The sequence below is a fragment of the Cryobacterium sp. GrIS_2_6 genome, assembly GCF_035984545.1.
Classification (GTDB): Bacteria; Actinomycetota; Actinomycetes; order Actinomycetales; family Microbacteriaceae; genus Cryobacterium.
This window is the reverse complement of sequence record NZ_JAXCHP010000001.1, coordinates 1466299-1581641: the sequence shown is the minus strand read 5'-3', so window position 1 is coordinate 1581641 and position 115343 is coordinate 1466299. Positions and strand designations below refer to the sequence as shown.

General features: G+C 64.6%; 101 protein-coding genes, 2 tRNA genes and 6 pseudogenes (2 of these 109 only partly in view). 69 read left to right on the top strand and 40 right to left on the bottom strand.

Annotation, left to right across the window (positions count from 1 at the left end; all coding sequences use genetic code 11):
- From RCH22_RS07935 to RCH22_RS07925, 3 genes are all read left to right on the top strand, one after another.
- On the top strand, positions 1-729 hold the 3' portion of the coding sequence (locus tag RCH22_RS07935; protein WP_327013492.1) for a DUF4097 family beta strand repeat-containing protein. Its footprint begins 117 nt before the window's first position; only the last 729 of its 846 coding nucleotides appear in the window; its start codon lies beyond the left edge, outside the window; its stop codon occupies positions 727-729.
- Positions 730-885: 156 nt separating this feature from the next.
- On the top strand, positions 886-1866 hold the full coding sequence (locus RCH22_RS07930) for an ATP-binding cassette domain-containing protein (RefSeq protein ID WP_327013491.1): 981 nt from the start codon (positions 886-888) through the stop codon (positions 1864-1866).
- On the top strand, positions 1863-2693 hold the full coding sequence (locus tag RCH22_RS07925) for an ABC transporter permease (protein ID WP_327013490.1): 831 nt from the start codon (positions 1863-1865) through the stop codon (positions 2691-2693). The genes RCH22_RS07930 and RCH22_RS07925 overlap by 4 nt, the downstream gene beginning before the upstream one ends.
- A gap of 78 nt (positions 2694-2771) precedes the next feature.
- Here the strand turns inward: RCH22_RS07925 and rpsT are convergent, their stop codons facing one another.
- Together rpsT and RCH22_RS07915 are read right to left on the bottom strand one after the other, a co-directional pair.
- Positions 2772-3035 (bottom strand): 30S ribosomal protein S20, encoded by a 264-nt coding sequence (gene rpsT / locus RCH22_RS07920; RefSeq protein WP_134446062.1) that lies wholly within the window; start codon positions 3033-3035, stop codon positions 2772-2774.
- A gap of 166 nt (positions 3036-3201) precedes the next feature.
- Positions 3202-3636 carry an alpha/beta hydrolase gene (locus tag RCH22_RS07915; RefSeq protein ID WP_327013489.1) on the bottom strand — a complete coding sequence of 145 codons (435 nt, stop codon included), beginning with the start codon at positions 3634-3636 and terminating at the stop codon, positions 3202-3204.
- Positions 3637-3771: 135 nt separating this feature from the next.
- Here RCH22_RS07915 and lepA point away from each other — a divergent pair, with 135 nt between their 5' ends.
- Genes lepA through hemW form a run of 3 tightly spaced genes read left to right on the top strand, consistent with a single transcriptional unit; the run spans position 3772 to position 7506 of the window.
- On the top strand, positions 3772-5625 hold the full coding sequence (gene lepA, locus RCH22_RS07910) for a translation elongation factor 4 (protein ID WP_134533414.1): 1854 nt from the start codon (positions 3772-3774) through the stop codon (positions 5623-5625).
- A 4-nt stretch (positions 5626-5629) separates the two neighbouring features.
- Positions 5630-6277 carry a DUF1990 domain-containing protein gene (locus RCH22_RS07905; RefSeq protein ID WP_327013488.1) on the top strand — a complete coding sequence of 216 codons (648 nt, stop codon included), beginning with the start codon at positions 5630-5632 and terminating at the stop codon, positions 6275-6277.
- A gap of 2 nt (positions 6278-6279) precedes the next feature.
- Complete coding sequence (hemW, locus tag RCH22_RS07900) at positions 6280-7506, top strand: radical SAM family heme chaperone HemW (protein ID WP_327013487.1); 1227 nt, start codon at positions 6280-6282, stop codon at positions 7504-7506.
- Positions 7507-7517: 11 nt separating this feature from the next.
- On the opposite strand, the gene RCH22_RS07895 is transcribed toward hemW, so the two are convergent.
- Positions 7518-7892: a DUF4870 domain-containing protein gene (locus RCH22_RS07895; protein ID WP_327013486.1), complete on the bottom strand. Its 375-nt coding sequence runs from the start codon at positions 7890-7892 to the stop codon at positions 7518-7520.
- Between the two features lie 81 nt (positions 7893-7973).
- Positions 7974-8396: a DUF4870 domain-containing protein gene (locus tag RCH22_RS07890; RefSeq protein WP_327013485.1), complete on the bottom strand. Its 423-nt coding sequence runs from the start codon at positions 8394-8396 to the stop codon at positions 7974-7976.
- A 167-nt stretch (positions 8397-8563) separates the two neighbouring features.
- Between RCH22_RS07890 and hrcA the strand changes: the two genes are divergently transcribed.
- The 14 genes and pseudogenes from hrcA to leuA all read left to right on the top strand — a co-directional run bounded on the left by hrcA (position 8564) and on the right by leuA (position 24081).
- Positions 8564-9577 carry a heat-inducible transcriptional repressor HrcA gene (gene hrcA, locus RCH22_RS07885; protein WP_327013484.1) on the top strand — a complete coding sequence of 338 codons (1014 nt, stop codon included), beginning with the start codon at positions 8564-8566 and terminating at the stop codon, positions 9575-9577.
- 62 nt (positions 9578-9639) lie between these two features.
- Complete coding sequence (dnaJ, locus tag RCH22_RS07880; protein ID WP_327013483.1) at positions 9640-10752, top strand: molecular chaperone DnaJ; 1113 nt, start codon at positions 9640-9642, stop codon at positions 10750-10752.
- A gap of 4 nt (positions 10753-10756) precedes the next feature.
- On the top strand, positions 10757-11530 hold the full coding sequence (locus tag RCH22_RS07875) for a 16S rRNA (uracil(1498)-N(3))-methyltransferase (RefSeq protein ID WP_327013482.1): 774 nt from the start codon (positions 10757-10759) through the stop codon (positions 11528-11530).
- A 36-nt stretch (positions 11531-11566) separates the two neighbouring features.
- Complete coding sequence (locus RCH22_RS07870) at positions 11567-11956, top strand: HIT domain-containing protein (RefSeq protein ID WP_327013481.1); 390 nt, start codon at positions 11567-11569, stop codon at positions 11954-11956.
- 91 nt (positions 11957-12047) lie between these two features.
- Positions 12048-13064 (top strand): PhoH family protein, encoded by a 1017-nt coding sequence (locus RCH22_RS07865; protein ID WP_327015474.1) that lies wholly within the window; start codon positions 12048-12050, stop codon positions 13062-13064.
- Positions 13061-13528, top strand: coding sequence for an rRNA maturation RNase YbeY (gene ybeY, locus RCH22_RS07860; protein ID WP_134446053.1), 468 nt, complete (start codon positions 13061-13063; stop codon positions 13526-13528). Before RCH22_RS07865 ends, ybeY begins: the two co-directional genes overlap by 4 nt.
- On the top strand, positions 13525-14853 hold the full coding sequence (locus RCH22_RS07855) for a hemolysin family protein (protein WP_327013480.1): 1329 nt from the start codon (positions 13525-13527) through the stop codon (positions 14851-14853). The genes ybeY and RCH22_RS07855 overlap by 4 nt, the downstream gene beginning before the upstream one ends.
- The gene (gene era / locus RCH22_RS07850) at positions 14837-15739 is read left to right on the top strand and encodes a GTPase Era (RefSeq protein ID WP_134533434.1); all 903 of its coding nucleotides are present in this window, start codon (positions 14837-14839) and stop codon (positions 15737-15739) included. The genes RCH22_RS07855 and era overlap by 17 nt, the downstream gene beginning before the upstream one ends.
- A 134-nt stretch (positions 15740-15873) precedes the next feature.
- Positions 15874-17136: an alpha/beta hydrolase-fold protein gene (locus RCH22_RS07845; protein ID WP_327013479.1), complete on the top strand. Its 1263-nt coding sequence runs from the start codon at positions 15874-15876 to the stop codon at positions 17134-17136.
- The gene (locus RCH22_RS07840) at positions 17133-19715 is read left to right on the top strand and encodes a DUF2156 domain-containing protein (RefSeq protein ID WP_327013478.1); all 2583 of its coding nucleotides are present in this window, start codon (positions 17133-17135) and stop codon (positions 19713-19715) included. Before RCH22_RS07845 ends, RCH22_RS07840 begins: the two co-directional genes overlap by 4 nt.
- A gap of 21 nt (positions 19716-19736) precedes the next feature.
- Positions 19737-20231: pseudogene (locus tag RCH22_RS07835) on the top strand (LuxR C-terminal-related transcriptional regulator); the annotation flags it as partial.
- Positions 20232-20331: 100 nt separating this feature from the next.
- Positions 20332-21092: pseudogene (locus tag RCH22_RS07830) on the top strand (ABC transporter ATP-binding protein).
- Positions 21089-22084, top strand: coding sequence for an ABC transporter permease (locus tag RCH22_RS07825; protein WP_327013477.1), 996 nt, complete (start codon positions 21089-21091; stop codon positions 22082-22084). The pseudogene RCH22_RS07830 and the gene RCH22_RS07825 overlap by 4 nt, the downstream one beginning before the upstream one ends.
- 224 nt (positions 22085-22308) lie before the next feature.
- Entirely contained in the window at positions 22309-24081 is a 1773-nt protein-coding gene (leuA, locus tag RCH22_RS07820; protein ID WP_327013476.1) for a 2-isopropylmalate synthase, read from the top strand.
- 148 nt (positions 24082-24229) lie between these two features.
- Here leuA and RCH22_RS07815 read toward each other — a convergent pair whose 3' ends face one another.
- Both RCH22_RS07815 and RCH22_RS07810 read right to left on the bottom strand, forming a co-directional pair.
- A complete protein-coding gene (locus RCH22_RS07815; RefSeq protein ID WP_327013475.1) occupies positions 24230-24967 on the bottom strand; it encodes a hypothetical protein in 738 nt (245 codons plus the stop codon).
- A gap of 227 nt (positions 24968-25194) precedes the next feature.
- Positions 25195-25893, bottom strand: a complete 699-nt coding sequence (locus tag RCH22_RS07810; protein WP_134446042.1) for a trimeric intracellular cation channel family protein — start codon at positions 25891-25893, stop codon at positions 25195-25197.
- A 127-nt stretch (positions 25894-26020) separates the two neighbouring features.
- Between RCH22_RS07810 and recO the strand changes: the two genes are divergently transcribed.
- The 17 genes from recO (at position 26021) to RCH22_RS07725 (ending at position 42645) form a co-directional block, all read left to right on the top strand.
- Entirely contained in the window at positions 26021-26743 is a 723-nt protein-coding gene (recO, locus tag RCH22_RS07805) for a DNA repair protein RecO (protein ID WP_134446041.1), read from the top strand.
- On the top strand, positions 26740-27573 hold the full coding sequence (locus RCH22_RS07800; protein WP_327013474.1) for an isoprenyl transferase: 834 nt from the start codon (positions 26740-26742) through the stop codon (positions 27571-27573). Before recO ends, RCH22_RS07800 begins: the two co-directional genes overlap by 4 nt.
- Positions 27574-27684: 111 nt before the next feature.
- A complete protein-coding gene (locus tag RCH22_RS07795) occupies positions 27685-28368 on the top strand; it encodes a DsbA family oxidoreductase (protein ID WP_327013473.1) in 684 nt (227 codons plus the stop codon).
- On the top strand, positions 28368-28496 hold the full coding sequence (locus tag RCH22_RS07790; RefSeq protein WP_327013472.1) for a hypothetical protein: 129 nt from the start codon (positions 28368-28370) through the stop codon (positions 28494-28496). The genes RCH22_RS07795 and RCH22_RS07790 overlap by 1 nt, the downstream gene beginning before the upstream one ends.
- A gap of 66 nt (positions 28497-28562) precedes the next feature.
- Positions 28563-29750, top strand: coding sequence for a tRNA dihydrouridine synthase DusB (gene dusB / locus RCH22_RS07785; protein WP_327013471.1), 1188 nt, complete (start codon positions 28563-28565; stop codon positions 29748-29750).
- A complete protein-coding gene (locus RCH22_RS07780) occupies positions 29743-30990 on the top strand; it encodes a deoxyguanosinetriphosphate triphosphohydrolase (RefSeq protein ID WP_327013470.1) in 1248 nt (415 codons plus the stop codon). The genes dusB and RCH22_RS07780 overlap by 8 nt, the downstream gene beginning before the upstream one ends.
- Before the next feature lie 94 nt (positions 30991-31084).
- Complete coding sequence (dnaG, locus tag RCH22_RS07775) at positions 31085-32953, top strand: DNA primase (protein WP_327013469.1); 1869 nt, start codon at positions 31085-31087, stop codon at positions 32951-32953.
- 156 nt (positions 32954-33109) lie between these two features.
- On the top strand, positions 33110-34738 hold the full coding sequence (locus RCH22_RS07770) for an ABC transporter substrate-binding protein (protein WP_134558462.1): 1629 nt from the start codon (positions 33110-33112) through the stop codon (positions 34736-34738).
- Between the two features lie 86 nt (positions 34739-34824).
- Positions 34825-35910, top strand: coding sequence for an ABC transporter permease (locus RCH22_RS07765; RefSeq protein ID WP_327013468.1), 1086 nt, complete (start codon positions 34825-34827; stop codon positions 35908-35910).
- Positions 35911-35936: 26 nt separating this feature from the next.
- Entirely contained in the window at positions 35937-37028 is a 1092-nt protein-coding gene (locus RCH22_RS07760) for an ABC transporter permease (RefSeq protein ID WP_327015473.1), read from the top strand.
- Positions 37025-38773 carry an ABC transporter ATP-binding protein gene (locus RCH22_RS07755; protein WP_327013467.1) on the top strand — a complete coding sequence of 583 codons (1749 nt, stop codon included), beginning with the start codon at positions 37025-37027 and terminating at the stop codon, positions 38771-38773. Before RCH22_RS07760 ends, RCH22_RS07755 begins: the two co-directional genes overlap by 4 nt.
- 5 nt (positions 38774-38778) lie before the next feature.
- Positions 38779-39621: a dipeptide/oligopeptide/nickel ABC transporter ATP-binding protein gene (locus RCH22_RS07750; protein ID WP_327013466.1), complete on the top strand. Its 843-nt coding sequence runs from the start codon at positions 38779-38781 to the stop codon at positions 39619-39621.
- Positions 39605-40612, top strand: a complete 1008-nt coding sequence (locus RCH22_RS07745) for a D-isomer specific 2-hydroxyacid dehydrogenase family protein (RefSeq protein ID WP_327013465.1) — start codon at positions 39605-39607, stop codon at positions 40610-40612. Before RCH22_RS07750 ends, RCH22_RS07745 begins: the two co-directional genes overlap by 17 nt.
- A 109-nt stretch (positions 40613-40721) precedes the next feature.
- Positions 40722-40794: transfer RNA gene (locus RCH22_RS07740), tRNA-Asn, on the top strand.
- 96 nt (positions 40795-40890) lie between these two features.
- Positions 40891-41766 carry an ATP-binding protein gene (locus RCH22_RS07735; protein WP_327013464.1) on the top strand — a complete coding sequence of 292 codons (876 nt, stop codon included), beginning with the start codon at positions 40891-40893 and terminating at the stop codon, positions 41764-41766.
- 148 nt (positions 41767-41914) lie between these two features.
- Positions 41915-42343, top strand: a complete 429-nt coding sequence (locus RCH22_RS07730; protein ID WP_327015472.1) for an AzlC family ABC transporter permease — start codon at positions 41915-41917, stop codon at positions 42341-42343.
- 14 nt (positions 42344-42357) lie between these two features.
- The gene (locus RCH22_RS07725; RefSeq protein WP_327013463.1) at positions 42358-42645 is read left to right on the top strand and encodes an AzlD domain-containing protein; all 288 of its coding nucleotides are present in this window, start codon (positions 42358-42360) and stop codon (positions 42643-42645) included.
- 2 nt (positions 42646-42647) lie between these two features.
- On the opposite strand, the gene def is transcribed toward RCH22_RS07725, so the two are convergent.
- Positions 42648-43214 carry a peptide deformylase gene (def, locus tag RCH22_RS07720; RefSeq protein ID WP_327013462.1) on the bottom strand — a complete coding sequence of 189 codons (567 nt, stop codon included), beginning with the start codon at positions 43212-43214 and terminating at the stop codon, positions 42648-42650.
- A gap of 40 nt (positions 43215-43254) precedes the next feature.
- Between def and RCH22_RS07715 the strand changes: the two genes are divergently transcribed.
- The 6 genes from RCH22_RS07715 (at position 43255) to RCH22_RS07690 (ending at position 48267) form a co-directional block, all read left to right on the top strand.
- The gene (locus tag RCH22_RS07715; protein WP_327013461.1) at positions 43255-44181 is read left to right on the top strand and encodes a DMT family transporter; all 927 of its coding nucleotides are present in this window, start codon (positions 43255-43257) and stop codon (positions 44179-44181) included.
- A 181-nt stretch (positions 44182-44362) separates the two neighbouring features.
- Positions 44363-45580, top strand: coding sequence for a glycosyltransferase (locus RCH22_RS07710; protein WP_327013460.1), 1218 nt, complete (start codon positions 44363-44365; stop codon positions 45578-45580).
- Between the two features lie 9 nt (positions 45581-45589).
- Positions 45590-45663 (top strand) — tRNA-Ile (locus RCH22_RS07705).
- 426 nt (positions 45664-46089) lie between these two features.
- The gene (locus tag RCH22_RS07700; protein ID WP_327013459.1) at positions 46090-46899 is read left to right on the top strand and encodes a metallophosphoesterase; all 810 of its coding nucleotides are present in this window, start codon (positions 46090-46092) and stop codon (positions 46897-46899) included.
- Positions 46896-47867 carry a hypothetical protein gene (locus tag RCH22_RS07695; RefSeq protein ID WP_327013458.1) on the top strand — a complete coding sequence of 324 codons (972 nt, stop codon included), beginning with the start codon at positions 46896-46898 and terminating at the stop codon, positions 47865-47867. The genes RCH22_RS07700 and RCH22_RS07695 overlap by 4 nt, the downstream gene beginning before the upstream one ends.
- A 49-nt stretch (positions 47868-47916) precedes the next feature.
- Entirely contained in the window at positions 47917-48267 is a 351-nt protein-coding gene (locus tag RCH22_RS07690; protein ID WP_327013457.1) for a hypothetical protein, read from the top strand.
- Between the two features lie 33 nt (positions 48268-48300).
- Here RCH22_RS07690 and RCH22_RS21170 read toward each other — a convergent pair whose 3' ends face one another.
- The 3 genes from RCH22_RS21170 to RCH22_RS07680 all read right to left on the bottom strand — a co-directional run bounded on the left by RCH22_RS21170 (position 48301) and on the right by RCH22_RS07680 (position 49851).
- Positions 48301-48552, bottom strand: a complete 252-nt coding sequence (locus tag RCH22_RS21170) for a helix-turn-helix domain-containing protein (protein ID WP_369125304.1) — start codon at positions 48550-48552, stop codon at positions 48301-48303.
- Entirely contained in the window at positions 48542-49231 is a 690-nt protein-coding gene (locus RCH22_RS07685) for a hypothetical protein (RefSeq protein WP_327013456.1), read from the bottom strand. Before RCH22_RS07685 ends, RCH22_RS21170 begins: the two co-directional genes overlap by 11 nt.
- A gap of 71 nt (positions 49232-49302) precedes the next feature.
- Entirely contained in the window at positions 49303-49851 is a 549-nt protein-coding gene (locus tag RCH22_RS07680) for an HAD domain-containing protein (RefSeq protein WP_327013455.1), read from the bottom strand.
- A 237-nt stretch (positions 49852-50088) separates the two neighbouring features.
- On the opposite strand from RCH22_RS07680, the gene RCH22_RS07675 reads away from it, so the two are divergent.
- Positions 50089-50895 carry a metallophosphoesterase gene (locus RCH22_RS07675; RefSeq protein ID WP_327013454.1) on the top strand — a complete coding sequence of 269 codons (807 nt, stop codon included), beginning with the start codon at positions 50089-50091 and terminating at the stop codon, positions 50893-50895.
- 1481 nt (positions 50896-52376) lie between these two features.
- Positions 52377-53102, top strand: a complete 726-nt coding sequence (locus RCH22_RS07670) for a hypothetical protein (RefSeq protein WP_327013453.1) — start codon at positions 52377-52379, stop codon at positions 53100-53102.
- Positions 53103-53518: 416 nt separating this feature from the next.
- On the opposite strand, the gene RCH22_RS07665 is transcribed toward RCH22_RS07670, so the two are convergent.
- Together RCH22_RS07665 and RCH22_RS07660 are read right to left on the bottom strand one after the other, a co-directional pair.
- Positions 53519-53791, bottom strand: coding sequence for a hypothetical protein (locus tag RCH22_RS07665; RefSeq protein WP_327013452.1), 273 nt, complete (start codon positions 53789-53791; stop codon positions 53519-53521).
- Between the two features lie 172 nt (positions 53792-53963).
- The gene (locus tag RCH22_RS07660) at positions 53964-55712 is read right to left on the bottom strand and encodes a competence protein CoiA family protein (protein WP_327013451.1); all 1749 of its coding nucleotides are present in this window, start codon (positions 55710-55712) and stop codon (positions 53964-53966) included.
- A 315-nt stretch (positions 55713-56027) separates the two neighbouring features.
- On the opposite strand from RCH22_RS07660, the gene RCH22_RS07655 reads away from it, so the two are divergent.
- Positions 56028-57062 (top strand): HAD domain-containing protein, encoded by a 1035-nt coding sequence (locus RCH22_RS07655; protein ID WP_327013450.1) that lies wholly within the window; start codon positions 56028-56030, stop codon positions 57060-57062.
- Between the two features lie 370 nt (positions 57063-57432).
- Here RCH22_RS07655 and RCH22_RS07650 read toward each other — a convergent pair whose 3' ends face one another.
- Positions 57433-57699: an ATP-binding protein gene (locus RCH22_RS07650; RefSeq protein WP_327013449.1), complete on the bottom strand. Its 267-nt coding sequence runs from the start codon at positions 57697-57699 to the stop codon at positions 57433-57435.
- Between the two features lie 154 nt (positions 57700-57853).
- On the opposite strand from RCH22_RS07650, the gene RCH22_RS07645 reads away from it, so the two are divergent.
- Positions 57854-58108, top strand: a complete 255-nt coding sequence (locus RCH22_RS07645) for a hypothetical protein (RefSeq protein ID WP_327013448.1) — start codon at positions 57854-57856, stop codon at positions 58106-58108.
- 131 nt (positions 58109-58239) lie between these two features.
- Here RCH22_RS07645 and dnaE read toward each other — a convergent pair whose 3' ends face one another.
- The gene (gene dnaE / locus RCH22_RS07640) at positions 58240-61569 is read right to left on the bottom strand and encodes a DNA polymerase III subunit alpha (RefSeq protein WP_327013447.1); all 3330 of its coding nucleotides are present in this window, start codon (positions 61567-61569) and stop codon (positions 58240-58242) included.
- Between the two features lie 1797 nt (positions 61570-63366).
- Here dnaE and RCH22_RS07635 point away from each other — a divergent pair.
- Together RCH22_RS07635 and RCH22_RS07630 are read left to right on the top strand one after the other, a co-directional pair.
- Complete coding sequence (locus RCH22_RS07635; RefSeq protein WP_327013446.1) at positions 63367-63915, top strand: hypothetical protein; 549 nt, start codon at positions 63367-63369, stop codon at positions 63913-63915.
- Positions 63916-64019: 104 nt separating this feature from the next.
- Positions 64020-64466: a hypothetical protein gene (locus RCH22_RS07630; protein WP_327013445.1), complete on the top strand. Its 447-nt coding sequence runs from the start codon at positions 64020-64022 to the stop codon at positions 64464-64466.
- 484 nt (positions 64467-64950) lie between these two features.
- Here the strand turns inward: RCH22_RS07630 and RCH22_RS07625 are convergent, their stop codons facing one another.
- The 4 genes from RCH22_RS07625 to RCH22_RS07610 all read right to left on the bottom strand — a co-directional run bounded on the left by RCH22_RS07625 (position 64951) and on the right by RCH22_RS07610 (position 68037).
- Positions 64951-66129: a HipA domain-containing protein gene (locus RCH22_RS07625; RefSeq protein WP_327013444.1), complete on the bottom strand. Its 1179-nt coding sequence runs from the start codon at positions 66127-66129 to the stop codon at positions 64951-64953.
- A gap of 199 nt (positions 66130-66328) precedes the next feature.
- Positions 66329-66670 (bottom strand): helix-turn-helix domain-containing protein, encoded by a 342-nt coding sequence (locus RCH22_RS07620; protein WP_327013443.1) that lies wholly within the window; start codon positions 66668-66670, stop codon positions 66329-66331.
- Positions 66671-66967: 297 nt separating this feature from the next.
- On the bottom strand, positions 66968-67723 hold the full coding sequence (locus RCH22_RS07615; protein ID WP_327013442.1) for a hypothetical protein: 756 nt from the start codon (positions 67721-67723) through the stop codon (positions 66968-66970).
- Positions 67724-67725: 2 nt separating this feature from the next.
- Positions 67726-68037 (bottom strand): hypothetical protein, encoded by a 312-nt coding sequence (locus RCH22_RS07610; protein WP_327013441.1) that lies wholly within the window; start codon positions 68035-68037, stop codon positions 67726-67728.
- Positions 68038-68160: 123 nt separating this feature from the next.
- Between RCH22_RS07610 and RCH22_RS07605 the strand changes: the two genes are divergently transcribed.
- Positions 68161-68661 (top strand): hypothetical protein, encoded by a 501-nt coding sequence (locus RCH22_RS07605; RefSeq protein WP_327013440.1) that lies wholly within the window; start codon positions 68161-68163, stop codon positions 68659-68661.
- 87 nt (positions 68662-68748) lie between these two features.
- On the opposite strand, the gene RCH22_RS07600 is transcribed toward RCH22_RS07605, so the two are convergent.
- Positions 68749-69024 carry a hypothetical protein gene (locus RCH22_RS07600; protein ID WP_327013439.1) on the bottom strand — a complete coding sequence of 92 codons (276 nt, stop codon included), beginning with the start codon at positions 69022-69024 and terminating at the stop codon, positions 68749-68751.
- A 162-nt stretch (positions 69025-69186) separates the two neighbouring features.
- On the opposite strand from RCH22_RS07600, the gene istA (RCH22_RS07595) reads away from it, so the two are divergent.
- The 4 genes from istA (RCH22_RS07595) to istB (RCH22_RS07580) all read left to right on the top strand — a co-directional run bounded on the left by istA (RCH22_RS07595) (position 69187) and on the right by istB (RCH22_RS07580) (position 74057).
- Positions 69187-70794: an IS21 family transposase gene (istA, locus tag RCH22_RS07595; protein ID WP_327013438.1), complete on the top strand. Its 1608-nt coding sequence runs from the start codon at positions 69187-69189 to the stop codon at positions 70792-70794.
- Positions 70791-71564, top strand: coding sequence for an ATP-binding protein (locus tag RCH22_RS07590; protein WP_327013437.1), 774 nt, complete (start codon positions 70791-70793; stop codon positions 71562-71564). The genes istA (RCH22_RS07595) and RCH22_RS07590 overlap by 4 nt, the downstream gene beginning before the upstream one ends.
- Positions 71565-71754: 190 nt before the next feature.
- Positions 71755-73281 carry an IS21 family transposase gene (istA, locus tag RCH22_RS07585; protein ID WP_327013436.1) on the top strand — a complete coding sequence of 509 codons (1527 nt, stop codon included), beginning with the start codon at positions 71755-71757 and terminating at the stop codon, positions 73279-73281.
- On the top strand, positions 73278-74057 hold the full coding sequence (istB, locus tag RCH22_RS07580) for an IS21-like element helper ATPase IstB (protein WP_327013435.1): 780 nt from the start codon (positions 73278-73280) through the stop codon (positions 74055-74057). The genes istA (RCH22_RS07585) and istB (RCH22_RS07580) overlap by 4 nt, the downstream gene beginning before the upstream one ends.
- Before the next feature lie 699 nt (positions 74058-74756).
- Here istB (RCH22_RS07580) and RCH22_RS07575 read toward each other — a convergent pair.
- The 3 genes from RCH22_RS07575 to RCH22_RS07565 all read right to left on the bottom strand — a co-directional run bounded on the left by RCH22_RS07575 (position 74757) and on the right by RCH22_RS07565 (position 80331).
- Complete coding sequence (locus tag RCH22_RS07575) at positions 74757-77864, bottom strand: hypothetical protein (protein ID WP_327013434.1); 3108 nt, start codon at positions 77862-77864, stop codon at positions 74757-74759.
- A 476-nt stretch (positions 77865-78340) separates the two neighbouring features.
- Complete coding sequence (gene istB, locus RCH22_RS07570) at positions 78341-79096, bottom strand: IS21-like element helper ATPase IstB (protein WP_327012613.1); 756 nt, start codon at positions 79094-79096, stop codon at positions 78341-78343.
- Positions 79093-80331, bottom strand: a complete 1239-nt coding sequence (locus RCH22_RS07565; RefSeq protein WP_327012612.1) for an IS21 family transposase — start codon at positions 80329-80331, stop codon at positions 79093-79095. The genes istB (RCH22_RS07570) and RCH22_RS07565 overlap by 4 nt, the downstream gene beginning before the upstream one ends.
- A gap of 2152 nt (positions 80332-82483) precedes the next feature.
- Here RCH22_RS07565 and RCH22_RS07560 point away from each other — a divergent pair.
- Genes RCH22_RS07560 through RCH22_RS07550 form a run of 3 tightly spaced genes read left to right on the top strand, consistent with a single transcriptional unit; the run spans position 82484 to position 84520 of the window.
- A complete protein-coding gene (locus tag RCH22_RS07560) occupies positions 82484-82729 on the top strand; it encodes a hypothetical protein (protein WP_327013433.1) in 246 nt (81 codons plus the stop codon).
- A gap of 2 nt (positions 82730-82731) precedes the next feature.
- The gene (locus RCH22_RS07555; protein WP_327013432.1) at positions 82732-83349 is read left to right on the top strand and encodes a hypothetical protein; all 618 of its coding nucleotides are present in this window, start codon (positions 82732-82734) and stop codon (positions 83347-83349) included.
- A gap of 13 nt (positions 83350-83362) precedes the next feature.
- Positions 83363-84520 carry a cation:proton antiporter gene (locus RCH22_RS07550; protein WP_327013431.1) on the top strand — a complete coding sequence of 386 codons (1158 nt, stop codon included), beginning with the start codon at positions 83363-83365 and terminating at the stop codon, positions 84518-84520.
- A gap of 228 nt (positions 84521-84748) precedes the next feature.
- Here RCH22_RS07550 and RCH22_RS07545 read toward each other — a convergent pair whose 3' ends face one another.
- From RCH22_RS07545 to ftsW, 5 genes are all read right to left on the bottom strand, one after another.
- The gene (locus tag RCH22_RS07545; protein WP_327013430.1) at positions 84749-85561 is read right to left on the bottom strand and encodes an anti-sigma factor; all 813 of its coding nucleotides are present in this window, start codon (positions 85559-85561) and stop codon (positions 84749-84751) included.
- A 382-nt stretch (positions 85562-85943) separates the two neighbouring features.
- The gene (locus RCH22_RS07540) at positions 85944-86645 is read right to left on the bottom strand and encodes a DUF4397 domain-containing protein (protein ID WP_327013429.1); all 702 of its coding nucleotides are present in this window, start codon (positions 86643-86645) and stop codon (positions 85944-85946) included.
- Positions 86646-87215: 570 nt separating this feature from the next.
- A complete protein-coding gene (locus RCH22_RS07535) occupies positions 87216-88154 on the bottom strand; it encodes an undecaprenyl-diphosphate phosphatase (RefSeq protein WP_327013428.1) in 939 nt (312 codons plus the stop codon).
- 149 nt (positions 88155-88303) lie between these two features.
- Positions 88304-88804: a low affinity iron permease family protein gene (locus RCH22_RS07530; RefSeq protein WP_327013427.1), complete on the bottom strand. Its 501-nt coding sequence runs from the start codon at positions 88802-88804 to the stop codon at positions 88304-88306.
- Between the two features lie 332 nt (positions 88805-89136).
- Positions 89137-90279, bottom strand: coding sequence for a putative lipid II flippase FtsW (ftsW, locus tag RCH22_RS07525; RefSeq protein ID WP_327013426.1), 1143 nt, complete (start codon positions 90277-90279; stop codon positions 89137-89139).
- Positions 90280-91657: 1378 nt separating this feature from the next.
- Here ftsW and RCH22_RS07520 point away from each other — a divergent pair.
- Positions 91658-92785: an LCP family protein gene (locus RCH22_RS07520; RefSeq protein ID WP_327013425.1), complete on the top strand. Its 1128-nt coding sequence runs from the start codon at positions 91658-91660 to the stop codon at positions 92783-92785.
- 629 nt (positions 92786-93414) lie between these two features.
- The gene (locus tag RCH22_RS07515) at positions 93415-93990 is read left to right on the top strand and encodes a hypothetical protein (protein WP_327013424.1); all 576 of its coding nucleotides are present in this window, start codon (positions 93415-93417) and stop codon (positions 93988-93990) included.
- A 5-nt stretch (positions 93991-93995) separates the two neighbouring features.
- Here the strand turns inward: RCH22_RS07515 and RCH22_RS07510 are convergent.
- Both RCH22_RS07510 and RCH22_RS07505 read right to left on the bottom strand, forming a co-directional pair.
- A pseudogene (locus tag RCH22_RS07510) lies at positions 93996-95140 on the bottom strand (IS3 family transposase).
- 256 nt (positions 95141-95396) lie between these two features.
- Positions 95397-96137: a VIT family protein gene (locus tag RCH22_RS07505; protein ID WP_323516287.1), complete on the bottom strand. Its 741-nt coding sequence runs from the start codon at positions 96135-96137 to the stop codon at positions 95397-95399.
- A gap of 216 nt (positions 96138-96353) precedes the next feature.
- Here RCH22_RS07505 and RCH22_RS07500 point away from each other — a divergent pair, with 216 nt between their 5' ends.
- A complete protein-coding gene (locus RCH22_RS07500; RefSeq protein ID WP_327015471.1) occupies positions 96354-97775 on the top strand; it encodes an Nramp family divalent metal transporter in 1422 nt (473 codons plus the stop codon).
- 398 nt (positions 97776-98173) lie between these two features.
- Here the strand turns inward: RCH22_RS07500 and RCH22_RS07495 are convergent, their stop codons facing one another.
- A complete protein-coding gene (locus tag RCH22_RS07495) occupies positions 98174-98335 on the bottom strand; it encodes a hypothetical protein (protein WP_327013423.1) in 162 nt (53 codons plus the stop codon).
- Between the two features lie 109 nt (positions 98336-98444).
- Between RCH22_RS07495 and RCH22_RS07490 the strand changes: the two genes are divergently transcribed.
- Positions 98445-100394: an amino acid transporter gene (locus RCH22_RS07490; protein WP_327013422.1), complete on the top strand. Its 1950-nt coding sequence runs from the start codon at positions 98445-98447 to the stop codon at positions 100392-100394.
- Between the two features lie 33 nt (positions 100395-100427).
- Here RCH22_RS07490 and RCH22_RS07485 read toward each other — a convergent pair whose 3' ends face one another.
- Positions 100428-100775: a hypothetical protein gene (locus RCH22_RS07485; RefSeq protein ID WP_327013421.1), complete on the bottom strand. Its 348-nt coding sequence runs from the start codon at positions 100773-100775 to the stop codon at positions 100428-100430.
- Between the two features lie 423 nt (positions 100776-101198).
- Between RCH22_RS07485 and RCH22_RS07480 the strand changes: the two are divergent.
- Positions 101199-101783: pseudogene (locus tag RCH22_RS07480) on the top strand (transposase); the annotation flags it as partial.
- Positions 101784-101919: 136 nt separating this feature from the next.
- On the opposite strand, the gene RCH22_RS07475 reads toward RCH22_RS07480, so the two are convergent.
- The 3 genes and pseudogenes from RCH22_RS07475 to RCH22_RS21165 form a co-directional block, all read right to left on the bottom strand.
- On the bottom strand, positions 101920-102705 hold the full coding sequence (locus tag RCH22_RS07475) for a (S)-acetoin forming diacetyl reductase (protein ID WP_327013420.1): 786 nt from the start codon (positions 102703-102705) through the stop codon (positions 101920-101922).
- A 140-nt stretch (positions 102706-102845) separates the two neighbouring features.
- The gene (locus RCH22_RS07470; protein WP_327013419.1) at positions 102846-103034 is read right to left on the bottom strand and encodes a hypothetical protein; all 189 of its coding nucleotides are present in this window, start codon (positions 103032-103034) and stop codon (positions 102846-102848) included.
- A 121-nt stretch (positions 103035-103155) separates the two neighbouring features.
- Positions 103156-103329 (bottom strand): annotated as a pseudogene (locus tag RCH22_RS21165) (three-helix bundle dimerization domain-containing protein); the annotation flags it as partial.
- Positions 103330-103576: 247 nt separating this feature from the next.
- Here RCH22_RS21165 and RCH22_RS07465 point away from each other — a divergent pair.
- The 5 genes and pseudogenes from RCH22_RS07465 to RCH22_RS07450 all read left to right on the top strand — a co-directional run bounded on the left by RCH22_RS07465 (position 103577) and on the right by RCH22_RS07450 (position 109245).
- Complete coding sequence (locus tag RCH22_RS07465; protein ID WP_327013418.1) at positions 103577-104089, top strand: PASTA domain-containing protein; 513 nt, start codon at positions 103577-103579, stop codon at positions 104087-104089.
- An 18-nt stretch (positions 104090-104107) separates the two neighbouring features.
- Positions 104108-104212, top strand: a pseudogene (locus tag RCH22_RS21160) (hypothetical protein); the annotation flags it as partial.
- A 1486-nt stretch (positions 104213-105698) separates the two neighbouring features.
- Positions 105699-106787, top strand: coding sequence for a hypothetical protein (locus tag RCH22_RS07460; RefSeq protein ID WP_327013417.1), 1089 nt, complete (start codon positions 105699-105701; stop codon positions 106785-106787).
- Between the two features lie 62 nt (positions 106788-106849).
- Positions 106850-108562, top strand: coding sequence for an alkaline phosphatase family protein (locus tag RCH22_RS07455; protein WP_327013416.1), 1713 nt, complete (start codon positions 106850-106852; stop codon positions 108560-108562).
- Positions 108563-108825: 263 nt separating this feature from the next.
- Positions 108826-109245: a DUF3566 domain-containing protein gene (locus RCH22_RS07450; RefSeq protein WP_327013415.1), complete on the top strand. Its 420-nt coding sequence runs from the start codon at positions 108826-108828 to the stop codon at positions 109243-109245.
- A 137-nt stretch (positions 109246-109382) separates the two neighbouring features.
- Here the strand turns inward: RCH22_RS07450 and RCH22_RS07445 are convergent, their stop codons facing one another.
- From RCH22_RS07445 to RCH22_RS07420, 6 genes are all read right to left on the bottom strand, one after another.
- Positions 109383-109679, bottom strand: a complete 297-nt coding sequence (locus RCH22_RS07445) for a hypothetical protein (RefSeq protein ID WP_327013414.1) — start codon at positions 109677-109679, stop codon at positions 109383-109385.
- Between the two features lie 144 nt (positions 109680-109823).
- Complete coding sequence (locus tag RCH22_RS07440) at positions 109824-110585, bottom strand: M15 family metallopeptidase (protein ID WP_327013413.1); 762 nt, start codon at positions 110583-110585, stop codon at positions 109824-109826.
- A 311-nt stretch (positions 110586-110896) separates the two neighbouring features.
- Positions 110897-111307, bottom strand: coding sequence for a DUF4870 domain-containing protein (locus RCH22_RS07435; RefSeq protein WP_327013412.1), 411 nt, complete (start codon positions 111305-111307; stop codon positions 110897-110899).
- A 40-nt stretch (positions 111308-111347) separates the two neighbouring features.
- A complete protein-coding gene (locus RCH22_RS07430) occupies positions 111348-111983 on the bottom strand; it encodes a VTT domain-containing protein (RefSeq protein WP_327013411.1) in 636 nt (211 codons plus the stop codon).
- Between the two features lie 14 nt (positions 111984-111997).
- Complete coding sequence (locus tag RCH22_RS07425) at positions 111998-113422, bottom strand: FtsX-like permease family protein (protein WP_327013410.1); 1425 nt, start codon at positions 113420-113422, stop codon at positions 111998-112000.
- Complete coding sequence (locus tag RCH22_RS07420) at positions 113419-114183, bottom strand: ABC transporter ATP-binding protein (protein WP_327013409.1); 765 nt, start codon at positions 114181-114183, stop codon at positions 113419-113421. The genes RCH22_RS07425 and RCH22_RS07420 overlap by 4 nt, the downstream gene beginning before the upstream one ends.
- A gap of 150 nt (positions 114184-114333) precedes the next feature.
- On the opposite strand from RCH22_RS07420, the gene RCH22_RS07415 reads away from it, so the two are divergent.
- Together RCH22_RS07415 and RCH22_RS07410 are read left to right on the top strand one after the other, a co-directional pair.
- A complete protein-coding gene (locus tag RCH22_RS07415) occupies positions 114334-115005 on the top strand; it encodes a response regulator transcription factor (protein WP_327013408.1) in 672 nt (223 codons plus the stop codon).
- Positions 115002-115343, top strand: the beginning of a protein-coding gene (locus RCH22_RS07410; protein ID WP_327013407.1) for a HAMP domain-containing sensor histidine kinase. 669 nt of this gene lie beyond the right edge of the window; only the first 342 of its 1011 coding nucleotides appear in the window; it begins with the start codon at positions 115002-115004; the stop codon falls past the right edge of the window. The genes RCH22_RS07415 and RCH22_RS07410 overlap by 4 nt, the downstream gene beginning before the upstream one ends.

The window sequence follows — 115343 nt, the reverse complement described above, 5'->3', positions numbered from 1 at the left end:
CCGGCGAAGGCCGTCGACCGCAGGGGCGCGGAGGAGACCAGGGTCGAGTTCGACGGCAGCCGGTTGACTCTCACGGGGCCGAAGGCCCGCTTCAGCGTGATCGGCCCGACCGAGTCCGTCGATGTGAAGGTCGAGTTGCCCACCGGATCGCGGCTGACCGTCGAGATCAGCGTCGGCGGCGTGCGCACCGTCGGTCGGCTCGGCGCGACCCGCATCAAGGCGTTGACCGGTGCCGTGAACCTCGACACCACGGGCGACCTGTGGCTGCGTGCCTCCCACGGCAATGCGACAGTGACCACCGCAGACGGTGACATCGACATCACGGCGGACCACGGTCAGATCCGGATCGGCACCGTCACCGGTGACGCCGTCCTCAAGGCGTCGCACGGCAGCATCCTGATCGGTGAATCCGGCGGCGACCTCGAAGCGAAGCTCTCCTACGGCGACCTCGACATCACCACGGCCCGCGCCTCCGTCTCGGCGAAGACCGCGTACGGCAGCATCCACCTGCATGACGTGTCGAGCGGTTCGGTCCAGCTCGAGAGCGGCTTCGGCCAGGTGACCGTCGGCGTCCGGCCGGGCATCCCCGCCTGGCTCGACCTCGCCACAAAGGAAGGGCGGGTGCGCAACGAACTGGCCGGTGACCGGGCTCCCGACGCCGTCGAGCACACCGTCTCTGTCCGTGCGCGCACCCATTTCGGCGACATCGCCGTGGAACGGGCCCGCTGACCTGGCCATCCCGCCTCCCTGGCCGCCACCCCGGCCCGACCACCCGGGAAACCGTGCAGTGGGCCAGCCCAGAGAGCCGGCGGCGCACTCACCAGCAACAGTGGACCAGCAACAGAAACCAGCACGGCACTCACCCAGCAGAAAGGAATGAGAGACATGACCAGACCGGCGATCGACGTCCAGGGGCTCCGTAAGGCCTATGGCCGAAAGACCGTGCTCGACCAGGTCGACCTCAGCGTCGAGGCGGGCACCGTCACGGCGCTGCTCGGCCCGAACGGCGCGGGCAAGACCACGACCGTGCACATCCTGTCCACGCTCGTGCGACCGGACGGCGGAACCGCCGTTGTCAACGGATGCGACGTGGTGGGTGACCACGACGGCGTCCGCGCCGCGATCGGCCTCACCGGCCAGTTCTCGGCCGTCGACGGCCTGCTCACCGGTGAGGAGAACCTCCGCCTGATGGCGAGGCTGCGGCACCTGGGGCCGAAACGCGGGGCCCGGCGGGTGGCCGAACTCCTCGAACAGTTCGACCTCGACGAGTCCGCCCGGAAGCCGCTCGCCACATACTCCGGAGGGATGCGTCGCCGTCTCGACCTCGCCATGACGCTCGTCGCGGCGCCGAGTGTGCTCTTCCTCGACGAGCCGACCTCCGGCCTGGACCCGCGCAGCCGCCACACGATGTGGGACATCGTGCGCGGCCTCGTCACGGACGGCACGACGGTGCTGCTCACGACCCAGTACCTCGACGAGGCCGATGAGCTGGCCGACCGCATCGCCGTGCTCGACGGCGGCCGGATCGTCGCGAACGGCACCCCGGACGAGCTCAAGCGCCTCGTCCCCGGCGGCCACATCCGGCTGCGGTTCACGGATGCGGCGGCGCTCGACGCCGCCGCACGCCTGCTTGGCGACTCCACTCGCGATGAGGCAGGGCTTGCGCTCACCGTGCCGGGCGACGGCACGGTCGGCGCTCTGCGCGGCATCCTGGACCGCCTCGACAACGCAGGCGTCGCGATGGAGGACCTGAGCATCCACACGCCCGATCTCGACGACGTCTTCTTCGCCCTCACCGCCACCACGAACAGGTCCGCCCAAGCCGGTGCGGTCGAACCGGCTCGAACGAAGGGAACAGAATCATGACCACCCTCACTGCCGCGCACGCACCGGCCCCTGGCCGGAGGTCGCATGTGATCGCAGACACCGTCACGATGTTGCAGCGCAACCTGCTGCACATGGTGCGCTACCCCGGCCTCTCTCTGTTCACCATCCTCGGCCCCGTGGTGGCGCTGCTGATCCTCGTGTTCGTCTTCGGCGGAACGCTGGGGGCCGGCCTGCCCGGAGTCGATGCCTCCGGCGGCCGCGATGCCTACCTGGCCTACGTGATGCCCGGAATCCTCCTCATCACGATCTCCGGCAGTGCGGGCGGCGCCTCGATCACCGTCGCCATGGATATGACGGAGGGAATCACGGCACGCTTCCGCACCATGTCGATCTCGCGGGCTGCGGTCCTCGCCGGACACGTGGTCGGAAACACCGTCCAGTCCGTCATCGCCGTCGTGCTCGTGCTCGGCGTCGGCCTCCTGATCGGATTCCGGCCCACGGCGAGTCCGGCGGAATGGCTTGCCGCGGCAGGCCTGATCGTGCTCATCTCGTTCGCGGTGAGCTGGCTCGGCGTCGCGATGGGAATGCAGTCGAAGACTGTCGAGACGGCCAGCAACCTGCCCCTGCTGCTGACCCTCCTGCCGCTTCTGGGCAGCGGTTTCGTGCCGACGGCCTCGATGCCGGAGTGGCTGCAGTGGTTCGCGCAGTACCAGCCGTTCACGCCGTTCATCGAGAGCCTGCGCGGGCTGCTCCTCGGCACCCCGCTCGGCTGGAACCCGGTGCTCGCGATCGGATGGTGCGCCGTGCTCGCTCTCGTCGGCTACGCCTGGTCGATGGCGCTCTACGAGCGCAAGTCCGTGCGCTGACGGCAGACACGAAAAAAGCCCCCGTCGTTCGGCGGGGGCTTATTCGCGAGCCGGAAATCCGGCCGGGTAGTGCGGAGACTAGACGAGCGCGCCGACGGACTTGGCGAGCGCCGACTTCTTGTTTGCAGCCTGGTTGCGGTGGATGACACCCTTGCTGACGGCCTTGTCGAGCTTCTTCGACGCAATCGCGAGGCTGGCGACAGCCTTGTCCTTGTCGCCGGAGGTGACAGCGAGGCGCGCAGCGCGAACGGCGGTCTTGAACTCGCTCTTGACCGCCTTGTTGCGCTCCTGGGCCTTCTTGTTGGTGCCAATTCGCTTGATCTGCGACTTGATATTTGCCACGTTTATACGCTTTCGTTAGGTTCTTGTTCGGATGGGCCGCGTGGCGGTAGAGGGCGCCGTACGGCAAAATCGTGGTGGGGTGGGACCCAACACGCAAGCCAACAGGCAACGATACCAGTTAATCGCTCGGGCCGACAATCGGGGCGGACGATCAATGCCACGAACCTCATGGGAGCCCGGCCAGGATCCGGCCCAGGATCGCCGCGAAGCGGTCCGGCTGGGCGAGGCTGACCAGGTGCGAGGCCCGGGGGACGACGATGAGATACCCGTTCGGGCACGCGGCGAGGAACCGTTTCTCGTGCAGGCGAAACTGGTCGAAGGCGCCGTTGACCAGCCAGACCGGCCCGGGGTATTCGGCCAGGCTCCGCACGGGCTGGAGGGTCGCGGTCGCGCTGAGTCCGGCATCCATGACACCGAGCGGCACGCCGCCGGCGAGGGCTTCGAGCGCGCCCTCCCGGGGCAGCAGAAGGCGCACAAGCGTTGTGTGCATCCACAGGCCCTGGTGGGGGAGGCGACGGATCACTCTGGCCAACCACCGGTAGATCTCAAGCCCCGGACCGGCCGGAATGAAGCTGCAGGCCGCCGCCACGAGACCGATCACCCGCTCGGGATTGTCATCGGTCCTCCAGAGGGGCCGGCGCGACCCGGCCGATTATCGGAAAGCCTAGTGGGGCGCGATGAGCTCTCCGCGGGCGAAACCCGCGGCGGGCCTGAGCTATGGGAGAATTACCGGATCATGTCACCCAGACCCCTCACGGCGTTCCTGCCGGCCGCAACACCGCCGGCATTCATCCGTAACTTCTGCATCATCGCGCACATCGACCACGGCAAGTCCACCCTCGCCGACCGGATGCTGCAGATCACCGGCGTCGTCGACGACCGCCTGATGCGGGCCCAGTACCTCGACCGCATGGACATCGAACGCGAACGCGGCATCACGATCAAGAGCCAGGCCGTGAGGATGCCCTGGGAACTCGACGGCCAGGCCTACGCGCTCAACATGATCGACACCCCCGGTCATGTCGACTTCACCTACGAGGTCTCCCGGAGCCTCGCGGCCTGCGAGGGTGCCATCCTGCTCGTCGACGCGGCCCAGGGCATCGAAGCCCAGACCCTCGCGAACCTCTACCTTGCCCTCGAGAACGACCTCACGATCATCCCGGTGCTCAACAAGATCGACCTCCCCGCCGCGGATCCCGACAAGTACGCGAAGGAACTCGCGAGCCTGATCGGCGGCAAGCCGGAGGACGTGCTGCGCGTCTCGGGCAAGACCGGAGTCGGCGTCGCCGAACTGCTCGACCGTGCCACCCGGCTCATTCCCGCCCCCGTCGGCGACCCGGACGCCCCCGCCCGCGCGATGATCTTCGACTCGGTCTACGACAGCTACCGCGGCGTCGTCACCTACGTCCGCATGATCGACGGCAAGCTCAGCCCGCGCGAGAAGATCCAGATGATGTCCACCCGGGCGACGCACGAGATCCTCGAGATCGGCGTGACGAGCCCGGAGCCGACCCCGAGCAAGGGTCTCGGCGTCGGCGAGGTCGGCTACCTGATCACCGGCGTGAAGGACGTCCGCCAGTCCAAGGTCGGCGACACCGTCACGACCGCGCTGCGCCCGGCAACCGTCGCCCTCCCCGGCTACACGGAGCCCAAGCCGATGGTGTTCTCCGGCCTGTACCCGATCGACGGCAGCGACTACCCGGCCCTCCGTGAAGCACTTGACAAGCTCAAGCTCTCCGATGCCTCCCTCGTCTACGAGCCGGAGACATCCGTCGCCCTCGGCTTCGGGTTCCGCTGCGGGTTCCTCGGGCTGCTGCACCTCGAGATCATCACCGAGCGCCTCGACCGCGAGTTCAACCTCGACCTGATCACGACGGCCCCGAGCGTGATCTACGAGGTCTCGACCGACGACAAGAAGACCGTCACCGTGACGAACCCGAGCGAGTTCCCTGACGGCAAGATCGCCAAGGTCGAGGAACCGATCGTCAAGGCGGCGATCCTCGCGCCCAAGGACTACGTCGGCGTCATCATGGAGCTCTGCCAGGGCCGCCGCGGCACCCTGCTCGGCATGGAATACCTCGGTGAGGACCGGGTCGAGATCCGCTACACGATGCCGCTCGGTGAGATCGTCTTCGACTTCTTCGACCAGCTGAAGAGCAAGACCGCCGGGTACGCCTCGCTCGACTACGAACCGATCGGCTCGCAGGAGGCAGACCTGGTCAAGGTCGACATCCTGCTCCAGGGCGAGCAGGTGGACGCGTTCAGCGCCATCGTGCACCGCGACAAGGCATACGACTACGGCGTGCTGATGACCGGGCGGCTGCGGAAGCTCATCCCACGGCAGCAGTTCGACGTTCCGATCCAGGCCGCGATCGGCGCCCGCATCATCGCCCGCGAATCGATCAGCGCCATCCGCAAGGACGTCCTCGCCAAGTGTTACGGCGGCGACATCTCCCGCAAGCGCAAGCTGCTCGAGAAGCAGAAAGAGGGCAAGAAGCGCATGAAGATGGTCGGCCGCGTCGAGGTGCCGCAGGAGGCCTTCATCGCCGCGCTCTCGGGGGACGAGCCGGCCAAGAAAGAGAAGAAGTAGGCGGATGCGGCGTTCCACCTTCACCGACGCGGCCGTCACCTATGCGGCGATCGGCGGCACCCTCGCCTCTGACCTGCTCCGGTACCCGCCGCGCGGTTACCGGCCGCTCGAACGCACCGTGCGCCTCGGCAGCGGTGAAGTGCGGTTCCGGACCGCCGCCGCGCTCCTGATGACCTGGGGCGTGCAGCTCGGCAGTGGCATGACCGTCACCGACCTCCAGCAGAGCACCGGCGTCCAGTACTCCGGGATCGTATTCAACGCCGACGGCACCCCCTCGGCGAACCAGGAGCACCCGGTCGACGAGGCGACGTTCGCCGACGACGGCACCCCGTACATCGTCAACGGCATGTCCGCGCGCCTCTCGGTGGCGGTGGGCCCGTTCACCGTCGACTCGCCCGTACGCGTCGTCTACGTCATCGACGAGACCGACCGCATCGGTTTCGGCTACGGCACCCTCGCCGGCCACCCCGCGAGCGGCGAGGAGGCGTTCATCGTCGACCGGCAGGCCGACGACTCCGTCTGGCTGACGATCCGGGCCTTCTCACGTCCGAGCACCTGGTACTACCGGCTCGCCTGGCCGATCGTCCGCATGCAGCAGGCCAAGTACACCGCCCGCTACCTGCGCGCCCTGCACCCGGTCGGCGCGGTCTGACGATGGGCAGCGCCCTTCCCCTCGGCGATCCGGCCCCGCGCGACGGCCTCCTCCCGGCATCCGCCGCCGTCGGAGCCTCCGAGCGCGACTTCGGCGTGTACCTGCATGTGCCGTTCTGCCGGGTGCGCTGCGGCTACTGCGACTTCAACACCTACACCGCGACCGAGCTGCGCGGAGCGTCCCAGCACGACTACGCAGGACAGGCCGTCGCCGAGGTCGAGTCAGCAGGGCGCATCCTCCGCGACTCGGGGGTACCGGGCAGGGAAGCCGCGACGGTGTTCTTCGGCGGCGGCACCCCGACGCTGCTCCCCGCCGGGGACCTGGTGCGGATGCTCGACGCCGTCCGCGACACCTGGGGCCTCGCCGCGGGGGCGGAGGTGACCACGGAAGCCAACCCGGACTCCGTCGACGCCGCCTACCTCACGAGCCTCGCCGCCGCCGGCTTCACCAGGGTCTCCTTCGGCATGCAGTCCGCCGTGCCCCGGGTGCTCGCGACCCTCGAGCGCACCCACGACCCGGAACGCATCCCGCTCGTCACCGGGTGGGCCCGCGACGCCGGGCTCGACGTCAGCCTCGACCTCATCTACGGAACGCCGGGGGAGACCGGCGCCGACTGGCGCGCGAGCCTCGAACAGGCCATCGGCCTGTCCCCGAACCACATCAGCGCATACTCGCTCATCGTCGAGGACGGCACGAAGCTCGCAAGGCAGATCCGCCGCGGCGAACTCGCCCCCGTCGACGAGGACACCCAGGCCGAGTACTACGAACTCGCCGACGAACTCCTCGAGGCGGCCGGCTACGGCTGGTACGAGGTCAGCAACTGGGCGACGGATGCCGCGCACCGGTCCAGGCACAACCTCGCATACTGGCGCAGCCAGGACTGGTGGGGGGTGGGACCCGGTGCGCACAGCCACGTCGGCGGCGTGCGCTGGTGGAACGTCAAGCACCCCTCCGCATACGCCGACCGGATCCTCGCCGGCGACTCACCGGCCGCAGGGCGAGAGACCCTCGACGACACCACCCGCGAGGTCGAGCGGGTCCTGCTGCTCACCCGCATCCGGGAGGGTATCCGGATCGACTCGCTTTCGCCGCTCGGTCGTCGCGAGGTCGCCGGTCTCATCGCCGATGAGCTCGTCAACGCGAAAGCCGCCCTGTCCGGGACGGTCGAACTGACCAGGAGAGGACGGCTTCTCGCGGACGCCGTCGTACGACGGCTTCTCGCGGATTAAGGTGCTGCGGTCTAGCTTACGAACTTGAGGGTGAGGGTGAGCGGGTAGGTGTAGTACTCGCCCTTGTTGGCCGCGAGGGCAGCGATGATGCTGAAGACAACGCTCAGGACCCAGACGGCGGGCAGCAGCAGGAACCCGACCAGCGCCAGCGTCAGCACTCCGCTGACCACGTAGGCGATGGCCAGGGTGATCTGGAAGTTGAGCGCCGTCGCCGCGTGCGCGCGGATGAACGGGCCGCGGTCCTTGAGCACGAGGTAACCGATGAGCGCGGGCACGAACTCGAAGAGGATTCCGCCCACGTGGATCAGGGTGGCCCACAAGCGTTCGTCCGACGGGTTCATCGGCGTAACGGGCTGGTAGGCATTGGCGGGGGGTGGTGTGGACATTCGGGCTCCTTGGACGCGTTATCTGGTCGTGCTTGTCCCGCGAGATACTCCGGGTGGTTTGAGGTTCCGCCGGTCGCTGCGCTACTTGATGAGACGCAGGGCGAAGGGGTAGCGGTAGGCCTGGCCGTCCTTCGCCTTCAGGAACCCGAGGATCGAGAAGATGATCGCCACGACCCAGGCGGCGAAGATGATCAGGGCACCGACGAACGGGAGGATCGAGCCGATCACGTAGAGGATGGCGATCGTGATCTGGAAGTTCAGGGCTTCCTTGCCTTCCTGGGCGGTGAAGCGACCGCGATCCTTGAACACGAGCCAGATGATCAGGGAGGGGAGCGGGCCGATGATGCCGCCGAGGTGCGCGAAGGACGCCCACTGGCGGTCCTCGGTCTCGGTGAGGGGAGCAGCGGCAACGGGTGTGGGTGCTGCCGGCTGGTATGGCTGCTGCGGGGGGCGCTGGCCCAGGTTCGGATCGTCGCCGTTGTTACCGGTTGAATTGCTCATCATCGTGCCTTTCCGTGCGGATGGGGGACCGTTACAAGACTCAAGGTACTGCGCCCAATCATCCGCTAGCAATGGGGGTGTCCCCGTGTGTCGCGATATGATTGGCAGTCAAACGCTGTGAGTGCCAAAGTCGCCGGCACCCAGTCACCCGGAAAGGAGGCGATTCAGTCATGGTTTCGGATCGCAGCCTCGAAGTTCTGCGGGTCATTGTTCAAGACTACGTCGCCTCGCGCGAGCCCGTCGGGTCAAAAACCATCGTTGACCGGCATTCCTTCGGAGTGTCGGCGGCGACCATTCGCAATGACATGGCTCTCCTCGAGGAGGAGGAGCTCATCATCGCCCCGCACACCTCCTCAGGGCGGATCCCGACCGACAAGGGGTACCGGCTCTTCGTCGATCACCTCGCCGATCTGCGCCCGCTCTCCGCGGCGCAGCGCCAGGCCATCGAAACGTTCCTCGGGCAGTCCGCAGACCTCGACGAGGTCCTCGCCCGCAGCGTCCGGTTGCTCTCCCAGCTCACCCACCAGGTCGCGCTCGTGCAGTACCCCTCGCTGTCCCGTGCGAAGGTGCGCCACATCGAGCTCGTGGCGCTCTCGGAGACCCGGCTCCTGTCCGTGCTGATCACTGATGCCGGCCGGGTCGAGCAACGCGTGATCGAGTTGCCCCGGCCGCTCGAGGAGCAGCTGCTGGTGCGCCTCCGCGCCCGTCTCAACGCCGCGGTTGTCGGCCTCAGCATGAGCGCAGCAGCGATCGCGCTCACCGATGCCGCCGACCTGGCCGGCGAGCAACCGGACGTTGTCTCCCTGGTCACCCTCACCCTTCGCGACCAGGTGGGTGCGAACCGGCAGGAGCGGCTGGTGATGGCCGGCGCCGCGAACCTCGTGCGCACGGAGGAAGACTTCACCGGGAGCATCTACCCGGTGCTCGAGGCCATCGAGGAGCAGGTCGTCCTGCTGCGCCTCTTCGGCGAGATGGCGACAGACCAGCACGGGGTGTCGGTGAGTATCGGCAGGGAGAACGCGCCATTCGGCCTCTCCGAGACCAGCGTGCTGACCAGCGGCTACAGCTCGCAGGGTGGAGACCTTGCCCGCCTCGGCGTCCTGGGCCCCACCCGGATGGACTACTCGAACAACATGGCGGCCGTCCGTGCCGTCGCCCGCTACCTGTCCCGCCTGCTCGAATAGGCGAGTCCCTCGACCAGCCCCCACGCCGCACACCTACGAAAACAGACCTAGGAGAGCCAGCTTTGGCTGACCATTACGAAGTACTCGGCGTCGCCCGCGATGCCACTACCGACGAAATCAAGAAGGCGTACCGGCGCCTCGCCCGCCAGCTCCACCCCGACGTGAACCCCGGCGCAGACGCGTCGGAGCGGTTCAAGCTCGTCACGCACGCCTACGACGTGCTGAGCGACCCGAAGCAGCGCGACAACTACGACCACGGCGGCAACGGCCGCACGGGCGGAAACGCCGGGTTCGACGGCAACTTCGGCAACTTCGGCGACATCTTCGAGACCTTCTTCGGAGGAGGCGGCGGCAGCCGTGGACCGAAGTCTCGCCGCGAACGCGGCCAGGACGCCCTGATCCGGGTCGAACTCGACCTCGACGAGATCATCTTCGGAACCCACCGCGACCTCGAGGTCGACACGGCCATCGTCTGCGCGACCTGCAGCGGAACCTGCTGCCAGCCGGGAACCGCCCCCGTCACGTGCGACATCTGCCACGGCACCGGCACCATCCAGCGCGCCGTGCGCTCCCTGCTCGGCAATGTGATGACCTCGAGCCCCTGCGGCTCCTGCCGCGGTTTCGGCACGATCATCGCAACCCCGTGCGTGACCTGCCAGGGCCAGGGCCGCGTCCGCGCCCGCCGCACGGTTCCGGTCGACATCCCCGCCGGCGTCGACACCGGCCTGCGCCTGCAGATGCCCGGGAGCGGAGAGGCCGGACCGGCCGGCGGCCCCAATGGCGACCTGTACCTCGAAATGAAGGTTCGCCACCACGACGTGTTCAGCCGCGACGGTGACGACCTGCTCTGCACCCTCGACGTGCCCATGACGGATGCGATCCTCGGCACGACCACAACGGTCAAGGCCCTCGACGGGGACATCACCGTCGAGATCCGTGCCGGAGTGCAGGGCTCCGAAGTCATCACGGTCAAGGACCGCGGAGTCTCGCGCCTCCGCGGCAATGGCCGCGGCGACCTCAAGGTGGGAATCCACGTCGTGACGCCGACCAAGCTCGACCACAAGGAGCGGGAACTGATCGAACAGTTCGCCGCGAGGCACAAGTCCCCGGCGCCCGCGCTCAGTGCGGTGCAGCAGGGACTCTTCGCGAAGCTCCGCGACCGGTTCCGCGTCTAACCGGATGGCGCACTTCTTCATCGACGAGTCCCTCCGCGCGGAGGACTGCCCAGTCGGAGCCGTCGCGACCATCACCGGTGCGGAGGCCAGGCACGCGGTCACCGTGAGCAGGGTCCGGCCGGGGGAGCACCTGATCGCCGGGAACGGGTCAGGCCTGCTCCTGGAGACGACCGTCGAGGAGGCGGAGCCCGGACGGCTGGCCCTGCGGATCGACAGCGCGCGGAGCGTCGCGAGGCCGAGCCCGCGCATCCGCCTTGTGCAGGCACTCGCCAAGGGCGACCGCGACGAGATGGCGGTGCAGGCCGCGACCGAACTCGGCGTCGACGGCGTCGTTCCGTGGGCGGCCGCCCGCTCGGTGACACGCTGGGAGGGCCAGAAGGTCGTCAAGGGAAGGGAGCGTTGGCGCGCCATCGTACGCGAGGCGTCCAAGCAATCGATTCGGCCCTGGCTTCCCGACGTCGCCGACCTCACGAGCACCAAACAACTCGCCGTGCTGGCGCAGGGCACGCGGATGCTCCTCCTCGAGCCCACCGCCGACATCCGGCTGACCCGGTTGCCGTCGGTTGACGACGCGGCCGACGCGGCCGATGTCCAGGCAACCGCGGCGCGGGACATCGTGCTCGTCGTCGGTCCGGAGGGGGGCATCGCCGCCTCGGAACTCGAGATGCTCGAAGCCGCCGGGGCCTTGCGGGTGCGCCTCGGCGACACAGTGCTGCGCACGTCGACGGCCGGGCCCGCCGCCCTCGCCGTGCTCAACGCCGCCCTCGACCGGTGGTGACCCCCGGCAGGGCGACCTGCCGCTTAAGATAGAACCATGTCAGAAACCGGCGCAGAACCCTCCGTATTCAGCCGCATCGTCGCGCGCGACATCCCCGCGACCATCGTCGCCGAGACCGAACACATCATCGCATTCGTCGACATCAACCCGCAGGCCCCCGTGCACGTCGTCATCACGACCAAGACAGAGGCGTTCCGCAACGTCGTCGAGCTCGCCGCTGGCGACCCCGGGCTCCTTGCCGAGCTCGTTGCCGTCGCCGGTCGGGTCGCCACCGAGCTTTCCGACGGACAGTTCCGCCTCGTCTTCAATACCGGCGCCGCCGCCGGACAGACCGTGTTCCACGTCCACGCCCACGTGCTCGCCCTGAAACCGTCAGGGGACGGGGCGACCGGCTCGCTCGGGGAGGGAACACTTGGTTCCGTCTGAGCCGTCAGAGAAGTCCGTGCCGTTCCTGCCCTCCGGTGCGCTCCCGTCCGAAACAACGGTCGAGACCCGGATCCTCATTGACGGGGTCGCTATGGTGCGCCTCCTCGGCGCCCAGGACCGGCTGCTCGGCGCGATCGAGAAGGAACACCCCGCGGTCAGCGTGCACGTCCGCGGCAATGAGATGACGCTCTCCGGTGAGCCGACCCAGGTGGCCGCTGCTCGCCGTCTGATCGAAGAATTGCTCGTGATGATCCGCGAAGGCCGTGACCTCGCGCCGGCCGAGGTCGAGTCGAGCGCCCGCATGCTCGGCGAGGACAGCACCTCGAGCCCCTCCGTTCGCCTCGGGCCGCCGATCCTCACCTCACGGGGCAAGAGCATCCGCGCGAAGACGATCGGCCAGAAGGAATACGTCGACGCCATCGACACCGACACGATCGTTTTCGGGATCGGCCCCGCCGGAACCGGCAAGACCTACCTCGCGATGGCGAAGGCCGTCCAGGCCCTGCAGCGCAAGGAGGTCGACCGGATCATACTCACCCGTCCGGCCGTCGAAGCGGGGGAACGCCTCGGCTTCTTGCCCGGCACCCTGACCGACAAGATCGACCCCTACCTGCGTCCGCTCTACGACGCACTCGGCGAGATGATGGAACCGGAACTCCTGCCCAAACTGCTCGCGGCAGGCACGATCGAGGTCGCCCCGCTCGCCTACATGCGCGGCCGTACCCTGAACAACTCCTTCGTCGTCCTCGACGAGGCGCAGAACACCACGCCGGAACAGATGAAGATGTTCCTCACCCGGCTCGGCTTCGGGTCGAAGATGGTCGTCACCGGCGACGTCACCCAGATCGACCTGCCCGCAGGCACGAGCGGGCTGCGCCTTGTGACCCGGGTGCTCGACACGGTCGACGACATCCGCTTCGTGCGCCTGACGAGCGCGGATGTCGTACGCCATTCCCTCGTTGGCAGGATCGTCGACGCGTGGACCGAATACGACGCACTCAGGCAGGCACAGCGCATCGAAAGCGAACAGGCCCACGAGTTCGTCAAGCGCGGCCCAGAACGCCCCGGTGGCATCCGCGACCGCTTTCCGAAACGGAGACCCTCATGAGCATTGAAATCAACAACGAATCCGACATCCCGGTCGACGAGGTCGCGCTCCAGCGCCTCGCGGCCTTCGCCCTCGACACCATGCACGTGCACGCCGACGCCGATCTCGCGATCCTCCTTGTCGACGAGGGCGCGATGGAGCAGCTGCACGTGCAGTGGATGGATGAACCGGGGCCCACCGATGTCCTGAGTTTCCCGATGGACGAACTCAGGCCGGGCACAGAAGACGCCGAAACGCCGGCCGGCCTTCTTGGTGACATCGTGCTCTGCCCGCAGGTCGCCCAGGGCCAGGCCGAGACGGCCGGGCACTCGACGCTTGACGAGCTCCTCTTGCTGACCGCGCACGGGATCCTGCACCTTCTCGGCTTCGACCACGCGGAGCCCGACGAGGAGAAGGAAATGTTCGGGATCCAGCGCGACATCCTGATCGGCTTCGCCATGCAGGAACGCCGCCGCGCGCGATGAGCATCGGGTGGTTTCTCGTGGCGGCCATCGTCCTGGTCGCCTTCGGCGGCCTGATGGCCGCCGTCGATTCCGCCATCCTCGCCCTCTCCCGCGTCGACATCGCCGAACTCGCCGAGACCCACCGGGCGAAACGGTCCCTCCGCGCGATCTCCGCGGACACCGGCGCCCACCTCAATGCGATCAGCTTCATGCGGATCATCGCAGAGACGACCTCCGCGGTGCTCGTGACCCTCGTCTTCGCCACCACGATCGAGCAGCTCTGGCTCGCCCTCGTGCTGTCCGCGGCCCTGATGACGGCCGTGTCGTTCGTTCTCGTGGGCGCGAGTCCGCGCAGTGTCGGCAGGGCGCACCCGAACGGGTTGCTGGCCGGGACCGCGCCGCTCGTGCACTTCCTGCGCGTACTCCTCGGCCCGATCGCGAACGCCCTCGTCGCCCTCGGCAACCGGGTCACCCCGGGGCGCACCCGGCTCGCGACCTTCACCTCGGAAGACCAGCTGCTCAGCATGGTCGACGAGGCCACCGAGCTCGACGTCCTCGAGGAGGACGACCGGGAACTCATCCACTCGATCTTCGAGTTCAACGACACCGTCGTCCGCGAGGTCATGATCCCGCGCACTGACATGGTGACGATGGAGATCGATGCCTCCCTCGGCGAGGCGATGGGCCTCTTCCTGAGCAAGGGCTTCTCCCGAGTGCCCGTCATCGACGGCGAAGTCGACGATGTCACGGGCATCGTGTACCTCCGTGACGTCGCCCGGCTCGTCTACGAGCGCCCGCCGAACATCGAGAGCCTCACCGTCGGCGACCTCGCCCGGCCCGCCGTGTTCGTCCCCGAGTCGAAGAAGGCTGACGAGCTGCTCCGGCAGATGCAGCTCGAGTCGAACCATCTCGCCATGGTCGTCGACGAGTATGGTGGCATAGCGGGTCTGGTCACGCTTGAAGACCTGATCGAAGAACTCGTCGGCGACATTTCCGACGAGTACGACCGTGATGTCGTCGAGGTCGAAGACCTCGGCAACGGCCGGTTCCGGGTCAGCGCCCGGCTCCCGGTCGATGAACTCGGCGAACTGTTCGACCTCGAACTCGACGACGACGAGGTCGATTCTGTCGGCGGACTGCTGGCCAAGGCACTCGGACGACTGCCCGTTGCCGGGTCGGTCGCACGAACGAGCGGGTTGGTCCTCACCGCGGAACGCACGGAGGGCCGCCGCAAACGGATCAGCACAGTGCTGGTCCAACGAGACGAAGCGCTGATCGAGGCGCAGACCGCATTCCTCGGAGTGACGGACGATGAGGGAGTAAACGGTCATGACCACAGAAAATGATTTCCGGGCGGGGTTCGTGTCGTTCGTCGGCCGACCCAACGTGGGCAAATCGACCCTCACCAATGCCCTGGTCGGTGAGAAGGTCGCCATCACCTCGTCGAAGCCGCAGACGACCCGGCGGGCCATCCGCGGGATCGTGCACCAGAAGGACGGCCAGCTGATCCTCGTCGACACGCCGGGCATCCACAAGCCGCGGACCCTGCTCGGCGAGCGACTCAACAGCCTCGTCCAGTCCACCCTCGCCGGTGTCGACGTGGTGGGCCTGTGCATCCCCGCCAACGAGCCGATCGGCCCGGGGGACCGCTTCATCAACGAGCAGCTCGACAACTTCCCGCGCGCCCGCAAGGTCGCGATTGTGACCAAGATCGACCTCTCCTCGAAGACGAGCGTCGCGAACCAGCTGCTCGCGGTGTCCGCACTCCGGGACTGGGAAGCGATCGTGCCGATCTCGTCGACGAGCCGCATCCAGCTCGACATCCTCGCCGCCGAGCTCCTGCGCCTCCTGCCGCTCTCCGACGCCCCGCTCTACCCTGCGGATGCCGTCACGGACGAAAGCCTCGAATCGCGTATCTCCGAGTACATCCGTGAGGCGGCTCTCGAGGGCGTCACCGACGAACTGCCGCACTCCATCGCCGTGACGATCGACGACATCATCGAACGCGACGACCAGGAACTCGTCGAGGTCTACGCCAACCTTTTCGTCGAGCGGGACAGCCAGAAAGGCATCATCATCGGCAAGTCCGGCAGCCGGCTCAAGGACGTCGGGGTGCGGGCGCGCAAGCAGATCGAACCGCTCGTCGGCAAGCGGGTCTTCCTGTCCCTCCGGGTCAAGGTTGCCAAGGAATGGCAGCGCGACCCGAAGCAGCTCGGCCGGCTCGGGTTCTAGAGGTGCTTCGCCCTGAACCTTTGCTGGGGACGGACAGGCCTGCCAGCATCCTTCCCTGAGCTATTGCTCAGAACCGTCGATTTGGCCGAAAGGCCGTCCCTCGGAGTGTGAGGGTAGGGAGGGAGGAAACCGAGATGGCCGCATTGCTTGACATCAGCATCGTTGCTGGGCCCGTCGTCGTGGTCCTCTACGTCCTTGCCGGGCTCGCCGTCCTCCTCGTGCTCGTCCGCCTGTACAGCGGAATCGCCTTCTTCCGTGTCGCCGCGAGTCTCTCAGCAGGGGCGCTCTTCGGCTGGGTCCTCGCCTGGCTGACGAGCGATGTCTGGGACCTTTTCGGTGTGTCGCTGTCGATGGTGACCCGCGGCTGGGTCGTGGCCGTTTTCGCCGGGATCGGTCTCGCGATCAACACTCTGGCAGGCCGTGGCTGGCGGCGGGGCGTCGCGATCGCCGTGATTCCGCTCTGCCTCCTCGCCGCCGCAGCCGGCATCAACGCCGACTTCGGTCAGTACACCACGGTGCGCGCGGCACTCGGATTTCCGCTCTACGGCGCGCTCGACTTGGGCGGGACCGCCGTCACCGCGAGCAGCGTGGGGGCGACCGCGGGCAGCATCGGCACCGTCACGATTCCGGCAACCGTATCCGGCTTCGACGCCCGCCCGGCCATCGTGTACCTGCCGGCCGCCGCCCGCACGGCGCATCCTCCCGTGCTCCCCGTCGTCGTGATGCTCTCCGGCCAGCCGGGAACACCGGCAGACGTCTTCACCGCAGGAAAACTCGACGCCATCCTCGACACGTACGCTACCGCCCACGCCGGCCAGACGCCCATCGTTGTCGTCCCTGACCAACTGGGGGCAGCGGACCGCAATCCGATGTGCGTCGACTCCGTACTCGGCAACAGTGCCAGCTACCTCACTGTCGACGTGCCCGCCTGGATCCGATCCACCTTCTCGGTCGCCGCAAGCCCCGCCGGGTGGACCCTTGCGGGGTTCTCGCAGGGCGGCACCTGTTCCATCCAGCTCGGCGCGGCGCACCCAGAGCTCTTCGGCACCATTCTCGACATCTCAGGCGAGCTCGTGCCCAGGAACGGGGATGCCGCACACACGATCCAGACCGGGTTCGCCGGCAGTGCCACCGCATACGCGGCCGCGGCGCCGGCCGCGGTCCTCGCTGCGCACGCCCCCTATTCCAACCTGCACATCATCTTCGCCGTCGGGGCAGGTGACACGCGTTTCCTGGCCTGGGCGAACACCCTCGACGCCGCGGCGACCATGGCCGGCGCAGGAACGGACCTTATCGTCTCGCCAGGGACCGCTCACGACTGGCACACCGTGCAGTTCGCCTGGACGACGGCCTTGCCGCTCATCGCTGCCCGCACCGGACTCGTGGTGACCCCGTGAACGCCTTATCGACGTCCACCGCAGGCTCCCGCGGTGCCGGCGGAAAAGCCGAACCCGGGCGGCTCTCCCGGGCCGGAGACGGTCTAGCCGTGAGCATCCGGGTCGTCTGGCGACGGCTCAGGACACAGCCGGTGTCCCTCGGCTACGCGCTCATCCTGCTCGTCCTCGCGCTTTCGACGGGTATCGTCCAGGGGCCGTCGCGGTGGATCCGGCTCTGGTTCGGCACCGGATACGAGTCGGTCATCGACGGCGGGCACTGGTGGTCACCGATCACGAGCGTGTTCCTCGTTGACAACCTCGCGGAACTCCTGCTCGCGATCCTCGCGACCCTCGTGGTCCTCGGCTGTGCCGAGCGTCTCCTCGGCAGTGGCCGAACGGTCATCGCCTTCCTGTCGACGGCCATCCTCGGCACCGGGATCGGTCTCCTGCTGCAGGACGCGGGTGTCGCGAGCGGAGAGATGTGGTCACGGGGCGTCAGCGAACTCTGGGCGCTCGACCCGTTCACGCCGATCTTCGGCACGATCATGGCGGCGAGCAGCTTCGCAGGGCCGCTCTGGCGGCGACGCATCCGCGTATTCACCCTGATGGTCGCGCTCGTGCTCGTGCTCTACTCCGGCCAGCCCTCAGACGTGTACCGACTTCTCGGGGCCGTCGCAGGTCTCGCGCTCGGGGCCGTCTTCCGGCCCCGGCGGATCGACCTGACCTGGCGCCGCAGTTCGCACCGCGAGGCGCGGACACTCCTCGCCTCCGTGCTCGGCATCCTCGCCGTCGGCCCGGTGATCACGATCTTCTCCGGAACGCGGTTCGGCCTCCTCGCGCCGCTCGGACTCCTGCTCACCCAGGGCGTGCCGTCCGTCACCGATGTCGTGGACCGGTGCCTCCTGGGCGATATCACCCGGCAGTGCGTGCACGAACTGACCCTCGAGAGGGTCGCCGGCGTGGGGCCGGTGCTCGTCTCGCTCCTGCCGCTCCTCACCCTGCTCATCGCCGCCTTCGGAGTCCTGCGGGGGAGACGATTCGCGGCCTGGCTCGCGATCGTCGTGAACACCGGCATGGCCGTTCTCGGCGCCTGGTACTACGGCCTCCTGCCGATCTCCGGCCAGCCGTACGTCTGGCACTGGCGGTCGTTTCAGTACTGGGAGGTCGCCGTCGTGCTCGTCGTGTCGGTGCTGGTTCCGCTGGCAACAGCGGTGCTGATCATCGTGAACCTGCGCCGCTTCCCCGTGCGCAGCAGGCCGGGCAGGCTCCGGCGCTTCTTCGTGACGACCGTGGTCTCCTTCTTCGGCCTCTCGGCCGTGTACGTCATCGGGGGACTCGCGCTCATGGACCGATTCACCCCCGCCGTGAACCTCGTGGACCTCGTCAGCGACGTCCCGGAACGGTTCATTCCCGTCGGCTTCCTCCGACTCGAACGACTCTCGTTCCTGCCGACAGACTGGGCGTCGACCATGCTCTACCAGTGGGTCGGACCGGTGTTCTGGGCGATCGTCATCGTCGGGGCGATCCAGTGCATGCGCAGCACCGTCGCCGGCGGCCGGAGCGACGATGCGGCTCGGCTGCGGGCCATCCTCAGCAGGGGCGGTGGAGGCTCCCTCGCATACATGACCACGTGGGAGGGGAACTCACTGTGGTTCAACGCTTCCGGATCGACCGCGATCGCGTATCGAGTGGAGGCCGGCGTCGCCATCACAACGACGGAGCCGGTCGGACCCGTCGAAGACGCTGCGCGGGCGATTGCCGACTTCGCCACCATGTGCGACGACCACGGCTGGGTCCCGGTCTTCTACAGCCTGCACGGCAGCTGGCAGGCGACTTTCGCCCGGATGGGCTGGCAGACCATGGGGATCGGCGAAGAGACGATCCTGAGGCCCCGGGGCTGGGACACAACAGGGAAGAAGTGGCAGGACATCCGCTCGTCGATCAACCGGGCGGAACGTGCCGGAGTGCGCGCGGAATGGACAACGTACCGCGCGCTGCCAGTGCTCGAGAACGTGCAGATCGCCGAGATTTCCGAGCTCTGGGTGCAGGAGAAGGAACTCCCCGAACTGGGCTTCACCCTCGGCGGACTCGACGAGCTCCGCGACCCCGCTGTCCGGCTCATGCTGGCGATCGACGAAGGCCAGGTCGTGCACGCCGTGACCAGCTGGCTCCCGAGCTACCGGGACGGGAAGGTGATCGGCTGGACGCTCGACTTCATGCGGCGGCGCCCGGACAGCATGAACGGCGTGATGGAATTCCTGATCGCGCAGACCGCCCGGCAGATGAGCGAACAGCCGGAGATCGAATTCCTGAGCCTCTCCGCGGCCCCGCTCGCCCAGACCGGCGCGGGCGACGGCGACAACCGGCCGTCGAGCCTCGCCTCCCGGTTCATCGACTTCCTCGGGCGCAGCCTGGAGCCCGTCTACGGGTTCCGTTCGCTTCTCGCCTTCAAACGGAAGTTCCAGCCCGAGTTCCACCCGCTCTTCATGGCCTTCCCTGACCCGGTCGCCCTTCCTGCGATCGGGCTCGCACTGGCACGCGCGTATCTGCCGGCTCTCTCCGTGCGGGAAGCCCTTGCTTTCGCCAGGAGCCTGACCTGACCAGACCAGACCTGGCCTGACCTGCCCTGACCTGACGGGATCGACGCGGACGTCGCCATTCTGGGCGCGGCCGAGGCTGCCGGGGTGATGCCGCCGCGCGTCGTCGTCCTGACGACCTTCGAACTCGACGAAAGCGCGAGCAGGGCTATTCGGGGCGGGGCAAGCGGCTTCCTGCTCAAGGATGCGGATCCCGAGTTCCTGGCGGCCGCAATCCGTACCGTGCACGCGGGCAATGCCGTCATCGCAGCATCGGCTACCCGCGAACTCTTCGCCCACTTCGACGCGCCGGCCGCCGCGCAGCCGGTGGAACCCGAGGCCTTCGGCACACTGACCGGCCGCGAACGTGACATCTTCGCCCTTGCTGCCCTGGGCCTCAGCAACGCGGAGATCGCGGCGCGTGAATTCCTCAGTGAGGCCACCGTCAAGACGCACATCAGCCGTATCCTCTCGAAGCTCATCCTGCGCGACCGGGTTCAGCTCGTCGTGTATGCCTTCCAGCACGGCCTCACGGAGTAATGAGCGGATGACCCGGTCCGGCCGGCAGTCATCCCCTCGGTGTCCGGGATACCTCTGTTGCCCGATGCGGTGATGGGGCAGCGATTCCTTGCGTTGAAGCATGGAAATCGCCTCTGCAGAACTCGGCCTCGCGACCAGAGTCACCAACCTCTGTGCAACCTATGGATCAGCCACCACCTCGGTAACGGCGCTCGACGACGTGTCCATCGGCATCCGTCGTGGCCAGTTCACGGCGGTCATGGGGCCGAGCGGCTCGGGCAAGTCCACCCTGATGCACATCATGGCGGGACTGGACGAGGCAAGCTCCGGCCGGGTTCGGCTGGGTGATACCGAGATCACCGGCCTGGGCGACTCGGAACTGACGGTCCTGCGCCGCCGCCGGATCGGCTTCATCTTCCAGTCGTTCAACCTCGTCCCGACGCTGGACGTGCGGGGGAACATCGCCCTGCCATTCGCTCTCGACGGGCGGCGGCCGGATGCGGCGGAGAAGGCCTGGATCGATCAGCTCACCGACTCCCTCGGCCTGGGCGACCGGCTCAGGCATCGTCCGCACGAGCTGTCCGGTGGCCAGCAACAGCGAGTGGCATCGCGTGGGCCCTGGCCACCAGGCCCGAGCTGGTCTTCGCCGACGAGCCGACCGGGAACCTCGACTCCCGGAGCGGGCGCGAAGTGCTCACCCTGCTCCAGGCGGCGAGCACCGGCTACGGCCAGAGCATCGCCATGGTCACCCACGACCCCATCGCGACCAGCTTCGCCGATCGCATCCTCTTCCTCGCGGACGGCAGGGTCGTCGAAGACCGGGAACGCTCCACCGCGGAAAAGATCTCCGGCATCATGCTCGGCATGGAGCAGCGCGCATGAGCGGCAGCGAAACCGCCAGCGCCACCGGGCACGCCGGCCGTGGTGCGAGCCTGCTCGTGGCGGCGCCCGCATCGGCCTTCGGCGTGGTGCTCCTGGAGACGACGAGTGTGCTCGCCACCGTCGTGAGTGGCAATGACGTGTCCCGCCTTGCAGCGGTTCCTGCTGCCCTCTCGATCGTCGCATTCCTGTTCATCACGATTGCGGTGTACGTGTGTGCGATCGTGACCACTAACACGGTGGCCACCGTCATCGCCGGTCGGACCCGCACGATCGCGCTCATGCGCCTGATCGGGTCGAGCGCGGGTGACCAGCGCCGCGCCGTGGCCCTCGACGGGCTGAAGGTGGGGCTCGCCGGAGCCGTGCTGGCCGCCGCCGCCGGCATCCTGCTGAGTTTCGCCGGGGTCCGGCTTGCCTTCGGCGCCGGGCTGATCCCGGAGCGCAGTGCCCGCACCACCATCGGGCCGGTCATCGCGGTGACACTCATCACCATGTTCGCCGTCGCGGGATCGACCTTCGAAACCATGATGCAGGCGCTGATGGACGACTCGGCGACGCGTGCGGCCGTCTCCGAGACGGTGTCGACCAGCCTCGCCGCAATCTCAGTGCTCGTGGGCTTCAGCGCCCTGATCGCCGCAGTCGGCATGATCACCAACCTGGCACTGAGCGTGCTGCAGTGTTCTCGCGAGATCGGCCTGCTCCGGGCCCTCGGTTTCACCGGCAGGCAGGTTCGCGCGATGATCCTCGCCGAAAGCGTGCAGATGACCGTGGCAGTCGTCACCCTCGGCCTGGTGCTCGGGGTCGCGTACGGCTGGGCGGCGGCACAATCACTGTTCGGATCCGTCACCCATTCGGGTCTGGTGGCGCCGTCGATTCCCTGGCTCCTCGTCACCCTCTGCGTGGTCGGTACCGTTGTGCTCACCGTCGGCGCGACGATCCTGCCCGCTCGTGGGGCGGTGTCACTGGCGCCGATTGTGGCCCTCGCCGCCGGGTGAGACCGGTGGTCCGGCGACGGATGCCGCGCCCGCGACGGGTGCGCGGCATCCGTCGACCGTCGCTTCAGACTCTTCTCAGGATGCCCGCCGGAAATCGGTGTTAGCATTCCCTTGTGTTGTTCGGTCAGCTCCTCCTTCGCTGCCGCGACGAGTCCTAATCTGAGGCCTCCCTCGTCGCGGCGTTTGTTGTTGGCTATCCCAACCCCAGCGAGGAGATCACGACCATGAGAAACAACCAGTCCGCATCGACGATGCCGATCCACAAGTACCGTCCGTACCACGAGCAGTTCGCGGTCGACCTGCCCGATCGCACCTGGCCCTCGAAGCACATCGAAGTCGCACCGCGCTGGTGCGCCGTCGACCTGCGTGACGGCAACCAGGCGCTGATCGACCCGATGAGCCCTGAGCGCAAGCGCATCATGTTCGACATGCTCGTGCGCATGGGCTACAAGGAGATCGAGGTCGGCTTCCCGTCGGCCAGCCAGACCGACTTCGATTTCGTGCGCAGCCTCATCGACGAGGACGCCATTCCGGACGACGTCACGATCCAGGTGCTCACCCAGGCGAGGGAACACCTGATCCGACGCACGTACGAATCGATCACCGGCGCCAAGCAGGCCATCGTGCACCTCTACAACTCCACGAGCGTGCTGCAGCGCGAGGTCGTCTTCCGCGAGGACAAGCAGGGCATCATCGACATCGCCCTCTTCGGCGCACGTACCTGCCGCGCTCTCGAAGCGACCGTCCCCGGCACGACGATCTACTACGAATACTCCCCGGAGAGCTACACCGGCACCGAACTCGAATTCGCGGTCGATGTCTGCAACCAGGTCATCGCCGTCCTCGAGCCGACCCCGGAGCGGAAGGTCATCATCAACCTGCCCGCCACCGTCGAAATGGCCAGTCCCAACGTCTACGCCGACTCGATCGAGTGGATGTCCCGGCACCTCGACCAGCGTGAGAACGTCCTGATCTCCCTGCACCCGCACAACGACCGCGGCACCGCGATCGCGGCGGCGGAGCTCGGCTACCTCGCCGGCGCAGACCGGATCGAAGGCTGCCTCTTCGGCAACGGCGAACGGACCGGCAACGTCGACCTCGTCGCACTCGGCATCAACCTGTTCACCCAGGGCATCGACCCGCAGATCGACTTCGGCAACATCGACGAGGTCAAGCGCACCGCCGAATACTGCAACCAGCTGCCCGTTCCCGAACGCAGCCCCTGGGCAGGAGACCTCGTCTTCACCGCCTTCAGCGGGTCGCACCAGGACGCCATCAAGAAGGGCTTCGAAGCCATGGCGGCGGATGCCGCGGCCCAGGGCCGATCCGTCGACGAACTCCAGTGGGCGGTTCCCTACCTGCCGGTGGACCCGAAGGACCTCGGTCGCAGCTACGAAGCCGTGATCCGGGTCAACTCGCAGTCCGGCAAGGGCGGCGTCGCCTACCTGCTCAAGACCGACCACTCCCTCGACCTGCCCCGCAAGCTCCAGATCGAGTTCTCCGGGGTCGTCCAGTCCAAGACGGATGCCGAGGGCGGCGAGGTCACGAGCGAGCAGATCTGGGAGATCTTCAACGACGAGTACCTGCCGAGTTCCAGTGGGCAGCCCGACGACAAGTGGGGCCGGTTCGAACTGTTCTCCACGCGGACCTCGAGCGACCTGGGCGGCCGTGTCGACCTCACCGTCGACCTCAGGGACGACGACGGAGTCGAGCGCGTCGAGGGTGCCGGCAATGGTCCGATCGCGGCGTTCCTGGGAATCATGGCCGAGCGCGGCATCGCGATCACGCTCTACGACTACGTCGAACACGCCATGTCCGCCGGCGGAGACGCCCTGGCCGCGTCCTACGTCGAACTCGACGTAAACGGCCGGCGCTATTGGGGTGTCGGCATCGACGCCGATATCTCGACCGCGTCGCTGAAGGCCGTCGTCTCTGCGGTCAACCGCGGCATCCGTGCGGTGGCAGGCGACCTCACCCTGGCAGGTGTTCCGGCCTAGGAACCGGCTCGATCAGCGGGAAGGCAGGTGTCCGGTGGCTTCGACTCCCATAGGGTTCCGACGTTCGAGGACGTTCACGGATCGCCCCGATCGCGGTGGTTTCTGACCTGCGTTCAACTGCACATCCGAAGGTCTGGTTTTTCTGGAGTCAGCTGCGCACGCGCACCCCTGCGGGATGTGTCTCGGCCGGTCGCTCGACTGCAGACGTCGCCATCTGCGCCATCTGCGCCGGCTGCGTCGGAACAAGCAGACGCGTCGCGTCGTCGATCACCCCGGAGAGCAACTCGAACAGGCGGTCGTCGGGATTCGGGGTGCACGCCTCAGCAATACCCTGAACCGATACCCGGATGATCGTCTCCGCCGTGCGATCGGTGAACTTGGTACGCGACCATGCCCCCATGGAGGAGATGAACTCGCGCGCCCACCGCTCGGTCTCCGGCGCCGCGTCGAACGCGGTGCGGATGCGGGCCTCGAGGCCTTCGGGCAACTCGCCATCGAGCCCCTCCAGCTGGCGCTCGCAGTTCAGGATCCCGACGGCAAGCGCACGCTGGTGATCCGAGCTGCTCACGGGAAGCGCCGCGGTCGCGGCCCTGACCGCGATCAGCAGCCGTACCCGGGGGTTGTCGCCCTTGAGGCCGATGACAGATGGGATCAGGGGCACCAGGCGGACCCGGGAACTGTCCGAGGTGCAGTCATTGACCATGCGGGCGAGGGAGGCGACCAGGGGGTGCGTGCACGCCGGATGGTCACTCCAGGCTTCGCCTGCGAGGTAGGACGCGAACTCCATGAAGCAGGCACCGGAGCGCGGCGTGCGGTGTTTGCCGCGGGACAGGACCGGCATCAGGCTCGGTACCGGCATCGGATCGGGCGAGTTGCCCTTCAGCATATTCATGGGTCCTCCAGACATGTGAGTTCTCCTCACTAGTGTCTCCCCGCGGGCCCACAAATGCGAGAGGGAATCCCCGCCGATTTCTCCGTCCTCCCACGCCGTCTCGGTGGGCATAACTCCTGCAAATTCCCGCCCTGCGGCGGCGGTGCCGCGGAATTCCGCGGCTCAATTGTGGGCCGCCCGGAATGTGCAGGACGGGCAGAGGCCGGACCTGGTTGGGGGATTCAGTCGTGGGTGCGACGGCGGCGGAGCGTTGCGGGGCGCACGCGACGCCGCCAGCGCGGCCAGCTGCCGATCGCGCGCTGTTCGGGCAGGCTCCAGCCGTACCGGGCCGCGAGGATCCGCATCACCGTGGTCACGATCACGCAGGCGATCGCGGCGATGGTGATGTCCACGTGCAGTTCGAAAAGGACGACGAGGAGAGCGCTGCCGAATCCAGCGGCCATGGCGTAGAACGAACCGACGTGCATGACGGCGATCGGAACGTTGAGCATCATGTCCCGGAGCGCCGAGCCGCCGACGGCCGTGATCACGCCCACGAACAGCGACGGAATCTCCGGGAGGCCGTGCGCGAGCGCCTTGCTCGTCCCGAGAGCGGCGAACAGGCCGATCGTCACGGCGTCGAGCGCGATGATGAACGGGCCGAGGCGGTTGAAGAGGCTCTGCAACAGCATGCCCAGGAGGGCGGATCCGCCTGCGATCGGCAGGTACCAGTTGCTCTGCAGGGCAGCGGGCACCCCGCCGAGCAGGATATCGCGCAGGAGTCCGCCGCCGAGGCCGACCGTGACGCCGATGATGGCGATGCCGAGCAGGTCGAAGCGGCGATCGGTGAATCGCCCGGCGAACATGGCCCCCTGGATCGCGCCGATGGCGACCGCCGTCAGGTCGATCCAGAGCGGGATCGTGAACAGGATGGGAGGCACCCTCCAATGAAACCATCCGCAGCGGGGTTTCCTGACCGTCGACAGGCGCGTTCAGACAGGAACCCGCGCGACCGGCGCGTCGGCCGGAACCGGATCCACAACGCCCGCTCAGGTGGGAGAATAGGACGTGCCTGTTTACCGTGATGAAGCCGTCGTGCTGCGCACCCACAAACTGGGTGAAGCCGACCGGATCGTCACCATGCTCACCCGCCAGCACGGCAAGGTCCGTGCCGTCGCCAAAGGCGTCCGCCGCACGGCCTCCAAATTCGGGGCCAGACTCGAACCGTTCATGGTCGCGGACGTGCAGCTCTACGAGGGCCGCAGTCTCGACATCGTCACCCAGGCCGAGTCGATCGGCTCATACGGCGCCCTGATCTCCGGTGACTACGCCAGTTACACCGCGGCGAGCGCCATGGTCGAGACCGCAGACAAGCTCACCGAGGCCGAGGGGTCCCTGCAGCAATACCTGCTCCTGGTCGGGGCCCTGCGCTCCCTCTCCCGGATGGAACACGGCGCGAGCCTCACCCTCGACTCCTACCTGCTGCGTGCCCTGTCGATGGCCGGCTGGGCGCCGAGCTTCCAGGGCTGCGCGCGCTGCGGCGCACTCGGCGATCACTCCGCGCTCGTCGTGCAAGTCGGCGGAATCGTCTGCGACGACTGCGCGGCCCCCGGGTCGCCCCGGCTCGACAAGGCGACCATCCTGCTCCTCGGCTCCCTGCTCGCGGGCGACTGGGACCAGGCCGAATCCATGCCAGAGCAGACCAGGAACCAGGCTAACGGAGTCGTCGCCGCATACACGCAGTGGCACCTCGGCCGGGGCCTCCGATCCTTGGAGCACGTCAGTCGATGACCCCGAAGCCCAGCTCGCTGAATCCCTTCGCCCCGAAGCCGTTCACGCACAAGGACGCCATGCCGTTCCGACCGCTCGACTGGACCGGCCAGTACCCGCCGGCGCTGCCGGCGAAGGTCGTTCCCGAGCACGTCGCGATCGTCATGGATGGCAACGGCCGCTGGGCGAACGCGCGCGGACTCCCGCGGGTCGAAGGCCACAAGGCCGGCGAGGCCGCGCTCCTCGACGTCGTCGCCGGCGCCATCCAGATCGGCGTCAAGCACCTGAGCGTCTACGCCTTCTCGACGGAGAACTGGAAACGTTCCCCGGACGAGGTCCGCTTCCTGATGGGCTTCAACAGGGACGTACTGCACCGGCGCCGCGACCAGCTCAACGACTGGGGCGTGCGTGTGCGCTGGGCTGGCCGCAAGCCACGCCTGTGGGCCTCCGTCATCAACGAACTGCAGTACGCCGAGCGCCTCACCGCGGGCAACACCGGACTCACCCTGACGATGTGCGTCAACTACGGCGGGCGCACCGAGATCACGGATGCCGTCCGCGCGCTGGCCGAGGAGGTTGCCGCCGGCCGGTTGAAGCCTTCCGGAATCACCGAGAAGGCGATCCAGCGCCAGCTCTACACGGCAGACCTCCCGGACGTCGACCTTTTCGTGCGGAGCTCGGGGGAGCAGCGCACGAGCAACTTCCTGCTCTGGCAGAGCGCATACGCCGAGATGGTCTTCCTCGACACCCTCTGGCCTGACTTCGGCAGGGCGGAGCTGTGGCATGCCATCGAGCTCTACGCCGCCCGCAACCGCCGCTACGGCGGGGCGGTCGACACCCCGAGCACCTGATCCGCTGCCTGAGGGGTCGCGAATCGACGCTCATGAGCGGGTTTGACGTCGATGTGCGACACCTCACGCGACACGGGGAATAGATCGGGGGACCGACGGCTTGGACCGGGTGTGAGCGAAACTATCAAGGTCGACATCTGGTCCGACGTGCAGTGCCCCTGGTGCTACATCGGAAAGCGCAAGTTCGAGGCAGGGGCCGCACTCTTCGACGGCTCAGTCGAGGTCGAATACCACAGCTTCGAGCTGGCCCCCGATACCCCGGTCGACTTCGCCGGCAGTCCCATCGACTACCTGAGCGAGCGCAAGGGCATCCCCGTCGCCCAGGTCACCGAGATGCTCGCCCGCGTCACCGGAATCGCCGAGAGCGTCGGCCTGCACTACGACTACGACTCGGTGCACCAGACCAACACCGTCATCTCCCACGAGCTGCTGCACTACGCCAAGGCCCACGGTCGCCAGCTCGACATGAAGGAACGCCTGCTCAAGGCTTATTTCGTCGACGGAAGGCACGTCGGTCGCATCGAAGACCTTGCGGACCTCGCCGCCGAAATCGGACTCGACCGGGCGGATGTCGTCCGCGCGTTGACCACCCACGACTATCTCGCCGACGTGAAGGCGGACGTAGCCCAGGCGAACGCCTACGGAATCCAGGGCGTCCCGTTCTTCGTGATCGACGGGAAGTATGGCATCTCCGGGGCCCAGGACCCCGAGGCCTTCGCCGGCGCACTCCGCCAGGCCCAGGCCGACCAGAACGAGGCCGCAGGAACGACCGCAGCAGCAGGGGCGGACCGTTGATGACCGATGCCACCGTCGTCCCCGCCGTCCCCGTCGCCGCGGTCCAGGCACAGCGCGTCACCCCCATCATCCAGCTCCTCGGCCAGTCCGGCGCCGGGAGCTGCGCGGGCGATTCCTGCGGAATCTAGTCCTCGATCGGTGCGGGTTGCTCCCACGGGTCAGCATGGCCGCCCGCATCTGGGAGAATTGAACCAATGACTCCTGAACTCACCGCTTCGCGCACGGACCCGTCGCCGGTCCCCGCACTGCGGATCGGCCCGCTCACGCTCGACGTGCCCGTCGTCCTCGCACCGATGGCCGGCATCACCAACACCGCGTTCCGTCGGCTCTGCCGGGAATTCGGCGCCGGGCTCTATGTGAGTGAAATGATCACCTCGCGCGCGCTCGTCGAGCGCACCCCGGGCTCGATGCGCCTCATCGACCACCACGAGAGTGAGACCACCCGCTCCATCCAGCTCTACGGGGTCGACCCGAAGACCATCGGCGAAGCTGTCACGATGCTCGTCTCCGAGGACCGCGCAGACCATATCGACCTCAACTTCGGCTGCCCGGTGCCCAAGGTGACACGCAAGGGCGGCGGAGCCGCCCTGCCCTGGAAGCTCGGCCTCTTCCGGAGCATCGTCGAGGCCGCAGTGAACGCGGCAGGGGCCGTTCCGGTCACGATCAAGATGCGCAAGGGCATCGATTCCGACCACCTCACCTACCTCGAGGCAGCGAGGGCCGCAGAAGGCGCCGGCGTTTCCGCCATAGCACTGCACGCGCGCACGGCGTCCGACTACTATTCCGGGCAGGCGGACTGGGCGGCGATCGCGACCCTCAAGCAGGCAATCACGAGTATCCCCGTGCTCGGCAACGGCGACATCTGGTCGGCCCAGGACGCGGTTCGGATGGTCGCGGAAACCGGCTGCGACGGCGTCGTCGTCGGACGAGGCTGCCTCGGCCGGCCGTGGCTCTTCGGCGATCTCGCGGCGGCCTTCGGTCCAGCAGAGGGCGCCGGGGCCGCACTCATCCAGCCGAACCTCGGCGTCGTGGCAGACACCTTCCGCCGGCATGCCGAACTGCTCACCGAATTCTTCGACAGCGAGGAACGTGCCTGCCGCGACGTGCGCAAGCACGTGGCCTGGTACTTCAAGGGCTACTCGGTCGGCGGTGAACTGCGAGCCAGCCTCGCCTCCGTGGTCTCCCTCGCCCAGCTCGACGACCTTCTCGGCACGCTCGACCCGACCCAGGAGTACCCGGGCATCGGCGCGGAGGGTCCCCGCGGCCGGGCAGGCAGCCCCAAGAGGACCAGCCTGCCCGAGCACTGGCTCGACTCGCAGGAACTCGTCGGCTCCGAACGCGCCCGGCTCACCGAGGGCGAAGGGGACACCAGCGGTGGCTAACCGATCGGGGTACACGAGCTTCGACGAGGAACGCTACTTCCCGGAAGAACACAGCTCACGCCGCAGCGACTTCGCGCGCGACCGCGCCCGGCTGCTGCATTCGAGCGCCCTCCGCCGCCTCGCCGCAAAGACCCAGGTGCTCAGCCCGACCGCCGGACTCGACTTCGCCAGGAACCGGCTCACCCACTCCCTCGAGGTCGCGCAGATCGGACGCGAGCTCGCCCAACGTCTCGGCCTCGACCCCGACGTCGTCGACACGGCCTGCCTCGCGCACGACATTGGGCATCCTCCCTTCGGCCATAACGGCGAGAAGGCGCTCAACGTCTGGTCCCTCGATATCGGCGGGTTCGAGGGCAACGCGCAGACGTTGCGCCTGCTCACCCGGCTCGAACCGAAGGTCTTCGGCCCCGACGGCCGCAGCTACGGGCTCAACCTCACCCGCGCGAGCCTCGACGCGAGCTGCAAGTACCCGTGGCCCGCCGGCGAATCCGTGTCCGACCCGAGCGGCCGCGCCAAGTTCGGGTATTACCCCGACGACCTGCCCGCTTTCGAGTGGATGCGCACCGACGCCCCCGACCGGATGCTGTGCATCGAGGCCGAGGTCATGGACCTCTCCGACGACATCGCATACTCCGTGCACGACTTCGAGGATGCCGTCGTCAACGGCTACCTCGACCTCGCCGCCCTGAACGGCCGCGCGAGCACCGAGCTCGTCTCCTCGATGCACGCCTGGATCGGCGGCGCCGTCTCCCACGCGGACCTCGCGGCAGCATACGACCGCCTCGGAGCCCTCGACTCGTGGCTGCGCGGCTGGACGGCAGGGCGGCGTGACCAGGGGCGGCTCAAGAACCTGACGAGCCAGCTCATCGGCCGGTTCTCCGGAGCAGCCGTCTACGCCACCCGCCAGGCCTACCCGGCCGAGCGCATCGCGCGCTTCGGTGCCCACGTCGTGGTACCGCCGAATATCGCAGCCGAGATCGCCGTGCTCAAGGGCGTCGTCGCGGCCTTCGTGATGTCGAAGAACACCCGGCAGCCGATCTACCAGCAGCAGCGCCAGGTCCTGACGCTGCTCGCCGACCGGCTTCTCGCCACCGGCGACGAACACCTCGACGCCGGCTCGAAGGAAGACTTCCACGCCGCCGCGGACGATGCCGCCCGCAAGCGCGTCGTCGTCGACCAGGTCGCGAGCCTCACCGACCAGTCCGCGCTCGCGTGGTACGAGCGCCTGATCCAGAACTGAGCCAGTGCGGACGCCTACGCGGAAGTCTGGGCAGATGCCTGTGCAGAACCCGTCCCGTGCCGAGATCTGGTGCGCGGCGGGATAACATTCAGCTATGGCAGGCCTGATTCGACAAAGCGATATTGAAGAGGTCAAGGCCCGAACCAATATCGCCGACATCGTCGGCGACTACGTCAGCCTCAAGTCGGCCGGCGTCGGCTCCCTGAAGGGGTTGTGCCCCTTCCACGACGAACGCAGCCCGAGCTTCCACGTGCGCCCGCAGGTCGGTTTCTACCACTGCTTCGGCTGCGGCGAGAGCGGCGACGTCTACTCGTTCCTGCAGAAGATGGACCACGTCACCTTCAGCGAGGCCGTGGAACGACTCGCGGGCCGGGTCGGCCTCGAACTGCACTACGAGGGCGGCGGGGCGGATGCGCCGGACCACACCAACCGGGCACGGCTCTACGCGGCCAACCAGGCCGCCGCCGAGTTCTTCGTCGAGCAGCTCGGCAGCGCAGGGGCCGCCGTCGGCCGCACGTTCCTCGGCGAACGCGGCTTCGACGCGCACGCGGCGACCCGGTTCGGGATCGGCTTCGCCCCGAAGAGCTGGGACGAGCTGACCAGACACCTCCGTGGTCGCGGCTACTCCGATGGGGAGCTGACCCTCGCCGGACTGGTGTCGAGCCGGGAGGGCTCGAGCGGCGTCTACGACCGCTTCCGCGGCCGGCTGGTCTGGCCCATCCGCGACATCACCGGCCAGACGATCGGCTTCGGGGCGCGCAAGCTCCTCGACGACGACAAGGGCCCGAAATACCTCAACACCCCGGAGACGCCGATCTACCACAAGGCGCAGGTGCTCTACGGGCTCGACCTCGCCAAACGGGACATCTCCCGCAGCCACCAGGTCGTCGTCGTCGAGGGGTACACCGACGTGATGGCGTGTCACCTGGCCGGCGTGACGACCGCCGTCGCGACCTGCGGCACCTCCTTCGGAGTCGACCACATCAAGGTGCTCCGCAGGGTCCTCGGCGACGACAGCGGTGTCGGCGAGGTCGTCTTCACCTTCGACCCGGATGCCGCGGGCCAGAAGGCCGCCGTCCGCGCGTTCAGCGAGGAGCAGCGTTTCTCCGCGCAGACCTTCGTCGCCGTCGCCCCGGAGGGCCTCGACCCGTGCGACCTGCGGCTGCACAAGGGCGATGGGGCCGTGCAACGGCTGATCGAGTCCAAGAAGCCGATGTTCGAGTTCATGATCCGGCAGTTGCTCGCCCAGTACAACCTCGAGACCGTCGAAGGACGGGTCTCTGCCCTCCGGGCGGCGGCCCCGCTCGTGAGCGATATCCGCGACCCCGCCCTCCGGCCGGGCTATACGCACGAGCTCGCCCGGATGCTCGGCATGGAGCTCGGCGAGGTCGGCCGGGCCGTCTCGGCCGCGCTCAGCCGCTCACGTACCGCGTCGGGGACATCCGTCGCCGGCCGAGGCGGTGAGACCGTCGAGCCCGCGCGCGAACGCCCGTTCTCGATGGTCGAACTGCCGACGGACCCGGTCACCCGCCTGGAACGCGACGGGCTGATGGCCATGCTCCAGCGTCCGGCCCTCGTTGGTGTCGAACTGCTGCAGCGGGCCGTGCAGACGGGATTCACCCACCAGTCCCTCGCCGTCGTGCGTGACGCGATCGCGGCGAACCTGGATACCCTCTCGGCGCCGGACTGGATCGAGCGCGTGGTCGCGGACGTACCGCTTCCCCTGCAGAACCTGGTCACCGACCTGGCGATGGCGCCACTTCCCGAACGCACCGAACGCGAAGTCGAACGCTACGTGCGCGACGTGACCGTAGCGCTCATCGACCGGGACTTCCTCCGCCAGAAAGCCGAGCTGCTCGGCCGGCTGCAGCGTGCTGACCCCACCGACCGTGTGCCGTACACGGCGCTGCAGCGTGAACTCATGCGGGTCGAACTCGAGCGGCGCAACCTGAGGGATGAGTAACTGAGCGCACCTCGCGTGTTGCAGCTAGGTAAATATTCTGGCGAGAATTCGGGCAAATTGCGTTTTTCGTGATATTCCTTTCGTTACAGCAATGCAGAGGTGCGGCTCCCTCGCATGCCGCCTCTGCCGCATTTCGAGAGAAAGAGGCTCACGCACATGGCATTTTCACCCACCAGGCGCACCAGGCTGATCGGGGGACTGGCGCTCGTCGCCGCTTCCGCGCTCGTCCTCGCCGGCTGCTCGGCAGGCGGCACCACTGCAAGCGCCGGAGGCACCCTCCTGATCGGCACGACCGACAAGGTCACGACGCTCGACCCGGCCGGCTCGTACGACAACGGCTCGTTCGCCGTGATGAACCAGGTCTTCCCGTTCCTGATGAACAGCGCATACGGCACCGCCGATGTGACGCCGGACATCGCGACCAAGGCCGAGTTCACGACCCCCACCGAGTACACGGTCACGCTCAAGCCCGACCTCGTCTTCGCGAACGGTCACAAGCTCACGTCCTCGGACGTGAAGTTCAGCTTTGACCGCCAGCTGTCGATCGCGGACGCCAACGGCCCGTCGACCCTGCTCTACAACCTCGCGAGCGTCGCGGCTCCGGACGACACCACCGTCGTCTTCACCCTGAAGGCCGCAAACGACCAGGTCTTCCCGCAGATCCTGTCGAGCCCTGCCGGCGTGATCGTCGACGAGGAGACCTTCTCGGCGACCGCGATCACGCCCGATGCCGACATCGTGAAGGCGAACGCCTTCGCAGGCCAGTACGTCATCACGAGCTACGACTTCAACAACCTCATCGGGTACAAGGCCAACAAGGACTACAAGGGCAATCTCGGCGCGGCGAAGTCGGATGTCGTCAACGTGAAGTACTACGCCGACGCGTCGAACCTCAAGCTCGACGTGCAGGAAGGCAATATCGACGTCGCCTTCCGCAGCCTGTCCTCGACGGACATCGATGACCTGCGCGGCAACGACAAGGTCAAGGTCGTCGACGGACCCGGCGGGGAGATCCGCTACATCGTGTTCAACTTCGACACCCAGCCGTTCGGCGCCAAGACGCCCGAGGCCGACCCGGCCAAGTCGCTCGCCGTCCGCCAGGCCGTCGCCGACCTCGTCGACCGTGCCGAAATCGCCAAGCAGGTCTACAAGGGCACGTACACGCCGCTCTACTCCTACGTTCCGGCCGGCATGACCGGTGCCACCGAGTCCCTCAAGGGCCTCTACGGCGACGGCAACGGAGGCCCCGACAAGGCGAAGGCCAAGGCAACGCTCGAAGCCGCTGGCATCACGAGCCCTGTCGCCCTCAACCTGCAGTACAACACCGACCACTACGGCCCCGGCTCGAGCGATGAATACGCGCTCGTCAAGGATCAGCTCGACGCCTCCGGCCTCTTCACGGTCAACCTGGCTTCGACGGAGTACGTCACGTACTCCAAGGAGCGCGTGAAAGACGCATACCCCGCTTACCAGCTCGGCTGGTTCCCGGATTACTCGGACGCGGACAACTATCTGACGCCGTTCTTCGCCGATGGTAACTTCGTCGGAAACCACTACAGCGACTCTGTCGTCAACGACCTGATCAAGCAGCAGGCCGTCACGACCGACAAGGACGCCCGTACCAAGCTCATCGAGGAGATCCAGGACAAGGTCGCAGCCCAGCTGTCGACCCTGCCCCTCCTCCAGGGCGCCCAGGTCGCCGTCACCGGGACCACGGTCACCGGAACCACCGACACGCTCGACGCATCCTTCAAGTTCCGCTACGCGGCGCTGAAGAAGGGCTAAGTCCGGCCTGCTTCACCAGTTGTAGCCGGGGGGCATTCAGCCAGAGCGCTGGGTGCCCCCTCTCAATTCTCGATCGATAGGCAGTGATGACAACAGTGGCAGCGCGCCCGACCGCCCCCCAGGGAATCCGGCGCAAACGAACCTCCCCAGGCGGGGGGATCGGTCGTTACATCGCCGTCCGCTTCCTGCTCATCTTCCCGACGATCTTTATTCTCGTCTCCATGGTCTTCTGGCTGATGCGCGCGACCGGCGACCCGATCACGGCCGCCCTCGGTGGCCGCCTCACCGCCGACCAGCTCGCCGAACGCATCCACGCGGCCGGCTACGACCGGCCCATCCTGGTCCAGTACTTCGAGTACCTCGGCCAGATCTTCACCGGCAACTTCGGCACGACGATCAGCACGAACAAGCCCGTCGTCGACGTCCTCCTCACCTATGGCGTCGCCACCGCCGAGCTCGCGTTCTACGCGCTCCTCGTCGCATTCATCGTCGGCATCCCGCTCGGCATGGTCGCCGCGTACTTCCGCGACAAGGGCCAGGACGCCTCCCTCCGAATCTTCGCGATCCTCTGCTACGCCACCCCGGTTTTCTTCTCCGGCCTGCTTCTGAAGCTGATCTTCTCGGTCTGGCTCAAAGTCCTGCCCGTCGCGGGACGGGCGACGACCGGCTCGGAGCTGCAGATGCAGTTCCTGCCCAGCAAGACCGGCATTTACACGATCGACGCGATCATGACCGGCAACCCCACGGTGCTCATGGATGTGCTCGCGCACGCCGTGCTCCCGGCGATCGCCCTTGGCCTCCTCACCGCCGGTGTCTTCCTCCGTCTCGTGCGCACCAACGTCATCGGCACCCTCGGCACCGATTACGTGGATGCCGCCCGGTCGCGGGGGGTGAGCGAGTTCCGGCTGGTCTCCAAGCACGCATACCGGCCGGCCCTGATCCCGATCATCACCGTGATCGGCCTGCAGATCGCCCTGCTTCTCGGCGGTGCCGTGCTGACCGAGACGACCTTCGAATGGAAGGGCCTCGGCTTCATGCTCTCCGAATTCCTCAAGGCACGTGACTTCGTCGCCGTGCAGGGTATCGTCGCCCTGCTCGCCGTGATCGTGGCGTTGTCCAACTTCATCGTGGACATCATCGCCGCGATCATCGACCCGAGGGTGAGGTACTGACCGTGAGCCACACGCCACACACCACCATCGTCCCCGACCGCCGCGGCGGTCTCGCCACACTCTGGAACCGGCTCCCCGTCGTGCACCAGGTGAAGCAGAGCATGGGCCTGCAGCGGGGAATGCTCGTCACCGGCCTCGTCATCTCGGGCCTGTTCGTGCTCACCGCCATCTTCGCCCCGGTGATTTCGCCGTACGGCTACAGCCAGTTGCGTGACGCGAACGGCCCCTTCGGCGCCCAGGTGCCCCCGGGCGGCGCTCACATCCTCGGGACCACCGTCGGCGGCTACGACGTGCTGTCCCGCGTGCTCTGGGGTGCCCAGACCGCCCTGTTCGTGATCGTCGTCGCGGTGCTACTCTCCATCTTCGCCGGCGTATTCCTCGGCCTCGTCTCCGGCTACTTCGGCGGTTGGCTCGACCGCATCCTCGTCGTCGTCTGCGACGCGGTCTACGCGTTCCCGTCCCTCCTGCTCGCGATCGTGATGTCGATCGTGATCTCCGGCGGAAAGTCCGACCTCGTCGGCGGAGTGCTCGCGGCGGCCATCTCCATCACCGTCGTGTTCATCCCGCAGTACTTCCGGGTGATCCGCGCGGAGACCGTCCGGATCAAGGCGGAGGCCTACGTGGAGTCCGCCAGGGTCCTCGGCGCGAGCAACGGCCGGATCATGTTCCGGCACGTGCTGCGGAACGCCACCCGCACCCTACCGCTCATCTTCACGCTCAACTCCTCCGAGGCGATCCTCACCCTCGCCGGTCTCGGCTTCCTCGGCTTCGGCATCGAGCCGAGCGCCGCAGCCGAGTGGGGCTACGACCTGAACAAGGCCCTCTCCGACGTCACGAGCGGCATCTGGTGGACCTCGCTGTTCCCCGGTCTCGCGATCGTGCTCGTCGTGCTCGGCATCACCCTCGTCGGCGAGAGCCTCAACGACCTCGCCGACCCGCGCCTCCGCGGTCGCCGTTCGGTCGGCAAGGTCGTTTCCGTCGTCGCGGCGACTTCCGTCGTCCCCGGCGGCACTCTCACGGGCGGCCCTGGCGGCCTCGACGGCCTCGAGGGCGGCGCCGACGGCATCGACGCCGACATAGACAGCTTCACCGACGAAGGATTCGAGGACCGGTCATGACCGCGGCATCCGCCACCACCCCCGAGTCCGCCGGAGGCGTGCCCAGCACCGCTCGAAGCTCCGACGTGCTCAGCATCACCGACCTCACCGTGACCTTCGCGACCGACGCCGGCGCCGTGAACGCCGTCGCCGGCGTCAGCCTCCGGGTCGCGCCCGGCGAGGTCCTCGCGATCGTCGGCGAAAGCGGAAGCGGCAAGACCGTGACGGCCAAGACCATCCTCGGCCTGCTTCCGGAGACCGCGACGTCGTCGGGTGCCGTGTTCCTCAGCAGCAAGGACGGCTCGAGCACAAACAACGTGATCTCCGTCGGCAAGCAGAAACTCCGACAGCTCCGCGGCACCGACGTCTCGATGGTGTTCCAGGAACCGTCCACCGCGCTCAACCCCGTCTACACCGTCGGCTGGCAGATCATGGAGGGCATCCGCGCCCACGGCCAGTTCAGTCGCGCCGAGGCGAAGAAGAAGGCCGTCGAGATCCTCGGCAGGGTCGGCATCCCCGACCCTGAGATCCGGGTCAACTACTTCCCGCACCAGTTCTCCGGCGGCCAGAAGCAGCGCGTCGTCATCGCAATGGCCCTCGTGCTCGACCCCGGACTCATCGTCGCGGACGAGCCGACCACGGCGCTCGACGTCACCGTTCAGGCCGAGATCCTCGACCTGCTGCGCCGTTGCCGAGACGACTTCGGCACAGCGATCGTCCTGATCACCCACAACATGGGCGTCGTCGCCGACCTCGCGGACCGGGTCGCGGTGATGTACCAGGGCAAGGTCGTCGAAGAAGCGGATGCGCGCACCCTGTTCGCGTTCCCGCAGAACGACTACACGAAGAAGCTGCTCGCCGCCGTTCCGCACCTCGGCCAGGGCGTCGTGCACGCGGCCGACCGCGCGGCCGCGCGGACGCCCGGCTGGACCGCCGAGACGCCCGTCGTCGTCGCGAAGGACCTGCGCATCGAGTATCCGGGACGGATGGGCCGTGGCGGTTTCACCGCCGTCGACGGCGTGAGCTTCAGCATCCGCCCCGGCGAGGTCCTCGGCCTCGTCGGCGAGAGCGGAAGCGGCAAGACCACCATCGGCCGCGCCATCGCCGGCCTCACCCGGGTGACGGACGGTTCCCTGACCGTGCACGGCCACCAGATGAACGGCTTCAAGGAACGCACCTTCAAGAAGCTCCGCAGCGACATCGGCTTCGTCTTCCAGGACCCGGCATCAAGCTTCAACCCACTGCTGACCATCGCCGACTGCGTCGCAGAGCCGCTCATCGTGCACGGCAGGGCGAAGAACCCTGCTGCGGCACGGGCCAGGGTCGACGAACTGCTCGAGGCCGTCCAGCTCCCGCGCAGTTATGGGGACCGGTACCCGCACGAGCTGAGCGGCGGCCAGCGCCAGCGCGCGAGCCTCGCGAGGGCACTCGCGCTCGAGCCCAGCCTGCTGATCGCCGACGAGCCTACCTCGGCGCTCGACGTCTCCGTGCAGGCCCGCGTCCTCGAGCTCTTCGCAGAGCTCCAGCGGGAATTCGGTTTCGCGGCACTCTTCATCAGCCATGACCTCGCCGTCGTGGATATCCTCGCCGACCGCATCGCGGTGCTCTACCACGGCAAGCTCGTCGAGGAGGGCACGAGCGCGGAGGTGCTCGGCGCCCCGAAGGATCCGTACACGCAGCGCCTGCTCGCCTCGCTGCCCGTTCCGGACCCGGTGGAACAGGCCGGACGCCGTGAGAAGCTGCGGGAGCTGCGTACGGCAGGATAGGAACCATGACTCGCGGCGCGGTATGGACCTTTCCCATCGCGATGGACGACCTCTCCGTCTCGTATCCGGCCCACGGTGCGAGCGACTCCTTCGCCGCCCTGCGCGGGATCACCCTCCGGGTCAATCCCGGCGAGGTGCTCGGTGTGCTCGGCGAAAGCGGCTCAGGCAAGAGCACCCTCGCCAGGGTGCTCTCCGGGAGCGGGGGATCGGCGGGCAGCACGGACAGACGACCGGTGATCACCGGTGGCGTGGCGACCGTGCTCGGCCTGCGGTTGCGGGGCATCAGCCGCCGCAAGCTCGCCCGGTTGACCCTCGGGGTCGGGATGCTCGCCCAGGACGCCGGCCAGATGCTTCCGGCAACACTCACCGTCGGCGAACTCGTCGCGGAGCCCGTGCTCGAGCGCGACGCCCGGTACCAGCCCGGTGCCCTCAGGACGCTCGTGGCGACCATGGTGGATACCGTTCGCCTGCCGCTCACCGTGCTCACGAAATACCCGTACGAGCTCAGCAGCGGCCAGCGGCAACGCGTCGCGCTTGCCCGCTCGCTCGTGCTCGGCCCCACCCTCCTGATCGCGGACGAGCCGCTCGCGGGCGTCGACGTCACCGTCCGTGACGCCGTCGTCGATCTGATCGGCGAGTTGCAGCGCGAACGCGCCTTTACGGCCGTCGTGATCAGCTCAGACCTTGCCGTTCTCCGGCGCGTGGCCGACCGGATCGCCGTGCTGTACCAGGGCGTTCTCGTGGGCCTCGGCACGATCGACGAGGTCTTCGCCGACCCGTGGCATCCCTACGTCGCCGAGCTTGCTGCGGCACTCACCAAGGACGGACAGCATGACAGCGCTACCTGAGCACGCCCAGCACGAAGCAGTCCTGTCCGGCACGGTCACGGCCGTTCCGTTCGGGCAGCGGCCGGCGAGCGGGCCGATCGCGATCCTCCCGCACCCCGCAGACACCGCCACGTGGGCGGTGCAGGCGGCCGGGGGAGTCCTCGGACCGCTCTCGGATGCCACCCGAGGACTGATCTGGCTCTCCTATGGGCGTGCGGACGAGCTCCGCGCCGCCCTCGACGACAACCCGGGCATCGGCTGGGTCCAGCTGCCGTGGGCAGGCGTCGACGCGTTCAGCGACCTCCTGGCCGAGCAGGACCGGCCCGGACTGCTCTGGACGAGTGCGAAGGGCGCATACGCCCAGCCCGTCGCCGAGCACGCCTTCACGCTCACCCTCGCGCTCCTGCGCGTGCTGCCCAAGCGTGCCAGGGCCCTGAGCTGGAGTACCCTGCCGGAGGGACGCTCGCTGTACGGTCGCCACGTCGTGATCATCGGCGCAGGCGGCATCGCCCTCGAACTCATCCGGCTGCTCGAACCGTTCGGGACGACGGTGACCGTTGTGCGCCGGTCCGCACAGCCCGTGGCCGGGGCTTCGCGCACGGTGCAGACGAGCGCCCTGCACGAGGTCCTCCCTGACGCCGACGTCGTCGTCGTCGCGGCAGCGCTCACCACAGACACCCGGCATCTGATCGGCGCCCCCGAGCTCGCGCTGATGAACCGCAACGCCAACCTCGTCAACGTGGGCCGCGGTCCGCTCATCGACATCGATGCCCTCGTCGTGGCCCTCGCCGCCGGGAGCATCGCCGGTGCTGCGCTCGACGTCACGGAACCGGAACCGTTGCCCGACGGGCATCCTCTCTGGACGGAGCCGCGCTGCCTGATCACGCCTCACTCGGCGGACACGCCCGAGATGACCGCTCCGCTGCTCGCCGAACGGATCCGGCTCAACGTGCTGGCCTTCCTCGGTGACGGCCGTTTCGTCGGCGTCGTCGACCCGCAGCGCGGGTACTGAGCCGGTGCCGGGGTGCCGGGAGGAGACCGCTTCCCGACCCCGATTTGGCGAACGGGCGATTCTTGGTAAAGTAATAACGCTGTTCAAGCGGAAACGCTGTTCCAGCTTTTCCTCGATAGCTCAATTGGCAGAGCATCGCACTGTTAATGCGACGGTTCTTGGTTCGAGTCCAAGTCGGGGAGCGAAAGGCCACTCAGGGCTCCACCCCGGGTGGCCTTTTCTATTTCTATTTCATTCTTTTTTCTCTTTTCGTCTGGAAGTTCTGGAAAGGCGACACCGTGGAGTTCTGGCCTCTCGCAGCCGGCGTGCTCGCCGCCGCCGCCGTCGTCCTGCTGCTGCTGTGGCTCCTCACGGCCGTGCGCCTTCGCCGCAACATCTTCGACCGCACGGCGGCCGAACGGATGCGCATCGACCTCGAACTGTCCCTCGCCGAACAGAACGGCCGCCTCGGCATCATCCGGGAGCTTCAGGACGGCGCGGTGCTGAACGTCGCCCGGCTGATCACGCAGGCAGAGGGTGCGCGGTACACGGCAGAGAACGACCCCGCGAGCGCTGTCCGGGTCGCGACGGCCCTCGTCGAGGACGGCAGGGTCGCCCTCGCGGACATGCGCAGGGTGCTCACGATCGTGCGCGAGGGCGAAACCGTCGACACGCCCCAGCCGGGCCTGCAGCCCGCGCGGAATCTGTTCCGGGTGATGCGCGACGCCGGCCTCCAGGTGAGCTTCGCCGAGTCCGGCGACCGTTTCCCGCTCAAGCCGGGCGCCGAACTCGCGATCTTCCGGATCCTGCAGGGCGCACTCGCCAACGCCCTCACGCACGGCGGCCGCGGCACGGCGGCGAACGTCTCCTTCGCCTGGACCAGGGATGGCCTGCAGCTCCTCGTTGACGACGACGGCATCCGCGCGGCCGCCCGCAGGGTGAGCTCGGACCCCGACGAGGTCGCGGCGCGCACCCGGTACACGATCGACGACGACTTGCACGCGCTCAGCGAGAGCGTGTCCGGTGCGGGCATCACCCAGATGCGTGAGCGCGCAGAGCTCTTCGGAGGCACCTTCACGGCGGGCACCGTTCCCGGCGTCGGCTTCTCCGTGGCCGCAGTCTTCCCGTCCCTGCGCTACCACAACGGTGTGCACGGCGTGAACCTCTCCCGGTAGCGGGATGCCCGCGCAGCTCCCTGCCGACGACGACGCTGCCGAGAACGACACCTCCTAGAACGACACCTCCTAGGACGACACTGCCGAGGACGCCGCCGCCCAGAAGGTCGCCGCCCGGGCTCTCGACCGGGTCGCGACGCGCGAGGGCATCGCCGTCGGCGTCACGACGGTCGCCTACGGGCTCTCCTTCGGGGCGCTCTCCGTCGCCTCCGGCGTCACGCTCTGGCAGACGGCATTCCTCAGCCTGGTGATGTTCTCCGGGGGATCCCAGTTCGCCCTGATCGGGGTACTCGCGGCCGGCGGGGTCGCGGCAGGTTCATCGGCGATAGCCGGTGCCGCACTGCTCGGCACCCGGAACGGCCTCTACGGCATTCGCACCGCGCCCATCGTCGGCCTGCTCTGGCCGCGGCTGAAGAGGCGGCAGGCCCTCGTCGTGGCCACAGCCTTGACGCCCGTGCTCGCGCCCGGGCTGCCTGTGCTTGCGGCCGCGCTCGTCGTCGTCGTCGGCTGGTCCAACTGGGCCGGCGCGCGTCCCGGCGCCCCCTCCGGCACTCCAATGCGGGGGAGCGGCAGGTAACCCTCTGGCACATCGTGATCGCGGCATCCATCGCCTGTGTCGTGCTCAAGCTCGCCGGCTATCTCGTGCCGGCCTCCGTGCTGAAGAAGCCGACCCTGGCGAGAATCAGCGAACTCGTGCCCGTTGCCCTGCTCGCGGCCCTCATCGCGATGCAGACGCTCGGCGCGGGGACGGGCGCGGCCCTGGACGCCCGGGTGCCCGCGGTCCTCGTCGCGGTCGTCCTGTTCGCCCTGCGGGTGCCGTTCATCATCGTCGTGATCGTGGCCGCGCCTATGGCAGCAGGCCTTCGCGCCCTCTTCTGAGCCTATTCGTCGAGGTTGTCGACGCCCGGAAGCCACGAGAGGCCGGGACCGCCCCAGCCGCGCTTGCGCGTGACCTTCGTGGCGATCTTCGCGTAGAAGTGCTCGAGGCGATCCACATACACCGTGCCGTCGAGGTGGTCGAATTCGTGCTGGAAGATCCGGGCGAGCCAGCCGTCCGCGTGGATTTCGAACGGCTTCTGGTCGAGGTCCATTGCGCGGAGGATCGCCCTGGGGGAGCGGAGCAGCGGGAATCGCTCGCCCGGGTACGACAGGCACCCCTCGACGTCCTCGTCCTCGTCTGCCTCTCCGGCGGGGACCGGAGTGATCCAGAGCTCTGGGTTGATCGCGACGCCGCGCCACTGTCGGTTGTCGTCGTCGAGGTAGCCGTAGGTGAACAGGCGCAGCGGGATGCCGACCTGCGGGCCGGCGAGGCCGACTCCGGGAGCGGCGTCCATCGTCTCGAACATGTCCTGGACGAGATCGCGGAGCTCCTGGTCGAAGGTCTCGACGGGCTTGGCAGGGGTGTGGAGGACGGGGTCTCCGAAAATAACAATTGAGCGAACGGCCATTCAGCAAGGATATCGGGCCGTTCCGTCGTAGGGTCGTTGAGTGCACCTCGACCTGATTGACTTCACCGTCGACCTCCCCGTCGACCCTCGCCAGGCGATCGGCATACCGCTCGCCCTGATCGGCGGCGTGTTCCTGTCGCTGGGAGCCCAGTTCCAGCACCGGGGCGTCAACAAGGTCGAAGCCAACACCGTTGCGGTCACGGGAGGCCTCGACCCGCACCAGCTGCTGCTCCTGCTGCGCCGGCCGTCCTGGGTGATCGGCACCCTCATGCTCGGCCTCGCCATCGTCTTCCAGCTCTCGAGCCTCGCCTTCGCCCCGATCATCGTCGTGCAGCCCCTCGGCGCAGTCGCCCTCGTGATCACGTCGATCGTCAACGCCCGGGTGACCAGGACCCCGGTCAACCGGGCCTCCAAGATCGCCATCGCGGTCTGCGTCGGCGGCATCGGGCTCTTCGTCACCGTCGCGGCCTTCTTCGCCGTGGACAAGCCGGTGACCGACAAGAACCTCATCACCATCCTGATCGTGCTCGGCGCGGTGCTCGTCGCGTTCGTCGTCGCGTTCGCGCTGCTGCACACCAAGTTCAAGGCGATCTTCTACATCACCGGCGCCGGTGTGCTCTACGGCTTCGTTGCGACCCTGGCGAAGGTGATCATCAACCGCACCCAGAACGGCAATTTCGAGTGGCTGACGCTCACCTGCGTCGTCGGCCTGCTCCTCGCGGCAGCTCTCGGTGCCTACTTCGTCCAGAACGCGTATTCGTCGGGACCGCCCGATCTCGTGATCGCCGGCCTGACAGTGATCGATCCGCTGGTGGCGGTCGGAATCGGCATCGTCGTCCTCGGCGAGATCGCACAGGCCCCTGTGTGGGCGGGAGTGGCGTTCGCATTCGCAGGTGCCATCGCGATCTGGGGTGTCATCCTGCTGTCTCGCCACCATCCGCAGGCATCCGTTACCGTATCGGAATAGGGCGCGCCGTCGCCGAGGATGGGCGAGAACACGCGGATTTAGAATAGGGTGCTAGGAGAAGTCGGCCGCGTTCGCGCCGTCCAAGACCTGAAATACCGCCGGATGACGACCTCCGGCCCACACACGTTGGGACACCCTCACTTTGTCAGACTCGACCGCTTCGCCACTAGGTTCTACCCCTGTGGCTCCGGGTTCGAAAAAGCCGATCAAGGTCCTCATCGCCTGCGACACGTTCGCCCCTGACGTCAACGGTGCGGCGAAGTTCGCCGAGCGTCTCGCCGCCGGCCTGACCTCCCGCGGCCACGAGGTGCAGGTCTTCGCGCCGGCGGCCTCGGCCAAGCACGGCACCTGCACCGAAGAGCACGAGGGCCAGACGTTCCTCGTGCACCGGATCAAGAGCTGGCGCTGGTACCCGCACGACTGGCTCCGCTACGCGCTGCCGTGGCTGATCCATGCGGAGAGCCGCCGAATCCTAGACACCTTCAAGCCGGATGTCGTGCACTTCCAGTCCCATATCAACATCGGGCGCGGCGTCACGATCGAGGCCGCGAAGCGCGGCATCCGCATCATCGGGACGAACCACTTCATGCCCGAGAACATGCTCGAATTCACGCTGATCCCGAAGAGCATGCATGAGCGCCTGATCAAAATGGCCTGGAAGGCGGCTCGCCGCACCTTCGGCCGGGCGGAAGCCGTCACGACCCCGACCGTGCGCGCCGCCGAGTTCCTGGAGAAGTACACCGGGCTCGAGGGTGTGCTCGCGATCTCGTGCGGCATCGACGCCCACAACTATTCGCCGTCCTTTGAGCCGCGCACGGAGAACCGGATCCTCTTCGTCGGCCGCGTGACGAGCGAGAAGCAGATCGATGTGCTCCTGCACGCCGTGACGCTGCTCGCGCCTGAACTGGATACCCAAGTCGAGATCGTGGGCGGCGGCGACCAGAAGCGCAACCTCGAACACCTCGCCCAGAGCTTGGGCATCAGCAGCCGTGTCGTCTTCCGCGGCTACGTGACCGATGAGGAACTGCGCGCGGCATACACCCGCGCCACCCTGTTCGCGATGCCGTCGATCGCCGAGCTGCAGAGCATCGCGACCATGGAGGCGATGGCCTCGGGCCTGCCGATCGTCGCCGCGAACGCCATGGCGCTGCCGCACCTCGTCCACGACGGACAGAACGGCTACCTCTTCGAGCCAGGAAGCGCCCAGGACCTTGCGGACAAGCTGACCCGTGTACTCACTGCGGGCCCCGAAGCGCTCGACGCCCTCAAGTACGAGTCGCTGAGGCTGATCGGTGCCCACGACATCAATCGCACCCTCGACACTTTCGAGAGCCTGTATCGTGGGGAACCGGTGGTCAACACGATCACCTCAGATGCCGCCGCCCGCTCCACGGAGTGAGTGCGGTTGGGGGCGGTAGCTCAGCTGGTTAGAGCAGCGGACTCATAATCCGTCGGTCGTGGGTTCAAGTCCCACCCGCCCTACAGATTAAAGTCCTGGTGAAGCGCTGTAAAATTGAATATGGGAGAGTTTTCAGTCAGCCGACTGGACACCTAAATGGACACCTAAGGCCTGGCAGGCTTGACTCAGTGGGGTCCCTTTCCAGGGGTACTGATGCCGAGTTGGAAGTGTTTTTCGGTGCAGGTGCAGGTGAAGGTGCACGCCCGGTCGGGCTGACGCGGTTGGTAGGTGCATAATCCAACTCATTGCCTCGTCCGGGCACTGATGCAATGCGAAACGAGGGGCACTCGAATCCGGAGCGGGGAGCCGCCCGCCTTTCCCTGGAAGTGCTCCCTCAGATCGACGCGGTGCTGCCATCCTTCCCGCACACACTGGATGATGCTGAGACGGCGCGCATGACACTTCTGCCCCGGCGCAATAGGCTTCAGGCGAAAGGGAGGTGACAGCCAGTGAGTGGTCCGTACGCCCTCCAAACGCTGAGCACTGTCAAGCGCATCGGGCTCGTCGGGGACCTGCACGGTGACGCGCACCAGCTGCGTGAGGTGGCCGAGGCGATGCGAGCCCGGGGTCTCAGCGTCCTCGTGGCCACCGGCGATTTTGGTTTCGTGGACAGCCGTCCGATGATCTCAAATCAAGCCTGGGCCAGCGAAATACTCGCCGAGAACCAGCTCTCGTTGATCTTTGTCGACGGCAACCACGACCGCCTCTCAGACATTTACAGCTCTCCCGTGGACGCCACCGGATACCGGTGGGTCGCAAGCAATATGGCACATCTCCCACGGGGGTTTCGGATGAGGGTCGCCGGCGGCCGAACGCTCGGCGCCCTCGGCGGCGCCAACTCCATAGACCACCCCAAGGCTGATCCGCTCGAATCGATAACTCCCGACGACCTCGTTGCGCTCGGCACGGAACGAGTCGATATTCTGATCGGCCACGACGCGCCCACCCCGCTGCCCGCGTTAGACCAGCTCCTCGCGACCACGGACCGCTACTGGACCGATGAGGGTCGGGCCTACGCCGCGGCGGGCCGCGAGATGTTTACTCGAGGCTTCAGGCAGGTCAGGCCTGAGCTGTACGTCGGCGGTCATTTCCACACTTACATTGACGAGGTCGTGTCGTTTGGCGATGGCGCAGACCGGTTTGAATCCCGCGTCGTCCTCCTCGCCGATGCCAGCTCTGGGGCGGGTGTCAGCTGTGCTGTGCTCGACCTAGCGACATTGGAGCTTGAGACTTTCGATCTGAATGGAGACCGACGGTGAAGCCGAATTTCGTCCTAACCGAGACCAGCCCTCCGGGCTTATACCGGGTGAAGTCCGGTGGACGCGTGCTCGAGGTCATGACCGACGATGGCCCAGGCGCCAACGTCCAGTGGATCGACGATCTGACGGATCCGACCGTCAACCCCGAGCGTGTGTACCGGGTTCGATTCACCATTGGCGAGCCTGGATCAGTGACGGTCGGGCTAGAGAGTCCTGAGCAGCGTACCGGGATCGTCACGAGCATCGAGCTGATCAGAAATGACTGGAGCGAGAATCTAAACAGTCTGCACTCGGGTACAGCTCCAGGAACGTTTCGGGTCGACGTTGAGAGCGGGGAAGCTCTGGAGTTCTGCGTCGACACGAGGGCCGCCTCGGTCCGCTGGGTGACGTTCAATCGCAGCCGGCGGCCGCGGCGCAATGGACTCGATCTCAGCGAGCTCAACCCCCTCAGACACTTTGATATCCGGCTCGGGAAGAATGCAGTCGTTGCCTTCTCGAACGTCGGCCTTTCGCTAACGACTTCGCGGGTTGTTGCGATTCGCCGAGTCAACCCTCAACGGTGGTCCGGATATCCGATGGCCGCCGGTGAGGCCGCAGTTGCGATTCGGCGAGCAATCGCCGCGGCAGACTATGAGGCCGCCGATCGGCTCCTGACAGAAGCGGTCAGCAGCATTCTGATCACGCCCGCGGACGAAGCCATCGCGGATGACGTCTTGGCCGAGCCCGAGACCACGGGCAACGAGCGGTATGACACTCTCCTCGCAACGGGCTTTGCGTACGCCCTGACTGAGCGCGGAAGCACGCCGCTGGAATGGATGACGCGGCCGCCAGCACTCCGGGAGGAGTGGCTGTGGGACGGCGATGTGGAAGCGTCTGCCGAGTTCCGCTCCTTCATACGCAGCCAGACGCCGCGGGCCTTCCTCGCGAAAAACATACTGCTCAGAGATCGAGATCTACGCGCCTGGTGACGAGCCGATTGAACCCGTCTGAGCCACCGCTGACCGAAAAGGAGCCAGCATGAAGATAGAAGCGAAATACAACTCACGCAATCCGCTGCCGGATGGCGTGCATCCTGACTACTGGGAAACGCACCCGGTCTGGGTGGCGGACGACCTCGACGACCTCACCGGACCGACTGCTGGGTTGGTCCAGCTTCCACTGCACCTCGAGTGGACGACGCGCCGGCCGATCCGCCTGGATGACCCAAGTTCTGTGCTCTCCGGGTACGCGACGGTGCTGCGTGAAGCGAAGCACGAAAGCGATTTCAGGTATCTGAACAGCCAGATTCTCATCCGCATCTGGCCTGACCTGTTCCTGCCGCGGAAAGTTCGCGAGGCATGGACGCGGCGATTCCCCGAGCTCCCATAGATGAGCCCGACCACGTGCCCTGGCGCGGGGCGGTCAAACTGCCTTCGCGCGAAACCGCTGCCTGGTTTTCTGGGCTTTCTTCCACGCCGCCAGGACCTCGAGCGGTGAAGGTCCCTCCATAGGTAGCAAGCCATCGAGCGCATCAACACGATCGAGAGCTCGGAGTACCGCAAGGAGCGTGTGCAATCGAGTCCCTGTTCCGAGCTCAAGTCCTTGCACGGCCGAGCGTGAGATGTTAGCGCGGTCGGCCAGCACCTCCTGGCTGAATTCGGACTCAATTCTCATGGCTCGGACGGCTTCCCCGATGCGCTGTTCCCATTCGCCGAGCGTCTCGAAGGTGCTTGGAATGTACGTCATTACGCTCCCGATTCGGTCTAAAGCGTGGAAATGCAACCAGTCTAACGGGGATCAGCTGGCGCCACGTCGGTGGCTCTTTCGAAGGCGTCTTCCCCATCGGGGCGCTGAACAGAAAGTGCTTCATGGCTTCGAGGAATTCTGCAGCCTGCCACCCGGGGAGCGAAAAGAGGTCCGCGTAGGTCTGAGCCATTGATGTGAAGGGTGGCGATTCTGTGCCAGAGCGCATAGCGTTGGGGCCCCATTCCACAACGAGCACCTCGGCACCTGGCTCGAAGTTTGAGGCATCGATTGCGGCCGCCGTGTAGACAACCCGCTGCCCACGATCGGCCACCGCAACGTCACCGAGATAGTGTTGGGCGGCATCGGCGCCACCAAGCGTGAAATGAACACTTGCGGCCAGCTCTTCAATCGTGGCAAGGGTCGTCGCAGCGACCACGTCCGCTTGCAGATCGCGCGCAGCGGCAAGGACCGTGAGGATTTTCCATGGGCTGATCGCGCTGAAACCGCCATCGTCATTGCGGCGTAGTGCCCCGATCGCGTAGAGACGTCTAAGCGCACGGCTCGTCGACGGGATCTCCACGCCGGAAGCCTGGGCGAGCTCGTCCACACTGGCCCAGCGCCTCCGGCCGTCGACAAGGGCGGTGTCGACCAACGTTCGCCAGACGAGCTCACGCATCCTCATCGATCTGCCTTCCCACTCAGCTGCTCGAGCCAGGAACGCATTTTGGTGACGTCATCCGGAGTCAGGCCCGCCATCGTATTCGTCGGGATCATGAGCACAGACATCCCTGTTGGGGCGTTGAGCATCCGGTAACCGTGCAGCTCAATCTCGACGTCATCGATCCAGATGAACGGTGCTGGCGCGGCAGCCTGGTCGTCGAGGATGCTCCGGGCCTTCCACCAACCCGACGCCTCACCGTGTACCTTTTCCTCCGGGTGGTACGGCAGGATTCGGCCGCGCTCGAGTCCGCCGAAGGCTGGGACCAAACCGGTTAGAACGCTGTGACCTTCATTCCAGGTCGAGAGCCACACGAGGTCCAGATCGAAATCGGCACGCAGATCGTCAAGAGCTGCGATTAGAGCCGGGGCCCAAACGACCGTGAAGACCTTGTCGGGGCCGACCACGCTGTGCAGCGTGACGGATGCGGACTCCTCATCGCCCCAGATCAACCGGGCGTTTGTTGCGTTCACAACGCCGTCCACGTCGAGATAGAGGCGCGCGCGCATCTGGATTCCTTTCCGGGTCTCACTGCGGTCGGCGCCTCGGCCGGGGTAGACTGCGGTGCCAGTGTAGGTGGTTTAGGTGGTCTCATGTGCGGAACGAGAGTCGGAAGGCCGACCAAGCGCCATGCTCGCAATCATGAGGGTCATCATGGCTCTGCCAAGCGCGCCCTTGCGGAGCTCACTCGTCCGCATCGTCTGCACGAGCTTGACAAACAAGAGCGCCCCGCGCATGTATGGACCATGACGTTGATCCCCGATCTGACCCTGCCCGGCGAAGAAGCGGTCGTTGTGGCCGGCGATTGGCATGGCAACATCAATTGGGCCCAGCAGGTATTCCCGTTCCTGCGCCGTGCAGTGCCCGGCGTCCGGACTGTCCTCCATCTCGGAGATTTCGGTTTCTGGCCCGGCCAGGATTTCGCGCAGACGGTCGACTATTGGGCACGCAGTGTCGGGGTCGAGAGGATCCTGGTCACCCCAGGCAACCATGAGAACTGGGCAGCTCTCGATACGCTTTTCGCGGAGAACCCCGGAGAGATGATCCAGATCGCGGAGCGCGTATTTGTGATGCCCCGCGGCTATCGGTTCACATTGGCTGGTCAGCAGTTCACTTCGCTGGGCGGTGCCGCGTCACTGGACCGCGAGGATCGCGTACCTTTCCGGGAGTGGTGGCCGAGCGAGATCCCAACGGAAGATGATGTTGCGCGGGTGATCGCTGGCGGACCGACGTATGTTCTATTGACCCACGAGGCGGTGGATGGCGGCGCAGACCTAGTCGAACGGGTTCTCCGCGCCAACCTATTGGGGTGGGGCCGGGAAGCGCTCGCTTACTCGGCTCTCTCACGCGATCGAGTCACCCGCGTGTATCGCGCCTTGAATCCGTACGTCGTCGCCCATGGGCACCTCCACCTTCAGGCGGAGAGGACCGGTGAGGACGGCCGGCAGATCTTCTCACTAGCCGCGGATGGCGCCGCCGGGAATCTGGCGACGCTCAACCTGGATACTCTCCAATGGGAGTGGCTCGGTGACCCTCGGGCCTGGAAGCGGTAGACAACAACCCTGAGCACAGCGAGGGTTTGGAGGCCGCAGGCCGAGGCCGCGATAGCGGGCCGGGCTGACCGAGCGAGCAGCGAGGTGAAGCGGAGTAGCCGAGCTGAGGGCGAAGAGAAGCGCAGGAGCCGGGCTAAGGGCGGTGAGAAGCGGGGCGCCGAGCTGGGGGCGTAAACGAAAAACCGGGCACCGCGCACCATCCGCCTCCGCTACGCTCCGGCGTCCTCGCCGGGGGCCGAAACCCGGCACGCCATCCGTCCCGAAAACCACGCCGCCGTACTCGCTTATGGCAGACGGTTGACGCCAGACGCAGGACGCGGAACGTGGCGGAAGCCGGCACGTCATCCGTCCCGTCGGACGCTGCTCCCGTGGGTCGGCCGGCGACATTTTCACTGCGTCCGCCAACACGTCGGCACCGCTGGGCGCCGCGGTCTTCGTCGTCGTGCACAACACCGACTCTGAACGTTTCTCGTCGAGCTGCGAGATCATTGCGCACTGCTGCAAGGCTCTGCTCAGTTCACCGTTTCGTGCACGACCCCGGATGCGTCCGCTGCCCGCGGCGCGCTCCTTCAGCTGGCCGCCATCGCTCCGCGTCCGAATGAGATTTCGGTGGCCACGCACTCGCCCGGCAGCGTCGCCGAGGTGCTGGCGGAGCGCAGCTTGGCACCCGTTCCTGTCGGACGTTGGCGGCCACGCGTCACGGTGAGCGTTGCGGTTGGCATGGCGGTGTTCGTGCGATGCGAAGCACCAGGTTCTCGTGCGGCGCTGCTGGGCGTCGGGCCATGAGACTGGGCTCCGGTGCGGGGTGCGGGACGGTCTGCGTGCCGGGGCCTTGGGCGCGTAAACGGTGAGCGTTATGTGCAGGCGCAGTCTGCCGGCAACCGTGCCCGTCGTGTGGACCGATGTTGCGGTGATGGCTTGTGGGGGCCGTGCATCTTGTTTTTGCCGATGGTGTTGTGATTGGACATAGGGGAGGCATGGGTAGGGAAACGTTCACGTCGTGGGCGATACTCGTATTTTCCGGCGAATTTGCTCTCATTTTTTGTTGGTGCGGAGTATCACGAGGTGTTTCGCGTATTCGGGTCGGTCGCAAGGGGTGCGCCCTGAGCGCAGCCGCCGCCCCGTTTTCTGCGGCATGAGGAGGGTCGGAGGGTGCGGCGCCTGCCTGTTTTCTGCCGGCCGGCCGATGCAAATGCTCTCGAGGGTTCGGGGCGGGGAGTGGGCGGTGTACGTGTGAGATGTATTCGAGACGGGTCGTGGTGTGGGGGTGTGCGGACCTCACCGGACACCTCCGCGCTTTTGCGGCGCGGCGATGGGCTTCGGGGCGGGAACTGCCGATATTTTGCGACGCGAGACTCGAACTTCTTTGTCGGATCCGTCTTAGGTTCGACTTGCTGGGGCGCGCCGGAGAGTGAAGCGCTTGGCCTGCCCTACGCCGGAGGTCCAACGCGAAGAGTTGGTCTCCCGCGCATGTTCCGTGCATGAAGAATGCAGATTCGGAACCGGAGTCCACAGCTAGGGCCGAGGGCGGCTATGACGAGGTCCGCGTGCACTGCGACGGTCGGTCTTTTGGGCGGGCTGGTGAGCTGCACAACGCATACGGTTTCGCCGTGGACCGGGCCACCCGACAGGAAGCGTGGCTCTTCGGCCACCACCTTCCGACGCCGGGGCACGCGGCCGAAGATCCGCTGCATTTCGCCGGGCAGGATGCTGACGGCCGGGTGAACTGGGTGGACGGCCAGTCGAAGCTCCGGGCTGCCGGCCGGACGACTGCGGCTGGCGTTCAGGAGACCAGGTGGTTGGACGCCGATGGAAACCCTGAGGCGCATTGGACCGGCGGTTACCACGTCAAGAGAATTCTGCTTAGTGGTGAGGAGCGCTATTACTCCCAGCCGCTCGTGGGTGCGAAGCCGTTGTTGCACCGGGTTGATGGTCCGGCCATCGCAGATCCGCTATCGCCGGTACGCAGTGTCTGGTGCGTTGACGGAGTTCGCGTTCAAGGGCCTCTTGAGCTACTGATCCGGCACACCGTGCGCGCCCGGCAAGCGTCGGACCATCAGCGTCCTATCCTGCGTCTGGAACTGAGTCCTGCGGAGGAGTCTCGGCTCCGCCTGACTGTGATTGCCGATGAGCGCGGGGATTTGGCGGCTGACATTGCGATCGCTTTTCCGGACGTCTATGCGGCGGCGGTGCGCACGCTCGATTAAGATTCGCCCGCAGCTCTGCGCGCCACCAAACCGTCACGACCAGCCGGTGATCATCTGGTGGCAATCGGCTGGCGGGAGCCCAGATCGACCTGTGACTATTTGGTGGCGGCGGTTGGGGAACCGAGCTATTTGACCCAGGTGCGGCCCTGTGCGCTCGTCTGCGGGGTTGGGCGGCGTCTGCGGGCAACCGGGCAGTCAGGCTTTCAGGCCGCTCACAGCGCTCTTGCAGCCCGCTCGAAGGCCATCTCCAGGCTTCGCGTCGCCTGTCGCGGCCCAAACGCAGCAGCGGCCGTCAGGATCATCCCTGACGGTGCTTAAGTCGACGAGCTGCTTGGTGCCCAGATGTTCGTTCAGCTGATCGAGTCGGCGTTGCACGGCCTGCTGCGACCACCGCACCGACTTCGAGTCATGCCAGCTCAGTCACAGCGAGCCTCCCTCAACTCATTCGGATCCCGGTGCTCAACGCGGGTCTTGTATCGCCTTCGGAATTCTGCGGTTGCCGCACGTTGCGCTTCTAAATCGCGAGTATCAACAGCGTTCACCTCTGCCCACACGGCACGGATCTCGCCAATAGCGGGATCGCCGAGCCCGCCCGCCGTCACCTGCCGCGCGTAGAAAGCGCAAAGGCGGTTCGCGGCCTCCCGCATCATGTCATAGACGACGACGGGGTCATCGGAGAGCATCGTCACCGTCCTAATTTGCTGGGATCGCTGTCCGTTTGCTGTGCATCCCTCGAAGACGTCACTGTGTATTTCATGCGTCCGACGATGCGCTCGAGTCGTCCGCCGCTGTGGGCACCTAACCGCGCGCGTGGGCGACCGTCCTTGCGCGGTGCGCCAGCCATCCAAGGTTCGGGCAGGTTTAGCGTTCGGTCTGTCGGGGAGGCGAAACCGGGAGAGCAGGCGGCCCGGGGATCAGGTAAGCGCATGTGACGTGGTATCCGAGACGGACGGCGTTGCTATCTGAGAGAGCGTGTTTACATCCGTGGCAGAGGTGCACACCTGGTCGGGCAAAGTGAGCGGGCAGATGCGTGATGACTGCCCCCGCAGCCCGAAGGTCATCCACTGAAGGGAGTTGGGCTTCCCTTTCCTTGCGCTCGGCCTTTTCCTGGGCGCGGGCGGCCGCGTCCAGTGCGCGATCCTTCCGGCCCTGAGCCCGTTCTTCCTCGAGCTTCGCCGCGTGTTCCTCTCTCTCCCTATTGTGAAGGTGACGCGGATCAGGGTCGGAGGAGCCCTTCTCCTTCGGCGCTTTGCTCTTCCTAAGTTCGGCGGCGGCGAGCTCCACGGAGAGAACCTGGGGATCCCGAAACGCGTACCGGAGCCCCGGAACCCCGTTGGGTCCGGGTATCTGGACCTTGACCATCAGCCCGGAATCGACCATCCGGTGGAACCAGAACTTGACAGCTTCTTTGGCCAGGCGCACGTCTGGGTCTAAGCCGGCGAGGTGTGCGGCGCACTCGGTGATCGTGACAATAGTTTTGTCGGGCTTGCCGTGCATGAATTTCAGGTACAGCAGCGATTGCCATTGCTCGTCGGGGAACGGCAAGTAGATCGGGGTGCCATGGAAGGACCCTTCTCCAAGTGGCGCGATCCCGATGAAACCGGGCCGGTAGCCTTTGAACGCGGCGAGCATCCTGGCTTTTTCCGGGCTCATCCGCCAAGCGGCCTGTCGGTGCGTGGCTTTGTTCTGCACCCTCAGCTTGAACGCGATGTTGCGGGCCTCTTGCTGGGCGGCGGCGCGTTTGGCGTTGAGGTTGCGTGCGATAGCGGCGGCTTCTTGGTCTTGGGCTTCTTTCCGTTGTCGTGCCAGGAAAGTCAGGATCGGGGCGGACGCTCCCGCACGCGAAGTGGTCAGCTCCCCGATCGGGAACAGGTACAGCTGGCCGGATTCCTCGCGAGCTCGCGTGCTGTGCCCGTCCGGGGAGACCTCAACGTGAATTCCTGCGGTGGGGAAGTATTCCTGGGTTGACGCGGTCGCCAGCTGGCCTTGGAGCGGGTTGAACCAGAGGAGAGGCACTCCAGCACGTGCGGTCGCACGGTGGACGGCGTTCAGTTTCACCCGCTGGTCCCCGGTCAGCTGGAGATGGTCTCCCACGTGCCCGAAGAGCCACACGTCGGTGACGTTCGCGTCCGCGTAGTCGCGATGCCTGGTCTCCCATTCGGAGCTGGAGAGCGACGCGTATTGGGTTTCGAAGCCGATCCGACTGCCATCAGGATTGGTCAGCATGACGTCGGCGACCCGGGTCCGGTTTCCGTCCAGAGGAACTTCTAATGCGACCGTCGACAGTGGGTAGGTGCTGCGCAACCAGTCGGCGATCGCGGCTTTGGCTTGCCGGTGGAAGAGCCCTTCCGCGTGCCCTTCACCCTTGACTCGTGTGAGGTGGCGGAAACCTTGCCGGCGGCCATCACGTCGCGCGACAGTGGTGAGCTCGGGCGTGGGGCAAGTCGGCACGACACACTGCAGGTTGTGCCGGGTGTGCTCCCTGCGGAGGTCAGCTTCTCCATCGATGAGGTAGAAGAGGTCCCCGGTTTCCCGGTCCGAGGCATAGAGCATCCGCTGGTCCCCGCTGATGAAGTCGAGGATTTCGGTGTGGGTGTGCCGAGAGGCCATGACCGTACACTAGCGGCGCCAACCGACATCGGATTCGCAGCGAGAGCGAACGGTGCGGCAAGACGCTCTCGATGGCACCAAATAAGTAGGTGCCCGGATGCATCACCGGAGGCCCGACTTGATGAGGGTCGTCAGCGGCGGCCGCCGCCGCCGCTAGCTTGAACCCGTCAAGGGAACGGTTGATCTGACACAGAATTCGTTGTGCGGGTCACGGTGCCGTGACGCTGTAGGGGAGCGCAGTTATAAGCTGTGGCGCAGCCATCAGGCGGTCGTGCCGCGCATGTTTACGACCGAGCAGGAATTGGAGGACCACACGTGCCGAACCCTGGCTTTCTTCCTGTCCCAGTTTTCATGGATGTCGACGGGTCGCTTCTCGCCTATCCGGAATCAGGCTCCGCGGAGCCGAGACTCATCACTCGAAGGCTTGAATTCGACTTATCGGATGCCAGCGGCTACCCGAGGATCGTTCGCTTTGACCCCGCTGTCATCGCCGAGCTCAACCTCCTTGTCGCCGAGGGCCTCATTCAGCTGATTTGGGCGAGCACTTGGGACGAATCGGCAAACCACTATCTGCTTTCGGCACTGGGGCTCGAAGGCGGCCCGTTTGAGGTTGCAATAGTTGGCACCCGCTACGGGGACCAGATGGCGGCCGGCGTCTGGATTAAGGCGCGAGCTGTCGGTCGATGGCTGCAGTCAAATCGGACTGAGGACGGTCCGATCGTGATGGTTGATGACTTGCTGGCCGACCAAGCGAATGGATTCATGAGCCCTCAACGGCGAAGCATCGACGCGGTAGCCGGCCCCGGTAGTCTGCTTCTCGCGACCGACTCAATCCGCGGGGTGCTGCCCTCACAAGTCGCCGAGATCCGTGCCTACGCCGAACGGCTGGCTTCCGGCACTGATACCGGTACGTCTTCTCAGGTCGTCTTGCCGTTCGTCAGCGGTTGGGGCGTTCGGCAAGGCACACAGTACGCGTCGCTGACCCGGGCGGATCTGGATCTTCTAATGAGCGGTGGAGAGGTGGAGCTCGATGTGCTCGATGAGTACACACTGCGTCTCACGTACGACGCATCAGCGCCCGCGCGCCCGCATCCTGTGGCCGATCTTGATGACGAGTTCTTCCATGAGCCCAGAGCGTGGTACCCGTATAAGCCGGGCGAGTGGCTCACACCGATAGGCGAGATCGCGGACGGTTTCGCAGATCTTGACTATCTGCGCACGACGATCTCTCGGCTAGGTTTCGCGGTTTCCGGACGGCACCCGGAAGATGGTTTCCCTGACGGCGCGGTCATCACCGATGACGTGCCCGCGATCCGCGGAGCCCTGTCTGCTGAGGACAGGGGCGAGTAGGACGCGACGCCACCGATGCTCACGCTCCGGCCATCGCAGCTGCCGAACTGCCTGAACCGGTGGCGACAAGAAGACCTATGTGGGTAGTTCAGGAGAGCGGGATTCCCAAAGTTTGCGGCACCGCACAGGCAACACTAAATCGGGCCAGATACAGATCAAGGTGCGGCGGTCGAGCCATCGTTCTTGTTCCTGCACGGTACCGATTCTGACGACAGCCTGGTACATTCGCTGGACGTCGGAGTGGTCTCCGAAGTCAACGTCCAACTCCGGACCCCAGTAGAGAGTTCGTGGCAGGTCGACGATGCCGTGACGGCGCTCAGCGAAATTCCCCAGTCCTGCTCATCGGAGCTCCCCAGGTCGCGAGGTTAGATTAGCGGAAGTTTGTGCCCGTTGTCACGCGGCGGAGCTCGTTGGATTGGGCGGCGTGGTTGCGGAGCCGGTAGGAGCCGCCGTCGAGGGTGACGACGACGGATCGGTGTAGGAGCCGGTCGAGCATCGCGGCGGCGACGGTGGTATCGCCGAGGATCTCGCCCCAGGCGCCGACGGGGCGGTTCGTGGTGATCACGATCGATGTTTTCAGGTAGCGCTGGTTGATGACCTGGAACAGCGGCGCCATTGCCACTGCTCGCGGAGTCATCGGACCTCGATTTCGCCTCGGGATGTGCCGCGGCCATCTTCCGGATCGCGGTGACTTACGTTTTGCATGGGATTAAGACGCGACATGGCCGTCCTGAGACCGATACTCGTACATGCACGCCAGAGCGACTTTGACGACGGTAAGGATACATGGCATGGACCAGAATCCGGCGGCGTGCGAGTGCGCTTACATGGCAGTGAAGGCGTTTCGGGCCTCGCTGAGTGCCGGTCCTTCTCATGCATTCGTAGTCCGTGTATTGCTGGAAATGCTGGGAATGCTGGGAATGCTGGGGATGCAGGGATTGCTGGCACTGCCGGCATTGCAGGAATTGCCTTTATTGCTTGTATTGCTTGTATTGCTGGAAATGCTTGCATTGCAAGGAATCCATGAAATTGGTACGAATTCATAAAATCCATGTATTGCCGTGCGCGGTGGGAATGGACCGATGGACGGCTTGCTGGCCGTCCTCCCGCCGCAGAGCAGGCAGACCTTCATCCCAACTGGAGGGTGGACCGACCGGACATAACCGGATTCAGACGGTTAGGCGTAACGCCACATCTGAATGACGTTGTCGGCAGCCGCCGCGGCCACAGCAGCCTGATCTGCAGCCTTCTCCTCCCCAGCCTTCCGCGCCCGAACCTTCGACGCCACCTCAAGCAGATCCCACATCTGCTCACCGGTCACTGAGACACCGCGGGCACCGGTCCGCCGTGTCCGGCCGCGAATCAACGCGTAGTGTGTGCGGAACACGGGCGCGCCGATCTGAGCTTGGGCGTCGTGGAAGAACACGACGTTGGATACCGGTCCGCTGCCATCGTCCAGCGAGACGAACACGGTACGCCGGCCGTCCCGCATCGGCGGGGTGTTCGTCGCACGGCGGACGCCGGCGACCAGGACTTCGGTGCCGCCGGGCAGGTTGATCAGCTGCGACGCCGGCGTCACCCCGAGTTCCTTGAACAGCGGGTGGAACCGGGTCATCTGATGGTCGTTGACCGCGAGCCTGAGATCAAGTAGCTCCAAGTCCGTTTGCGTGCGGCCGCGAAGGTCGAGTGAGGTGACGGCGCGGTAGAAGTCGGGGAGCGGCAGTTCGATGTCGAACGCCAGCTGGTCGGGGCCGACGGGTAGCGCCCGGCCGCCGAGACCTTGGATGTGGGCCAGGAGGTCGCCGCGGCGGCCTCGGTCGTAGCCGATGAACGAGTCGAGCGCTCCGACGCGGGCGAGCGCTTCGAAGGTGCGCCGGCGGGGCCGGACACGGTCGCGGAAGTCCTGCAGCGACGTGAATGGTTGATGCTCGGCGATCCGCTGCCGTTCGGTGACCGTGGAACCCGCGAGCTCGGGCAGTGCGAGTCGGATGGCGAGCTGGCCGTCGTCGAGTTCCTCCACCCGATAGTCGAGAGCTGACCTTTGGACGTCGAGCCCGAGGATGGGTACGCCGAGGTTCCGGGCTTCGACGACGATCAAGTCCTTCGGCCACATGCCCGGGTCGTGGGTGAGGAGCCCGGCGAAGAACGTGGCCGGGTGATGGGTTTTCAGCCACGCGCTCTGGTACGTGGGGAGGGCGAACGCGGCGCCGTGCGCTTTCGCGAACCCAAAGCTACCGAACCCGGCGAGCACGGTCCACGCGCGATCGATGACCTTCTGGTCGAACCCGCGGTCCGCGGCGCGCTCCCGGACGTACGTCTCGATCTCCGCGAGGTCGTCAGATTTCCCGAGGTGCCGTCGGAACACGTCGGCTTTGCCCATCCCGCAGCCGGTCAGCTCGTCGAAGAGCCGCATCACCTGCTCATGGAACACGACGACCCCGTTTGTCTCCTCGAGGAACGGTTTGAACCGTGGGTCCATGAAGTCGGGGGCGACCTCCCCGTGGCGCGCCATCAGATACTGCAGCGGCATGTTGTTCTGCATCGGGCCCGGGCGGAACAGCGAGATCTCTACGGTCAGGTCGTTGAACTCGCGCGGTTGCAGCTTCCCGACCAATTCCATCTGGCCGGGGCTCTCGAGCTGAAAGACTCCGAGCGTGCGCGTGGAGCGCAGCAGCTCGTAGGTCGGTTCATCGTCGAGAGGGACCCGGTCGAGGTCGATGTGCTCGCCGGTGAGCCGCCGGTGCTCCTCGACAGCGAACGCCATCGCACTCTGCATCCGAACGCCCAAGATGTCGAGCTTGATCAGACCCATCGGGTCCATGTCGTGCTTGTCGAACTGGGACATTGGAAGACCCATGCCCGACGCTTGCACCGGTGTCCGGTCGAGCAACGACGTGTCCGAGAGAATGACGCCGCACGGGTGGACGGAGATGTGCCGGGGGAGTCGGTCAAGCTTCGCCGTCAGGTCCACGAGCTGGTTCAGCTGCTGTGACTGCCGGACTTCAGCCGCGAGCTCCGCAAGCTCCGGCTTCTCTTCAAGCGCCCGGCGGAAATCACGGGCGTTGAACCGCCACATCTGTTTCGCGATCGCCGCCACCTGCTCCTCCGGCATCCCAAGGGCGAGCCCGGCGTCGCGGACGGCGCCGCGCCCGCGGTACGCGTTCGTCATCGACATGAGGGACACCCGGTCGGCGCCGAAGACTTTGAACACCTCCCGGTAGATGTCGTGCCGGCGGCTCGATTCGACGTCAAGGTCGATGTCAGGCAGCGTCTGACGTTCGGGGGAGAGGAACCGCTCCCAGATCAAGCTGTTCGCGATCGGTTCAACGGAGGAGGTGCGGAGCGCGTAGTTGAGGACGGAGCCGACACCGGAACCGCGGGCCTGGATTCGGATGCCCATGCCTCGGATCAGGTCTGCGACACGGGCCACGGTAAGGAAGTATGAGGCGAACCCCAGATACTCGACCGTCTTCATCTCGTGTTCGAGCTCGGTGTGGGCCGCGGCCACGAGCTTGGTCCCCGCGTACCGGTCGTCGATGCCGGCTCGGGTCCGCCGCCACAGCTCAGCTACCGGGTCGCCGACGACACCGATGACTGAGGCTTCCGGCATCCGTGGGGTGCCAAGGCCGATGTCTGACGCCGGATCCAGCGTGCAGAGGTCGGCGACGCGTTCGGTTTCCGCGAGCAGACGGTCGACAGCGTCCGTCTCGTGCGCGCCGGCGTCGACGACCATCCGCGCCACCTGCCGCATCTGCCTCGCATCTTTCAGGTACGCCTGCCCGTTCGACATGGGCTGCGTCAGCTGTGCGAGCGGAGTGAGGAGCCGTGTGGCATCTGCGAGGTCGGCGGTCGCCGCGTCGTCGGGTGTCCCGTAGCGGACGGCGTTGGTGAATACCGCCGGTGTCCCCGTGTCCTCCGCCAGGCTCAGCATCCGGGTGGCGGGGGCGACGGAGCCAGGCATCCCGGGCTCCGCGAGGTGGCAGACGACTTCGAGGCGCAAGGATCCGGCAGGCATCACTCGGAGCCACGCGCGGAGCCGGGCGACGGATTCCGGGCTGTCCCGTCGTTCGACGGCGGCGCCGACGTCAGAGAGCGGGCCGAGCAGGATGGTGAGCGTCTGGTCCTCGGCGAGTTCAGCGAGCCGCCGGCGGTCGACGCTCGGCACCCGGCCCTTCTCGTGCGCGGAGCTCACGGCGCGGCAGAGCGCGGCGTACCCGCGGCCGTCGCCGATGCCGTGGGCGAGGACGGTGACCCGGCCGAGCGCCCGGTGCTCATCATCGTGGACAGCGAGTTCGGCGCCGAGCCCGGGGCGGATGCCGCGGGCGACGCACGCGCGGACGTGTTTCACAGCGGCGTAAAGCCGGTCACGGTCGGTGAGCGCGAGGAACGTGGAACCTTGTTCGACCGCCTGGTCGACGAGGGTGGCCGGCATCGTCACGCCGTAGTGGGTGGAGCATGCGGAGGCTGTGTGGAGGTGCGGGAAGCTCATGCGGTGCTGGAAGTCCATGTCAACGCATCGGCGAGAACTTGGCCGTCGCTGCAACGCGTCGTTCTCCGGTCCATGTGGAATCCGAGTTGTGGCCGAAGGTTTGCGCTCTCTCCCGCTGAACTTCGTGGTGGGATGCCGGGCGCGGCGTAAACAGTGAGGCGCCCGACGTCAGCGGTTTGAAGAACACTCCGCCGAATCGTCGCAGGCATGCGGAGGGTGGCGCGCCACCTGGTCGTGTGGGATGTTGCGGTCGATGACAAGTGGCTACTCCATTCTTTGAGAAAATCGAACATGCGTTCGATTATTGAAGCGTAGAGTCGACCACTGACAGGGCACTTTCTGCAATCGGCGATGGGGCGGCTGTCACGCCACGAGGCTTCGCAGAGCTCTGTACAGCGGACGGTGTTCCGATGAGTTATCTGAGCGCAAGCGTCGATCGTCACTTCACGACACGCCGGTTCGATGTGCTGCGATATCTGCTCGTCAGTGAAAAGACTGGCTAGGTCCGAAATGCTACCTGTGAAATCAACGGTGAGCCGACGATCCTGCCGAGCGTGCGCCAATCGACCGAGCAAGAACAGGATTAGTGCGCCGTGACACAGGCGCTAGCTTGAGACAATGGACGAATTTCTGAAGGGTTTAGGGGAGCTGTTCGGGACTCTGCAACTCGGAAGCGTCGCGGAATGGATTGGAGCCATAGCAACGGTAGGAGCGCTCCTCTGGGCCTTCCTCCTGTTTCAGGCGGATCGGCGCCGTACGTCGCGGTCCGAGGCGGATCGATTCACCGCGTACATCGTGAGTACCACCAACATGGGGGACTACTCCACGGCAAAGTTCGAGTTCTTCAACGCAGGCGATACGCCGGTCCCACTCGCATATCTGATCGTCCGTCAGCCAAATGTCGGTTATCGAATACCGCTGAAGTTTGATGGCAGTTGGGTTTTGCGGCCAGGCACGCAGATGAGCTTTCGTTTGAGATTGGAGCGTCACTCGAACGACTCGTACTCGTATGTGTATTTTCATGACTCGCATGGTCGGGCATGGTTGCGGGACATTCGAACGGGAAGATACGTTTCCTTACGGCGGGAGCGTCGGGGACCTTGGCGGCGCTACTCAGGAGGCCCACGGGCACGTTGGCGTCAATTTCTGGAGAATCGGACTTCTCTGCCACAAGAGTTCAAAATGGCTTAATTTCAGATGCATTGAGCGATGAGCACTCCCCAGACCACCTGATGGAACCGGGCCAGCCGAATCGGTGGGCCTGAACCGTCACCGGGATTCGTCTGTTCCGAGAGAGCAGCGTGGGTGTCTCCGGATTCGCGTCACGCGCTTCCCCGGAAGACACGATCGAGTCATATTAGGGCGGCCTGTCTGACGTGGCCACTTCGCGACCGCCGGTCTATCCGTCTGGCAATCTAGCGACGCTCGATGCCTTCGATCAGATGAAGGCGCCCAATCAACGACCACTGTTCAACTTTGGGCACCCATCCATCGTGCCCGGGTAGCTCACGAGCCATTGGCAAAGCAGAAGGCGATCCATCTGGATAGTAATGATTCCTGGCAGAATCACCTACAAAAATGATTGGGTCTAAGTGAGAAGGGGCTGACGGCCTAAATGGGGGGTCAGGGGCTCTATGGCCCGGGAACACTGGGATGCGGGTGGGTTCGCGTCTTGGTGTAGCCCCGCGCATGTGTCGGGCGACAGAGCAGCATCCCGCCACCCGATACGGTGAACGGGCACCAATATTCGGGGGGAAACAGAACATGGTCACTCGCAGACGCACGATCCTCGGCGCAGGTTTAGCGCTGGTCCTGGTGGCAGGGCTCGCCGGGTGCAGCGCCGGCGGCGGCCTTTCTCTGATATCGAATGGTGGCCCAGCGCCGGTCACCGCGACCCCAACACCGACCGCGATCCCCGGCGACACCAACGGCGACGGGAAGCTCTCCGAGTTCGAGAAGCAGATCCTGGCGCAGAACGCGCCGAAGGACTACACGATGGGCGACGGCACAGTCGTGTCGATCGACCCGAAGCAGCCGTTACCGGCTGCTGTGGTGGCTGAGGTTAGGGCTGCGATAAGTCCTTCGACGACGATCTTGGCGATGCCCAGTGCCTACGCTTCCGCGACAACTGCGGTCCACAATGCGATCAGCGCCGAGGGGGACGCGACCGGCAAAGGCATCATCGTCGTCACTCGTGCAACGAGCTACCCAAACCCGGGCGGCCCCGGCATCGACGGATGGGTAACGTTGGCCTCAAACAAGGACTCAACGGGAATCATGTTCACCCCAGACAAGAACTCGATCGTCACCGACGCTCAGGCGTGGGCTGCAAGCCGAGGATTTGAACTCCTCGTGATGGAATGACGCGTCCCGCGGCTACGAGATCATCGTCGTCGGCGCCGCCTCCTGACGACGACCGCCACCCACCGCTGCGACACCCACGACGCTAACCAGAGAGAAGGAGAACAGTGCGCAGAGCATCACGGTTCCTGAGTGTGGTGACCGCAGCCAGCATGTGCTTGCTCCTCCTGACTGGCTGCGTACCCGGACAATCCATCGACAGTCTGGCCAAACAACCCGAAGCCGCACTCGCCTACCCCGGCAGCACCGATGTCCAGACCAATGACGTCCCCGGACGGGTTCAATTCGGGCTCGATGGTGGCGACGTGGCCAGGACCGGTATATCCGGGACGACAACGCACACACAACGCGAGGTCATCGCCTTCTACTCGCACGCACTGGCAGCGAATGGCTGGACGCAGCCCAGGGACGATCATCGCTCCGAGACCGCTTCGGGACTGCCCTCTTACTTTATGCAATGGGACAAGGTGAAGCCCTACCTCACCTATGTCGTCGCCGTATGGACTGAGGGTGAAACCACGAAGTACGCAACTGAACTAGAATCGCAGCGGTAATGCGTTCGATTCACGGTCAAAGGCACTAGGCGGTGAGGTCCGTTAGCAGTAGGGCGAGGTAAGGCCGCACCGGCGAACAGGCTGGCCGCTGGCCAAAGCTAGGTGGCGGGCTTGGCTGGACTCCCACCTAGCCAGCCGGCTTCAACATCACCCTCCGTCTGCATCCGCGAGTAATGTGCACGCACACCCAGCTCCTCCGCTGGTAGGAAAAGAGGGAAACGCATGGTTCCGAACTATGTGATCGCACTCGCGATCACCGCCTGCATCCCTCTCATCGGTTACACGATCCGTCGTGTGCGCCATGCTCGGAAGCCCACGCAACCCTCAAAGAACTAGCGGCATCCGAAAGAGAGCGCTCGACCCGATGCGAACTTTGGTGCGGGCGCTCTACTTCGCGACCGCGCCGCTCAGGCTGTTGATGTGGCGACGGTTGTGAAATGGTGGCGGCGAACGTACAGCGGGCGCCGGCAACCTCGTGGCTCCCTCAGCCGTGGTACGGGCAGCCGTCCAATCCAACTAGCCTCCGGCAAGGCCCTTTACCGCTGCCCCGCGGCTTTCCGCACCGACCCTGTGAACTGGGCGGCGATGTGACCTGCTGCCTCGCCACCGTTTCCCCCGGGTCAAACCCCACTTCCCGACTGATCAGGATGTTCTGGGGCAGCCCTTCCACGATTTCTGGTCGAAGTAGTGCTCCGAAGAACAGGCGGCGTTCGGTGCTCGTCATCCCTGCCTGCTCGGCGGCGTCGTGCCGGCCATCGTCAACCGCCGAGATCACACTGTTCATGATCTCGCTTGCTTCCGGCTCGGACAGCCCGTACGACGCGCGGTGAGTCAAGAGGGCTCCGAGGTCAAATCGCCGGTCGCCGTCAGTCCCGATCCGCGTCTGCAGCATTGACGTCCCGGCGCCCATGAACGGGGAGAGGTCGTAGGCGGGGGTGAACGAAAGCGCGTGGCCGTCCCAGAAAGCGGATGTGTTGCGGAGGTGGTCGTCGTCGGCGCGAACCGCCATCAGGAAAGCTAGTCGTCGGAACATCTCCGGACCGACCAGTGTGGGTTCGGCGGCGCGTTGACGCATCCGATCAATAAGTTCAGGGTAGGAGCCGACTCTGTCGGTTGATTCCGCGACCGTGTACCCGGAAACGACCTGACGCCTCCCACCATCCGACGTTCGATCAAACCGTTCGGTCAACAGAATGTCACCGTGTGCGCCCAGTGTGATCAGCTGGTGCCGCGGCACGGTGATGCCTGCTTGTCCGGCGAGGATGATCGCAGCTGCTTCCGCCTTGATCAGCGGTTCAGTGTCGGTGCGGACGGTGAACTTGGCAAGCCACTGTCGTCCGCCAGCGTGAACAAACGCCTTCGGCTGAGCACCGCCCGGCGTCGCCATGCTATTGCGCACAGCCTGACGGAGCTCCCCCGTGAGATCCTTATCATCCTGAACACGCGCGGCCCCGTCTGCCAAGATCTCCAAGCTCGCCTGACCGATTCGAGGCACGTACATGTGGGACTCAGCCTGGAAGTCGAGCGCGCCAACTCGATCTGACCCGGAAGCGAGCATCATGCGGATGTCCGGAACTCTAGTTTCCGAGTCCACGCCAAGAACGTGTTGGATGACCTTCTGCCCCCACGAGTCCGGCATGGAATCACGGATCGTCAGCGGCATGCCCCACACAGGATGTGCTGAGTGAACATCTACGCCCAGGGCAAGGTCAGGCCCGAGCGCGATGGCGTCCAGTCGAGCGAGGTAAGAATCGCCGTACTGGAACGTCAGGCCGCGACTGGTCCGGGCCGGCGCGACGACACCGGCAACGACAGGTTCAGTAGCACCAGGAAGAAACACCCACACGAAGACCTGTGCCAGGTCAGAAGTCCGTGGAGACACCAGGTTCCTTTCGGTTCCGTACGTTCGAAGGGATGAGCGTGAGCGCCTGCTCAATCGAAACCCTGACCCGAGACAAGGTTCTCGGGTCAGTGATGTCAAAGAGGGGAACCCCGACGACGGCGGCGACGTTCAGGGCGTTGCCCAACGACACGCTCGGGCTTCCGCTCTCAATCTGGAGAACCGTGCGCTCGGAAACACCGGACCTCTCCCCAAGCTGAACTGCTGTCCAACCCTGCTTCTGCCGGGCGATGCGAACCTGAGTGCCAAGAATGCGCGCCGCATCTGCTGCCTGGTCCACAAGAGCGATGGTGCGGCGAGTCATACGAGTCCCCTTACTTTCAGGCTAGAGCACTCTTAGCCTGCTACTAACGTGTCACCCTGTCAAACTTTGAGTTGCGGACTCGTATTCCACGATCCCTTCCGACGGTGCAGCCAACGCCAGAGAGAAAAGGCCGCAATCGTGGATCGCGACATGTCTCCGGACATGCACATCATGCTCACCCTCCTCGCCAACCTCACCGGTTCCACATCGGGCCCGCGGCGAGTTAAGGGGCTCGACCTGATGATGCCTTGCGGCCCGATGAAGCCGGCTCACAAATTCATCCGCACTCAGAGTCCTTTAGCGCTGACGCCGGGTCCGCCAGTAGTGGCGAACGCCAGAACCACCACGTGGATGGGCTCGGACGTGATCCTGACCACTGTGATCAGGCACGACAAGATCTGACGGATCACCTGCCTGAACAGCAAGACCGAAACCAACAGCGGCGGCGCGGACCTGGAGAATCTCGTCCGAGGTGAGCCCGTAGATCGAGAATCGACGATCGTCGTACCTTTCGATCTGAGCCAGCATGGTCAGGAACATGTCGACGTCGATCCCGTCATCCCTGTCTTTTGCCATGGCGAACAGCTCACAGTCACTCCAAAGACCTGAGGCCCTTATCGACCAAAGGTCGATGAAGTCTCGGGCCTCCCCGCGAGAGTAAATGGTGGCGACTTTAGCCGCGGCAGCGTCCTGGATATTCAGAACAGGGCCGATCGCAATCTCCGCGGGTTTGAAGCGGCGCCAGTCGAGACTCATATCGACTTCAACGATCTCCCCATCAGGCGAGACGACACCGAACTTGAAGAATGTCCCAGATCTTTTGATCGGGTTGAGAGTGAACCCGTCTCGTTCAAGCTGGGCTGTGACGGCGTCGACCGCAGCCCCAAATGAATCCGCATTTTCCATCGTGCTGAACCAGTCGGCATCGTCAGTCCGTCTGGATGCGATTCCATGCTCGATGAGGGCGCCGGACCCGGCAAGCGCGAATCCGAATTCACGGGCTGCGCGCAGCCCCGACATACTTACCGCCCGCTGGGCTGGAGTGAGTGCCACGTTTAGAGGCTCGACAGCTCAGAGAATTTCGTCTCCCAGAGCATCTGGCATCGAACAGGTAGGACAAGCGTCCTCCATGCTGAAATCAGCAGCTTGCGATTCAGCCACAGACACTGTTCCTCAGCTGTTCCCGTCCGAACGACGGCCTGATACATGCGTTGAACGTCAACTGGATCTGCAAGATCGACTGACTCTTCTGGGCCCCAGTAGATAGTCCTTGGAAGGCTGATGGCACCCGACGACGGCCCGGCCAGATCGTCGAGTGACCCGGGAAGTTCATACTCAATCGCGTTGGCGTAGACCAGCTTGCCCATTTGTCACATCTCCCTCACATCCATTATGTTGCGTGGCACTGGTTACATGCGCGGCACCGTCCAGATCTTCTGAGTCCCCGCCGAACTTGAACAACGAACGACGCGGGTACCTCGCCTCGCCGCATGTCTCCGGTCGTGACCATCACGCTCACCCTCCTCGTCAGCCTCACCGCAAACCAGGTCGCAGCTGCCAGCCAGGTCCTCGGGGTACCCGACGTGGAGGTCGCCGGCGCTGACGACGGCGCTGAGCTGGTGGCAGTGAACCTGCGGCGGGCACCCCGGACCTCCTGGCTGGTGCGGGTCGACAACAAGGCGGCCGGGATCTTCGCGCTCGCCCCCACACCCCGGGACGGGTACGACGTGCAAGCCTCCGTGTACCTGCGGTCGGAATGGCGGGGAGTCGGCCTGTTCGGCGAGCTGTACGAGGCGGCCGGCGCTGCGGCGTGCGCCGCCGGCGTAAAAGCTTGCAGTTCCGTCGCCGAGGTGAATCTGCGGTCGATCGCAGCGCACCGGCGGGTGTTCGTCGCGGACGGCCGGCTGATGGTTGGGGTGAAGAGGGTCGAGGAGATGTTCTGGTTGTTCGACTTTGCGGGTGGGGTGATGGGAGTGCCCGGGGCGCAATAGCAGTTCGGTGGGCAATTGAGAATCGATGCTGGACCCGGCACACATCGGGTTGGCGCTCGGCAAGAAGTAGGCCATTGGCGCTTCTGGTCAACCGCCCATCGACGAGCGTCGTTCGCGGACACCAATCAACTTGGCAATGAGGACCTCCACGCTGTCGTCGGCATTCGCCATAGCTGGCAACTCATCATCTTCGGATTTGGCATCGAGCGCGGTGAGCCTCTCGAATATCGAAAATGTATCTGAACCGTCTAGCCCGAGTTGAAGGGCCAGACGATTTCGGTCACTTATTCGGCGCGCGGTCTTGGCCCCTTCTATGGTTTCGTTCCCGAGTTCCGCGCCCCAACCGGTGAAACCATCGTCCATTCGAGGGCCCGAATCGGATACTCGGGCCCGCTGGCGAGTCGCCCTATCGGGTAGCGCTGTTCTGACGATCCGGTAGCGCGATTCCGGGGACAAGGTAGCGCTCGACGCGGGTGTGCTGCTCTGCTGTGAAACGACAACACATGGGGTGTTGTCGTTTCACGTTTGGAGTGCTGGTTCATGGCGGATTATCGGAAGATTCTGGTGTTGTTGCTGGAGGGGCGCAGTTATCGGGACGTGGTGGAGATCGCGGGGTGCTCGCACCGGGCCGTGGCCCGGGTGAGCCAGGAAATCCAGGCGCGGGGCGTCACCGCGGCGGATTCGGTCAGCGACGCCGATCTGGCCGGGTGGTTCCCGGACGGGCGCCGGAAGGTGTCCGAGGAGTATGACCAGCCCGACCTGTCTCGGGTGCTGGCGTCGATGAAAACGAACCGGCATTTCACCCTGTTGTTGGCCTGGCGCCGCTACGTCGACACGAAGGACCTCGGGAAGAAGTATGGCTATTCGCAGTTCTGCGCCCTGTTCACCGACTACGTCCGCAGCCACGACTTGGTCGCGGTGCTGAACCACGAGCCGGGCCGGGCGATGCTGGTGGACTGGGCCGGCGACACCATCGAGCTGGTCGACGCGGTCACCGGTGAGACTACGAAGGCGGTGCTGTTCGTCGCGGTGCTGCCGTTCTCCGGGCTGATGTTCTGCTGCGCGTTCATTGATATGAAGTCGCCGGCCTGGCTCGACGCCCACGTTCAGGCATTCGCATTCTTCGGCGGGGTGCCGCAGATCATCGTGCCGGACAACCCGACGACTGCGACGAACCGGTCCCACCCCGGCGATGCGGAGCGGGTGGTGAATGCCCGCTATCAGCAGCTCGCCGACCACTACCAGTGCGCGATCGTCCCCGCCAGAGTGAAGCGCCCAAGGGACAAGGCGTCGGCCGAGAACGCGGTGAACGTCGTCAATAAACGCGTCATCGGGTATCTCGAGGACGATGTTTTCACGACTCTGGCCGAGTTGAACGACGCGATTGTTGAGCGGGTGCGGGAGATCAACCACGATATCCGCCGCGCTGACGGCTCGACCCGGTGGGAGAGGTTCGATGCCGAAGAGAGGAAGCTGCTGGGTTCGTTGCCGGACGCGGCATTCGAGGACGTCCAGTGGAAGGAGCTCAAGGCGGCCCGCAACTACCACGTCACCGCCGACACCCAACGGTATTCGGTGCCGTTCGCGTTGGCCGGCAAGCTGTTGCGGGTGCGGCTGACCGCTTCGACGGTGACGGTGTTCGACGGGAACGACATCATTTGCAAACACCCGCGGTTGACGGGCCGGAAAGGCCAGTACTCGACCCTGCCGGAGCATGTTCCGCCGCAGCACCGCAATATCGACGGGCTGTGGTCGAGGCGGTGGTTCACCGATCGGGCGCGTAGTTTCGGCCCGGCGACGGTCACGGTGATCGAGCAGATCCTCGACGCCCAGAGCATCGAGGCGCAAGGGTATCTGGCCTGCCAGAACATCCTCGACGGGCTCGGCAAGAACAACCGGCAACGGCTGGACGCCGCCTGCCAGGAGCTGCTGAACCGCCGTGCGCACCCCACCTACACGACGTTGAAACACCTCATGGCCACGATCGACAGCGACGCGAAGAAACCGAAGCCGCTGATCCCGGCAGCCTCGACCCGCAAGCGCGGCAGCACCGTCGTCTTCCGGGACTCCGGACCGGACGTCTATGTTCGCGATGCGTCCCACTACGAGATCGGCGAAGGGACCGGGCGATGACCTTCACGAGCATCGACTACGACAAGTTCCGGGCCCTGCGGGTCACCCATGTTGCGACCCGGCTGGAGGAACTCATCCAGGACGAGGCCAACGACACCCTCACCCCGGAGCAGCTGTTCCTCACCGCCGTCGACGACGCGTTGGAATCCCGGCGGGTGAACAAGGTCGAGCGGCTGATCCGCCAGGCACAGCTTCCGATTCCCGGAGCCACGATTGCGGAAGTCGACTACCGCGACGGGCGCGGCATCACCCCCGTTCGGATGCGCCGCTATGCCACCCATCAGTGGCGGGCGGATTCGACGAACCTGCTCATCATCTCGCCCAGCGGAGGCGGGAAAACCTACCTCGCCTGCGCGCTCGGGATCAGCGCCTGCCAGAGCGAGCACACGGTCGCCTACTTCCGGATGGACGACCTCGCCCGGCGGCTCGTCATCGCCCGCGGCAATGGCATCGCGCACCAGAAGCTGCTGAACGAGCTGTCCAACATCGACCTACTCATCATCGATGACTTCCTCACCGTCGGCATCGACAGCGACGCCGCCAGCGACTTGTTCGCCGTGCTCGCGAACCGAGAACACCGGTTGCCGACGATGATCGCCTCACAGACCGGGCCAGCGCACTGGGTCGCCGAACTCCCCGACCGGGTCGCGGCGGACTCCATCGTGAACCGCCTCGCGAACCACGCCCGGATCATCAACCTGGGCCAGATTGACATGCGCAGGCACCGCAACGAACAAACCCGCAGCCACGACACCTACTGGGAGTGTTAGCGGCCATGCCAAACTGCCCATAGGCGGCCACGGAAGTGCCCACTGATGGCCAGTAGAACGGCCCGTTGGTGGCCATGAGATCTGCCCACTTCTATTTCTGAACCCCCGCCCGGTTACGTGGCGGGAGCCCCTTCCTGGGATTTGATGACGGTGTCTAGTCGCATCAAAGTCGCCCAGGAAGGGGCCCTGAATGAAGTTTGACGGAGAAATCATGGAAATACTCGCTGCCTACGACCTGACTGAGTCGTTGCGTGCTGCTGCCGAGCTCACCGGGTGCTCGCATCACACTGTCGCCCGGCACGTCGCGGCGCGCGACGCGGGCCGGCCGCTCGCGGAGCCCGCTTACCGGGGCCGGGTCACGGATCCGTTCTTGCCGAAGATCGAGGAATGGGTGGAGGCGTCGCAGGGCAAGATCCGTGCGGACCGGGCCCACGCGAAACTGATCGGCTTGGGCTACGCGGGTTCGGAGCGGTCGACGCGGCGCGCGGTCGCGCAGGTCCGTGCTGCGTTCCGGCTCGGCCGGGTGCGGGTGCACCGGCCGTGGATCACGGAGCCGGGGATGTGGTTGCAGTATGACTTCGGCGACGGCCCCGTCATCGATGGGAAGAAAACGGTGTTGTTCGTCGCGTGGCTGGCGTGGTCGCGGTTCCGGATTGTGATCGCGTTACGGGACCGCACGGCGCCGAGCGTGTTCGCCGCGCTGGATCGCTCGTTCCGGCTCCTTGGCGGCGCGCCGACCTACGTCCTGACCGATAACGAGAAAACGGTCACCGTGTCTCATGTTGCCGGGGTTCCGGTGCGGAATCCGCAGACGGTGGACTTCGCCCGCCACTACGGGGTGAGCGTGCTCACGTGCCAGCCCGCGGATCCCGCGTCCAAGGGCGGGGTGGAGTCCTCGGTGAAGCTCGCCAAGGCTGACATCGTGCCCAAAGACACCAACCTCCGGCCCGACTACGCGTCGTTCGCCGAGGTCGAAGCGGCCTGCGAAGCATTCATGGCCCTGGTCAACACCCGAGAGCACCGCGCCACCAGGCGGAAGCCGTCGGTGATGCTCGAGGAGGAACGGCCCCGGTTGCACCGGGTCCCTGACACTGCGCACACCGTCGCGCTGGGCCTGACCCGCGCCGTCCCGGAGAACACGCCGATGGTCACGTTCGAGAACGGCCAGTACTCGGTGCCGGCGCACTTGCTCGGCGCCCGTGTCTTCGTCCGCAGCCACGGCGTCGGCTCTGACGAGCAGGTCGTCATTGTCCATGTCGGCAGTGACGGGCCCGTCGAGGTCGCCCGGCACCAAAGGGCCCGGCCCGGCAGCCCGAAGATTGATGACGCGCACTTCCCCGATCACCGGGAGAAGATCCCGGGCGATTACACGATCACCCCGCGCAGCGCGGCCGAGACGGAGTTCCTGGCCATCGGGGCCGGCGCGCACGCGTGGTTGCTCGAGGCGGCCGCGGCCGGGACCGCGCGGATGAACGTGAAGATGGCTGAGGCCGTCGCGCTGGCCAAGATCAGCGGCACCGCCCCGGTCGACGAGGCCCTCGGCCAGGCGGCCACTTATGGTCGTTTCGCGACCGGTGACCTCGCCTCCCTCCTCAGCGCGGGCGCCGCGCGCCCGCCGGCACGGACGGCGGGCGAGACCAGCTCGCTCGCGCAGGGCACCGCCGGGTGGGCTGCGATCGGGCAAGCCGCCGATGACGAGTTGGAGCAGAGCGCGTGAGCGTCACCCAGGCCGCCGCGCCCGCGCTGCCCGCGGACCTGGAAGCGCTCATGCGGCAGTTGAAGATGCCCTACGCCCGCGCCCTGGCGCCGGAACTGATCGCGACCGCCCGGGCGCAACGCTGGGAACCCGTCGAGATCATCAAGGCCCTGTTCGTTGAGGAAGTCAACGGACGATCCCGGTCAATGCTCGCCACCAGGCGCCGGGCCGCGGGGTTCCCAACGGGGAAAACGTTCGACACGTGGGATGAGTCAGCGTCCTCGATCCCAGCCCCGACGCAGCAGGCCCTCCGCACGTTGGAATGGATTGGCCGGAAGGAAAACGTCGTCGTTTGCGGGCCCTCCGGGACTGGGAAGACGTTCTTCCTCGAGGCCCTCGGCCAGCAAGTCGTCGAGGCCGGCATGAGGGTCGCGTGGTTCCGCCTCGAGGACCTCGGCGCTCTCGTCCGCGCGCACCGCGCCGACGACTCCGTCGGCCGGGTCGTTGCCCGGATCCTGCGCTCGGATCTGATCGTGATCGATGACATCGGGCTGCTCGAAGTCGGGGCCGACGCAGCCGAGGGCCTCTATCGACTCGTCGATGCCGCCTACGAGAAACGATCCATTGCGGTCTCGTCGAACCTGCATCCCGCGGGCTTCGACGAACTGATGCCCAAGACCCTCGCGACCGCGACCGTTGACCGGCTCCTGCACCACGCCCACGTCTGCCAGACCTCGGGCGACTCGATCCGCCTCACGCAGGCACTCGCCGGGAAAGGCGTCACGAAAATGAACTAAACCAACACCGACCGCGCATGGCCAACGCCACCAACACCCAGGTGGGCAGATCTGTTGGCCATGACCGGGCAATTCTCGTGGCCACCAGCGGGCAATTCTGCTGGCCGCCTACGGGCAGTTCCAATTGGCCATTGACACTGGGAGTGAAACCGCAGCGGCCCGGGCAGACAGTCCGGGCCGCTACCACTTAGGCAGAAGAGCGCTACCGGGTTATCAGAACAGCGCTACCCGATGAGGCGACGCGCCACCCGCGTCAGGTCGGAGATGCTCGGTTTTCTCGCGTTCAATTCCGAGTTCGATCCCGCCGCATCAGGGCGGACAGCCAGCACAACCGCTGCCTCAGCCGCTGATTTCGTTTTCCTAGCCCAGCGCCCCTGAGGCGTGCGCGGATGAACATCGGAGTAGTTCGAGCGGAAGATCATAACAACTACGTGTGCGGCGATGAAGAAACGGCGAATGCGTCGCCGGCCGTGACGCGATTTTCAACCGAAAGCAGCAGGTACTGCCCCCGTCGGAGTTGCGCCACCCCTCATGGCACCGGATTTCAACCTGCGGGGCGCGACCTCAATCGCATGAACGAGGTTCCTGGGACTCCGGCGATCTGCCTCTGTCCTCAAGTCAACGGTCGCTGTCGCGGCTAAAGCATCCCCGACAAAATACGACAGTTGGCAAGCGTGGATTTCTGGTGTTCCCAGCGCATCAATAATCGCCGTCGCGACCCGCGGCGCTTTTGGACGCACCTATGATCGAGTCCAAACCAACGGGAACGCCTCGAAGTGTGCGGCCTCCGACTTTAAAAATGACGTCGCCACGTGCGTCGCGTTTCTGGGCCGCACTGGTCGAAAGAGTCAGGCCTTCATCCCAGAGCGCGATGAATGCTGTCGAGACGCTTGTCCCTGGCGGCAACGCCTTGGGGTAATGCCGTTGTGCCTCGTCAAAGGCGTTCTGGCGGTTTAGCATCACGATGTTCAGCGGACCGCCTCGGTTGGCTTTGAGGTAGCCGATGGAGCGACCCAACGGTTGCATCTTTCCGTCAGGGTCCGTCCTCCAGCCGAGAGCGTTGTTCCCGAATCTGTCGGAAATGGGCAACGGAGGCTGCGAGGGGTTCTGTGGATTCAAGATATGCGCGTGACCTGCCGCGAGGGTTTCGCGGATGGCGCCAAGGAGTGCGATAACCGGCGTCGATTCAGCCTGGGCCTCGAAGGATGACACTGCGAAACTCGCGATCCTGGCAGGGAGACCGTCGGAGCGCTCCGGGTCAAGAAGACCGCTCATTTCCGAGTCACCGACCATTTCAGCGAGGATACTCAATGGCGCAAGCCCGAGCATCAAATCGACAGCCATCTCGCGGTGGCGAACGTCCGGTTTCCCACCGGACACGGCGCGTGAAATGCGATCCTTTGCGAGGCGCTCATATCGCGTCTTGAACGACTGAGCGGCATTCCCTGCCCCCTCGGCCCCAACAGCTTCCGGGGTCTCGCCCGTCAGAATTCCCAGCATGTTTGGCCAACTGTCGCGTTCAGCCACGTACTGAAAAGCTTGCGCCGCCGCAGCCAGAAGACGCCCAGGGGCGCGGTTATTGTCGCGAAATCGCTCCAACCGGTCTCGAGCGGCGTCATTCACGAGCGAATTGATGCTGAGGTTCACAATTATCGTGCGGTCACGCACCGACGAGATCGAGTGCTCGTTCTCAGCGGTCAGGACGAGCAGGGCATGCGGTGTGAAGACTTCGCGGGCCTTCAGGTCGATACCTGATCGTCGCTTGCCGAAGTTGCCATGGACCGATCGGACGAGAGTGCCCGCCTTGTCTTCTTCTGCCCGGTATTTTTGTCCTTCCTGGGTCGGTGCCAAGTCGTCCAAAACCCAAATATTCGTTTGAGCAACGGCCTGCTCGCTCCCTGTGGCTGTGTCTCTTATGGCGCCGGGGAGGTGCTTGTCAGTCCATATGGGGCCTCTTTGGTGGAAGGACAGTATCTGCGAGACGGTGAAACTCTTTCCGGATCCGGAAGCGCCTTGAAACCAGATGACCGTCGTGCAGGGCGACGGCACGGAGGGTCGCATGCCTGCCGCCATAACCAAGGCGGCGACGTTGCGGTCTCGCCACGGGGCATTTTCGATGTACGTCTCGCGGAGGCTGCGCAAATCGTTCCGAACCTGCTCCTTCCACATCTCTGACATGACTGGGTGCGGCGAGTCTGGAAGCGCGAAGCCCGACGCACCGGGCAGAACGGTGTTTGTCACGCCCGCATGAGTGCGGTCCCGATCGGTCACGTTTCGTGCAATCACTGTTCCACCGGAAATGAAGGCACAGATCGGTGAGGCCTCCACTGGGACCCATCCCATGGTGTCCCAGACGAGTATTTCGGCGGTTGCTATTGATTGGTTGGCTTTGATAGCTCTCAACCATTCATGACCACGGGCGCCATGTGGAGGCCATGCGGGATGCTGCAAAAGATTGTTCGGAACATAAGCACCACGTCGGTCCCAGTGCTCTGGTGGATACATCAACAAGGTAGCCGGACCGGTAACGTCGGCCGAATCAATAGTGAAGTCCTCTCGAAGCCACTGAAGACGGATTCGGCACGTTGAAGGACCGAACGGCGTATCCTTGTTCACCCCTGCTCCGAACCTCCCAGTCGATACTTCGAGCTCTGTCGGGGCACGGTGCGTTTCCATCGCGATGACCTGGCCGCCAATAGCGATGCGGTCCTCCCACTCAGGTGAGGAGGCGTGGCCGAACAAGTTCTCGCGGCGGCACAGCTGTTGGACCCCACAACCGTCGAGGGACACTCTCCAGGCGCCAATCTCGGTGGCACCGCGGGTACGCGCCGGCGCCTCGGGCATTCTTGGAACAGCGCTGGAGAGCAAATCGCTCCAGACCAAGCCGCCCTCGGACAGAACCTCGCTGCCGAGGGCATGATCGCCCGAATCGGGATCGCCACTAATCTGGGGAAGCGCGCTGGGCCGAGTTTCGCGAGGCTGCGTTTGAGGATCCTTCGACTCGACCCCCACGATCTTCATAACGGCGTTCCGACTCTCGCCCGAGGTCCACAAGTCATTAGAACGACTCCAGGCGTTCCAATCGGAGGATTCGTTGCCGCCGAGGGCGAGGATCATCTCGCGCCCTGCCAGTTGCATAACCTCCCAGACTTCTGAACTTGGTGGTCGCGCGCTGTCCACAACGGCCAGGACCGTGACACGATCCGATGGTCGAATGCCAAGCATCAAAGCATGGAGCGTGCGTATGGCCTCCGCGGGAGAAATGTCGGCGCCTGTTGCGAGTACTTCGTCATCGATCAGATGAGCTCGGAGCAGAGATGTTAGAGCACGGTCGCCATTCAGTACCCCCTTAGTGACAAGCAAGGTGGGGGACGCGGCGCACCATCCGGGCGGAGTCGCCGGGTGAACATCCATCACAAGGTCCGAACCAAGCATCATCGTGCTCGGGGAGCCTGAGGATGACGAGGATGAGCGCAACTGAGTCGTAGTCGGTGCCGGCGTCTGGCCGGCGCTCTGCGCTGCCGTGACAAGATCGACGCGGTACCACGGCAATATGAGGGCAGAATCGGTTCGAACCATATCGAGGACCGCACGGTGACCTTTCGACGTTATCGAGCCCAGGCCTTCGGACTTTGCAAGATCTGGGACCGACAAGCGGTCAAGGGTGCGATATCCGCGCGCTGCGGCGACCAGCGGAGCTATGCCATACCGAACCAGCAAGGCCGCTTCGGTGGGCTTGACGAACGGTGCGAAGGCTTCCGGTTGCAACGGGGTGGTTGGGAACTCATTTGAGGCAGATTCAGTCATCAGTCTTCTGTTTCAGGGGCAGAATGAAGGCCCGGCAATGTGAATTGATGCGGCGCACTGATTCGAACACGTACGCCTTCAGATCAAGTCTGCTGGTCAGCGCATCACTGGCTTGACCATGCCGTACGAGCCTCCGCGCATCCCGAGTAGCGACGTCGTCCGTCGGCATGAAGTCGCAGTGGTCGGAACGGACGGGTTGTAGCGGCTTGAGGATCGCGCGCAGGCGTGCCGCTGGCTGCGAAACCGGTGCCGGTGCCGGTGCCGGTGCCGTCAGGTTGCAACCTGACCATCGCATTACCACGCGTTGGTAATCTTTTTATCCCTGATGAAACGATATATACGCACGTCGATTACCTCATTACCAGCTGGGCAGCCTGTAATACATAGAGAGTCGGAAAGAAGGGTCATTTGTTGACGCCGACCCAAAACAGGGCCAATAGTGCCGTTTGAAAACAGGACCACCATGTGTGTTTCTACTATGCCGTATCGGCGGCGGGCTGGTGGCTTTTGAGCCGGTAGCTGTTGCCTTTGAGGCTGAGGACGTCGGCGTGGTGGACGATGCGGTCGATCATCGCGGACGCGACGGTGGGGTCGCCGAAGACCTCGCCCCAGCGTCCGAATGACAGGTTGCTCGTCAGGATCAAGGACGCGTGTTCGTAGCGGCTCGCGACGAGCTGGAAGAACAGGTTCGCCGCGTCCTGGTCGAACGGGATGTAGCCGACTTCGTCGCAGATCAGCACGCTGTAACGGCGGAGCCGGATCAGTTCCGCGGCGAGCTTGCCGCGGGAATGGGCCTCTTGGAGTCGGGCGACCCAGCCTGTCGCGGTGTCGAAGAGGACACGGTGGCCGTGTTTGGCGGCCTGGACGCCCAGAGCGACGGCGAGGTGGGTCTTGCCCGTGCCGGGCGGCCCGAGGAGCACGATGTTCTTCGCCTCTGTGACGAACACGCTCGTGCCGAGGTGGGCGATCAGGTTCCGGTCCGCGGAGGGCTGGTGATCGAAGTTGAAGTCCTCTAGGGTCTTGTGGCCGGGGAACCGGGCCGCTTTGATCCGCAGGGCCGCGCCGGACGCTTCCCGCTCCGAGACCTCGCGGGAGAGGACCGCGGCAAGGTATTCCTCGTGGGACCAGCCCGCGTCGCGGGCCTGATCGCCCAGGCGCCGGAACGCGTCACCGATCCTCGGGGCGCGCAACGCGCGGGCGTAGTACTCGATCTGAGACGCCGCGCCGCTCACGCGAGCCTCCCCAACTCGATCAGGCCGGGACCGATATCGACACCGAACACATCGTCATAGTCCGACAGGCTCGCCGACTCGACGAACGCGACGTGGGCCTGGGGCCGGTGATGGCGGTGCAGGCTCTGGAACTGACGCCGGAGCACGGCCGCCTGGATGACATGGTCGGGGTCGGTGATGGTCAGCTGCCGGGCCCAGGCCCGGTCGTGAGAGGTGACGGTGACACCGTTGTGGGCGACGTGGACCTGCTCAAGGTCAGCGGTCACGTCCACGAGCCTGCCGATCAGGGCCGGCGCGACGGAGTAGTCGTTGGAGTGCACCCTGACGTAGTAATCCCGCGGCAGACGCACCGTGTTCCGGAACAACACGTCCGGCGCCACCGGCGACAACGGGCGCATCGCGGCCCGGTCCTGGTCGATCAGGTCGACCGGGCGGGCGCGCCGGGACCGGGAGTGACGCGCGTTGGCCACCGGCAGCCAGGACGCGAGCTGCTCGTTGAAGTCCTGCGGGGACACGAACACCCGGCCCGGCATGAACGAGGACCGGAAGAACCGGTTCCGCCGCTCGACCATACCCTTGGACTCCGGATCCCGGGCCTTGAGGAGCTTGACCTCGGTGCCGAGGGTGCCCGCGAACGCGGCAGTAGGCTCGGTGAGCTTGCCGCGGCCGATGCCGGACTCGTTGTCCCAGAGCAACCGTCGCGGGACCGCGCGGGCGGCCTGGAGCAGGGACCACATCCCGCCGAGCAGGTCCGGTGTTTTCCGAGACGGCAGCATCAGGGCTTGGAAGAACCCGGAGAACGTGGACGTCATCACCAGCACCGGCGGCGCGCCCTGCTGCCCGTGGCCGAGCGGGAGGTCCTCGTGCGGGAACCACAAGTCGCACTGGACCTGCTGTCCGGGCTCGTGCACGAGCCGGTCCGCGGGGTCCGGCGGCACGTACTCCGGCCGGATCCCCGCGACTTTGTCCCGGAACACCGACGCCGACCCGAGCCAGCCAACCCGCTCCGCGAGCGTGGACGCGGCCATCGTCGGCGTCACGGCCAACAACACCCGAACCTGCGGGGCGAACGCATCAAAACTCGACCCGACCGCGGGCCGCTGGTACTTCGGGAGCCGGTCCGTTTCCAACGCCCGATCCACCGTTCCCCGGGACACCCCGACGAGCCGGCCGATCTCCCGCTTCGAGTACTGGCCCGTGGAAAACAGTTGGCGTATCTTCGCCCAATCATCCATATTGATCACCTTCCATAATGGTCGGTGGCCCTGTTTTCAATCGGCGATACTGGCCCTATTTTCGGTCGGCGTTAACATCATTCCTCTATGCAAGGCACTCTTAAGATTCTTCCCATATATACATAGATTAAAAATGGGTAATTTGGTAATAAGTAGGTAGAGGGGCCGTGCTGCCCTCTGAATCATTGGGATCGCAAGGTTGCACGATCCTGGTACGGTCTGGTAATCGTGGTAATCACGAATTATCCTCACTTATGACCGCAGGCCACGAAGAGTCTGCTAGTGTCTGCGCTGAAGTGTCCGAGCCTGCCCGACGCTTGTCGGCCCAGAAACTGCAAATTCTCGCTCCGCTGGCCTCGTTCTCAGCAACAGCACGACTACGACAGACTCCGCTCTGACCAACATTGGGCTTTCGTCGCCACATCTGACTACTTTCGGCCGTGGGAGCACGCACTGGTAGGCACGCTCTGATCTGTTTCAGTTGGCGCTTTCCGGTGCGCGGCCTCGGGACGATAGTGGGGGAGGTTCGAGACGGCGTTGCGCCGGTGGCGCTGAAGATGCGGCAGGATCCGGTGCTCAGGGGTTGGCCCGGTTTGTGAGGACGAGGCTGGCATTTTCGCCTTCGCGGCGACGCGATGGCTGATTGCGATCTGAGGTCCGCGGGCCTCCGACCGGAATGGCGGAGCGACGGCTGTTCCAGGAACTGGACCAGGCGGCCGGCGGTGCAGTGCGCGTGGTCGGTGTCGCGGGTGCTGCTCGGGGGACCTGGCGAATGTAAGGTCCGTTACCCAGCACCGGACGGTGTTCACGGGGCCGAGCGGTCACTGCCATAGGTCACGGCCACCACGAAAGGTGTTTGGGTGTTCGAATTTGTCGACGTCGACGTCGATGTCGACGGGCGCAAGACCGGGTAGCTATCTATCTCGCGTTGTAGCGAGCTCGCACCTCGAATGTGAGAAGCCAACGGCGAGGAAACTCGCTAGCAAGATTGCTAGCAAGATTGCTAGCAAGATTTCGAGCAAACTAGCAAACTAGCAAACTAGCAAACTAGCAAACTAGTAAACTAGCAAACTAGCAAACTAGCAAGCTAGCGGTCCCGCGGTCCCGCGGTCACGCAGTCCAGCAAATCAGCAAATCAGCAACTAGTGCGCCACCGCGCATCCGCGCGACGTCGTATGCGCGATTGAGTTGTCGCGGAGCATTCGGACAGCGAAGCGACCACGCGGAGCTCGGCGAGAACTCATGCCCTCCGTTTCTTAGAGTGGAGTCCGTATCGAAGACGAGCCCAAGGACTGTGGTAGTCGAAGCGGCGCTCCTCGAGTACTGACGCCTGTGGCCTTGCATGCGACGTCACCGAAAGCGTCTGCATCGTGGTTCGCCATGGTCTATTGCGTGAGTCCTTCGGTTCCAAGGGCAGTGGCATGCTCGGCGTAGGAGTGCCGACCGGTTGTAGTCATAGAGGCCCAAATCATCGGCAATATTTCAGGTGTCCAAGTGAGAAGGGGCTGATGGCCTAAATGGGGGTCAGAGGGCTCAGAGCTCCGGGATCACAGGGAAGCGGGTAGGTTCGCGCCTAGGCGGCGTCCCGCGCATGTGTCTGGCGAAAGAGCAGTATCCCGCCGGCCGGTACGGTGAACAGGCACCGACTACTTGGGGGAAACAGAACATGGCCACTGTTAACCGCACGCTTTTGGCTTTGGGCTCGGCCCTCGTGCCGGCGGCAGGGCAGACCCGGTGCAGTTTCGCCGGCGGCGACCTGACGACCCCTCCGCTGGCTTACGCGCGCTCAGAACGCCCGGACTGGCCGGTATCTCTATGAATAGCGATGACGTGGCCGGTGAACCTCATGCGGACGCGGTCAAGTCAGACGCGTCGGTCGGACTTGAAATGCCTTTGAACACGCGACCGGACGAGAAATCTCTGAAGCCTGGATACAGAGACCGGATAGCCACTTGGTGGGCGGGCCGGAAATTGTTGTTGCGCGTCTCGTGGGGTGACGAGGTGGCCGTTTGCTTCGGTGACGATGGGTTTTAGGGCCCTCTGATTTGGTGTCTGCGCATCGGCGGCGTCAGGCTGACGATGTCCGGATAGACGAAAGGCCCGGCGTGGGATCTTGACGGATGTCTAGCCCGGGTCTAGTAGAGGCTTCAGCGTGCCCGTTGCCGTGGAGTCGGCGGTTATTGAACCAGTCGATGTGCTCGGCGACGGCGAGCTCGAGGTCGTCGATGTCGTGCCAGGGCCCGCGGTTCCGGATCAGTTCGACCCCTTTGCCGCCCAAATCGGTTTCGACGGCGTTACCGCGATGTCCGATGCCGTCGGCGTACTCAGATGCGGCGTTTTCCACGCCGAAAATCCCGGTATCGGTCGTTACAGGGCAAGTGAAGAAGAATCTCACTGACCGTGCAATTCATCGACGATGAACTTACCTACCGGGAGGCTCTTCATCGCCGTAAGTCGAGCTCAGCGCAAATTGATGCACTTGTGACACCTGCATCGCGGCTGCCTCCATCGCAGCAGGATCACTACTACGCTCAAGCTATCGGGCGGTGGATTCCGGCCCGCGAAGGGCCGGAAGTTCATTCCCAAAGCCTGCTCGAAAATCAAGGGAAGGCCACCATGCCCAGAAAAGTCAAATGGCTGGAGTTGCCCGAGGCGCAGGACTACCCGAGCGCCGCGGACTACTTGCACCTGCTCGTGCAAGCGGAGGGCGTCGACGCCACCGTGCAGGCGCTCCAGGACGCGCCGATCACCACTAAGAAGGCCAAGGACATTCTGCGGGCTGCGGGCCTGCCGCTCCTTGACGTGACCAACCCCCACGTCGCCTCTGACTTGCTGAAGATCCGGACTGGCGTGAGGCTCTCGCCGATTCTGCTTGTTCGTGGCAATCTCTCTTCGGCGGTGCCGCTGCACATTGCCGACGGCTACCACCGGGTCTGTGCGACGTATTACACGGATGAGAACACGAACATTCCCGTGCAGCTAGCCGACCTGATCTTGGGGCGGCCGGCCGTCCCTTAGTGGTGGGTTAGCGATGACATTCCAAACCCTGGCGACCATCTCGATCGTTGCCCTGCTCGGGCCTTTGCTGGCGATCCCACGACGGTGGAATCTTCCGGTGACGCTGGGCGAGATCCTGGCCGGCATCCTCGTTGGCCATACGGGACTCCGTCTGGTCGATTCGTCGGACCCATCGATCACACTGTTGGCCGATATCGGATTCGCTCTGATCATGTTCGTGGCCGGCTCACATGTGCCCGTGCGGGACGCGCAGATCCGCTCCGCACTGGGCACGGGCGCAGTTCGTGCGTTGTTCGCCGCCGCCCTGGCGGTGGCGCTTGGTATTGGTGCCGCCGTCGTCTTCGGGAGCGCCCACGCTCCCCTATACGCGGTACTGATGGCATCGTCCTCGGCGGCACTCGTCCTGCCGGTGATTGATTCCCTGCGGCTGCGCGGAAACTCGGTGCTGCAACTAACTGCCCAGGTCGCCATCGCCGACATCGTCGCGATCATCGCCCTACCTCTGGCGATCGATCCGCCTAACGCCGCCCGGGCCGCCCTCGGAGCGGGCGCCGTCGCTGCGGCCGCTGCGGTGCTCTGCGTGACGTTGTCGCGTCTGGAACGAAACGGCGCTCGACTGCGGATGCATCGGCTCTCCGAGCAGCGCAAGTTCGCTCTCGAACTCCGCATCCAATTGGCGGTCCTGTTTGCGATGTCGGCCGTCGCGGTCTTCGGCCACGTCTCGATCATGTTGGCCGGGTTCTCCTTCGGATTGGTCGTCGCCGCCATCGGCGAGCCCCGCCGGCTAGCCAGACAGCTGTTCGCACTCGCGGATGGGTTCTTCGGACCACTTTTCTTCGTGTGGCTCGGCGCGTCCCTCGACCTCGGTGACCTCGTCACGCACCCGCAGATGATCCTCCTGGGCCTCGTGCTCGGTGGTGGCGCCCTGCTCACCCACGCCGCCACTCGGTTCCTCGGTCAGGAGCTGCCTCTGGGCTTACTATCTGCTGCCCAGCTCGGGGTTCCCGTCGCCGCGGCCACGATCGGAGAGCAAGCCCACCTACTCGTACCCGGCGAGGGCGCGGCCCTCCTCCTCGGCGCGCTCGTGACCATCGTCCTCTCCTCACTCGCGGGCGGGCGCGCCGCGAAGCGACAAGCGAACATATCTGCCGCACCTCCTGCGGCACCCTAGTCTCAGATCCAGCCGCGTGGGGAGGACGACGAGGGTTTACCAGCGAGTGACTCGGTCGCAGCCCTGGGCGGTTCCCATCTGCCGCCTCGTCAGCGACCCCGATGGGCGCCCTCGTCGGTTGCTCCGGACTGCCGGGTTCCAGGCCAGCTAGAGTTCCACGGCCATGATCATCTACGTTTCTTTTCGGCGGTGGAGGCGGTCTCACTAATGTGGGCTTGTGAGTGTGTGTCAACTGGCTTGCAGGTGTCCGCGTACGATCGTGTTCCCGGAGTGTGCGGGGTTGCCGTTGTTGGGTTGGGCTGAGATATCGACGAGGGGATATTGGGTGAGGTCGACAGTATCGGGGATGTCAAAGCGGCCGGTGTTTCCGTCGAGCAGGCCGATGCTGATAAGTCCTGAGGCGTCTGCTTTGATCAGCCAGACCTCGCGTAGTGAGGTATTCGGGGTGGCGGGAGCTGTCAGGTCGACGGTCACGTTGCGGTGCCCGTCCGCGCTCTCCTTAACCGACGCTTGGCCGTGTGCTTGCCAGCCGGGGAAGGGGGTGAGTTGCGCTTGGTAGATCACTGTTGGTGTGGCGGCCTGCTGAAGTGAGTCGAACCAGATACCACCGGCCAGGCCCGCGATGAGGCCGACGAGCGCAGCTGCGAAGGAAACAGGTAGCCACCGACGTCGACGCGGCGCCAGATCAACGAGTGTGCGAGCCCTCGACCCGGTGAGATGATCCCTCGAAGTTCGGGTTTGGGCGGGCTCCGGGACATTGGTTTCCGCTGCGGGCGTTGCGCCGACGAATTGGTCACGTCGTGGTGTGCTCTTGACGGCAGCACTGAGCCCGAGAGCGCTATGAATCCGCTCCCAGACCGCTTCGGCAGGCTCGGTGAGGGACACGTTGCGCGCGGACTGGCCGACAATCACGGTGTGCTGGAGAGAAAGGAGTTCGAGCGCACACCCCGGACATCCCGTGAGGTGCTGGCGTTCAGCTGCGGTGAGGTCAGCCCCGGCCAGGGCGATGATGGCAAGGTTCTCGGGGTCAATGTGTGTCATCGCTCGCCTCCAATCGGTTGCGCAGTCCGCTGAGGATTCGAAGAATGCGGTTCATCCCGGTGCCCGGGCTATTCGGAGTCGAGCGTCGACCGGCATGTTGCTCGTTCATGGTCCCCCCCCGTCTACGGTGGGCGCAGAATGGTGTGAGGCACAGCATAGCCAGAAGCCCCGTTCAGAGAGCCGTTGTCAATGGGTTGGGCCGTCGAAGGGATCTTGGTCCTTGTGGCTCGGGTCGAGTGGGCGGGCACACGCAGGTTTGGCCCACGGGGGACAGATGGAGCTCACCCTGATGTATCGGACGGATTTGGTTCTTGTTTGTGTGCGTTGAGGCGGACACCTCTTGCGCTCTGATGGCAGAGCGCAGGAGGCGCCCGGGTGCTGCTTAGTGGTGGGCCTTGTCAAGCTTGATTGTCTGAACGGCGAAGGCGAGGGTGTGGTCAGCGAGGCTGCCCCACGCATACACGATGGTGTTCGTGCGCTTGGCGATCGTCACGTCGGCCGGACCGATCAGCGCTGCGGTCGTGCCGGTCGCGGCAACGGCCGCGCTGATCGTCCCCGTCGGCAGGGTCAGTTCGACCTCGTCGGGGTTGGTCAGGTCGGTAATCGCGGCGGCACCGTTGGCCAGAACGTCGACCGAGGGCGCAGCGGCGACGTGGCGGACCGTGAGCCGACCATTGCCCTTTCCGACGGCATCCGGGTTGTTCTGGAACAGGGTCGCGGTCGGCATGCCGGCCTCGGTCAGGTGAGCGACCGCGGTGTAGTTGTTGCCGCTGCCCAGCTTGAGATCGATCGGGCCGATCACGGGATTGGAGGCGTCTTTGGCGTCGGCGGCGGTGATGGCCACGGAGTAGGTGCCTGGGTCAAGGCTCAGAGTGTCTGAGAAGGAACCGGGGGTGAAATTATCCAGGGTGAGTGCTCCGTTGACGTAAACGTCGACCGTGACGCCCGGGATTGCGTGGAACACGGTTAGTTCGGCGGGACCGTTGTCCCCGTGGCTGTGGCTCTCACTGGCGTTTGCCGGCATGAATCCCGCGAGGGCGACGAGTACACCGACTACGGCGCCGACAGCGATGGTCTTGCGCATGGTTACCTCCTGCTAGTTGTTCTGGACGGGAAGCGTCATCGCCTCCCAGACTCTCTTCTGAATGGACTTCCGTTTTGGATGCACGGGACGCTAACAATTTTTTGGAACCCATCGGCCGGACCCTTGCTGGCGCTGCCTGTGCGAATCTCTCAGCCGGGTCCGCAGTGTGGTCCAGGGCAGCAAAGTGTCCCTCGCAGGGTGCGATTCTTATCACTTGGTCGACGATCCTGTCCCGTCGGTACGCCGGATCAACTTTCCGAACTCGGATTCTAACGCCAGCTGAGATCTACAAAGTCGCGGCGGGGTAGGGACCTCTGACAAAGAGACAGGCGCGAACTGTGACCGGGCGGGTGGCTTGCTGTCGACATCACAGATCCTGAACGAGGGGGAACCATCGGCTATTTGGCTCCCGTGATGACCTCAGGGTGCGGATCGGCGCGGGTGATGCGGGCGCAGTGCACGTCATCGCCCAGAATTCCTCAGCCGAGCGAGGACGTATGGAGTGATGACCGTGTGGGCTCCCAGCAAGGGAATCTCAACTAATTTGACGTGCGGTGTCCTTGCGGACTTCTATGGGAACGCGATCAGGACTACGAAGAAGATGGTTCCGGCGGCGATGCAGTAAATCGCGAAAGGGGTGAGTGTTCTGGTTTCGAAGAAGCGCAGGAGGAATTTCGTGGCTAACCATGCGGCAACGGCCGAGCAGAGTGCACCGAGGAGGAATGCTCCGCTCTGATCGGCCATCTGCGGGCTGAACAGTCCCGGGAGTTTCAGTGCGGCCGCGGCGCCGATGATGGGTGTGGCCAATAGGAAACTGAATCGGGCAGCGGTTTCGTGGTTGAGTCCGGAGAGGAGTCCACCGACCATGGTTGATCCTGATCGGGAGATTCCCGGTAGCAGGGCGGCCGTCTGGGCGACGCCGATTCCGAACGCCTGTTTCCAGGTGAGCTTGGCGATCGTCGCGTCGGACCTCTCGGTCTCGGACATTTGCGTCTCGGCCGAGCGCCCGGGAATGGGGCGTCCGCTCGAAACAGCATCAACGCTCACCCGAGCGGTCAGAGCAAGGTTCGGATGCCGTCGGAGGCGTTCTGCGGTCAGAAGAATGAGGCCGTTGATCACCAGGAATGCGGCAGCGATCAGTGGGGATGCGAAAAGGGACCGGAGGGGCTTCTCCAAGAGCAAGCCCACGATGCCCGCGGGGATTGTTGCGGCGATGAGCAGCCAGGCGAGTTTCGCGTAGATGTCGTCGGGGCCGATTTTACGATCCCGGATGGAACGTCCGAACCCACGGAAAACCCGGATCCAATCCCTAATGAAGAATAGGAAGAGAACGATAGCGGTAGCCAGATGGGTCGCAACGAGAAGCCCGAGGAACGCGGGGCTGCTTTGGTCGATGTTCCAGCCGAATAGTGTGGGCAGGATGACACTATGGCCAAGGCTGGAAATGGGGAACAATTCCGTGATCCCTTGGAGAAATCCCAGAATCACCGCTTGAATCAAGGTGATCATATGAACAGGCTAGAGGTTCCGGTCACCTGCGCCGACGTGCGCCGCCAACGACGACGTCAAGGGTTTCTCAACGTGAACGAAATCGAACGACCGGGACGGTCTGGCCAGGCAGGTCCCGATCTGGTCGGTACCCGGGCCACATTGATTCCCTACGTCGGGGGATCCATCATCGGTGGCGGGGCATCCGTCGCAAGGGCTCGTTTTCGGTTTTCTTGACTGAGGTCTGTGAGGGCCTCCAATTCGTCGTCCGACGCACCTTCCAACGCGATGAGTCGGTCGTCGGCAGTTGGCTGGGCTCGGAGTAACTCGTCGAGCTTGCGCTGGGTTACCGACTGTTGTCGTGCTTGCGTGTGTTGGATTGCGAAGACCATCACGACGGTCACAGATGAGCTCGCAATGTAAAGGACGTTCTCCCACCAGGGAGGAAATTCCGCCGCTACCCCGACCGCGACCCACACTACGAGCGCACTTCCGGCAACCAATCCCGCTGCGGCGTGTTCACTCACTGTGCCGATATTGTGCAAGACCCGGCTACTCCACCGTTTGTCGGGCACGCTCGTCCAGTCGTTCCGTGTCATTTCGCGAGATCGGTCCAGCCGATTCTGGTGGCCCGCGTTGATCGATTCGTTGCCGTTAGCCGCATTCTCCACGCTCGAGAGACTAGGCGTTGTTCCCGTCAAAACAACTGTTCTGGTAGATGCGACGCACAAACTCGGTGGAGCAGGGCACTGTTTCGGCTGGTCGAAAGTGTTGCGCAACCGTGCGTGTTTGATCCGGCGACGATCCTGCCCGGCAGTTCGCCGAGTCGTGGCCGTGAACCGTTTCGGTGGACGGTCCATCGAAGACACAACAGCGAAGGATTTCACAGCGTCGACACCGTGGGTGGACCAAGAATCGATTCCGTGCCGTGTCCACTTCAATCTGCGCGCAGTGTTGCGACGAGAGCGCGCGGGACGAGTTATGGGTGGTCGGCGTCCGGCTTTCAGGGTGGGGGTGTACGCGACGGCGACGGCTCGCTGTGTGCGAAGGAGAGCACGATTCCAATCGCTATGAGGGTGGTGAGGAGGGCGGTGCCCCCAGCAGAAATCAGGGGGAGTGGCACGCCGAGGACAGGGATGAATCCGAGGACGACGCCCATGTTGACGAGTGCTTGACCGATGATCCAGACCATGACGGCCGCAGTACTGACTTTGGCTTGAGGGTTGGTCGTGGCGTTCATGATGCGGAGGAAGGCGATGGCCAGCAGGACGAAAAGGGCGAGCACCACGACTGCGCCGATGAGACCGAGTTCCTCGCCGATGATCGCGAAGATGTAGTCGTTGTCCGCGGCTGGAAGCCAGGACCATTTCGCTTTGGAGTTCCCGAGTCCAACGCCGAAGATACCGCCCGACGCGAGGGCCCACGTGCCGTGCAAGGGTTGCCAGCATGCGGCGGAAATCGTGCCGGTTGAGCCGTCGCAGCCCGTGCCGAAAAAGCTCAGTATCCGGGCCATCCGGTTTCCGCTGGCCATGGCCGCAGCCAGGGCGCCAAGGGCGCCGATCCCCAAGGGGATGGCGAGCATGCGTAGTTTTACGCCGGCGAAGAAGAGGGAGCCGAAGAGGATACCGGCGAGGATTACTGTTGTCCCAAGATCGCCGCGGATCATGACGAGCATGACGGCAGTGCCGCCGATGCCAAAAACGGGCACGAGGACGTGGCGCCAGTCGTCGAGGTGATCTTTCTTCTGTGCCAGAAGCATGCCCAGCCAAATGACGAGGGCGACTTTGATGGCTTCAGATGGCTGGAATTGGAAACTGCCAATAGACAGCCAGTTGGTGTTTCCGGCCACGGTCACACCCAGCGGGGTGAAGACGAGCAACTGAACGAGGCAAGTAGCGATGAGCGTCGGCCAAGCGATACGCTGCCAGAACTTCAACGGCATCCGGCTGAGCACGAGCATCAATGGGACGCCGACCAGGGCGATGGCACCTTGATGAAGCACAACGCCGAAGAAACCCTCGTGAGCAACAAAGGAATCTACTGATGACGAAGACAGGACCATGATCAAGCCCAAGATGACCAAGAACAGCGTGGTTCCCAGGAGCAGAAAATAGTTCGGGGATTCCGAGCGGATCAAACGACCCACGCTAATGCGAGTCGACTGTGACGGTCTATTTGACGGAACCCTGTGGTTGGTCTTTGAACGTGGCGCACCGGTCGGGTTGCGCGAACTCATCACGAACCGAGCCCCTTCTCAGGGGACGCCGCGGAGCCGGAATTTAGTGTGGATTGACCACAATTGCTCGGTACTTCACATACGGTCATATGCGGGGAGTGTCCTGCCGGGTGTGGGATCAGATCAGAGTGCGCGGCAATGGGCTGGGGCGCCACCACGACACTACTGAGGGAATCCCGAACCGCTCGTTCATCCCACTCGTGTCGCGTCGGGTCGCATGTCTCTCCCAGATTGTGCCTGCTCGGAAATCTCTGCTGGAAAAGCCTCGTCGACATTGAGCGCTATCAACAAGGAGCCGAGGAGGTGCGCACGCTGCCTGTATCCCCGGCTTGGACAAGACATCGCGGCGTTGGCGGTCGTGTTCTTTTCGATTCTTTGACGCGCCACCAATGCGCTGCAGAGCGGAATGACAGGCTACTCGCAGCGGGCGAAAGTCTTTCGTGGTGTTGCCGCTCGCGATTGCCCACGCGCGGCGATTCCCATCCTTTGGAGTAGGGATTCTCCCCTGGAAACGTTTCGTTTCCACACTGGGTGCCACCTGAGTCGATGTTGTTGAAGAGAAACTCGTTTGCGTTGCCGGGCCCCGGCTCCGGCCTCGTAGAAACGGACGGGCGATTTTCGTTTGCTTCAGGTGTCGTCTGAGGATGCTTTCGTAGTCGGTGCGAGGTCGTGTCGGGCACCGCGTGGTAGCTGGTTCCATCTGGTCGGCTGTTGTGGCTTTCGCCCAGCCACGTCCCGGGCAGAACGCGCCCGTCCTTCGTACGGGGGTCCACGATCAGGGCGGGTAGTTGGCCGTACTGGTTAATGTCGACACGAACTCGCGTTTGTGTCCCGTCGGGCAGATGCAGGCTGACGGTCATTGATGGAATTTGTGAACTCCCGTGTTGGACACGCCGTCAAACAACGCTAACCCTGGTCCGGCGACGAGCGTCATCCCCCGTTTGGTGGGCTTGGCGGGCTTCCTGTGAGATTGCGCTGGTCGAGGAGCACTTTCACAGGAATCTCCGGTCGCTGCTGGCATACAGTTCGGTCGAAACGACTGTTCGTGAATGTTTCGGTGGGTTCGGCCGGGCGGAAGAGGGTTACCGTGACGCACGCTGGGCCCTTGCGTGGGCGTGACCGGAATGCCGGTCAGCCGATCCGGCATGGACGGTTGGCGCCTCGGGGGCCGTGGCGGACGGTCGCGAAGACCTTGGGGATCACCCTTGGTGTGCTTCTGGTTAGTGGGAGCTCCCTTGCGGCGATTGCCGCGTGGGATGTTGCCAGCAGCGTCAAGCCCGGTGTTCATTTGGCCCACCTTGATCAGACGCCCGGCGACACGGCGGCTCCTGCCCCTGCCGCGGACGTGACCGCGATCGCCGGCGGGGTAAACCTGCTATTGACGGGCACGGACACCCGGACCGGCCAGGGCGGGGCCTATGGGACGGCTGCAGAGCTCGCGGGTAGTTCTGGCGCGGGTAACAACGACGTGACCATGCTGCTGCACATTGCGCAGAATCATCAGAGCGTCAGTGTGATTAGTTTCCCCCGGGACCTGATGCTTGCCGTCCCCGCGTGTCCTCAGGCCGATGGTGGGACCGCGTCGGCGTCCAGCCGGGTGATGCTGAATACGACCCTATCTCGTGGTGGCCTGTCGTGCGTTGTGTTGACGATCGAGAAGCTCACCGGCGTCCAGATTCCCTACGCCGCGGAGATTAGCTTCGACGGGGTGACTGCCATGTCGAACGCTGTCGGCGGGGTCACCGTCTGCCTGGCCTCGGCGGTCACCGATCTGTACACGACGCCTCCGTTGCATTTGGCGGCGGGCCAGCAAACCCTCGTCGGCGACGACGCGCTCTCGTTCCTGCGCAGTAGGCACGGTGTCGGTGATGGCAGTGACCTGGGGCGGATTAGTAACCAGCAGCTCTTCATGGCCGCTCTGGTCCGGAAGGTCCAAAGTGGCGGCGTCCTGGGAAACCCGATCGCGTTGTTCTCCCTGGCCAAAGCGGCAACGGGCAACATGGTTCTCTCGGATACGCTGACGAATCCGACGACCTTGGTCCAGATCGCTCTCGCGATCAAGGACACAGGGCTGGCGAACATGGTCTTCGTGCAGTACCCCACCATCACTGACCCGGCCGAGCCAGGACGGGTGATCGCCCAGTCCAGTGCCGCCACAGTCTTGAACACGGCTTTGGTCGCGGATAAACCATTGCAGCTCTCTGGGGCCCCAGGCCGGGCGGCCGTGCTCCCGAGTAGCGCCCCGGTGGCCCCTGTTCCCACGCCAGCCGCGACCGCAAAACCTGGTTCCACATCCACACCGGTTCCAACGCCGACGGCGAACCCCGTGGCCGCGCCCGCTGGGGCCAATGCCGTGCTCCCGTCCAGCGTGACCGGTCAGACCGCTGATCAGCAAACCTGTACGAAGGGCAACTAGATCCACCGCCAAGAGAACCGTACAACTCCCATCTCGAACCGCACCGATTGGCCCGTCACTCCTGGTGAACCGTGCGTCGGTAGCGACGTGCTTGCGGCGCTCCGGAGATGACTGATCGACTGCCGGGTCGCCCGATTCCTGCCCAACGTTCCTGAGGTTCAGGGGCATTGTGCAAAACTGGCCGCCGAACAAACGAGAGGGGCATCAGGTGAACGACTCACACTTCAACGCGGACGGGAACGAGTCGCGTGGCCTGAGATTGCCACGGGGGGATTGGACGAACACTCCGGGCCGGAAGTCCGGGTTTTGGATAACGCTTGCCAGCATCTTGTTCGCAGTTGTGTTCCCGTTTGCCGCTTCATCGCCACGGTAGTGGGGCTCGGGCTCTCCGTCCGGGCATACGGTTTGATCCCGGTCGGTGCGCCCGGTCGCGGTTTGACAGTGGCAACGATAGTGCTAGCGATAGCAACGATTCTCGCGGTGGCGATGAGGGAACAGGGTTCAACACCATTCCTCACCTAGTCGCACGGAAACCTGCGCGAGTACAGCAAACGGTGCGTCGGCGCTTCGAAGAGTCGTTTCACCCGTGACGGCGTCGACGTGATTGGGGATCGCTTACACTCTCGACTGTGACTGAAACGTCGACGCCTATTGTGAGGCACGAGCACCGCTGGCCGGTCCTGGCCGCAATCATCCTGAGTCTGCTTCTGTATCTGCTCATCCCCGAGAAGGTGCAGATTCTGCCCCGATGGGTCATCCCATTGTTGGGTTTGCTTCTGCTGATCCCGCTGACGATCCTCAACCCACGCCGACTATCGCGAGAGACCACATGGTCCCGGTGGCTATCCATTGGGCTCGCGTCATTGCTGACCCTGGCCAATCAAGTCACCGTTGTCTTCACGGTCCGACAGCTTCTCTATGGGGGAGTGAACGGTCCGGATGTCCTCCTCACCGCGCTGCAGGTTTGGGTTACGAACGTGATTGCATTCTCGTTGGTGTATTGGGAGCTGGACCGGTCAGGTCCAGTTGCGCGTCGCGACGCAGCCCAGTGGGCGACGGCGACTGTGGACTTCCGTTTCCCACAACATGACGGGGCGCCAGGGGGCGAGAACTGGCGGCCAAGCTACTTGGACTACGCCTACATCTCGCTGACGAACATGATGGCGTTCGGGACTGCCCCGAGTTCAGTTGACTCGTTGGGTTAGTGGTTTCATGCGGCGTTGAGGGACATGTTTATTGTCTCAAATTCGATCGGTGTGAGTTTACCGAGGCGGCGTTGCCGGCGCTTGCGGTGGTACGTCCGATCGATCCACACCACGATCGCCAGGCGTAGTTCCTCCCGGGTCGACCATCGTTGCCGGTCGAGGACGTTCTTCTGAAGGAGGGCGAAGAACGACTCCATCGCGGCGTTGTCGCCGCACGCGCCCACGCGGCCCATCGACCCGGTGATGCCGTTGTTCTTCAACACCCGCACGAACGCGTTAGAGCGAAATTGCGAGCCTCTGTCTGAGTGCAGAATCGTGCCGGCGATGTCGCGTTGGCCGATCGCGTTGCGGGCCGCCGCGACCGCGAGGGATGCTTTCATCCGGGAGTCGATTGAGTAGCCCACGATCTTGTTCGACCACACGTCCTTGATCGCGCAGAGGTAGATTTTGCCTTCATCGGTGCGATGTTCGGTGATGTCGGTCAACCACAGCTCGTTCGGGCCTGTCGCGGTGAAGTTCCGCTAGACGTGGTCGTCGTGCACAGGCGGGCCGGCCTTGCCCCTCAGACCGCGTTTCTTCGCAAACACGGACCAGAGTCGCTGCTGGGAGCACAACCGCCAGACCCGGTTCTCGCCCGCCTTCAGACCAGCGATCTTGAGTTCGTCGGAGATGAACCGGTAGCCGAACGCGGGGTCCTCCTGGTGGGCGTCCCACGCCGCGTTGGTCAGGTGCGCATCATCCCAATCACGTTGCGTGACCGGGTTTCGGAGCCACTGGTAGAAGGCTTGTTTAGAGAATTTCAACACCCGGCAGGTCACCATGACGGGAACCCCGTCGACGGCCAGTTCGCGGACCAGCGGGTACATCATTTTGGGTTGACGTCCCGGGAGAGGTAGGCGACCGCGCGGCGCATCACCTCGGCCTCTTGCTCCAGCAGCCGGATCCGTTTCCGCGCCTCACGCAACTCGGCCGACTCCTTCTCCGTGACGCCGGGCTTCACCCCCTCTTCGACGTCGGCCTTCTTCAGCCAGTTCGCCAAGCAGGACTCGGAGATACCGAAGTCCTTCGCGATCTGGTTCAGCGGGGCTTCGTGCTTGCGAGCGACCGCGACGACATCGCGCCGGAACTCGGGTGGATAGGGCTTGGGCATGGTGACATCCTTGCAGCGGAGATGAATCTTCACAGGTCAGGAGTCAACCAAACCGGGGGCAGTCCCGAAAGCATCTCCGATTTTGAGCCACCCAATTTTGTTGGCCGGGATGTGCAACGGAAATGTCGTGAGTCCCGTCCTCACTGCGGTCACGGATGAGGTCGTGCGGCGAGGGTTCCGCGTCGTCCGTGGAGGGTGTTTGGTGGGTCCGGTCCTTGCCCCGTCTGGGCTCGGCGACGTGTGAGGGGTGGGGCGGCTATGTGGTACCCGAGGAGCCCAAGAGCAAGCCGATTGCGAACGTGGACAGCAGTGCCAGCGCGCCGCCTAGGACCATCCTGAACGTGGCCCGTCCTCGTGAGCTGCCTCCCAGATGACCTGCAAGTGCCCCTGAAATGGCGAGAACGAGGAGCACGGCCAGGAATGTGACCGGCACCCTCCATGCGTCAGGTGGGAGCAAGATCGCTGCCAGGGGAATGATCCCACCACAAATGAACGAGACAGCCGACGCCAATGCGGCGTTCCACGGGCTTGCAACATCGTTCTCGTCGATGTTTAGCTCAATCGCGAGATGCGCCGCCAAGGCATCATGTTCGGTCAACTCTCCCGCCACTTGTCGCGCAGTTTCAGGGGACAAGCCCCGCGCTTGGTGCATGCCTGCGAGTTCTTCCAGTTCTTGCTCCGGCGTTTCAGCGAGTTCGCGTTTCTCCGTCGCAATCAACGCCCGTTCACTGTCACGCTGGCTGCTCACAGACACATATTCGCCCAAAGCCATTGAAACCGCGCCGCCCATGAGCGCCGCAACTCCAGCAGTCAGAATAGGTCCCACCACGTGGGTTGCACCAGCTACCCCAACCACAATCGCCGCCACTGACACGATACCGTCATTGGCCCCCAGCACTCCCGCGCGCAACCAGTTCAGCCGGGTCGACAGGCCCCCACCCCGATGAGGCTCATCAGAATGCGACTCTAGAGGCTCCCGCTTGCCCGGATCCGACATAAGCCGAGTAAACCACATCTCACTTCGCGGAACGCATCGTCGCGCTCCAGGCTTTGGCCACGGTTGTCTTGGCCGCAATCATCGGGGCCGTCAGTCGATTGCATCTCCTCCGCGGTCCCGCTGACCGGACAGCGACACTGCCGCAGCGCGTCTGCATTCCGAAATGCACACCGACGAAGGTGGCCGGACTCACCGGCAAGGTACTGTAACCATGGCATGCCTTGGCCACCTCGGCGCTGCTCGGATTTAATCGCTGACGTGAGGAACGCTATGACGGTCGAGGAATTGCCTGAAAGTGTCCCGCCGGGCGCGGACATTGCCTCGGAACGGACCGGTCAGGGAAACGGAAAGAGAAACCCGGTTTCGCGTTTTTTCGGTCTCCTTGGTCCGGGTTTGGTTACGGGTGCCGCCGATGATGACCCGTCAGGGATCGCGACGTATTCTCAGGCCGGCGCCACGTATGGCAACAGCATGTTGTGGACGGTCCCTTTGACGCTTCCGTTGATGATGGCTGTGCAGGAGATCTGTGACCGGATGGCCCTAGCCACCGGGCAGAGCCTTGGCGCGCTGATCCGTCGACGCTTTAGCCGCGGATTCCGGGTTGCGATCGGGATTCTTTTGGCCTTGCTGATCATTGCGAATTGTCTGAACCTGGCCGCGGACCTGAACGCGATCGGTCAAGGCATGAACTTGCTGCACGCGGGACCCGCGTTTGTGTGGTCCGCGATCGCCGGTATCGCCATTGTTGTGGCAGTGACGGCGGGGTCCTTCGCGATGATCGGCCGGATCTTCAAATGGTTGTGCATGGTTCTTCTGGTCTACGTCGGTGTTCTCTTCGTTTCCAACGTAGATTGGGCCGACGTTGCCCGTGGCCTCATCGGCGGGCAGGTCCAGTTCTCCCCGGCGTACTTCGGTTTGATCGTCGGGGTCCTGGGTACCACCATCTCCCCGTACATGTTCTTCTGGCAGTCCGCGCAACGCATCGAGGAACTCCGCGCCGAAAAACGTGGCGGCGATCACGCGCCGGCCCTGGACGAGAGGCCAAGGCCGGAAGCGGTCCGACGGCTACGCAATGGACGAGTGGACGTGTTCACCGGGATGGCGTTTAGTGTGCTGATCATGTTCGCCATCATTGCCTCCTCCGCAGCCACCCTCGGCGCACACAACACCCCCGTCACCAGCGCTGCCGAGGCAGCCCAAGCACTCGAACCAATTGCCGGCAACTACGCCGGTATCCTCTTCGCTCTGGGTTTCATCGGCTCTGGGGTGCTCGCGGTGCCCGTGCTCGCCGCATCCGGCGCTGCGGGTATGGCAGGGCTTTTGAACAAGAACTGGGGTCTTGACCGGTCCCCCCGGAGAGCACCCCTGTTCTACGCCCTCCTCGGCGTTGGTATCATCGCCGGCACCATCCTCGCTATCGTCTCCACAGACCCGATCGGACTTCTCGTGCTCTCCGCGATCGTGAACGGCATCGCCGCCGGCCCGTTCCTGATCGTGATGATGCTCATCTCCCGCGACAGAACCATCATGGGTAAATACCGAAACGGCAAGCTCGCCGCAACCATGGGCTGGACCGCCACCGCAATCATGTGCGTCGCGGGCGCATACGGCATCTGGTACACCCTCAACGGAAACTAACCAGCCGAAGCGACAGCTGAAGCTTGGACCCAATGGCTTTGGTAGCAGGAACCGGCCTGCACACCCTCCTCGACGAGCGGGCGGATACGTTGATGCGCACGCGGGCATAAAGCGGTGGCACTTCACGCCGGAATGGTCACAGACGCAGATCCCATCCGAAACGGAACCCTCGTCTGGCCGCCGTTCCTTCGCGCCTGACGGGACTCGGGGCGTCATCGGCGGCGAAGTACCCAATGACCGGTCCGGTAGCTGGGGGCAGCAATCATGCCGGGCCCGACAGGCCACTACCGATCCAGTTCACACTGATTGGGCCTACAAAGAAAGTAACGGGGGCGCCGTTCACCGCTCCGCGTGCGGCGGGTTAGTGGTGCGTGGGAGTCTGGTTTCATCGCATCCATTCAGGTTGAGGAGACGACGAGATAGGTCCCGTCCCGCTGAGTAGCGGGGTTTCTCAACACTGTGTGGGCAGCTGTTCTGGTCTCGCCCATGGCGAGTTCAGGGAGGATTACCGCCTCGTCGAGGACCTCAATGGGGTTGTTCATGGTGGCCAGCTCGAGCATCGAAGCTTCGGAGAAGTAGCGGCGTTCGCCGGCCTCTCACCCGTGCTGTGCTGGGTAATCTACGCGACCCGACTAGCGACGAGCCCGAGACCGTTTTGGGGCGTAGGGTATGCGGGTGGATAGTCGTAGCGCATCCGTTGTTGCATTTCGGACGTGGATGCTGAAGGGTCTGGTCGACCGACGGGCTGGTCATTTAGGCCCGTTGGCCGTTGATGTCGAACGGACTCACCCGTGGTGGAGAGTGATGTGCCTGACGGGTGTTGACTACTTCTCAACGCTCGGTTACCAGCCTGCGATCGCGGCGCTTGCCGCTGGACTGCTTTCGCCGATCGCGACGATTGTGCTCGTCGTTCTGACTCTTGCGGGAGCGCTGCCGGTCTACCGGAGGGTGGCGCGGGAGAGTTTCGCGGGGTCTGGGTCGATTCATATGCTCGAACGGCTCCTGCCTTGGTGGGCGGGCAAGCTTTTCGTGTTGGTCCTGTTGGGCTTTGCTGCCACTGACTTCATGATCACCATCACTCTGTCGGCCGCGGACACGTCGGCTCACGCGGTGGAAAACCCATTCGCACCGGCCTGGCTGCACGGTCAGGAAGTCCCGCTGACGCTGTTGCTGGTGGCCCTTCTGGGCGGCGTTTTCCTCCGCGGATTCAAAGACGCGATCGGGATCGCGGTGGCCCTGGTGGTGGTGTACCTCGCGTTGAATTTGGTCGTGGTCGTGGTCGCGGTCGTTCAGGTCGCTGGACATGCGGCCGTGATCACCGACTGGTGGGCTGCTCTGTCCGCCCAGCACGGAAATCCATTCGTCATGGTCGGGATCGCGTTGCTTGTCTTTCCGAAGCTGGCCTTGGGGATGTCCGGATTCGAAACCGGTGTTGCCGTGATGCCGCAGATCACGGGTGACCGCAACGACACACCAGAAAACCCGGTCGGGAGAATTCGCGGCACCAAACGGCTCCTGACCACGGCTGCGGTCATCATGAGCGGCTTTCTGATTGCGTCGAGCCTGGTCACGACGTTGCTGATCCCGCAGCAGGCCTTCCAGCCGGGCGGCGCAGCGAACGGGCGCGCCCTCGCGTATCTGGCCCACGAGTACCTAGGGCCCGTGTTCGGGTCCGCCTACGACGTCAGCACGATCTGCATCTTGTGGTTCGCGGGCGCGTCGGCCATGGCGGGCCTGCTGAACCTGGTTCCCCGGTACCTGCCGCGGTATGGGATGGCCCCGCAGTGGGCGGCCGCGGTCAGGCCGCTCGTGCTGGTTTTCACCGGGATCGCGTTTCTGATCACGTGGGTGTTTCAGGCCAGCGTCGATGCGCAGGGCGGCGCCTATGCGACTGGGGTCCTGGTTTTGATGACGTCCGCGTCGGTCGCGGTGACTCTCTCGGCCCGGCGGAAACAGCAACGGTGGGCCACAATCGGATTCGGCGTGATCTCGACGGTTCTCGTCTACACCACCGTCGTGAACGTGATCGAACGGCCCGACGGCGTCCGAATCGCCGGGCTTTTCATACTGGGCATCATGATCACGTCGTTGCTCTCGAGACTGCGCCGCTCGTTCGAACTCCGGGCCACGTCGGTCGTCCTTGACTCGCCGGCCACGGATTTCGTTATGGCCGACGCAGATGACTACGACGTCATCCGGATTATCTCTCACGAACCCGACGAGGACACCGAGGTCGAGTATCGCAATAAGAGCCGTGACGAGCGCCGTTACGGACACATTCCGCCGGGCTCACCGATCATCTTCCTCGAGGTGTATCCCTCGGACTCGTCCGACTTCGAAGAGGACCTCCGAGTCCGGGGGATCGCCAAACACGGCTACCGGATACTCCAAGTCACTAGCGGCAACGTGCCCAATACGATCGCTGCCGTGCTGCTGGAGATCCGAGACCAGACCGGGTTGATTCCCGAGATCTATTTCGAATGGACTCAAGGTAACCCGATCTCGAACATGTTCAAGTTCCTCTTCACCGGAATGGGCGAGATCGCCCCGGTGACCCGGGAAGTACTCCGCGAAGCTGAACCCAACGCCAAACGGCGCCCCTACGTGCACGTCAGCTAAGCCGGCCTACTTCGCGACCGGGTGAGCTGGGAGTCACTGTGAAGGATCAGGGCTCCAGCGTGCTTGGGGAATGCCGACGTCGGTTCCCGTCAATGGATGGGGGTGAAGCGCCGGGGTCGTCCGGATGCTCCGACTGGGAATCACGAGCAGGTCGCCGATCTCCAAATCGGCGGGCAACTCGACGGCAAGCACATCGTCACTTGGGTGAGCAGCAGGCCGGGGTGAGTGCCGTTCGATCAGAACGAGGACGTGCTTGGCTCCGGAAGGCCGGTTGAGCACTCGCGCCTCTGACCAGATGAGGCGCAGATTGTCCAACCGCGCATCCGTCTCGACGGCCAGAATCTTGCGTCCGAGATGCTCGAGAGCCGTGATCCGCACCACCAGCACCGCCGTCCACCTACACGTCGACGCGCGACCTGCCGTCGCAGGGATCACGGCAGGAGCACTATGCACCGACGGGGTTCCCCACGCCTCAACGAGCAACGACAGCGGTAGCCCTGAAACATAGACTTCGCCGTCCGACACGGTGGTGCCAGCGGGCCAAAAATCAGGGTTGAACCGAGCCACTCCATACCCAGCGAAGAGAACCCGGCCGACACTCATCGCCACCTCACGACCGGACGCCAGGAAACCAGAATCGGCCAGGGGAGAAATACTGCGCGCACGGGCATACCAATGTGTCTACGCGCTCATCTGCTCATTATTGAAAGCACCTACGCAATACATACACCGAGGACGCCAATCCAAACGAAATCCTTACACCATGCGGCCCTGAACTGCTGCGGTGTTCTCGGTTCCGCGCAGCAATACATCGACGCGATCCGGGACGAGACCACGGGGACATGGATCTCCGCCGCCGAAGTCGCTGAAATCCCGTTCACGGCTTTCAGCTCGAGGAGGCTCAGTGAACGCATCGACGGGCGCCTGGTCGTTCGGCGGATCCCGGAGCTGAATCCGTTCGAGGGCACCGGGCAGCCCACGCTCTTTAACACGCACCGGTTCCACGCGTTCTTCACGACCAGCGCCCTGGACACTGTCACGGCTGACAAAACCCACCGGCAGCACGCGATCATCAAGCAGATCAACGCCGACCTCAAAGACAGTGCGCTCGCGCACCTGCCGTCGGGAATCTTCACCGCGAACGCCGCCTGGCTCGTGCTGGCCACGATCGCGTTCAACCTGTCCCGGGCCGTCGGCACCCTCACCGGCACTGACCTTGGCAAAGCGAGAAGCGGCACCATCCGCCGCAAACTCATCCAGGTCCCGGCCCAGATCTCGACCTCGGCCCGGAAACTCGTCCTGCACCTCCCGGCCAGCTGGCCCTGGGAGCACGGCTGGCAAGCCGTATTCACGGCGGCTTGCGGCCCGCCGCGAACAGCGACCATCTGACCACCCAGCCCCACGGCGCAACCGAACCAGGAACACCACCGGCAGCAAGGCCGGCCGCACCGCCATGCCCACCACCAGAAACCTCACATCACGGCTGAACGACCCCACTCACCCAAGCCGACCGGTGGATCGAGGCTTAGTTAAAGACCATTCCGCCGTCGACGAGGATCGACTGTCCGGTGATGTAGTTGGAGTCGGGACCGGACAGGAAGGAGACGACGCCGGCGACCTCGGAGGCTTCGGAGAGGCGGGCGAGAGTGATGCCGTTGGTGAACTGGTCCCAGCCCCACTCTTCGGGCTTGCCCGCGTCGGTTGCTACTTTTTTCGCCAGTTCCTCCATGAGGGGCGTCTTGACGATGCCGGGGGCGTAGGTGTTGACCGTGATGCCGAACTGGGCAAGGTCCCTGGCCGCTGTCTGGGACAAACCACGAATGGCGAACTTCGTGGCCGAGTACAACGCAATGCCGGGGTTCCCGACGTGGCCGGCCTGGGAGGCGGCACTAATGATTTTTCCCCCGTGGCCGAGCTCTTTGAACGCCTTCGTGGCTGCCTGAATGCCCCACACCACACCGTTGAAGTTGATGGAGAAAATCTTCGCGATGCTCTCGGGGGTGATCTCCTCGATCGGTGATGTCGGGGCGATGCCGGCGTTATTGACGATTACGTCGAAGCCTCCGAGTTCAGTGACGGCCTGCTCGACCGCGGCGAACACGCTGTCTCGGTCGGAAACATTGACGTGCAGGGCGATTGCGCCGCCGTCCTTGCCGCCAAGAGATTGGGCGACTGCGGTTGCGGTCTCGAGGTTCAAGTCGGCGATAGCTACCCGGAAGCCGTCGGCGTGGAGCCGCTCAGCAACTGCCTGCCCAATTCCCTGTCCGCCACCGGTGACGAGTGCTACTTTTCCGTTTTCTGTGCGTGCCATGGTTGTGACTCCGATTTCAATTGTCTAAAACCTGTCGGCGAGTCGATGACGTCACGTCAAAGCAGGACAGGTTTTTTACTGATCCGAGACGCACGTCGCTAGTAGCGCAGCGCGCACCGGAAATTCCCGGCGCCAGAGACCTATCCGCGCGAAGTTGCAGTCGTTGCGATGATGTTCGACAGTGCAAAGTCGGGTGCTGTGTGCCACTCACCGCTGGGGCTCACGGCGGCATCGGCGCCAGTCACGGCGGATGCGCCGCTGGCGTGGACCGTGACGCCCTGCACATCTGTAACGAGGACGACGGTGGTCGTGGCAACGGTGAAACCCATGGGGGTGAACCTTTCTGGGTAAATCTGAAACGTCCCGGTCTTGATGCCGCAGTTCTCTTAGGACTCCACCAGAATTGACGGGACACTTCTCATTCTATTCCAGCTGCCGGCGGCGGCGGAATCAGCGGTCAACTGATTTCCGTAATCGTTTTTTCGCTGCACTTTCGGTGAGGATAGTGAGGAAGTCCCGCACTGGCCGGCCGGAGAGAGCAGCGAACTCGGCTCGAGCAACGTTTTCAATTTCAGCCCGGGGAACGTCCGGGAATTTCTTCACCAGTCGCTCCACGACCTGGCGAACAGCTTCCTCATCATTTTATTCACGCCCCAGCAAGTCCACGACGGCTCCTGGAAGCAGGCCCACCGCATCCGCGACATGGCACTGCAGACCTACCACCAGAACCACCCGGAACGATTCCACTCGCGGCCGACTGCACCCGCACCAGCCGGCACCGTTGGAATCAACATCCCCAAGGAAACTGTCAAAAGCTAGCCCACGTGACTCCACACAGCTTGACATCGAGCGCGGAGCTGAAGTACTGGTCGTGCACGCGGACTCCTTCGTCGCGACGGCGGTTCTTGCAGCTCAAGCCGCCACAATCAAGGACAAGGCACTACCACCGGAATCGAAGACATGGCGTGCCACCGCGCAGGACAAGGCGGCAGGGATCGCCATTGCCCGAAAGACCGTGATTTCGTTGACACTCGAATGGCCCGGCGCCTCAGTCCCGTCCCTGGTCGGTCTGACGAACGCGCAGGCGGAGTCGGCGTTGAAGGAAATTGGCTTTAGCCCAAAGCTCGAGATCGCGAACCCGTCCGACTGGCCGGTCTACAAACAAGACCCCGCATCTGGGAGCGCGCTGCTTTGGGGATCAACAGTCACATACGCCGTGCAACGGCCGACATCCGGCACCATCGAGTTCCGTGTTACAGGGAATGGATCCGCAGCAACGGTCACCTGGATTCCACCGAGGACATTCTCGGTGCAACAAGCGACGGATGCATCACTTCCAGGGAGCCAAACCTTTGACAACTATTCGACCACGAGCTCAAGCTAGCGTGGCAACTTCAGTGCACAAATGCATGACGGAGACTCAATCCCGTGCCAAATGATCGTGGACGGGCAGGTCGTCATGAATCGCACTTCCACCGGCAGATACGCGGTCGTCTCCTGCGGGTGAGGAGGAGAGTCTTCGTCCAGCGCTGAGAAAATGGGCTGCTTCGCGTTCATGGCAGTGAACGTACCCGCCCCGCCGGCGGAGGTGTCGTCGCGTTCCGCCCAAACGATCGGTCTTCTAGGGGCCGTCCTGCAATGGCTGCGTTGTTGTTGCGTGACCGCCACCAAATAATCACGCGCGCCAAGTTTGGCCGGGACAACAAACCGTCACAGGTTGCTCACTTGAGCGGCTAATGGGCTGGACGTTGCCAGTCGCGGTGTGGGGCCCTTGGCGACGGCCTGAGAGACATTGGGAATTTATGCGTGCACGTTTATTCAACGTTTATTGCGTCGAGACCAGCCGAGGTGGGCCGAGGCGTTGCGATAAACTAGCTACCAAACATCGCAAGGAACTCTTGATCAGATCGAGATCAGTCAAGGTGAGTCTAGGCCGCGGAAGAAGACTCGCCTGGCCAGGAAGGGCCCGTCGCAATCCGTCGGTCCCGGGTTCAAGTCCCGGCCGCCCTACTAAAAAGTGTTTCTTGACCAGGAATTTTAGTTAGGTCGTTTCTCACGAGACTCGAGTAAATAGTCAAGAGGACTCGACTCGCGTTGCGCGGGTGGAGCAGAACAACAGCCTGACCAGCAGTTCTATTTTCTTGTTTGGCGGCGACTCGCCCGGTACTGCGAACGGTCATGGGTTCAAGTGACGCGTGGTCTCGAGAATGCGCGCTGATCTAAACGTTTCTTTAGCTCTGGCTTGTGGCGCTTGATGCCGGTCACTTTTATTCACCACGTATTCGCTCGGAACGCGTCGTCGGCTCGTGAAATTCGTCTGCCCGATGAGGAGATTTGCCGTAGTCGTTGAGTCGGCGCGTGTCGCGTGGCGTGGGTCTAAAGTGGGATGGATTTTGCCGCGACGACACTGTTGAGACTGCGGCTCGTGATCGTGATCGTGATCGTGATTTGGATGGAACGGACCTACCGCCGGAGTTGTCGGCATCGCGGACTCTGAAGGCTCACCCCGATCGAGCTTGAGATGGTTGAAGCTGCCGTTCGCGCGGCGCAGAGACTACAAACCACGCCAGTCAACTAAACCGACATCAGTCCCAATCGGCGGCTCCGACGCCTACTGTAAGCCCTTCGGCCCTAGCGACGGCGCCAGGGGGTTAGCCCGCCACCCGTGACGACGCCCACGCCGACAGGGCAGAGCTGCCGGCCACCGTGACCGGGCCAGCCGCAGCCGAGCAAACCTGCAGCAAGAGCAACGAGCGCCGAACATCATCGCCGAGCGAGTAGTAGATCGAGTCAGCATTCCGGTGGCGTTGCGTGCAAACCGAATTTGACGCCCATTTGTTTGACACCCATTTGAGGGGGGTCTTGGGCGCATTCACCCGACGTTCACGACGTGTTTACCTCATTAGGGGACCCCTGTTCGGGGCACTGCGTTGCGGTTAGTTAGCCTGCTCGGACAGCGCTCTTTGGTGCTGTGGAACAGAAGGATTTGAACTATGACTTTTGATCTTGTTCACATCAGACGAGGTTCTCTCCTGGCCCTCGGGGCGATTGTGTCGGTCGGAGTTCTGGCTGCCTCGTCGCTGCCCGCGTCCGCCGACGGGCACCGAGACCCGAAGCGGGCGGCGGGCTACACCGTCACGGCATTCGCCGCCGTCGGCACAGAATCCAAGCCGGATGACGTCACGCGTCTTGGTGCCCACATTTACGTGGCATTCCAGAACGGTGTCGGCCCGCTCGGGGAAACATCACCGACGGGCGCCTCGTCGAGCACCGTGCAGGAATACGGCCTGGATGGTCACCCTGGCCGCGCCTGGCAGGTCACGGGAAAGGTTGACGGTCTCACGGCTGACGATGAGGGTCACCGGTTGCTCCTGACGGCGAATGAAGACGGGAACTCCCGCTTCTCCACCCTCACTCCCGATGCGTCGCAGCCGCTGCAGACATACACGTACTCCGGTCTCACTCATGGTGGCGGTACCGACGCCATCTCCGTCTTCCACGACCGCATCGTCGTGACCGCATCCGCCCCGACGGATGCCGCCGGCCCAGCCCTCTACACGGTGCACCTGAACGGCTCAACGGCCACTCTCACACCAGAATTCACGGACAATGCCACGGCCGCCGCGCTGAACGGCCCTCTGTCCGGTCAACGGACGGCCCTGGGCCTGACGGATCCGGACTCAAACACCGTGGTCCCGCGCTCAGCTCCGCGTTTCCGCGGCGATCTCATGCTCACGGCACAGGGCGACCGGCAACTCATCTTCACGGACAGCGTGACTGCCGGCGATCAGAACCTCCAGGTGCTCTCCGTGTCGGAGCCCCTGGATGACACCGCATTCATCGAGCGTTCGTCTCAAACGCTGTGGATCACCGACCCCACTGCGAACACCATCGATGCCGTCACTGGACCGTTCCAGCCCGGACAGGCCATCTCCTCAGTCACACCCGACACCGGCCCCGCGTACCTGGCCACACTGAACCTGGCAGACGGAAAACTGAGCCCCATCCCCGCCCTCGCGGCCATCGCCCCCAAGGGCCTGCTGGTCACCTCGAACCGCGCCAATTCCACGGAAGACCGGTAGCACCCATGCGGCACGAACGCAGCTTGAAAGCCCCGCACGTCACGTCAGAAAGGTTCAACTCAATGAAGACCATGCACAAGAAAGCGGCTGCTGTGGCGGCGGTCGCCACCGCCATCCTCCTTGCCGGGTCGGCGGTAACCCCGGCGATGGCCGATGATGCCCGGAATAGCGGGCACGACAGCTCGGGCGATGCGGCTGAGGTCGGGCACGACGCGACCCACGGTGCAGCCAAGTCGATGAAGCATGTGCTGCTGCTCTCGGTCGATGGCCTGCACCAGAAAGACCTCGACTGGTACGTGCGGGCGCACCCGACGTCCGCGCTGGCCGAGCTGGTCAAGTCCGGCACGAGCTACACGAACGCCCAGACCCCCGTGCCCTCCGACTCCTTCCCGGGCCTGGTCGGTCAGCTCACCGGCGGCAATCCCGGTACGACGGGCATCTACTACGACGACACATTCAACCGGGCACTGTTGCCCGCTGGCACGACGAACTGCGCCGCGGCAACTCCGGGTGCTGAAGTTGCCTTCACCGAAGCTGCGGACACCAATCCGAACGCACTGGACGCCGGCGCTGGACTCGCGGGTCTGCCGGCCAGCATCCTGTCCATGACCGGCCACCCCGACACGCTCCTGAACCCAGCGGCGCTACCTGTGGATCCCGCCACCTGCAAGCCCGTCTACCCCCACCAGAACCTGAAAGTGAACACCGTTTTCGAAGTCGCCAAGAGCGCTGGCCTCCCGACCGCCTGGTCGGACAAACATCCCGCGTACGAAATCCTCAACGGCCCCTCCGGGAAGGGCGTCGACGACCTCTTCACTCCCGAAATCAACAGCCAGGCGACCGCCCCCTACAGCGCGGGGGACTGGACCAAAGACAACGCCGCGACCCAACAGTACGACGGCTACAAAGTGCAGGCGGTCCTGAACGAGATCGCCGGCAAAGACCACTCCGGTACCGCGGCGGCACCGGTTCCCGCGATTTTCGGAATGAATTTCCAGGCCGTGTCCACCGCCCAAAAGCTGCCCACATCCGACGGAATGACCGGCGGGTATCTCCTCGGCGGCACCGTGCCCGGTGCGCTGCTCCGCAAGGCCTTGGACGGGGTGAACTCCTCCATTGCACAGTTCCAGTCAGCCTTGGACCGGGACGGCCTCAAGAAATCGACCACGATCATCCTCTCCGCCAAGCACGGCCAGTCCCCAACCGATCCAGCCGCGCTCACCCGCGTGCCAGACGCTGCCATCATCGACGGATTGACTGCCGAGTGGAAGGCGGCGCACCCCGCCGGGGCCGATCTGGTCGCGTTCTCCACTGACGACGACATCATGCAGCTCTGGCTGTCCGACCGTTCAGCGGCCGCGGTTCTCTTCGCGAAGGACTACCTGTCCACGCACACCGCCGGAGGAAACACCCTCGCCGGCGCAGCCAAAACGGTGACTTCCTCCGGTTTGGATCGCATCTACGCGGGCGACAAAGTGGCGGGGTACTTCGGCACGACGAACAATGACCCGCGATACCCGGACATTCTCGGTATCGCCCAGACCGGTGTCGTCTTCACCGGCGGCACCTCGAAAATCGCCGAACATGGCGGAGCAAGCGCGGATGACCGCAACGTTCCACTTGTTGTCTCCGGATCAGGCGACCACGCACAAACCGTCACCTCCACGGTCGAAACGACACGGATCGCCCCCACCATCCTGACCCTGCTTGGCCTGGATCCCCACAACCTGCAGGCCGTCCAGATCGAAGGAACCAAAGCCCTGCCCCAGGACTAACCACCTTGCCCTGCGCCAGGCAGGGGCATCGAAACGGAAGGGCCAGCAGCACACCAGGCTGCTGGCCTTCCTAACGACGTGCGCCGCGGCTCAGGTCACAGTGTGAAACCATCGTCTCCGCCGCGGGGCTTACCGGAGCGGCGCGCTGATCTCCCGTGCCGCCTGTTCGCATTGCGACGGCAACAATTGAACTCGGCTATCTCCCTCCCGATGAGCGAGTTTGCATCTGGTGCGGAGTTCCTTGACGAGCGAGGATGGCTTGGATGATTGGCATTGCCGAGAAATTCGAGCGCAAGGCCTCGACTCGAGCACCCGCGCTCCAGGAAGTGCGCCTGAAACTGGTGGGTATCGATGTGTGGTCCACCGCAAAAATGTCGTTTGTCGTTGGCATTAGTTTGGGCCTTCTCAGCATTCCCACCACCCTGCTGTTCTGGATGATCCTGAATCAACTGGGCATCTTCGACCAACTTGACACTCTTGTAAGCGGCGTCACCACCTTCAGCGGAAATGGCACAGGCGGCACCAGATCTATGCTGTCCTTCGGAGTGGTGCTGAATTTTTCGATAATCGTCGCGCTCCTGAACGTGGTCCTTGCCATCGTCCTCGGACCGCTCGTCGCCCTCTTCTACAACGTGAGCGCCTCGATTCTTGGAGGTCTTTTCATCGGGCTTGCACGAAACTGAAACCGCGCTGATTCGATCCACTGGCGAAACTGGGGACCGCACACGGCGAGGAGTCAAATCACGATCGAACGGCGGAGCGCTCCAGGACGACAATTCCCGTGTGTGCGGGGTGTCCGAGTTTGTCGTGCGGCTCCACGTCAGCATTCCGACTGAGCAGAGGCGGCGGAGTCGGAGGAGATATTGACGAAGTGCCCTATCGCTTCATCGAGGTTTGAGAAGGCAGCATGCCCTACTGGATCAATGAATTCCATCACCTCATAGCGGCCATGGTCCTTAGCAATGAAGCCAACGAGGGAAAGAGCATTGCTTCGCGCGATGCGACGATCGATGACTCGCCACTCGCAGTGAGAGAGCGCTTGAACTTGGATGTCTTCGGAGGCTCGTGCCTCCAGACGGCCGGATATCATCAAGAAATTCCCTTCTCGTGTCTCCAAGTGACGCTAGTCAAGGAAGCTGTCAGCTGTCAGGACAGGTCCAGAGAGTCGACCATGAATGGAATCTGCTGTTCCCTGTTGGAGTGAGCGGGGATTCGGCCGGTCGAAATAGCATTGTGTCGGGATCAACCGCGATTCGTGCCGCTAGTTGTATTGAGGCGCGGCGGGGAGTCCGAAGAATTCCTCGAGCGTGCTGACACCGCTGGAATGCATTTCGGTGGCCAGCTCGATCCCCACATACCGGAAGTGCCACGGCTCATACGTGTATCCGGTCACCGGTACTTTGTCGGCGGGGTACCGGAGCAGGAATCCGAACCGCCATGCGTTTGCCGCGAGCCACGTGCCTTGAGGGGTGTCGCCAAAGCAGGCTGCGAGCGAACACTTGGCTGGCAGGGCACTGATGTCGATCGCGAGCCCCGTCTGATGTTCGCTCGTGCCCGGCCGTGCCGTGTCGGTGTCAGCGGCTGCTTGACCATTGGCGGTGATGTCCTGGTCGTAGACCCCGCGTTGGGTGGCATAGCTGCGGAACGCGCTCTGAGACTGCATCTTGAGACCGGTCTCGGCTGCGAACGCGGCGAACATGGCAACCACTGCATCAGCGGCCGGCTTCCGGAGTTGCGGTTCCCACACGTGCGGCACTCCCACGACGACGAGATCCGGAGGGGTGAAGTCGAGGGGATTGAACGGTCTCGCCTTATTGACGACGACCCAAATGCTCGTGGGATCGTCGACCGAATGCGCGGTCCGATTGAACGGCGGAGAAAGCGATGTCGAACCCGGGTCAGCCGTTGCAGTCTGAGAGAAATCAGCTGCCGCGCCGCTAGGGGCCACCGAACATGCGTTCAGTGTCATCACCACCGCCGACACCAATGCGATGCCCGCGGTTCCCACGGTCAGGCGCCGCAACGGCAACCATGCCCTGCGTGACGATGTTGACCGCATTCCAATGACCATATTCTGACCAGCTGTGTAGATGACGGTCCCGATGAGTGGGTCCGAGAAAGGAAGGCGAACGCCCCCTCTGATTCCGAGGAAGCCCGCGTGCCTAAACCCGCATGCAGGTGGGCCCGAACGAAAGGTACAGGGGCACCGGTGTGGGCAAGAACACGAGACAGCACAGGCTAGTTGCGGGAACTGAATGTGTGGGTTGCATGCGGGTCGTGGAAATGAGCGGCCCAACCACAAGCGGAGCGAGTGGCTCCTCGCTTAGTGCAGGGTTACCTGACCAGATCGAGGGTGAAGGGGTAATGATAGTGATGTCCGTTCCAGGCATGACCAAAGCCAATGACAGAAAGAGCCGCCCCGAGTGCCCACACGATGGTGCCGAGGAGTGAAAACACGCTGCTAGATCCGAAAGCGGCCGCTGCAGCGATGCTCATCCCATTGAACATGAGATATCCGGCCATCACCGTGATCCGAAAGTTGAGAGCCGACTTGGCGTCCTCAGCGACGAATCCGCCGTGCTCCATCACGAAGAACCAGATGAACAAGGCGGGAACCAGTCCAATGATCCCCCCAAAGTGAGCGAGCCCCGCCCATCGTCGGGCCCGTACCGACGGAAGTTGAATGGGCGAGGAGGCACTCCCGGACCGGCCCGACCGCAAGCTTGAAATCGGTGTTTTTGACATCCAGCCCTAGTGTTCCCGTTCTGTCGGGACAGGTCGGAATCTACTGTCCGTGCACTCGCGTCGAGCGGCGTCGCAGCAGGTCGACGGCGATGGGGACGATGGACACGATCACGATGAGGATGGAGATGATGTCGATGTTGTCGGCTACGAACGGTATTTGGCCGAGCCAGAAGCCGGCGAGGGTCAGGATGAGTGCCCAGGCCACCCCGCCGATCGCGTTCCACTTGAGGAACGTTCGGTAATGCATCGTCGACATTCCAACGACGGGCGGGATGTAGGTGCGTACGATGGGGACAAATCGCGCGAGGACGAGAGATCGTCCGCCGTACTTGGCGAGGAATGTATCGGCCTGGTCCAGATACCGGGTTTTGAGGATGCGGGCGTTCGGGGTGAACCGTCGCCGGCCGTATCTGCGTCCGATGAGGTACCCCACCCCGTCGCCCGCGATCGCAGCGATGGCGACGACGAGCACGAGCACCGGTACGGGAATGCCCAGCGGAAGGGCGAGGAGTGCCGCGGTGAAGACGAGGCTGTCCCCGGGCAGGAATGGGAAGAGCAGCCCGGTTTCGATGAAGATGATGCCCATGATTGCAACGATTACCCACGGCCCCGAGCCGGTGAGGATTGACGCCGGGTCAAGAATTCCGCCTGCCTGAAGGAGCGTCGATGTCGTCATCGTGTGTCCCATGATCAGTCGATCGCGAGTGCGCGAACGGGCGACACGTTGATGGCCGAACGGGCGGGCACTGCGGAGGAAACGACGGCGAGCAGGATGGCGCCTACCGCGATGGCACCGATGACCCAGAGGGGGATCGTGGGCCAGAAGAACCCGCCGATGTGGTGGTCTGACGCAATCGCGGCGAGGGCGCCGGCCCAACCGTAGACGACTCCGAGAACGAGGCCGGTGACTCCGCCGACCACGGTGAGCTGGATGCTTTCGGCCAGGATCATGAACCGCACTTGGCTTTTAGTGAAGCCGAGCGCGCGCAGGAGCCCGATCTCACGTCGGCGCTGCAGCACGCTCAGAGACAGGCTGTTGACCAGCCCGATCGCGGCTATTACCAGGGAAAATCCGATGAGGACGGCAAGGATCCCGGTGGTCAAGGTCAGAAATGCGGCGTCTCCTGCCGCTTCCGCCGGGTCCGCCGCGGCCGCGACTGGACCGGTCTGTGCCAGAAATGACTGGCCGGCGACAGTGAACATCGTCACGAGCGTGACGCCGATGACGAGCCCGACAGTCGACCGGGATGAACGTGCCGGGTATCGGAGGGCGTTGGCCGTCGCAAGAGTGCTGGGCGTCGACGCGCCAGTGAGGCGCCCTGCGGTCATCAGGAGGCGGGGGATGAAGTAGCCCGAGCCGAGAACGAAACCGAGGAAACTGAGCGCGCCCCCGGGGGCGGCAACGAGGAGGCCGAGGGGCGTGAGGAGCCCGATGACGACGCCGAGCAGGAGCAGTCCCAAGCCTCCCGCGAAGAGGACGATCACCAGGGTACGGCGCCACCGGGGCGTGTCTGCGAGGGATTCAGGTTTGGGTTCCTGGGTCGCGCCGGTGGCCTCGATCGGGGACACGGCGAGCAGGGCACGGGAACCGAACCAGGCGGCTCCCGCCGTGCTCGCGACCCCGACGATGACAGGGGCGACCAGGAGCGGGGAGAAAATGGCGATCGGAGTGTCCACGAACGTCCCGGATGCGATCAGGGCGGAGTAGCTCACGCTGGTGACAACGAGGCCGATGACCAGGCCCGCCAGGGCTCCGAGGAATCCAATCACGACGCCCTCGATGACGATGGCACCGCGCAGCGTGCGGGCGGACGCTCCGAGCAATCTCATGAGTGCGATGTGCTTTGCGCGTCCGGCCATGATGATGCTGAACGTGTTGGCGGTCACGACGCACGACACGAAAACGGCGACAAAGAAGAACAGCAGTCCGAGGATGTCGAGCAGCGCGCGAACGAAGCCATGTTGGGTGAAACCGCTGGCAACGGATTGCACGCTCAGGACCGCATCCATCTCGATCAGCATCGTGGCGAACACGGAGGAGAGGATCGCGACGAGAACGCTGGAGGTGTGCTGGCGGCCCCGGTGGCGGAGTTCTCTTAGCGCCAGTGCGATCACGCGGAGACCTCGAGCATCAAGATAATGTCCGAGAGCGCCTTGGGGTCGCTGCGGCCGACATCGTGCACGATGGCGCCGTCAGCGATAAAGAGGACCCGGTCGGCGTAGGACGCCGCCACCGGGTCGTGGGTGACGAGCACGACGGTCTGGCCATACTCGCGGGTGAGCACCCCGAGCAGGGACAGGACATCGCGGCTCGATTTGGAGTCCAAGTTGCCCGTGGGTTCGTCCGCGAAGATCAGCGTCGGCCTGCTGGCGAGTGCGCGTGCGATCGCCACCCGCTGCTGCTGACCGCCGGACAATTCGTGTGGGCGGCGACTCTCGAGTCCGCTGAGGCCCAGGCGCCCGAGCAACTCGTTGATCCACGCTCGCTCGCCCGCCCCCGGCTTCCTGCCGTCGAGTTCGAATGGCAACTCGACGTTCCCGATCACGGACAGGGTCGGAACGAGGTTGAACGCTTGGAAGACGAATCCCAGTTTCCGACGGCGCAGAAGCGTCAGCGCGTCGTCGTCAAGATCGGTGATATCGGTGTCACCGATCATCACCCGCCCGGTCGTTGCGGAGTCCAAGCCGGCGAACACGTGCATGAGCGTCGACTTGCCCGAGCCACTCGGGCCCATGATCGCGGTGAGAGTGCCACGGTGGATGTCCAGGTTGATGCCATCCAGGGCTGTCGCCTGGGTGTCACCGGTGCCGTAGGACTTGGTGATTCCGCGCACGCTGGCGGCGATCGTCGGGTGCGCGATTCCGGTTTCGGTCATGGAATCATCGTGGCAAGGGCGATCCAAGAACTCTCTAAGAATCGCTCGACGCCGTCGATGTGAGCATTCTCGTCAGCTCCGTTCCCGCGGTTACGCTTGTCAGCAACGCGTGGGCCCGGGGTTCGTGCGTGCACGACAGAGAGGTTTCCAATGCCAGTACACGATCCGTTTCCGGCGTTGCTTCTGGTCGAGGACGATCCGAAGCTCGGCCCGCTAATGGCGCAGGTCCTCGCCGAAGCCTATGCAGTGACCTTGGTCGCGGACGGCCGGGAGGGACTCGAGACCGCCCTGGCCGAGGAGTTCGACGTGATGATCATCGACCGCAGGCTGCCGTCACTGGACGGACTGGGTCTGGTCGCGGCGTTGCGCGCGAAACGCGTCACGGCACCGATCCTCCTCGTGACCGCCCTCGGGACCGTCCGCGACAAGGTCGACGGCCTGGATGTCGGCGCGAACGACTACCTCGTCAAACCGTTCGAATTCGACGAGCTCTTCGCCCGCCTTCGAGCGATCCGCCGCGTCTTCACCGGCGAGGGCACGATGATCGCCATCGGCGGCTGGGCGTTCTACCCCGAGAGCCGGATCATTCACTCGCCCTACGACGGGCGCATCATGCTGACAGAACGCGAGAGTGACCTGCTCAAGCTCCTGGCCGACAATCCCGAGCGCACCTTCACCAGGAACCAGATCCTGAAGGCGGTCTTCAGCGACGAGGACCTCCCCGGCACAGTGGACACCTACGTGCACTACCTCAGACGCAAGACCGACGTCGGTGCGGTGATCACCGTGCGCGGTCAGGGCTACCGGCTGGGGGAGCTGTGAAGCGCGACACCAGCGAGAAGAAATCGCTCGACGGCGATGCGCTGGCCCTCCGGAACGCCTCCAGAAAGGTCGGCTTGCAGGTCACCATCGCCTGTGCCGTGGTCGTTGTCGTCATTCTCGTGGCCATCGTCCTGTTCATCGTCAGCGAGGTTTCACTCCCGGTGCTTCTGGAACCCACGGCGGATCCCACGATCCTCGACATCAACGCCTTCAAGCTGCTCCGCGCCTCCGCGGTACTGGGGGCCGGGCTGATCGTCCTCGCGGGCCTGCTGAGTTGGTTCGTCACGCGCCGAGCGGTCAAGCCATTGGGCGACGCACTCCGCGTCCAGCGTTCATTC

Bases quoted from the DNA above. Each gene is read 5' to 3' on its own strand.
- RCH22_RS07450 (WP_327013415.1), top strand. From the start codon at position 108,826: ATGATTGGCATTGCCGAGAAATTCGAGCGCAAGGCCTCGACTCGAGCA.
- RCH22_RS07575 (WP_327013434.1), bottom strand. From the start codon at position 77,864: ATGACTGAATCTGCCTCAAATGAGTTCCCAACCACCCCGTTGCAACCG.
- RCH22_RS07490 (WP_327013422.1), top strand. From the start codon at position 98,445: ATGCGGGTGGATAGTCGTAGCGCATCCGTTGTTGCATTTCGGACGTGG.
- lepA (WP_134533414.1), top strand. From the start codon at position 3,772: ATGTCACCCAGACCCCTCACGGCGTTCCTGCCGGCCGCAACACCGCCG.
- RCH22_RS07650 (WP_327013449.1), bottom strand. From the start codon at position 57,699: ATGACTCCGCGAGCAGTGGCAATGGCGCCGCTGTTCCAGGTCATCAAC.
- RCH22_RS07870 (WP_327013481.1), top strand. From the start codon at position 11,567: ATGTCAGAAACCGGCGCAGAACCCTCCGTATTCAGCCGCATCGTCGCG.
- RCH22_RS07930 (WP_327013491.1), top strand. From the start codon at position 886: ATGACCAGACCGGCGATCGACGTCCAGGGGCTCCGTAAGGCCTATGGC.
- RCH22_RS07770 (WP_134558462.1), top strand. From the start codon at position 33,110: ATGGCATTTTCACCCACCAGGCGCACCAGGCTGATCGGGGGACTGGCG.
- RCH22_RS07625 (WP_327013444.1), bottom strand. From the start codon at position 66,129: ATGCCGCTGACGATCCGTGATTCCATGCCGGACTCGTGGGGGCAGAAG.
- RCH22_RS07475 (WP_327013420.1), bottom strand. From the start codon at position 102,705: ATGGCACGCACAGAAAACGGAAAAGTAGCACTCGTCACCGGTGGCGGA.
- RCH22_RS07750 (WP_327013466.1), top strand. From the start codon at position 38,779: ATGACTCGCGGCGCGGTATGGACCTTTCCCATCGCGATGGACGACCTC.
- RCH22_RS07680 (WP_327013455.1), bottom strand. From the start codon at position 49,851: ATGCGCGCGCGCCTCTATCTCGACGTGGACGGCGTTGTGAACGCAACA.
- ybeY (WP_134446053.1), top strand. From the start codon at position 13,061: ATGAGCATTGAAATCAACAACGAATCCGACATCCCGGTCGACGAGGTC.
- RCH22_RS07865 (WP_327015474.1), top strand. From the start codon at position 12,048: ATGGTGCGCCTCCTCGGCGCCCAGGACCGGCTGCTCGGCGCGATCGAG.
- RCH22_RS07855 (WP_327013480.1), top strand. From the start codon at position 13,525: ATGAGCATCGGGTGGTTTCTCGTGGCGGCCATCGTCCTGGTCGCCTTC.
- hrcA (WP_327013484.1), top strand. From the start codon at position 8,564: ATGGTTTCGGATCGCAGCCTCGAAGTTCTGCGGGTCATTGTTCAAGAC.
- RCH22_RS07455 (WP_327013416.1), top strand. From the start codon at position 106,850: ATGAAGACCATGCACAAGAAAGCGGCTGCTGTGGCGGCGGTCGCCACC.
- RCH22_RS07905 (WP_327013488.1), top strand. From the start codon at position 5,630: ATGCGGCGTTCCACCTTCACCGACGCGGCCGTCACCTATGCGGCGATC.
- RCH22_RS07550 (WP_327013431.1), top strand. From the start codon at position 83,363: ATGACATTCCAAACCCTGGCGACCATCTCGATCGTTGCCCTGCTCGGG.
- RCH22_RS07765 (WP_327013468.1), top strand. From the start codon at position 34,825: ATGACAACAGTGGCAGCGCGCCCGACCGCCCCCCAGGGAATCCGGCGC.
- RCH22_RS07670 (WP_327013453.1), top strand. From the start codon at position 52,377: ATGAAGAATGCAGATTCGGAACCGGAGTCCACAGCTAGGGCCGAGGGC.
- RCH22_RS07565 (WP_327012612.1), bottom strand. From the start codon at position 80,331: ATGGATGATTGGGCGAAGATACGCCAACTGTTTTCCACGGGCCAGTAC.
- RCH22_RS07660 (WP_327013451.1), bottom strand. From the start codon at position 55,712: ATGGCCTCTCGGCACACCCACACCGAAATCCTCGACTTCATCAGCGGG.
- RCH22_RS07460 (WP_327013417.1), top strand. From the start codon at position 105,699: ATGACTTTTGATCTTGTTCACATCAGACGAGGTTCTCTCCTGGCCCTC.
- RCH22_RS07495 (WP_327013423.1), bottom strand. From the start codon at position 98,335: ATGCTCGAGCTGGCCACCATGAACAACCCCATTGAGGTCCTCGACGAG.
- RCH22_RS07690 (WP_327013457.1), top strand. From the start codon at position 47,917: ATGAAGATAGAAGCGAAATACAACTCACGCAATCCGCTGCCGGATGGC.
- dnaE (WP_327013447.1), bottom strand. From the start codon at position 61,569: ATGGACTTCCAGCACCGCATGAGCTTCCCGCACCTCCACACAGCCTCC.
- era (WP_134533434.1), top strand. From the start codon at position 14,837: ATGACCACAGAAAATGATTTCCGGGCGGGGTTCGTGTCGTTCGTCGGC.
- RCH22_RS07500 (WP_327015471.1), top strand. From the start codon at position 96,354: ATGCCTTGGCCACCTCGGCGCTGCTCGGATTTAATCGCTGACGTGAGG.
- istA (WP_327013436.1), top strand. From the start codon at position 71,755: ATGAAGTTTGACGGAGAAATCATGGAAATACTCGCTGCCTACGACCTG.
- RCH22_RS07600 (WP_327013439.1), bottom strand. From the start codon at position 69,024: ATGGACGATGGTTTCACCGGTTGGGGCGCGGAACTCGGGAACGAAACC.
- RCH22_RS07415 (WP_327013408.1), top strand. From the start codon at position 114,334: ATGCCAGTACACGATCCGTTTCCGGCGTTGCTTCTGGTCGAGGACGAT.
- dnaG (WP_327013469.1), top strand. From the start codon at position 31,085: ATGGCAGGCCTGATTCGACAAAGCGATATTGAAGAGGTCAAGGCCCGA.
- RCH22_RS07675 (WP_327013454.1), top strand. From the start codon at position 50,089: ATGACGTTGATCCCCGATCTGACCCTGCCCGGCGAAGAAGCGGTCGTT.
- RCH22_RS07925 (WP_327013490.1), top strand. From the start codon at position 1,863: ATGACCACCCTCACTGCCGCGCACGCACCGGCCCCTGGCCGGAGGTCG.
- RCH22_RS21170 (WP_369125304.1), bottom strand. From the start codon at position 48,552: ATGAGAATTGAGTCCGAATTCAGCCAGGAGGTGCTGGCCGACCGCGCT.
- RCH22_RS07435 (WP_327013412.1), bottom strand. From the start codon at position 111,307: ATGTCAAAAACACCGATTTCAAGCTTGCGGTCGGGCCGGTCCGGGAGT.
- RCH22_RS07590 (WP_327013437.1), top strand. From the start codon at position 70,791: ATGACCTTCACGAGCATCGACTACGACAAGTTCCGGGCCCTGCGGGTC.
- RCH22_RS07420 (WP_327013409.1), bottom strand. From the start codon at position 114,183: ATGACCGAAACCGGAATCGCGCACCCGACGATCGCCGCCAGCGTGCGC.
- def (WP_327013462.1), bottom strand. From the start codon at position 43,214: ATGGCCGTTCGCTCAATTGTTATTTTCGGAGACCCCGTCCTCCACACC.
- RCH22_RS07755 (WP_327013467.1), top strand. From the start codon at position 37,025: ATGACCGCGGCATCCGCCACCACCCCCGAGTCCGCCGGAGGCGTGCCC.
- RCH22_RS07605 (WP_327013440.1), top strand. From the start codon at position 68,161: ATGTCTCCGGTCGTGACCATCACGCTCACCCTCCTCGTCAGCCTCACC.
- RCH22_RS07800 (WP_327013474.1), top strand. From the start codon at position 26,740: ATGACCCCGAAGCCCAGCTCGCTGAATCCCTTCGCCCCGAAGCCGTTC.
- RCH22_RS07790 (WP_327013472.1), top strand. From the start codon at position 28,368: ATGACCGATGCCACCGTCGTCCCCGCCGTCCCCGTCGCCGCGGTCCAG.
- RCH22_RS07430 (WP_327013411.1), bottom strand. From the start codon at position 111,983: ATGACGACATCGACGCTCCTTCAGGCAGGCGGAATTCTTGACCCGGCG.
- leuA (WP_327013476.1), top strand. From the start codon at position 22,309: ATGAGAAACAACCAGTCCGCATCGACGATGCCGATCCACAAGTACCGT.
- RCH22_RS07895 (WP_327013486.1), bottom strand. From the start codon at position 7,892: ATGTCCACACCACCCCCCGCCAATGCCTACCAGCCCGTTACGCCGATG.
- RCH22_RS07845 (WP_327013479.1), top strand. From the start codon at position 15,874: ATGGCCGCATTGCTTGACATCAGCATCGTTGCTGGGCCCGTCGTCGTG.
- RCH22_RS07610 (WP_327013441.1), bottom strand. From the start codon at position 68,037: ATGGGCAAGCTGGTCTACGCCAACGCGATTGAGTATGAACTTCCCGGG.
- RCH22_RS07535 (WP_327013428.1), bottom strand. From the start codon at position 88,154: ATGATCACCTTGATTCAAGCGGTGATTCTGGGATTTCTCCAAGGGATC.
- RCH22_RS07505 (WP_323516287.1), bottom strand. From the start codon at position 96,137: ATGTCGGATCCGGGCAAGCGGGAGCCTCTAGAGTCGCATTCTGATGAG.
- RCH22_RS07815 (WP_327013475.1), bottom strand. From the start codon at position 24,967: ATGCTGAAGGGCAACTCGCCCGATCCGATGCCGGTACCGAGCCTGATG.
- RCH22_RS07620 (WP_327013443.1), bottom strand. From the start codon at position 66,670: ATGACTCGCCGCACCATCGCTCTTGTGGACCAGGCAGCAGATGCGGCG.
- RCH22_RS07645 (WP_327013448.1), top strand. From the start codon at position 57,854: ATGGACCAGAATCCGGCGGCGTGCGAGTGCGCTTACATGGCAGTGAAG.
- RCH22_RS07825 (WP_327013477.1), top strand. From the start codon at position 21,089: ATGAGCGGCAGCGAAACCGCCAGCGCCACCGGGCACGCCGGCCGTGGT.
- RCH22_RS07890 (WP_327013485.1), bottom strand. From the start codon at position 8,396: ATGATGAGCAATTCAACCGGTAACAACGGCGACGATCCGAACCTGGGC.
- RCH22_RS07540 (WP_327013429.1), bottom strand. From the start codon at position 86,645: ATGCGCAAGACCATCGCTGTCGGCGCCGTAGTCGGTGTACTCGTCGCC.
- RCH22_RS07545 (WP_327013430.1), bottom strand. From the start codon at position 85,561: ATGACACACATTGACCCCGAGAACCTTGCCATCATCGCCCTGGCCGGG.
- RCH22_RS07745 (WP_327013465.1), top strand. From the start codon at position 39,605: ATGACAGCGCTACCTGAGCACGCCCAGCACGAAGCAGTCCTGTCCGGC.
- hemW (WP_327013487.1), top strand. From the start codon at position 6,280: ATGGGCAGCGCCCTTCCCCTCGGCGATCCGGCCCCGCGCGACGGCCTC.
- RCH22_RS07875 (WP_327013482.1), top strand. From the start codon at position 10,757: ATGGCGCACTTCTTCATCGACGAGTCCCTCCGCGCGGAGGACTGCCCA.
- RCH22_RS07470 (WP_327013419.1), bottom strand. From the start codon at position 103,034: ATGGGTTTCACCGTTGCCACGACCACCGTCGTCCTCGTTACAGATGTG.
- dusB (WP_327013471.1), top strand. From the start codon at position 28,563: ATGACTCCTGAACTCACCGCTTCGCGCACGGACCCGTCGCCGGTCCCC.